The 111,825-nt window shown below is 73.4% G+C and carries 102 protein-coding genes, 7 tRNA genes and 2 pseudogenes (1 of these 111 only partly in view); 29 read left to right on the top strand and 82 right to left on the bottom strand.

Annotated features, from left to right (window positions below):
* From carB to pyrR, 6 genes are all read right to left on the bottom strand, one after another.
* Window positions 1-1,246: the start of a carbamoyl-phosphate synthase large subunit gene (gene carB / locus ABZ261_RS10495; protein ID WP_356857430.1), read on the bottom strand. It extends 2,063 nt beyond the left edge of the window; 1,246 of the gene's 3,309 nt are visible here — the first part of the coding sequence; it begins with the start codon at window positions 1,244-1,246; its stop codon lies beyond the left edge, outside the window.
* On the bottom strand, window positions 1,239-2,420 hold the full coding sequence (carA, locus tag ABZ261_RS10490) for a glutamine-hydrolyzing carbamoyl-phosphate synthase small subunit (RefSeq protein ID WP_356857428.1): 1,182 nt from the start codon (window positions 2,418-2,420) through the stop codon (window positions 1,239-1,241). Before carA ends, carB begins: the two co-directional genes overlap by 8 nt.
* The gene (locus ABZ261_RS10485; RefSeq protein WP_356857426.1) at window positions 2,417-2,977 is read right to left on the bottom strand and encodes a hypothetical protein; all 561 of its coding nucleotides are present in this window, start codon (window positions 2,975-2,977) and stop codon (window positions 2,417-2,419) included. Before ABZ261_RS10485 ends, carA begins: the two co-directional genes overlap by 4 nt.
* Complete coding sequence (locus ABZ261_RS10480; RefSeq protein WP_356857424.1) at window positions 2,974-4,260, bottom strand: dihydroorotase; 1,287 nt, start codon at window positions 4,258-4,260, stop codon at window positions 2,974-2,976. Before ABZ261_RS10480 ends, ABZ261_RS10485 begins: the two co-directional genes overlap by 4 nt.
* 5 nt (window positions 4,261-4,265) lie before the next feature.
* Window positions 4,266-5,264, bottom strand: coding sequence for an aspartate carbamoyltransferase catalytic subunit (locus ABZ261_RS10475; RefSeq protein WP_356857422.1), 999 nt, complete (start codon window positions 5,262-5,264; stop codon window positions 4,266-4,268).
* A 90-nt stretch (window positions 5,265-5,354) separates the two neighbouring features.
* Window positions 5,355-5,924: a bifunctional pyr operon transcriptional regulator/uracil phosphoribosyltransferase PyrR gene (gene pyrR / locus ABZ261_RS10470; protein WP_356857420.1), complete on the bottom strand. Its 570-nt coding sequence runs from the start codon at window positions 5,922-5,924 to the stop codon at window positions 5,355-5,357.
* A 251-nt stretch (window positions 5,925-6,175) separates the two neighbouring features.
* On the opposite strand from pyrR, the gene bldD reads away from it, so the two are divergent.
* Complete coding sequence (gene bldD / locus ABZ261_RS10465; protein WP_020938842.1) at window positions 6,176-6,679, top strand: transcriptional regulator BldD; 504 nt, start codon at window positions 6,176-6,178, stop codon at window positions 6,677-6,679.
* Between the two features lie 279 nt (window positions 6,680-6,958).
* On the opposite strand, the gene nusB is transcribed toward bldD, so the two are convergent.
* The 13 genes from nusB to ABZ261_RS10400 all read right to left on the bottom strand — a co-directional run bounded on the left by nusB (window position 6,959) and on the right by ABZ261_RS10400 (window position 19,868).
* The gene (nusB, locus tag ABZ261_RS10460) at window positions 6,959-7,387 is read right to left on the bottom strand and encodes a transcription antitermination factor NusB (RefSeq protein WP_356857418.1); all 429 of its coding nucleotides are present in this window, start codon (window positions 7,385-7,387) and stop codon (window positions 6,959-6,961) included.
* A 2-nt stretch (window positions 7,388-7,389) separates the two neighbouring features.
* Window positions 7,390-7,956, bottom strand: coding sequence for an elongation factor P (gene efp, locus ABZ261_RS10455; RefSeq protein WP_356857416.1), 567 nt, complete (start codon window positions 7,954-7,956; stop codon window positions 7,390-7,392).
* 44 nt (window positions 7,957-8,000) lie between these two features.
* Window positions 8,001-9,107: an aminopeptidase P family protein gene (locus tag ABZ261_RS10450; protein ID WP_356857414.1), complete on the bottom strand. Its 1,107-nt coding sequence runs from the start codon at window positions 9,105-9,107 to the stop codon at window positions 8,001-8,003.
* 70 nt (window positions 9,108-9,177) lie between these two features.
* Window positions 9,178-10,116 (bottom strand): Pro-rich N-terminal domain-containing protein, encoded by a 939-nt coding sequence (locus ABZ261_RS10445; RefSeq protein ID WP_356857412.1) that lies wholly within the window; start codon window positions 10,114-10,116, stop codon window positions 9,178-9,180.
* A gap of 164 nt (window positions 10,117-10,280) precedes the next feature.
* Window positions 10,281-11,372, bottom strand: a complete 1,092-nt coding sequence (gene aroB / locus ABZ261_RS10440) for a 3-dehydroquinate synthase (RefSeq protein WP_356857410.1) — start codon at window positions 11,370-11,372, stop codon at window positions 10,281-10,283.
* Window positions 11,369-11,884 carry a shikimate kinase gene (locus ABZ261_RS10435; protein ID WP_356857408.1) on the bottom strand — a complete coding sequence of 172 codons (516 nt, stop codon included), beginning with the start codon at window positions 11,882-11,884 and terminating at the stop codon, window positions 11,369-11,371. The genes aroB and ABZ261_RS10435 overlap by 4 nt, the downstream gene beginning before the upstream one ends.
* Window positions 11,881-13,065, bottom strand: a complete 1,185-nt coding sequence (gene aroC, locus ABZ261_RS10430) for a chorismate synthase (RefSeq protein ID WP_356857406.1) — start codon at window positions 13,063-13,065, stop codon at window positions 11,881-11,883. The genes ABZ261_RS10435 and aroC overlap by 4 nt, the downstream gene beginning before the upstream one ends.
* A gap of 162 nt (window positions 13,066-13,227) precedes the next feature.
* On the bottom strand, window positions 13,228-14,067 hold the full coding sequence (locus tag ABZ261_RS10425) for a shikimate dehydrogenase (RefSeq protein WP_356857404.1): 840 nt from the start codon (window positions 14,065-14,067) through the stop codon (window positions 13,228-13,230).
* A 77-nt stretch (window positions 14,068-14,144) separates the two neighbouring features.
* The gene (gene mltG / locus ABZ261_RS10420; protein ID WP_356857402.1) at window positions 14,145-15,800 is read right to left on the bottom strand and encodes an endolytic transglycosylase MltG; all 1,656 of its coding nucleotides are present in this window, start codon (window positions 15,798-15,800) and stop codon (window positions 14,145-14,147) included.
* A 123-nt stretch (window positions 15,801-15,923) separates the two neighbouring features.
* Complete coding sequence (gene ruvX, locus ABZ261_RS10415) at window positions 15,924-16,388, bottom strand: Holliday junction resolvase RuvX (protein ID WP_356857400.1); 465 nt, start codon at window positions 16,386-16,388, stop codon at window positions 15,924-15,926.
* A 15-nt stretch (window positions 16,389-16,403) separates the two neighbouring features.
* Window positions 16,404-19,076: an alanine--tRNA ligase gene (gene alaS / locus ABZ261_RS10410; protein WP_356857398.1), complete on the bottom strand. Its 2,673-nt coding sequence runs from the start codon at window positions 19,074-19,076 to the stop codon at window positions 16,404-16,406.
* Window positions 19,076-19,426 carry a hypothetical protein gene (locus ABZ261_RS10405; RefSeq protein WP_356857396.1) on the bottom strand — a complete coding sequence of 117 codons (351 nt, stop codon included), beginning with the start codon at window positions 19,424-19,426 and terminating at the stop codon, window positions 19,076-19,078. The genes alaS and ABZ261_RS10405 overlap by 1 nt, the downstream gene beginning before the upstream one ends.
* A gap of 16 nt (window positions 19,427-19,442) precedes the next feature.
* Entirely contained in the window at window positions 19,443-19,868 is a 426-nt protein-coding gene (locus ABZ261_RS10400; RefSeq protein WP_356857569.1) for a DUF948 domain-containing protein, read from the bottom strand.
* Between the two features lie 168 nt (window positions 19,869-20,036).
* On the opposite strand from ABZ261_RS10400, the gene ABZ261_RS10395 reads away from it, so the two are divergent.
* Complete coding sequence (locus ABZ261_RS10395; RefSeq protein WP_356857394.1) at window positions 20,037-22,322, top strand: AAA family ATPase; 2,286 nt, start codon at window positions 20,037-20,039, stop codon at window positions 22,320-22,322.
* A gap of 20 nt (window positions 22,323-22,342) precedes the next feature.
* Here ABZ261_RS10395 and rpsD read toward each other — a convergent pair whose 3' ends face one another.
* From rpsD to ABZ261_RS10370, 5 genes are all read right to left on the bottom strand, one after another.
* Complete coding sequence (rpsD, locus tag ABZ261_RS10390) at window positions 22,343-22,957, bottom strand: 30S ribosomal protein S4 (protein ID WP_028423045.1); 615 nt, start codon at window positions 22,955-22,957, stop codon at window positions 22,343-22,345.
* Window positions 22,958-23,259: 302 nt separating this feature from the next.
* Window positions 23,260-24,615 (bottom strand): replication-associated recombination protein A, encoded by a 1,356-nt coding sequence (locus ABZ261_RS10385; protein ID WP_356857392.1) that lies wholly within the window; start codon window positions 24,613-24,615, stop codon window positions 23,260-23,262.
* Window positions 24,616-24,658: 43 nt separating this feature from the next.
* Window positions 24,659-25,315 (bottom strand): vitamin K epoxide reductase family protein, encoded by a 657-nt coding sequence (locus tag ABZ261_RS10380; RefSeq protein ID WP_356857390.1) that lies wholly within the window; start codon window positions 25,313-25,315, stop codon window positions 24,659-24,661.
* Window positions 25,316-25,735: 420 nt separating this feature from the next.
* Complete coding sequence (gene hisS / locus ABZ261_RS10375) at window positions 25,736-26,998, bottom strand: histidine--tRNA ligase (RefSeq protein ID WP_356857388.1); 1,263 nt, start codon at window positions 26,996-26,998, stop codon at window positions 25,736-25,738.
* 13 nt (window positions 26,999-27,011) lie between these two features.
* Window positions 27,012-27,719: an MBL fold metallo-hydrolase gene (locus ABZ261_RS10370; RefSeq protein ID WP_356857386.1), complete on the bottom strand. Its 708-nt coding sequence runs from the start codon at window positions 27,717-27,719 to the stop codon at window positions 27,012-27,014.
* A 168-nt stretch (window positions 27,720-27,887) separates the two neighbouring features.
* Here ABZ261_RS10370 and ABZ261_RS10365 point away from each other — a divergent pair, with 168 nt between their 5' ends.
* Entirely contained in the window at window positions 27,888-28,721 is an 834-nt protein-coding gene (locus tag ABZ261_RS10365) for a peptidylprolyl isomerase (protein ID WP_356857384.1), read from the top strand.
* Between the two features lie 144 nt (window positions 28,722-28,865).
* Window positions 28,866-30,095: a DUF349 domain-containing protein gene (locus ABZ261_RS10360; protein ID WP_356857382.1), complete on the top strand. Its 1,230-nt coding sequence runs from the start codon at window positions 28,866-28,868 to the stop codon at window positions 30,093-30,095.
* 87 nt (window positions 30,096-30,182) lie between these two features.
* On the opposite strand, the gene ABZ261_RS10355 is transcribed toward ABZ261_RS10360, so the two are convergent.
* The 15 genes and pseudogenes from ABZ261_RS10355 to pgsA form a co-directional block, all read right to left on the bottom strand.
* Window positions 30,183-32,756 carry a RelA/SpoT family protein gene (locus ABZ261_RS10355; RefSeq protein WP_356857380.1) on the bottom strand — a complete coding sequence of 858 codons (2,574 nt, stop codon included), beginning with the start codon at window positions 32,754-32,756 and terminating at the stop codon, window positions 30,183-30,185.
* A gap of 243 nt (window positions 32,757-32,999) precedes the next feature.
* Entirely contained in the window at window positions 33,000-33,539 is a 540-nt protein-coding gene (locus ABZ261_RS10350; protein ID WP_356857378.1) for an adenine phosphoribosyltransferase, read from the bottom strand.
* Window positions 33,536-34,645 (bottom strand): protein translocase subunit SecF, encoded by a 1,110-nt coding sequence (secF, locus tag ABZ261_RS10345; RefSeq protein ID WP_356857376.1) that lies wholly within the window; start codon window positions 34,643-34,645, stop codon window positions 33,536-33,538. The genes ABZ261_RS10350 and secF overlap by 4 nt, the downstream gene beginning before the upstream one ends.
* 3 nt (window positions 34,646-34,648) lie before the next feature.
* A complete protein-coding gene (gene secD, locus ABZ261_RS10340; protein ID WP_356857374.1) occupies window positions 34,649-36,439 on the bottom strand; it encodes a protein translocase subunit SecD in 1,791 nt (596 codons plus the stop codon).
* 143 nt (window positions 36,440-36,582) lie between these two features.
* Window positions 36,583-37,125: a preprotein translocase subunit YajC gene (yajC, locus tag ABZ261_RS10335; protein WP_356857372.1), complete on the bottom strand. Its 543-nt coding sequence runs from the start codon at window positions 37,123-37,125 to the stop codon at window positions 36,583-36,585.
* Between the two features lie 180 nt (window positions 37,126-37,305).
* On the bottom strand, window positions 37,306-38,409 hold the full coding sequence (ruvB, locus tag ABZ261_RS10330; RefSeq protein WP_356857370.1) for a Holliday junction branch migration DNA helicase RuvB: 1,104 nt from the start codon (window positions 38,407-38,409) through the stop codon (window positions 37,306-37,308).
* Between the two features lie 25 nt (window positions 38,410-38,434).
* On the bottom strand, window positions 38,435-39,040 hold the full coding sequence (gene ruvA / locus ABZ261_RS10325; RefSeq protein WP_356857368.1) for a Holliday junction branch migration protein RuvA: 606 nt from the start codon (window positions 39,038-39,040) through the stop codon (window positions 38,435-38,437).
* A complete protein-coding gene (ruvC, locus tag ABZ261_RS10320) occupies window positions 39,037-39,576 on the bottom strand; it encodes a crossover junction endodeoxyribonuclease RuvC (RefSeq protein WP_356857366.1) in 540 nt (179 codons plus the stop codon). The genes ruvA and ruvC overlap by 4 nt, the downstream gene beginning before the upstream one ends.
* A 131-nt stretch (window positions 39,577-39,707) precedes the next feature.
* Window positions 39,708-40,460: a YebC/PmpR family DNA-binding transcriptional regulator gene (locus tag ABZ261_RS10315; RefSeq protein ID WP_356857364.1), complete on the bottom strand. Its 753-nt coding sequence runs from the start codon at window positions 40,458-40,460 to the stop codon at window positions 39,708-39,710.
* A gap of 65 nt (window positions 40,461-40,525) precedes the next feature.
* A complete protein-coding gene (gene pdxT / locus ABZ261_RS10310; protein WP_356857363.1) occupies window positions 40,526-41,131 on the bottom strand; it encodes a pyridoxal 5'-phosphate synthase glutaminase subunit PdxT in 606 nt (201 codons plus the stop codon).
* Window positions 41,132-41,138: 7 nt separating this feature from the next.
* Entirely contained in the window at window positions 41,139-42,044 is a 906-nt protein-coding gene (gene pdxS, locus ABZ261_RS10305; RefSeq protein ID WP_356857361.1) for a pyridoxal 5'-phosphate synthase lyase subunit PdxS, read from the bottom strand.
* Between the two features lie 125 nt (window positions 42,045-42,169).
* The gene (locus ABZ261_RS10300) at window positions 42,170-42,712 is read right to left on the bottom strand and encodes a hypothetical protein (protein ID WP_356857359.1); all 543 of its coding nucleotides are present in this window, start codon (window positions 42,710-42,712) and stop codon (window positions 42,170-42,172) included.
* A 415-nt stretch (window positions 42,713-43,127) separates the two neighbouring features.
* The gene (locus ABZ261_RS10295; protein ID WP_356857357.1) at window positions 43,128-44,291 is read right to left on the bottom strand and encodes a glycosyltransferase family 4 protein; all 1,164 of its coding nucleotides are present in this window, start codon (window positions 44,289-44,291) and stop codon (window positions 43,128-43,130) included.
* On the bottom strand, window positions 44,288-45,196 hold the full coding sequence (locus ABZ261_RS10290) for a phosphatidylinositol mannoside acyltransferase (protein ID WP_356857355.1): 909 nt from the start codon (window positions 45,194-45,196) through the stop codon (window positions 44,288-44,290). The genes ABZ261_RS10295 and ABZ261_RS10290 overlap by 4 nt, the downstream gene beginning before the upstream one ends.
* A pseudogene (pgsA, locus tag ABZ261_RS10285) lies at window positions 45,193-45,925 on the bottom strand (phosphatidylinositol phosphate synthase). The gene ABZ261_RS10290 and the pseudogene pgsA overlap by 4 nt, the downstream one beginning before the upstream one ends.
* A 267-nt stretch (window positions 45,926-46,192) precedes the next feature.
* On the opposite strand from pgsA, the gene ABZ261_RS10280 reads away from it, so the two are divergent.
* Together ABZ261_RS10280 and ABZ261_RS10275 are read left to right on the top strand one after the other, a co-directional pair.
* Complete coding sequence (locus ABZ261_RS10280) at window positions 46,193-48,394, top strand: elongation factor G-like protein EF-G2 (RefSeq protein WP_356857353.1); 2,202 nt, start codon at window positions 46,193-46,195, stop codon at window positions 48,392-48,394.
* A 212-nt stretch (window positions 48,395-48,606) separates the two neighbouring features.
* On the top strand, window positions 48,607-50,253 hold the full coding sequence (locus ABZ261_RS10275) for a hypothetical protein (RefSeq protein ID WP_356857351.1): 1,647 nt from the start codon (window positions 48,607-48,609) through the stop codon (window positions 50,251-50,253).
* 30 nt (window positions 50,254-50,283) lie between these two features.
* Here ABZ261_RS10275 and ABZ261_RS10270 read toward each other — a convergent pair whose 3' ends face one another.
* Window positions 50,284-50,841, bottom strand: a complete 558-nt coding sequence (locus tag ABZ261_RS10270; RefSeq protein WP_356857349.1) for an HIT domain-containing protein — start codon at window positions 50,839-50,841, stop codon at window positions 50,284-50,286.
* Between the two features lie 67 nt (window positions 50,842-50,908).
* On the opposite strand from ABZ261_RS10270, the gene ABZ261_RS10265 reads away from it, so the two are divergent.
* Complete coding sequence (locus ABZ261_RS10265; RefSeq protein WP_356857347.1) at window positions 50,909-51,571, top strand: ion channel; 663 nt, start codon at window positions 50,909-50,911, stop codon at window positions 51,569-51,571.
* 32 nt (window positions 51,572-51,603) lie between these two features.
* Here the strand turns inward: ABZ261_RS10265 and thrS are convergent, their stop codons facing one another.
* Window positions 51,604-53,580, bottom strand: coding sequence for a threonine--tRNA ligase (gene thrS / locus ABZ261_RS10260; protein ID WP_356857345.1), 1,977 nt, complete (start codon window positions 53,578-53,580; stop codon window positions 51,604-51,606).
* 185 nt (window positions 53,581-53,765) lie between these two features.
* Window positions 53,766-54,300 (bottom strand): annotated as a pseudogene (locus ABZ261_RS10255) (hypothetical protein); the annotation flags it as partial.
* Window positions 54,301-54,652: 352 nt separating this feature from the next.
* On the opposite strand from ABZ261_RS10255, the gene ABZ261_RS10250 reads away from it, so the two are divergent.
* Window positions 54,653-55,375: a 3'-5' exonuclease gene (locus tag ABZ261_RS10250; RefSeq protein ID WP_356857344.1), complete on the top strand. Its 723-nt coding sequence runs from the start codon at window positions 54,653-54,655 to the stop codon at window positions 55,373-55,375.
* Between the two features lie 54 nt (window positions 55,376-55,429).
* Here the strand turns inward: ABZ261_RS10250 and ABZ261_RS10245 are convergent.
* From ABZ261_RS10245 to ABZ261_RS10230, 4 genes are all read right to left on the bottom strand, one after another.
* A tRNA-Val gene (locus tag ABZ261_RS10245) sits at window positions 55,430-55,501 on the bottom strand.
* 39 nt (window positions 55,502-55,540) lie between these two features.
* On the bottom strand, window positions 55,541-55,987 hold the full coding sequence (locus ABZ261_RS10240; RefSeq protein ID WP_356857343.1) for an SRPBCC family protein: 447 nt from the start codon (window positions 55,985-55,987) through the stop codon (window positions 55,541-55,543).
* Between the two features lie 518 nt (window positions 55,988-56,505).
* Window positions 56,506-56,577 (bottom strand) — tRNA-Val (locus ABZ261_RS10235).
* Between the two features lie 82 nt (window positions 56,578-56,659).
* The gene (locus ABZ261_RS10230; protein ID WP_356857342.1) at window positions 56,660-57,124 is read right to left on the bottom strand and encodes a TIGR02611 family protein; all 465 of its coding nucleotides are present in this window, start codon (window positions 57,122-57,124) and stop codon (window positions 56,660-56,662) included.
* 191 nt (window positions 57,125-57,315) lie between these two features.
* On the opposite strand from ABZ261_RS10230, the gene ABZ261_RS10225 reads away from it, so the two are divergent.
* Together ABZ261_RS10225 and ABZ261_RS10220 are read left to right on the top strand one after the other, a co-directional pair.
* A complete protein-coding gene (locus ABZ261_RS10225) occupies window positions 57,316-57,729 on the top strand; it encodes an SsgA family sporulation/cell division regulator (protein WP_004002642.1) in 414 nt (137 codons plus the stop codon).
* Window positions 57,730-58,028: 299 nt separating this feature from the next.
* A complete protein-coding gene (locus ABZ261_RS10220; protein WP_356857340.1) occupies window positions 58,029-58,589 on the top strand; it encodes a CGNR zinc finger domain-containing protein in 561 nt (186 codons plus the stop codon).
* 81 nt (window positions 58,590-58,670) lie between these two features.
* Here the strand turns inward: ABZ261_RS10220 and ABZ261_RS10215 are convergent, their stop codons facing one another.
* Window positions 58,671-58,823 (bottom strand): hypothetical protein, encoded by a 153-nt coding sequence (locus tag ABZ261_RS10215; protein WP_356857338.1) that lies wholly within the window; start codon window positions 58,821-58,823, stop codon window positions 58,671-58,673.
* A gap of 154 nt (window positions 58,824-58,977) precedes the next feature.
* Window positions 58,978-59,406 carry a hypothetical protein gene (locus ABZ261_RS10210; RefSeq protein ID WP_356857336.1) on the bottom strand — a complete coding sequence of 143 codons (429 nt, stop codon included), beginning with the start codon at window positions 59,404-59,406 and terminating at the stop codon, window positions 58,978-58,980.
* A gap of 184 nt (window positions 59,407-59,590) precedes the next feature.
* On the opposite strand from ABZ261_RS10210, the gene ABZ261_RS10205 reads away from it, so the two are divergent.
* Window positions 59,591-60,115, top strand: coding sequence for a DsbA family protein (locus ABZ261_RS10205; RefSeq protein WP_356857334.1), 525 nt, complete (start codon window positions 59,591-59,593; stop codon window positions 60,113-60,115).
* 77 nt (window positions 60,116-60,192) lie between these two features.
* Here the strand turns inward: ABZ261_RS10205 and ABZ261_RS10200 are convergent, their stop codons facing one another.
* Genes ABZ261_RS10200 through ABZ261_RS10190 form a run of 3 tightly spaced genes read right to left on the bottom strand, consistent with a single transcriptional unit; the run spans window position 60,193 to window position 62,929 of the window.
* Window positions 60,193-61,017 carry a GNAT family N-acetyltransferase gene (locus ABZ261_RS10200; protein WP_356857332.1) on the bottom strand — a complete coding sequence of 275 codons (825 nt, stop codon included), beginning with the start codon at window positions 61,015-61,017 and terminating at the stop codon, window positions 60,193-60,195.
* Window positions 61,018-61,067: 50 nt separating this feature from the next.
* Window positions 61,068-61,889 (bottom strand): aminodeoxychorismate lyase, encoded by an 822-nt coding sequence (locus ABZ261_RS10195; RefSeq protein ID WP_356857330.1) that lies wholly within the window; start codon window positions 61,887-61,889, stop codon window positions 61,068-61,070.
* A complete protein-coding gene (locus ABZ261_RS10190) occupies window positions 61,886-62,929 on the bottom strand; it encodes a chorismate-binding protein (RefSeq protein ID WP_356857328.1) in 1,044 nt (347 codons plus the stop codon). The genes ABZ261_RS10195 and ABZ261_RS10190 overlap by 4 nt, the downstream gene beginning before the upstream one ends.
* Before the next feature lie 178 nt (window positions 62,930-63,107).
* On the opposite strand from ABZ261_RS10190, the gene ABZ261_RS10185 reads away from it, so the two are divergent.
* The 5 genes from ABZ261_RS10185 (at window position 63,108) to ABZ261_RS10165 (ending at window position 63,568) form a co-directional block, all read left to right on the top strand.
* A tRNA-Gly gene (locus ABZ261_RS10185) sits at window positions 63,108-63,180 on the top strand.
* 41 nt (window positions 63,181-63,221) lie between these two features.
* A tRNA-Cys gene (locus ABZ261_RS10180) sits at window positions 63,222-63,295 on the top strand.
* A gap of 1 nt (window position 63,296) precedes the next feature.
* Window positions 63,297-63,368 (top strand) — tRNA-Val (locus ABZ261_RS10175).
* Between the two features lie 27 nt (window positions 63,369-63,395).
* Window positions 63,396-63,467, top strand: a tRNA-Val gene (locus ABZ261_RS10170).
* A 29-nt stretch (window positions 63,468-63,496) separates the two neighbouring features.
* A tRNA-Val gene (locus ABZ261_RS10165) sits at window positions 63,497-63,568 on the top strand.
* Window positions 63,569-63,629: 61 nt separating this feature from the next.
* Here ABZ261_RS10165 and ABZ261_RS10160 read toward each other — a convergent pair.
* From ABZ261_RS10160 to ABZ261_RS10150, 3 genes are all read right to left on the bottom strand, one after another.
* Window positions 63,630-63,911, bottom strand: a complete 282-nt coding sequence (locus ABZ261_RS10160) for a zf-TFIIB domain-containing protein (protein ID WP_356857326.1) — start codon at window positions 63,909-63,911, stop codon at window positions 63,630-63,632.
* Between the two features lie 79 nt (window positions 63,912-63,990).
* Complete coding sequence (locus ABZ261_RS10155) at window positions 63,991-64,947, bottom strand: aminoglycoside phosphotransferase family protein (RefSeq protein ID WP_356857324.1); 957 nt, start codon at window positions 64,945-64,947, stop codon at window positions 63,991-63,993.
* A gap of 787 nt (window positions 64,948-65,734) precedes the next feature.
* Window positions 65,735-65,911, bottom strand: coding sequence for a hypothetical protein (locus ABZ261_RS10150; protein WP_356857322.1), 177 nt, complete (start codon window positions 65,909-65,911; stop codon window positions 65,735-65,737).
* A gap of 591 nt (window positions 65,912-66,502) precedes the next feature.
* Here ABZ261_RS10150 and ABZ261_RS10145 point away from each other — a divergent pair.
* Complete coding sequence (locus ABZ261_RS10145) at window positions 66,503-67,909, top strand: protein kinase (RefSeq protein ID WP_356857320.1); 1,407 nt, start codon at window positions 66,503-66,505, stop codon at window positions 67,907-67,909.
* 15 nt (window positions 67,910-67,924) lie between these two features.
* Here ABZ261_RS10145 and ABZ261_RS10140 read toward each other — a convergent pair whose 3' ends face one another.
* The 8 genes from ABZ261_RS10140 to ABZ261_RS10105 form a co-directional block, all read right to left on the bottom strand.
* A complete protein-coding gene (locus ABZ261_RS10140) occupies window positions 67,925-68,743 on the bottom strand; it encodes an RNA methyltransferase (RefSeq protein WP_356857318.1) in 819 nt (272 codons plus the stop codon).
* 92 nt (window positions 68,744-68,835) lie between these two features.
* The gene (cobA, locus tag ABZ261_RS10135; protein WP_356857316.1) at window positions 68,836-70,068 is read right to left on the bottom strand and encodes a uroporphyrinogen-III C-methyltransferase; all 1,233 of its coding nucleotides are present in this window, start codon (window positions 70,066-70,068) and stop codon (window positions 68,836-68,838) included.
* A 157-nt stretch (window positions 70,069-70,225) separates the two neighbouring features.
* Window positions 70,226-74,446: a nicotinate-nucleotide--dimethylbenzimidazole phosphoribosyltransferase gene (gene cobT / locus ABZ261_RS10130; RefSeq protein ID WP_356857314.1), complete on the bottom strand. Its 4,221-nt coding sequence runs from the start codon at window positions 74,444-74,446 to the stop codon at window positions 70,226-70,228.
* Between the two features lie 390 nt (window positions 74,447-74,836).
* Entirely contained in the window at window positions 74,837-76,066 is a 1,230-nt protein-coding gene (cbiE, locus tag ABZ261_RS10125) for a precorrin-6y C5,15-methyltransferase (decarboxylating) subunit CbiE (protein ID WP_356857312.1), read from the bottom strand.
* 102 nt (window positions 76,067-76,168) lie between these two features.
* Window positions 76,169-76,807 carry a GNAT family N-acetyltransferase gene (locus ABZ261_RS10120; RefSeq protein WP_356857310.1) on the bottom strand — a complete coding sequence of 213 codons (639 nt, stop codon included), beginning with the start codon at window positions 76,805-76,807 and terminating at the stop codon, window positions 76,169-76,171.
* Between the two features lie 309 nt (window positions 76,808-77,116).
* Complete coding sequence (locus ABZ261_RS10115; protein WP_356857308.1) at window positions 77,117-77,947, bottom strand: MetQ/NlpA family ABC transporter substrate-binding protein; 831 nt, start codon at window positions 77,945-77,947, stop codon at window positions 77,117-77,119.
* A 66-nt stretch (window positions 77,948-78,013) separates the two neighbouring features.
* Window positions 78,014-78,694, bottom strand: a complete 681-nt coding sequence (locus ABZ261_RS10110; protein WP_356857567.1) for a methionine ABC transporter permease — start codon at window positions 78,692-78,694, stop codon at window positions 78,014-78,016.
* A 53-nt stretch (window positions 78,695-78,747) separates the two neighbouring features.
* Window positions 78,748-79,782, bottom strand: coding sequence for an ATP-binding cassette domain-containing protein (locus ABZ261_RS10105; protein ID WP_356857306.1), 1,035 nt, complete (start codon window positions 79,780-79,782; stop codon window positions 78,748-78,750).
* A 666-nt stretch (window positions 79,783-80,448) separates the two neighbouring features.
* On the opposite strand from ABZ261_RS10105, the gene ABZ261_RS10100 reads away from it, so the two are divergent.
* Window positions 80,449-80,808 carry a hypothetical protein gene (locus ABZ261_RS10100; RefSeq protein WP_356857304.1) on the top strand — a complete coding sequence of 120 codons (360 nt, stop codon included), beginning with the start codon at window positions 80,449-80,451 and terminating at the stop codon, window positions 80,806-80,808.
* 1 nt (window position 80,809) lies between these two features.
* The gene (locus ABZ261_RS10095; protein ID WP_356857302.1) at window positions 80,810-81,229 is read left to right on the top strand and encodes a hypothetical protein; all 420 of its coding nucleotides are present in this window, start codon (window positions 80,810-80,812) and stop codon (window positions 81,227-81,229) included.
* Window positions 81,230-81,253: 24 nt separating this feature from the next.
* Here ABZ261_RS10095 and ABZ261_RS10090 read toward each other — a convergent pair whose 3' ends face one another.
* The 3 genes from ABZ261_RS10090 to ABZ261_RS10080 form a co-directional block, all read right to left on the bottom strand.
* Window positions 81,254-81,751, bottom strand: coding sequence for a GNAT family N-acetyltransferase (locus ABZ261_RS10090; RefSeq protein ID WP_356857300.1), 498 nt, complete (start codon window positions 81,749-81,751; stop codon window positions 81,254-81,256).
* 44 nt (window positions 81,752-81,795) lie between these two features.
* A complete protein-coding gene (locus ABZ261_RS10085; protein ID WP_356857298.1) occupies window positions 81,796-82,302 on the bottom strand; it encodes a sigma-70 family RNA polymerase sigma factor in 507 nt (168 codons plus the stop codon).
* Window positions 82,303-82,394: 92 nt separating this feature from the next.
* Entirely contained in the window at window positions 82,395-83,570 is a 1,176-nt protein-coding gene (locus tag ABZ261_RS10080) for a glycerophosphodiester phosphodiesterase (RefSeq protein WP_356857296.1), read from the bottom strand.
* A 386-nt stretch (window positions 83,571-83,956) separates the two neighbouring features.
* On the opposite strand from ABZ261_RS10080, the gene ABZ261_RS10075 reads away from it, so the two are divergent.
* Together ABZ261_RS10075 and ABZ261_RS10070 are read left to right on the top strand one after the other, a co-directional pair.
* Entirely contained in the window at window positions 83,957-84,628 is a 672-nt protein-coding gene (locus tag ABZ261_RS10075) for a lysophospholipid acyltransferase family protein (protein WP_356857294.1), read from the top strand.
* Between the two features lie 128 nt (window positions 84,629-84,756).
* Complete coding sequence (locus ABZ261_RS10070; protein ID WP_356857292.1) at window positions 84,757-86,382, top strand: multicopper oxidase family protein; 1,626 nt, start codon at window positions 84,757-84,759, stop codon at window positions 86,380-86,382.
* Window positions 86,383-86,440: 58 nt separating this feature from the next.
* Here the strand turns inward: ABZ261_RS10070 and ABZ261_RS10065 are convergent, their stop codons facing one another.
* The 5 genes from ABZ261_RS10065 to ABZ261_RS10045 form a co-directional block, all read right to left on the bottom strand.
* A complete protein-coding gene (locus ABZ261_RS10065; RefSeq protein WP_356857290.1) occupies window positions 86,441-87,964 on the bottom strand; it encodes an MFS transporter in 1,524 nt (507 codons plus the stop codon).
* Window positions 87,961-88,512: a helix-turn-helix domain-containing protein gene (locus ABZ261_RS10060; protein WP_356857288.1), complete on the bottom strand. Its 552-nt coding sequence runs from the start codon at window positions 88,510-88,512 to the stop codon at window positions 87,961-87,963. Before ABZ261_RS10060 ends, ABZ261_RS10065 begins: the two co-directional genes overlap by 4 nt.
* 106 nt (window positions 88,513-88,618) lie before the next feature.
* Window positions 88,619-89,590 carry an aldo/keto reductase gene (locus ABZ261_RS10055; protein ID WP_356857286.1) on the bottom strand — a complete coding sequence of 324 codons (972 nt, stop codon included), beginning with the start codon at window positions 89,588-89,590 and terminating at the stop codon, window positions 88,619-88,621.
* Between the two features lie 110 nt (window positions 89,591-89,700).
* Complete coding sequence (argH, locus tag ABZ261_RS10050) at window positions 89,701-91,134, bottom strand: argininosuccinate lyase (protein WP_356857284.1); 1,434 nt, start codon at window positions 91,132-91,134, stop codon at window positions 89,701-89,703.
* A 117-nt stretch (window positions 91,135-91,251) separates the two neighbouring features.
* Window positions 91,252-92,445 carry an argininosuccinate synthase gene (locus tag ABZ261_RS10045; protein WP_356857282.1) on the bottom strand — a complete coding sequence of 398 codons (1,194 nt, stop codon included), beginning with the start codon at window positions 92,443-92,445 and terminating at the stop codon, window positions 91,252-91,254.
* Between the two features lie 404 nt (window positions 92,446-92,849).
* Between ABZ261_RS10045 and ABZ261_RS10040 the strand changes: the two genes are divergently transcribed.
* Genes ABZ261_RS10040 through ABZ261_RS10030 form a run of 3 tightly spaced genes read left to right on the top strand, consistent with a single transcriptional unit; the run spans window position 92,850 to window position 95,800 of the window.
* Window positions 92,850-94,232, top strand: coding sequence for a ferredoxin reductase family protein (locus tag ABZ261_RS10040; protein WP_356857280.1), 1,383 nt, complete (start codon window positions 92,850-92,852; stop codon window positions 94,230-94,232).
* Window positions 94,233-94,248: 16 nt separating this feature from the next.
* Window positions 94,249-95,004 carry an FMN-binding protein gene (locus ABZ261_RS10035; RefSeq protein WP_356857278.1) on the top strand — a complete coding sequence of 252 codons (756 nt, stop codon included), beginning with the start codon at window positions 94,249-94,251 and terminating at the stop codon, window positions 95,002-95,004.
* A gap of 55 nt (window positions 95,005-95,059) precedes the next feature.
* Window positions 95,060-95,800: an FAD:protein FMN transferase gene (locus ABZ261_RS10030; RefSeq protein WP_356857276.1), complete on the top strand. Its 741-nt coding sequence runs from the start codon at window positions 95,060-95,062 to the stop codon at window positions 95,798-95,800.
* 464 nt (window positions 95,801-96,264) lie between these two features.
* Here ABZ261_RS10030 and ABZ261_RS10025 read toward each other — a convergent pair whose 3' ends face one another.
* From ABZ261_RS10025 to argC, 5 genes are read right to left on the bottom strand one after another with little or no spacing between them, the layout of a single operon-like run.
* On the bottom strand, window positions 96,265-96,810 hold the full coding sequence (locus ABZ261_RS10025; RefSeq protein WP_208031275.1) for an arginine repressor: 546 nt from the start codon (window positions 96,808-96,810) through the stop codon (window positions 96,265-96,267).
* 7 nt (window positions 96,811-96,817) lie between these two features.
* Window positions 96,818-98,023 (bottom strand): acetylornithine transaminase, encoded by a 1,206-nt coding sequence (locus ABZ261_RS10020; protein WP_356857274.1) that lies wholly within the window; start codon window positions 98,021-98,023, stop codon window positions 96,818-96,820.
* The gene (gene argB / locus ABZ261_RS10015) at window positions 98,020-98,937 is read right to left on the bottom strand and encodes an acetylglutamate kinase (RefSeq protein ID WP_356857272.1); all 918 of its coding nucleotides are present in this window, start codon (window positions 98,935-98,937) and stop codon (window positions 98,020-98,022) included. The genes ABZ261_RS10020 and argB overlap by 4 nt, the downstream gene beginning before the upstream one ends.
* Complete coding sequence (gene argJ / locus ABZ261_RS10010) at window positions 98,934-100,085, bottom strand: bifunctional glutamate N-acetyltransferase/amino-acid acetyltransferase ArgJ (RefSeq protein ID WP_356857270.1); 1,152 nt, start codon at window positions 100,083-100,085, stop codon at window positions 98,934-98,936. The genes argB and argJ overlap by 4 nt, the downstream gene beginning before the upstream one ends.
* Entirely contained in the window at window positions 100,082-101,110 is a 1,029-nt protein-coding gene (argC, locus tag ABZ261_RS10005) for an N-acetyl-gamma-glutamyl-phosphate reductase (RefSeq protein ID WP_356857268.1), read from the bottom strand. The genes argJ and argC overlap by 4 nt, the downstream gene beginning before the upstream one ends.
* Before the next feature lie 205 nt (window positions 101,111-101,315).
* Here argC and ABZ261_RS10000 point away from each other — a divergent pair, with 205 nt between their 5' ends.
* Complete coding sequence (locus ABZ261_RS10000) at window positions 101,316-101,840, top strand: DUF6314 family protein (protein ID WP_356857266.1); 525 nt, start codon at window positions 101,316-101,318, stop codon at window positions 101,838-101,840.
* On the opposite strand, the gene ABZ261_RS09995 is transcribed toward ABZ261_RS10000, so the two are convergent.
* The 3 genes from ABZ261_RS09995 to ABZ261_RS09985 are packed head-to-tail and all read right to left on the bottom strand — an operon-like array spanning window position 101,822 to window position 104,437.
* Entirely contained in the window at window positions 101,822-102,415 is a 594-nt protein-coding gene (locus ABZ261_RS09995; protein ID WP_356857264.1) for a histidine phosphatase family protein, read from the bottom strand. The genes ABZ261_RS10000 and ABZ261_RS09995 overlap by 19 nt on opposite strands.
* Before the next feature lie 53 nt (window positions 102,416-102,468).
* Window positions 102,469-102,927 carry a GNAT family N-acetyltransferase gene (locus tag ABZ261_RS09990; protein ID WP_356857262.1) on the bottom strand — a complete coding sequence of 153 codons (459 nt, stop codon included), beginning with the start codon at window positions 102,925-102,927 and terminating at the stop codon, window positions 102,469-102,471.
* Window positions 102,928-102,937: 10 nt separating this feature from the next.
* Window positions 102,938-104,437, bottom strand: coding sequence for a PLP-dependent aminotransferase family protein (locus ABZ261_RS09985; RefSeq protein WP_356857260.1), 1,500 nt, complete (start codon window positions 104,435-104,437; stop codon window positions 102,938-102,940).
* On the opposite strand from ABZ261_RS09985, the gene ABZ261_RS09980 reads away from it, so the two are divergent.
* On the top strand, window positions 104,436-105,347 hold the full coding sequence (locus ABZ261_RS09980; RefSeq protein ID WP_356857258.1) for a DMT family transporter: 912 nt from the start codon (window positions 104,436-104,438) through the stop codon (window positions 105,345-105,347). The genes ABZ261_RS09985 and ABZ261_RS09980 overlap by 2 nt on opposite strands.
* Window positions 105,348-105,367: 20 nt before the next feature.
* Window positions 105,368-105,568 (top strand): DUF1918 domain-containing protein, encoded by a 201-nt coding sequence (locus tag ABZ261_RS09975; protein ID WP_356857256.1) that lies wholly within the window; start codon window positions 105,368-105,370, stop codon window positions 105,566-105,568.
* A gap of 1 nt (window position 105,569) precedes the next feature.
* Here ABZ261_RS09975 and ABZ261_RS09970 read toward each other — a convergent pair whose 3' ends face one another.
* On the bottom strand, window positions 105,570-106,841 hold the full coding sequence (locus ABZ261_RS09970; protein ID WP_356857254.1) for a family 10 glycosylhydrolase: 1,272 nt from the start codon (window positions 106,839-106,841) through the stop codon (window positions 105,570-105,572).
* Window positions 106,842-107,010: 169 nt separating this feature from the next.
* Between ABZ261_RS09970 and ABZ261_RS09965 the strand changes: the two genes are divergently transcribed.
* Window positions 107,011-107,871 carry a 3-hydroxybutyryl-CoA dehydrogenase gene (locus tag ABZ261_RS09965; protein WP_356857252.1) on the top strand — a complete coding sequence of 287 codons (861 nt, stop codon included), beginning with the start codon at window positions 107,011-107,013 and terminating at the stop codon, window positions 107,869-107,871.
* Between the two features lie 193 nt (window positions 107,872-108,064).
* Window positions 108,065-108,325, top strand: a complete 261-nt coding sequence (locus ABZ261_RS09960; RefSeq protein WP_356857250.1) for a hypothetical protein — start codon at window positions 108,065-108,067, stop codon at window positions 108,323-108,325.
* Here the strand turns inward: ABZ261_RS09960 and ABZ261_RS09955 are convergent.
* From ABZ261_RS09955 to ABZ261_RS09945, 3 genes are all read right to left on the bottom strand, one after another.
* Window positions 108,322-108,858: an NUDIX hydrolase gene (locus ABZ261_RS09955; RefSeq protein ID WP_356857248.1), complete on the bottom strand. Its 537-nt coding sequence runs from the start codon at window positions 108,856-108,858 to the stop codon at window positions 108,322-108,324. The two genes, ABZ261_RS09960 and ABZ261_RS09955, sit on opposite strands and share 4 nt — an antisense overlap.
* A gap of 66 nt (window positions 108,859-108,924) precedes the next feature.
* Window positions 108,925-110,265: a transcriptional regulator gene (locus tag ABZ261_RS09950; protein ID WP_356857246.1), complete on the bottom strand. Its 1,341-nt coding sequence runs from the start codon at window positions 110,263-110,265 to the stop codon at window positions 108,925-108,927.
* A 203-nt stretch (window positions 110,266-110,468) separates the two neighbouring features.
* Window positions 110,469-111,530, bottom strand: a complete 1,062-nt coding sequence (locus tag ABZ261_RS09945; protein WP_356857244.1) for a PP2C family protein-serine/threonine phosphatase — start codon at window positions 111,528-111,530, stop codon at window positions 110,469-110,471.
* Window positions 111,531-111,825 lie beyond the last annotated feature (295 nt).

Raw genomic sequence — 111,825 nt, 5'->3', positions numbered from 1 at the left:
AGGTGAACTGGCTGCCCTTCTTCTCCAGGGAGCGCAGCGCCTTCTGGAAGGCCTCGGGGAAGTTGCGGCCGATGGCCATGGCCTCGCCGACCGACTTCATGGTGGTGGTCAGCGTGGAGTCGGCCTGCGGGAACTTCTCGAAGGCGAACCGCGGCGCCTTGACGACCACGTAGTCGAGGGTGGGCTCGAAGGAGGCCGGGGTCTCCTGCGTGATGTCGTTCGGGATCTCGTCCAGCGTGTAGCCGACCGCCAGCTTGGCGGCGATCTTGGCGATCGGGAAGCCGGTCGCCTTGGAGGCGAGGGCCGAGGACCGCGACACGCGCGGGTTCATCTCGATGACGATGACGCGGCCGTCGGCCGGGTTCACCGCGAACTGGATGTTGCAGCCGCCGGTGTCGACGCCGACCTCGCGGATGATGGCGATGCCCACGTCGCGCAGGATCTGGTACTCGCGGTCGGTGAGCGTCATCGCGGGCGCCACGGTGATCGAGTCGCCGGTGTGCACGCCCATCGGGTCGAAGTTCTCGATGGAGCAGACGACCACGACGTTGTCGTTCTTGTCGCGCATCAGCTCCAGCTCGTACTCCTTCCAGCCGAGGATGGACTCCTCCAGGAGCACCTCGGTGGTCGGCGACAGGGTGAGGCCCTGGCCGGCGATGCGGCGCAGCTCCTCCTCGTCGTGCGCGAAGCCGGAGCCGGCGCCGCCCATCGTGAAGGACGGGCGGACGACGACCGGGTAGCCGCCGAGCTGCTCGACGCCCTTGAGGACGTCGTCCATGGAGTGGCAGATGACCGAGCGGGCGGACTCGCCGTGGCCGATCTTGCGGCGGACCTCCTCGACGACCTCCTTGAACCGGTCGCGGTCCTCGCCCTTGTGGATCGCCTCCGGCTTGGCGCCGATCAGCTCGACGCCGTACTTCTCCAGGACGCCGTTCTCGTGCAGGGAGATGGCGGTGTTCAGGGCCGTCTGGCCGCCCAGGGTGGGCAGCAGGGCGTCGGGGCGCTCCTTGGCGATGATCTTCTCGACGAACTCGGGGGTGATCGGCTCGACGTAGGTGGCGTCGGCGATCTCCGGGTCGGTCATGATCGTCGCCGGGTTGGAGTTGACGAGGACGACGCGCAGGCCTTCGGCCTTGAGCACGCGGCACGCCTGGGTGCCGGAGTAGTCGAACTCGGCGGCCTGGCCGATGACGATCGGGCCGGAGCCGATGACCAGGACGGACTGGATATCGGTGCGCTTAGGCACGCTGGCCCTCCATCAGGGAGACGAAGCGGTCGAACAGGTAGGCGGCGTCGTGCGGGCCGGCAGCCGCTTCGGGGTGGTACTGGACGGAGAAGGCCGGCTGGTCGAGCAGCCGCAGCCCCTCCACGACGTTGTCGTTGAGGCAGACGTGCGAGACCTCGGCGCGGCCGAACTTCGTCTCGCTGACCTTGTCGAGCGGCGCGTCCACGGCGAAGCCGTGGTTGTGCGCGGTGACCTCGACCTTGCCGGTCGTCCGGTCCTGGACCGGCTGGTTGATGCCCCGGTGGCCGTACTTCAGCTTGTAGGTGCCGAAGCCGAGGGCGCGGCCGAGGATCTGGTTGCCGAAGCAGATGCCGAACAGCGGGGTCCTGCGCTCCAGGACGGCGGTCATCAGCGCGACCGGGCCGTCGGCGGTGGCCGGGTCGCCGGGGCCGTTGGAGAAGAACACGCCGTCCGGGTTCACGGCGTAGACGTCGTCGGCCGTGGCGGTGGCGGGCAGGACGTGCACCTCTATGCCGCGCTCGGCCATCCGCTGCGGGGTCATGCCCTTGATGCCGAGGTCGATGGCGGCGACGGTGAACCGCTTCCCGCCGATCGCCGGGACGACATACGCCTCCTTGGTCGCGACCTCCTCGTAGAGGCTCGCGCCCTTCATCCGGGGCTGCGCCAGCACGCGCTCCACCAGTTCGGCGCCGGGTGCGGTGCCCGCGCCGGAGGCGCTGTCGAGCGCCGTGCCGGAGAAGATGCCGGCGCGCATGGAGCCGCGCTCGCGCAGGTGGCGGGTGAGGGCCCGGGTGTCGACGCCGCTGATGCCGACCACGCCCTGCCGCCGCAGCTCGTCGTCCAGGGAGCGCTTGGCCCGCCAGTTGGACGGCACGCGGGCGGGGTCGCGCACGACGTAGCCGGAGACCCAGATGCGGCCCGACTCGTCGTCCTCGTCGTTCCAGCCGGTGTTGCCGATCTGCGGGGCGGTCGCGACGACGATCTGGCGGTCGTACGACGGGTCGGTGAGGGTTTCCTGGTAGCCGGTCATGCCGGTGGAGAACACCGCCTCGCCGAAGGTCTCCCCCACGGCCCCGTAGGCGCGGCCGCGGAAGGTGCGGCCGTCCTCCAGGACGAGTACGGCGGGAAGCGCCTTGTTCCTCTGGGAGGAGCTTCCCCTGGTGGAGGTCGTCATCGTGCGCCTTCCGTGTCGTTGGTCATCTGGTTCAGGGTGTCGACCCACTCGGTGTGCTCGGCCGCGCGGTCGGAGCGGAAACCGGAGTCGATCAGCTTGCCGCCGTGCGCCCAGGTCACGACCAGCAGTCCGCCCTCGGTGAGGACCTTGCCGGCGATGCCCTTGTCGAGCCGGGCGCCGCGCAGCGCGGCGGCGGGGACGAAGAAGCCGGCCGCTCCGGGACGCTCGACGTCCAGGCCCGCGTCGGTCAGGGTGAGCTCGGCCCGGCTGCGGGTGCCCAGGCCGTGGGCCACGATGCGGTCCAGCCACTGCCCGGCGGTGGTGGAGCCGTGGTAGCGGCCGCTCATGGTCAGTCTGACCTCGCCGGGCTCGTCGGGCGCGGTGGGCAGCTCCGGGAGGTCGCTCTGGAGGGTGGCGCGCCACTTCCAGCCCTCGCGCATCAGCCAGTAGACCAGCGCGACGAAGAGGGCGAGTCCGACGAGCCAGCCGATGCGGGCCGGCCAGTCGGTGACGTCGGCCGACCTCTTGGCCTCGGCCAGCAGGATCACAGGTGTCACGTCAGCTTCCCGTCGACGAGCGTGGCCTTGCCCCGCAGCCACGTGTGCGTCACACGGCCCGGCAGCTCGCGCCCCGCGTAGGGGGTGTTGCGGCTGCGCGAGGCGAAGCCCGCGGGGTCCACGGGGCCACGGTATGCCGTGTCGACGAGGGTGAGGTTGGCGGGCTCACCGGCCGAGACGGGACGGCCGTGCCCGGTGGCCCGGCCGATCCGCGCGGGCGTGAAGGACATGCGGTCGGCGACGCCGGCCCAGTCCAGCAGGCCCGTCTCCACCATGGTCTCCTGCACCACCGACAGCGCGGTCTCCAGGCCGACCATGCCCATGGCGGCGGCGGCCCACTCGCAGTCCTTGTCCTCGTGCGGGTGCGGGGCGTGGTCGGTGGCGACGATGTCGATCGTGCCGTCGGCGAGGGCCTCGCGCAGGGCCATGACGTCGCGCTCGGTGCGCAGCGGCGGGTTGACCTTGTAGACGGGGTCGTAGGTGCGCACCAGTTCGTCGGTGAGGAGCAGGTGGTGCGGGGTGACCTCGGCGGTGACCTGGATGCCGCGGGACTTGGCCCAGCGGACGATCTCGACGCTGCCGGCGGTGGACAGGTGGCAGATGTGCACGCGGGAGCCGACGTGCTCGGCGAGCAGCACGTCCCGCGCGATGATCGACTCCTCGGCCACGGCGGGCCAGCCGCCCAGGCCCAGTTCGGCGGAGACGACGCCCTCGTTCATCTGGGCGCCCTCGGTCAGCCGCGGCTCCTGGGCGTGCTGGGCGACGACCCCGTCGAAGGCCTTCACGTACTCCAGCGCGCGGCGCATGATCACGGCGTCGTCCACGCACTTGCCGTCGTCGGAGAAGACGGTGACGCCCGCGGCGGAGTCGTGCATGGCGCCCAGTTCGGCGAGCTTCCTGCCCTCCAGGCCGACGGTGACGGCGCCGACGGGCCGGACGTCGCAGTAGCCGTGCTCCTTGCCGAGCCTCCAGACCTGCTCCACCACGCCGGCGGTGTCGGCGACCGGGAAGGTGTTGGCCATGGCGAACACGGCCGTGTAGCCGCCGCTCGCGGCCGCGCGGGTGCCGGTCAGGACGGTCTCGGAGTCCTCGCGGCCCGGCTCGCGCAGATGGGTGTGCAGGTCGACCAGGCCGGGGAGCAGCACCTTGCCGTCGGCGTCGACCACTTCGGCGCCGTCGGCGGACAGCCCGGAGCCGACCTCGGCGATCGTCCCGCCGTCGATCAGGACGTCCTGCGGCGCGCCGCCGAGCACCTTCGCACCGCGGATCAGGGTCTTGCTCATGGATGTCACTTCTCCTCGGTGGTACGGGCGTGGGTGACGGCGGGCACGTTCTTCGAGTCGACCACCGCGCCGCCGAGCAGCAGGTACAGGACGGCCATCCGGATGGAGACGCCGTTGGCGACCTGCTCGACGGCGGTGCAGCGGTCGGAGTCGGCGACCTCGGCGGTGATCTCCATACCGCGGACCATCGGGCCGGGGTGCATCACGATGGCGTGTTCGGGGAGCCGGGCCATGCGGTCGGCGTCGAGGCCGTAGCGCCGCGAGTACTCGCGCTCGGTCGGGAAGAACGCCGCGTTCATGCGCTCGCGCTGGACGCGGAGCATCATCACGGCGTCGCACTTGGGCAGCGTGCTGTCGAGGTCGTACGACACCGCGCAGGGCCAGGAGTCCACGCCGACGGGCAGCAGGGTGGGCGGGGCGACGAGCGTGACCTCGGCGCCGAGGGTGTGCAGCAGGTCGACGTTGGAGCGGGCGACCCGGCTGTGCAGGACGTCGCCGACGAGGGTGACGCGCTTGCCGGCGAGGTCCTCGCCGAGGCCGGCGTCGCGGCCGACGAGCCGGCGGCGCATGGTGAACGCGTCCAGCAGGGCCTGGGTGGGGTGCTGGTGGGTGCCGTCGCCGGCGTTGACGACCGCGGCGTCGATCCAGCCGGAGTTGGCGAGGCGGTAGGGGGCCCCGGAGGCGCCGTGCCGTATGACGACGGCGTCGACGCCCATGGCCTCCAGGGTCTGCGCGGTGTCCTTCAGGGACTCGCCCTTGGACACGCTCGACCCCTTGGCGGAGAAGTTGATGACGTCCGCGGACAGCCTCTTCTCGGCGGCCTCGAAGGAGATGCGGGTGCGGGTGGAGTCCTCGAAGAAGAGGTTGACGATCGTGCGGCCGCGCAGGGTCGGCAGCTTTTTGATCGGCCGGTCGGCGACCCGGGCCATCTCCTCGGCGGTGTCGAGGATCAGGACGGCGTCGTCGCGGGTGAGGTCGGCGGCCGAGATGAGATGACGCTGCATCTGTCAGGCTCCGTAAGGCAGTTCAAACGGGAGGATTCGGGCAGGCCGGAGCGTGTGCGGGCACGCCGGAGCGGCCCGGGGTCCGGCGTGCTACCGGCCGGCCCGCACACCGAGCAGCACGGTGTCGCGACCGTCCTCCTCGGCGAGCTGGACCTTGACCGTCTCCCGCAGCGACGTGGGGAGGTTCTTGCCGACGTAGTCGGCGCGGATGGGGAGTTCGCGGTGGCCGCGGTCGACCAGGACCGCGAGCTGGACCGCACGCGGACGCCCGATGTCGTTCAGGGCGTCGAGGGCGGCGCGGATGGTGCGGCCGGAGAAGAGCACGTCGTCGACCAGGACGACCAGCTTGCCGTCGATGCCGTCACCGGGGATGTCGGTGCGGGCCAGCGCACGCGGCGGATGCATGCGCAGGTCGTCGCGGTACATGGTGATGTCGAGCGAGCCGACCGGGACCTTGCGGTCGGTGATCTGCTCCAGCTTGGCCGCGAGCCGCTGGGCGAGGAAGACGCCTCGGGTCGGGATGCCGAGGAGCACCACGTCGTCGGCGCCCTTGGCGCGTTCGACGATCTCGTGGGCGATGCGGGTCAGCACGCGCGCGATGTCGGGGCCCTCGAGAACGGGCCGCGCATCGGACGCGTACGGATGGGCGTGCGAGTCCATACGAAACGGACCTCCTTCTCCGCCTCACGGGACGGACCTTAAAGGACGTCGTAATTGCGCCATCCACCGTAGCAGGTCGCCGGAGGGGCTCCGTTCACCCTCTTGGCGTAATCGGCGGCCACCAGCGCGGAAGCCTCGGTGTGGACCGTTCGGCTTGACGCACGAGAGTCACGCTGCGTAACCTCACAGTGAGTTACCAGCCGCGCGGCGGGCAGACAGCCGGTCGCGTCGACACAGCGCCGGGGAGCCATATGTCCAGCGAATACGCCAAACAGCTCGGGGCCAAGCTCCGGGCCATCCGCACCCAGCAGGGCCTTTCCCTCCACGGTGTCGAGGAGAAGTCCCAGGGTCGCTGGAAGGCCGTGGTGGTCGGTTCGTACGAGCGCGGCGACCGCGCCGTGACCGTGCAGCGCCTCGCCGAGCTGGCCGATTTCTATGGCGTCCCCGTGCAGGAGCTCCTGCCGGGCACCACGCCGGGCGGCGCCGCCGAGCCGCCGCCGAAGCTGGTCCTGGACCTGGAGCGGCTGGCCACCGTGCCGGCCGAGAAGGCGGGCCCCCTGCAGCGCTACGCGGCGACGATCCAGTCCCAGCGCGGCGACTACAACGGCAAGGTGCTCTCCATCCGCCAGGACGACCTGCGCACACTCGCCGTCATCTACGACCAGTCCCCCTCGGTCCTCACCGAGCAGCTGATCAGCTGGGGCGTCCTGGACGCGGACGCGCGCCGCGCGGTGGCCACGCACGAGGACGCGTAACCGCGCACGGACTCAGCAGAAACGTGCCGCCGGGGTGGCCGGAACTTGACGGTTCCGGCCACCTCGGCGGTTTTCACGTCCGGTCGTCCGGCGGTGCGCACGCGGGCGGCGCCGGCGGCCCCGCGGGGCCGTTCCGGCGCCTTGCGGGCCCGGGCGGCGGGTGGGGCGTGTGTCATGCGTGCCGAAGGGGGCGGGGAGCCGCGGGCGACCGCACGGCCCGTGGCCGCCGTCCCCGCGCGGCTCCGCCGCGCCCCTCGCCGCGCCCCTCGCCGCGGCCGGCTAGGCGCGGCGGAGCGTCGGCTTGAGCTCCTTCAGCCGGCCCAGCAGGCCGTTCACGAACGAGGGCGACTCGTCCGTCGAGAACTCCTTCGCCAGCTGCACCATCTCGTCCAGGACGACGGCGTCCGGGGTCTCGTCGACCCAGATCAGCTCGTACGCGCCCAGCCGCAGCAGGTTGCGGTCGACGACCGGCATCCGGTCGAGCGTCCAGCCCACGGCGTACTGGGCGATCAGCTCGTCGATGCGCCGCGCGTGCTCCGCGTAGCCCTCGACCAGCTGCATGGTGTACTCGCTCACCGGCGGCTGCCGCGTGTCGGACCGGGAGAGCCGGATCCAGTCCGCGAGGACGGTCAGGACGTCGGCGTCGCGCTGGTCGCCCTCGAAGAGGATCTGGAAGGCGCGCTTGCGGGCCGTGTTGCGGGCAGCCACGGTTAGCTGTTCACCCGGCCGAGGTAGTCGCTGGTGCGGGTGTCGACCTTGATCTTCTCGCCGGTGGTGATGAAGAGCGGCACCTGGATCTGGTGGCCGGTCTCCAGGGTGGCGGGCTTGGTGCCGCCGGTGGAGCGGTCGCCCTGGACGCCCGGCTCGGTCTCGGCGACGGTCAGCTCGACGGCGGCCGGCAGCTCGACGAAGAGCACCTCGCCCTCGTGCTGGGCGACGGTGGCGGTGAAGCCCTCGATGAGGAAGTTGGCGGCGTCGCCGACGACCTTGCGGTCGACCATGAGCTGGTCGTAGGTCTCCATGTCCATGAAGACGAAGTAGTCGCCGTCCATGTACGAGAACTGCATGTCGCGCTTGTCGACAGTGGCCGTCTCGACCTTGACACCGGCGTTGAACGTCTTGTCGACGACCTTGCCGGAAAGCACGTTCTTGAGCTTGGTGCGCACGAAGGCCGGGCCCTTGCCGGGCTTGACGTGCTGGAACTCGACGACGGACCAGAGCTGGCCGCCTTCGAGCTTGAGCACCATGCCGTTCTTGAGGTCGTTCGTGGAAGCCACGGTTGCGGAATCTCCTGGACTGACGTACGACCCCGGGTCACGCGCTACAGCGCGAGCAGCTCCTTGGTCGTGATGGTGAGTAGCTCGGGTCCGCCGTCCGCCTCGGGGCGTACGACGAGCGTGTCATCGATCCGGACACCGCCCCGGCCCGGGAGGTGGACCCCCGGTTCGACGGTGACCGGCACGCAAGCGTCCAGTTTACCCATGGCCGCGGGGGCCAACTGCGGGTCCTCGTCGATTTCGAGTCCGACACCGTGTCCGGTCAGCGGCGGCAGAGCCCCCGCGTAGCCGGCCGAGTCCAGCACCTGGCGTGCCGCGCGGTCCACGTCCCGGTACGCGGCGCCGGGGGCCAGGGACTCGCGTCCGGCGCGCTGGGCGGCGAAGACGAGGTCGTACAGCTCGATCTGCCAGTCGGCGGGAGAGGTGCCGATGACGAAGGTGCGGCCGATCTCGCAGCGGTAACCGCGGTAGGTGGCGCCGAGGCACACGGACAGGAAGTCGCCCTCCTCCACCCGCCGGTCGGTGGGACGGTGGCCGCGGCGGCCGGCGTGCGGCCCGGTGGCCACGGAGGTGGGGAAGGCCGGGCCGTCGGCCCCGTGGTCGACCAGGCGGCGCTCCAGCTCCAGCGCGAGGTGCCGTTCCGTGCGGCCGACCAGGATGGACTCCAGCAGCTCGCCGAGGGCCTGGTCGGCGATCTCGGCGCCGATGCGGAGGCAGGAGATCTCCTCCTCGTCCTTGACCACCCGGAGCTGCTCCACGGCGCAGCCGAGGTCGGCGAGGCGGACCGCGGGGGCGACGGAGGCGACGGCCCGGTGCCGGGCGACGGTGAGGTGGTGTTCCTCGACGGCGAGCGCGTCGGCGTCCTGCGCCGCGGCGAGGCCGGACGCGGCGACCACCGGGTCCCCTCCCGGGGACGGCAGGACGTGCAGCCGCAGGTTCTCGTCCGGCCGGCCGTCGGCGGGCCGGTCGTCGGGAGGACCCGCGCACACCAGGAGGTCTTCGCGCGCGCCGAGCAGGAGGACCGCGCCCCGGGGGGCGGCGCCCGCCAGATAGCGCACGTTGGCGGGGCGGCTGACCAGGGCGGCGGGGGCGCCGGCCGCGTTGCAGCGGTCCCTCAGCCGGGATCGGCGGTTCGCGTACACCTCTGACATGAGATGAGCGTAGGAGCTTTGTCCGGAATGTGTCGATCGAGGGGGGCCGAGTGGACCAGTGGCCCCCGGTTCACCAGCTCGGCGGGCTCGCCATCGCGCGTGCCAGGACCTCGTCCAGGACCCGCGCCGTGCCGGGGACGTCCAGCTGGGAGTTGTCGATGATCGACAGGCCCGAGCCGTACCAGCCGGCCATGCGGCCGTGGATGCGGGCCACCTCCTCGTCGCTGAGACGGCGGTTGCCGGTGCGTTCGGCGTTGCGCTCCAGCACGACGTCCAGGCCCGGCAGGAGGACGACCGGGAGCAGCCCCGGGCCGACGTGCCGCTTCCAGCCGCCCAGGCCCACCACCGGGCGGTCCGGGAAGACGGCGTCGTCCAGGATGCAGGAGATGCCGTTGGCCAGGAAGTTGCGGGCGGCGAAGCCGCAGGTGCGGCGGGCCAGCCGGTACTGCGCCTCGGAGTTGTCGTTCCAGCCCGACTGGGGGTCGGCGAAGCCCGAGCGGACCCATTCGCGGACGTCGTCCAGGCTGATGTGGGCCGTGGGGACGCGGCGGTGGTCCGCCCAGTACCTGGCGACGCTGGTCTTGCCGGCGCCCGCCGGGCCGATGAGCAGGACGGCGAGGGTGGTGGTCGCCGCGTCCGGGACCGCCGCCGCGGCGGGCGGTGCGGCGGGCGCGCCGGCCGGGCCGCCGGGCGGCAGCGGGACGTGCCCGGTGCCGTCGGGGGCCGGCGGAACGTGCCCGGTGCCGCCGGGGGCCGGCGGGCCGGGCGTGTGCTGCGGGGGCGCCTGCGGCACCGGCGCGGACGGCGCCGGCGGCGCTTGCGGGGCGGGCGGCGCCGGAACGGGCGGGACCGGGTAGCCCGGCGCCACCGGCGGCGGGGCACCGGGGGCGGGCCCCTGGGGGGCGCCCGGGGGCGGACCCGGGTGGTGTGCGGCCGGCGCCCAGCCGGCGTGCGGTCCCTGCCCCGGCTGGTGGGGCGGCGGCAGCGGCGACCCCACTGCGTGCTGCATCCGTTGCCACTCCGTCTCGTCCACGCGTCCGGCGCTGCGGGCGGGTGCGGACCCGCTCCGCACCGAACGGTACCGTCCCCGGCCGTCGTTCGGTGAAACGGCCCGGGGCGTTCCGAAGTGCCCGGCCAGCCGGAGCGGCGCGGACACCCGGAGCGGTCCGGTGCCTACTGGCCGACCTCGCCGTAGGCGGCGAGCAGCACGGCCGGGTCCGGGCCCTCCAGCACGGTGGGCTTGGCGAGGCCGTCCAGGACGATGAAGCGCAGCAGGTCGCCGCGGGACTTCTTGTCCACCTTCATCGTCTCCACCAGCTTGGGCCACTGGTCGTAGCGGTAGTGCAGCGGCAGGCCCACGGATTCGAGGATCGTGCGGTGGCGGTCGGCGGTGGCGTCGTCCAACCGCCCGGCCAGGCGGCCCAGTTCGGCGGCGAAGTGCATGCCGACCGAAACGGCCGCGCCGTGGCGCCACTTGTACCGCTCGTTCTTCTCGATGGCGTGGCCGAGCGTGTGGCCGTAGTTGAGGATCTCCCGCAGACCGGACTCCCTCAGGTCGGCGGAGACCACATCGGCCTTGACCCGGATCGAGCGCTCGATGAGCTCGGCGGTGTGCGGACCGGCCGGGCTGCGCGCCGCCTGCGGGTCCTCCTCGATGAGGTCGAGGATCACCGGGTCGGCGATGAAACCGGCCTTGATGACCTCCGCGAGCCCGGAGACGTAGTCGTTGACCGGGAGGGAGTCGAGCGCGGCCAGGTCGCACAGCACCCCGGCGGGCGGATGGAAGGCTCCGACCAGGTTCTTGCCCTCGGCGGTGTTGATGCCGGTCTTGCCGCCCACCGCCGCGTCCACCATCGCCAGGACGGTCGTCGGGATCGCGATCCAGCGCACCCCGCGCAGCCAGGTCGCCGCCACGAAACCGGCCAGGTCGGTGGTCGCGCCGCCGCCGACGCCGACGATGACGTCGGTACGGGTGAATCCGGACTGGCCGAGCGCCTTCCAGCAGTAGGCGGCGACCTCGGCGGTCTTGGCCTCCTCGGCGTTGGGCACCTGCACGGCGATCGCCTCGTAGCCCTGCCCGGCGAGGTCGGCGCGCAGCGCGTCGCCGGTCTCGGCCAGCGCCTCGGGGTGGACGACCGCCACCCGCTTGGCCTTCGTGCCGATCAGCCCGGCGAGTTCACCGAGGAGCTGACGGCCGACCAGGACCTCGTACGGCTCGGTGCCCGCGGTGCCGGCGACCTGGATGCGGGTGACTGCCTCGCTCATGCTTCCTTCAACTCCAGTGCGTCCAGGGCGGCCCGGGTGACCTCGTCGGGGGTGCGCCCGTCGGTGGGTACGACGGCCGTGGCGACCTCCTCGTACAGGTGCCGGCGGGCCTCCATCAGCTCGCGCCACTGCTTGCGCGGGTTGACCGCCAGCAGCGGGCGGGCCACGTTGAGCCCCGTGCGCCTGACGGCCTCCTCGACGTCCATCGACAGGTACACCACGCGCTGCCCGGCGAGCAGGGCCCGGGTGTCCGCGTCCAGGATCGCGCCGCCGCCCAGGGCCAGCACGCCGTCGTGCTCGGCGAGCGCCCGCCGTACCGCCTCCTTCTCCAGGGCGCGGAAGGCGGGCTCGCCCTCCTCCACGAAGATGTCGGCGATGCTGCGACCCCGCTCGGCCACGATGTCGTCGTCGGTGTCCCGGTAGCCCACCCCGAGCCGCTCGGCCAGCAGGCGCCCGACGGTGGACTTGCCGACCCCCATCGGGCCGACCAGGACGATCAGCGGTGCGCTCATCGGACGGCCAGGTTGTCGAGGTAGCTGCGCACGTTGCGGCGGGTCTCGGTCACGCTGTCGCCGCCGAACTTCTCCGCCACCGCGTCCGCGAGGACCAGCGCCACCATCGCCTCGGCGACGATGCCCGCGGCCGGCACCGCGCACACGTCGGAACGCTGGTGGTGGGCCTGCGCGGGCTCGCCGGTGGTGACGTCCACCGTCCGCAGCGCCCGCGGCACCGTCGCGATCGGCTTCATCGCCGCCCGCACCCGCAGCAGCTCACCGGTGGACAGACCGCCCTCGGTGCCGCCGGACCGCCCCGTGGCCCGCCGCACACCGTCGGGCGTGGCGACGATCTCGTCGTGCGCCTCGCTGCCGGGCACCCGCGCCAGCTCGAACCCGTCGCCGACCTCCACGCCCTTGATCGCCTGGATGCCCATCAGCGCCGCCGCCAGGCGCGCGTCCAGCCGCCGGTCCCAGTGCACGTGCGAGCCCAGCCCCACCGGCACGCCGTACGCCAGCACCTCCACCACACCGCCGAGGGTGTCGCCGTCCCGGTGGGCCCGGTCGATCTCCGCGACCATCGCCTTCGACGCGTCCGCGTCCAGGCAGCGCACCGGGTCCGCGTCCAGCCTCTCCACGTCCGCCGGCGCCGGGTACACCCCGTACGGCGCCTTCGCCCCCGCCAGCTCGACGACGTGGGAGACGATCTCGATGCCGGCGGTCTCCTTCAGGTACGACCGGGCCACCGCACCGAGGGCGACGCGGGCGGCGGTCTCCCGGGCCGAGGCCCGCTCCAGCACCGGCCGGGCCTCGTCGAAGCCGTACTTCTGCATGCCCGCCAGGTCCGCGTGGCCGGGGCGCGGCCGGGTCAGCGGCGCGTTGCGGGCCAGCCCCGCCAGCACCTCCGGGTCCACCGGATCGGCCGCCATCACCTGCTCCCACTTCGGCCACTCGGTGTTGCCCACCATCACCGCCACCGGCGAGCCCAGGGTCAGCCCGTGCCGCACCCCGCCCAGGAAGGTGACCTCGTCCCGCTCGAACTTCATCCGCGCACCACGGCCGTACCCGAGCCGCCGCCGTGCCAGGTGGTCCGCCACCATGTCCGTGGTGACCGGCACGCCGGCGGGAAGACCCTCCAGCGTCGCGACCAGTGCCGGACCGTGGGACTCCCCCGCGGTCAGCCAACGCAGCCTGCTCAACGGTGCTCCTCAGTGTTCGCGCCCGGTACTGCCCTGTGTACGCACGTGCGCGCGTACGGCGACGGCGCCACCGGGTGCGCGACCCCGGTACGCCACCCCCGATCCTCCCACGTCCGGGGGGCGTGGCGGCTGCCGGTCCCAGGAAGCGGACGCGGGCGGGTGTCAGCGGGCCGCCAGCGCCTGTTCGCCGGCCCGGCGCATGGCCTCCAGCGGGGCCGGGGCGCGCCCGGTCATCCGCTCGACCTGGAGGACGGCCTGGTGCACCAGCAGGTCGAGGCCGCCGACGACGGCGCCGCCGGACATGGACCAGCGGGCCGCCAGCTCGGTGGGCCAGGGCTCGTACAGCACGTCGAAGAGGGTGGCGGGGCGTTCCGGGACGGCGGCGGCGAGGGCGTCGGTCGTCCCGGCCGGCGTGGTGGCGATCACCAGCGGGGCGTGCAGCGCCCGGGCTGCGTCCGCCCAGTCCGCGGTGCGGACCTCCACGTCGAGCCGCTCGCCCCACTGCCGCATCTCGGCGGCGCGGGCCTCGCTGCGGACGTAGGCGACGACCTCCCCGGTGCAGATCCGCGCCAGTGCGGCGAGCGCCGAGGAGGCGGTCGCGCCGGCGCCGAGGATCGCGGCGGAGTCGACCTGTTCGATGCCGTGCTCGCGCAGCGCGGCCACCATTCCCGGGATGTCGGTGTTGTCGCCGAGCCGGCGGCCGTCCTCGGTGAGGACCAGCGTGTTGACCGCGTCCACCGAGGCGGCGGTGTCGCTGATCTCGTCCAGCAAGGGGATCACCGCCCGCTTCAGCGGCATGGTCAGCGACAGCCCCGCCCACTCGGGCCCGAGCGCCTCCAGGAAGCCGGGCAGCGCGCCCTCGTCGACCTCGAAGCTGTCGTACGACCAGCCGGTGAGCCCCAGTTCCGTGTACGCGGCCCGGTGCAGCACCGGCGAGAGCGAGTGGGCGATGGGTTTGCCGAGCACGGCGGCCCGGCGGGCGCCGGCGGCCTCGGATTCCATGTGAACCGGTCCTTGTGCCTGCGCGGGCCCGCGCCCCCGCGCGTTCGTCCCCTGCCCGCCGCCCGGGACTGCCGCGGTCAGTTCTTCCCCCTCGACGCGTTCCATTCGTTGACGAGCTTCTCGTGCTCGTCGAGGGTCCGGGTGAACTTGCTGGTCTTGCCGTCCATCGAGATGAAGTAGTACCAGCCGTCGTCCGTCGGGTCGAGCGCGCCCCGCAGCGCCTCCTCGCCGGGGTTGTCGATGGGGCCCGGCGGCAGGCCCTTGGAGAAGTACGTGTTGTAGGGGTTGGCGTACTTCCGCAGCTCGGCGATGCTCAGATCGATCTTGCTCTGGTTCTTGATGTAGTTGTACGTGGAGTCGAACTCCAGCCGCCCGTAGGTCTGCGGGTTGTCCGGCTCCAGACGGTTGTAGACGACCTCGGCCATCTTGCGGAAGTCGTCGTGGCTCGTGCCCTCGGCCTGCACCAGGCTCGCCACGGTGAGCACCTGCCAGGGGCCGTCGAGGCCCAGGGCCCTGGCCTTTTTCTCCAGGCCCAGCTCCCGGTACTTGGCGGTGGCCTGGGAGACCATGTTCTTCAGCACGGCCTCGGGTTTCTGGCCCTTGGTGACGCCGTAGCTGGAGGGGTACAGGAAACCTTCCAGCGGGTCCTTGAGGCCGGAACGGTTCAGCGCCCAGGCGGGCAGGCCCAGGTGCTTGTATTCCTTCTTCGCGACGCGCGCGGTGGTGCCCGGCGCCACGCCGAGACGCTTGTCGATCAGCGCGTAGACCGCGGTGTTGCGCAGCCCCTCGGCGATGATGAGGTTGCTGCGGCTCTTCGGGCTGAGCATCAGCTCCACGGCGCTCGCGGCGGACATCTCCTTCTGCAGGGTGTAGACACCGTCCTGGAGCGACTTGCCCCGGGGGTTCGCCTGCAGGGCGGAGACGAACGCGGCCGCGCTCTCGACGACGCCCGCCTCCTTCAGCTTCTGGCCGATCGCCCAGCCTCCGGCGCCCTTGGGAATGGTGACGGTGACCTCCTGGCCGTTCCCGTCACCCGCGTAGTCCGGAGCCGCGCCGAAACGATTTTGGTAGAACTTGTACCCGAAATATCCGACACCGCCGAGGCCCCCGCCGAACACCAGCACGACCACCATGCAGGCGCAGCCGGTGCGGCCCTTCTTGCTCTTGACGGGCTTCCTGCCGCGCCGTTCGCGCCGGCTCTGGAGCTCGTGCTCCTCGTCGTCCTCGCCGTCGCCTCCCGGAAGGACGGTGTGCCCCGCCTCGGCGGGCGTCCGCGCCTCCGGCTCCGCCTCGGGCTCGGCGTGCCTGCGGCCGGGCGGCACCGGCGGCGGGTAGGCGTCCTCCGTGCCGTAGAAGTCGGGCTGCTCCCCGCCGTACGCCGCGGGCTGCCCGCCGTACGGACCGACGGGACCGGCGTCGTAGGGCACCTGGCCGTGGGCGCCGGCCGCGTCCCAGCCGCCCTGCTGGAACTGCTGACGGGGCCGGCCGGCGAACCGCCCGTCGTCCCCGGGGTGGTCCTGTCCCTCGTAGTACTGGTGCTGCTGCTCGCCGTACCCGGACTGCTGCTCCTGGCTCCAGTCGCCGTACTGCGGCGCCTGCGGATGCTGCTGCGGCTGGCCGCCGTAGGGGGACTGACCCGCCTGGGTCTGCTGTCCTCCCCATCCGCCGTCCCCGTACAACGGGTCCTCCGGATGCCACGGTTCGGAGCCTGGGCCCCGGCCATACTCAGTCATCGATCCCCTAGAGCCGCGAGGCCGACGGTCACGCGGCCGATGGGCCGTCTTCCGCTCCGCCTCTTTGCTGTGCGCCGGCTGTTCGAACACCGGCGCATCGCGCGGAACGTTACCGTATCGCGATCAGATGACCACTTCGACGCCTTCGCCGGGTGGCTCACCTGACACCCGTTCGGATTCCAGGGCCTGCTGCAAAATGATGACCGCGGCGGCCTGGTCGATGACCGCACGGCCCTTCTTCGACTTCACACCCGACGCGCGCAGTCCCTGACTGGCCGTCACGGTCGTCATCCGCTCGTCCACCAGGCGCACCGGCACCGGCCGGACGCCCCTGGCCAGCTCCTGCGCGAAGGCGCGCACCTTGGCGGCGGCCGGGCCCTCGCCCCCCTTCAGGGAGCGGGGCAGGCCGACGACGAGCTCGATCGGTTCGTACTCCTCCACCAGTTGCCGCAGCCGGCGGTGTGCGGCGGGGAGGTCCCGGCCGGGGACGGTCTCCACCGGGGTGGCGAGGATCCCGTCGGGGTCGCACGAGGCGACCCCGATGCGGGCGTCCCCGACGTCGATCGCGAGCCGACGTCCTCTGCGCATCGTCCTGACCGTCTCTTACTTGGCGGTCTCGGCGACCAGGCGTTCGACCGCCTCGACGGCCTCGCCGACGGCCGCCGGGTTCTGACCGCCGCCCTGGGCCACGTCCGGCTTGCCGCCACCGCCGCCGCCGAGGGTCTTGGCGGCCGTGCGCACCAGGTCACCGGCCTTGAGGCCGCGGTCGCGGGCGGCGTCGTTGGTGGCGATCACCGTGAGCGGCTTGCCGTTGTTGACGGTGAACAGGGCTACGACGGCGGCCCGGCCGCCCTGGATGCGGCCGCGCACGTCGAGGACCAGCCTGCGCAGGTCGTCCGGCGTGGTGCCGTCCGGGACCCGGCCGGTGACCAGGGCCACGCCCCGCACGTCCTTGGCGGACTCGGCGAGGCCGGCGGCGGCCTGGAGGACCTTCTCGGCGCGGAACCTCTCGATCTCCTTCTCGGCGTCCTTCAGCTTGCCGAGCATGGCGGAGACCTTCTCCGGCAGCTCCTCGGGGCGGCCCTTGAGCAGCTCGGTGAGCTGGTTGACGACCGTGTGCTCGCGGGCGAGGAAGTGGTAGGCGTCGACGCCGACCAGGGCCTCGATACGGCGGACACCGGAGCCGATGGAGGACTCGCCGAGCAGCTTCACCAGGCCCAGCTGGGCGGTGTTGTGCACGTGGGTGCCGCCGCACAGCTCCTTGGAGAAGTCGCCGATGGTCACGACGCGGACGCGCTCGCCGTACTTCTCGCCGAACTCGGCGATGGCGCCCTGCTTCTTGGCCTCGTCGATGCCCATGACCTCGGCGTGCACGTCGAGGTCCCGGGCGAGCACCTCGTTGATCTTCTGCTCGACGTCGGTCATCACCGCCTGCGGGACGGCGGACGGGGAGCCGAAGTCGAAGCGGAAGCGGCCGGGCTGGTTCTCGGAGCCGGCCTGGGCGGCCGTCGGGCCGAGGGCGTCGCGCAGGGCCTGGTGGGTGAGGTGGGTGGCCGAGTGGGCGCGGGCGATGGCCTGCCGGCGGCGGGCGTCGATGGCGGCGTGGGCCTTGGCGCCGACGGTCACCTCGCCGACCTGGACGACGCCCTTGTGGACGTAGACGCCCGGGACCGGCTTCTGGCAGTCGCGGACCTCGATGACCGCGCCGGAGTCGACCCTGATGCGGCCGGTGTCGCCGATCTGGCCGCCGCCCTCGGCGTAGAACGGGGTGCGGTCCAGGACGACCTCGACCTCGTCGCCCTCGGTGGCGGCCGGGGAGGAGACGCCGTCGACCAGGATGCCGACGATCGTGGACTCGCCCTCGGTGTCGGTGTAGCCGATGAAGTCCGTCTCGCCGGCGGCGTCGGCGATCTCGCGGTAGGCGCCGAGGTCGGCGTGGCCGGTCTTCTTGGCCTGGGCGTCGGCCTTGGCGCGCTCCCGCTGCTCCTTCATCAGCCGGCGGAAGCCCTCCTCGTCCACGGACAGGCCCTGCTCGGCGGCCATCTCCAGGGTGAGGTCGATCGGGAAGCCCCAGGTGTCGTGGAGCAGGAACGCCTTCTCGCCGGGCAGCACCGTGGAGCCGGCGGCCTTGGTCTCGGAGACGGCGGTGTCGAGGATGTTGGTGCCGGCCTTCAGCGTCTTGAGGAAGGCGTTCTCCTCGGCGAGGGCGACCTTCTCGATGCGCTCGCGGTCGGTGATCAGCTCCGGGTACTGCTGGCCCATCGTACCGATCACGGTGTCGATCAGGTCCTTGACGACCGGGCCGGTGGCGCCGAGCAGGCGCATGTTGCGGATGGCGCGGCGCATGATGCGGCGCAGCACGTAGCCGCGGCCCTCGTTGCCCGGGGTGACGCCGTCGCCGATCAGCATGGTGGCGGTGCGCATGTGGTCGGTGACCACGCGCAGGGACACGTCCGAGGCATGGGCCTCGCCGTAGCGGACGCCGGTCAGCTCGGTGGCCTTGTCGATGACGGCCATGGAGGTGTCGATCTCGTACATGTTCTGCACGCCCTGCAGAATCATGGCGAGGCGCTCCAGGCCGAGGCCGGTGTCGATGTTCTTGCTCGGCAGGTCCCCGAGGATCTCGAAGTTGTCCTTGCCGATGCCCTCGCCCCGCTCGTACTGCATGAAGACGAGGTTCCAGATCTCCACGTACCGCTCGTCGTTGACGGCGGGGCCGCCCTCGGGGCCGAACTCGGGCCCGCGGTCGTAGTTGATCTCGGAGCAGGGGCCGCACGGGCCGGGGACGCCCATGGACCAGAAGTTGTCCTTCATGCCCAGGCGCTGGATGCGCTCCCGGGGCACGCCGACGACCTCGTGCCAGATCTGCTCGGCCTCGTCGTCGTCCTGGTAGACGGTGATCCACAGCCGCTCGGGGTCCAGGCCGTAACCGCCCTTGTCCTGGGGCGTGGTGAGCAGCTCCCAGGCGAGCTTGATGGCGCCTTCCTTGAAGTAGTCGCCGAAGGAGAAGTTGCCGCACATCTGGAAGAACGTGCCGTGCCGCGTGGTCTTGCCGACCTCTTCGATGTCGGGCGTGCGCACGCACTTCTGCACGCTGGTGGCGCGCGGGTACGGCGGCTTGACCTCACCCAGGAAGTAGGGCTTGAAGGGCACCATGCCGGCGGGGACGAGGAGCAGAGTCGGGTCGTCCGCGATGAGCGACGCCGAAGGGACGACGGTGTGCCCGCGCTCCTCGAAGAAGCTCAGCCAGCGGCGGCGAATCTCTGCCGACTCCATCAGTGGTCCTCATTCCGGTTGTACGAGTACGTCGTCGGGTCGTCGGCGTACTGCGGTCTGCTGCGGTTGTTCTCGATGGCGGGGTACCGCCGGGGCGCGGCCAGTGCGGGGTTCTCGTGGATGCCGAGTGCCTCTTCCAGCTCGGCTTCCCGCTGGGCCATGTTGTCGCGGACGTCCAGCGCGAAGCCCACCGCGCGGTCCTTCAGGCGCTGACCGGTCTCCAGGGCCTTGTTCGCCGCGGTGGCGGCGAGGCTCTCCGGGGTCAGCTGCTTCAGCTTGCGGTTGACCTTGGTGGTGGCCCACACACCGGCGGCGACACCGGTGGTGAACCAGAACGTACGACGGAACATCGCTCGGTCTCAGTCCTTACTTCCGCTTGCGTCGTGCGGCAGGGACCGTGCGGCCCACGATCACGCTACGCCGGGCCGGCCCGCCGGGCACGTCCTTGCCGCGGCCGCCCAGCGCCCGGCGCACGCCGTAGCCGAAGGCGGCGACCTTGACCAGCGGCCCGCCGAAGGTGGAGGCGACGGTGGCCGACAGCGCGGAGGCGTTCGAGGTGACCTCCTGGACGTCGGAGGCGATCGCGTCGACCCGGTCGATCTGGGTCTGCGCGCTGCGCACGGCCCGGGAGGCGTCGGCGAGCAGCGGCACCGCCTGCTCGGTCACGTCCGCCACGAGCTGGGTGGCCGCCTTGAGCGTCTGGGCCAGCCTCGCCAGTGCGACGGCGAGGAAGGAGACCAGGATCGCCCAGAAGACGGCCACCAGGATCCCGGCCACCTCTCCACCGGACACTGTGCGCACCCGCTCCCTGAAACGTGCTGTGAACTTCGGAACCCTCGAAAGGCAGTGCCCCGAGCCTATCGCGCCGCGGCGGAGGCTCCGTACCGGATTACCCGGCGGCAGGCGAGCCGCGGACCGCGATTGTACGGACCGCGCACGGTTCAGTACGCTGCGTGTCCCATGCGAGGTCCTCAGCCCCCGGGTCCCTGGACGGACGGCGATCCGCCCGCCGAACTCTCCGCGTTCGTCGGCCGCTCGGCCGAACTCGCCGCGCTGGATGCGGCGCTCGGCCGGGCCCGGCTGGTGACGGTCACGGGCATGGGCGGGGTCGGCAAGTCCCGGCTGGCGGTGCGGGCGGCGGCCCGCTGGGCGTCCGGCGGCGCGGCGGACGCTGCCGTCCGGGGGCGGGTGGAGCTGGCGGCCGTACGGGATGCGCAGTTCGTGGAGTACGCGGTCGTGGAGGCGCTGGGGCTGACCGATCACACCACCCGCACGCCCCGGCAGGTGCTGCTGGAGCACCTGGCCGGCCGGCCGGTGCTCCTGGTGCTGGACGGGTTCGAGCACCTGGTGGCGGCGTGCGCCGAACTGACGGCGGAGCTGCTGCGCAAGCTGCCTCAGCTGCGGGTGCTCGCCGTGGGCCGGCGTCCGCTGGGCCTGACGGGCGAGCATCTGTTCCCGCTGGCGCCGCTCGGCGAGGAGGAGGCGGTGCTGCTGTTCACGAGCCGGGCCCGGGAGCAGGGGCTCGCGGTGGCCGACGGCGCCGGGGTGCGGGAGCTGTGCCGCCGGCTGGAGGGCATCCCGCTGGCGCTGGAACTGGCGGCGGGACGGCTGCGGACGCTGTCCCCGGAGCAGTTGCTGCAGCGGCTCGACGACCGGTTCCGGCTGCTGACCGGCGGCGGCCGGGACGCCCTGCCCCGGCACCGGACGCTGCGCACGGCGATCGGCTGGAGCCACGAACTGTGCACGCCCGCCGAGCGGTTGCTGTGGGCGCGGCTGTCGGTGTTCGCGCAGACCTTCGACCTGGAGGCGGCCGAGTACGTGTGCAGCGGGGACGGGCTGCCCGCCGAGGACGTCCTGGACGTGCTGTCGGAGCTGCTCTCCCAGTCGGTCGTCACCCGCGAGGAGACCCCGGCCGGCCCTCGCTACCGGATGCTGGACACCGTCCGGGCCTACGGCGCCGCCTGGCTGGAGGCGGCCGGGGACGCCGAGCGGCTGCGCCGCCGGCACCGCGACTGGTATCTGGGGCTCGCCACCCTGTGCGAGCTGGACTGGTTCTCCCCCCGGCAGCGGGAGGTGGCCGCCCGTGTCGAGGCCGAGCTGCCCAATCTGCGGGTCGCGCTGGACTTCTCGGTGACCGAGCCGGAGGAGGCGCATCTCGGGCAGTACCTCGCGGGGTCGCTGTGGTTCTGCTGGGTGGGCTGCGGCCGGCTCGCTGAGGGCCGGCGGTGGCTGGAGCGCAGCGTGGAGCTCCGGTCGCCGTACGCGCAGGCCCGGCTGAAGGCGCTGTGGGTGCTCGGCTACGTGGCGATCCTCCAGGGCGACACGGTGCGGGCGCTGCAGGCGCTGCGGGCCTGCCGGGAGGAGGCGGAGCGGGAGGCCGACGCGACGGCGCTGGCGTACGCGGAGCACCGGACCGGCTGTCTGGCCCTGGTCAGGGACGACATGGCCGGTGCGGAGACGCTGCTGCGGTCGGCGCTGGCCCGCTACCGGGAGATCGGCGAGCTGAACAGCAATGTGCTGATGGGCGAGGTCGAGCTGGCCATGACCCGGGCCTTCCAGGGGGACCTGCCGGGTGCGGTGCGGCTGTGCGAGGACGTGCGCCGGGTGTGCGAGGAGCACGGGGAGCGGTGGGCCCGGTCGTACGCGCTGTACGTGCTGGCGTACGCGGCCTGGCTGGGCGGGGACCCGGCCGGTGCGCGGGAGCTGCTGGCGGACTGCCTGGCGGACGCGCACGCCTTCCGCGACCTTTTGGCCTCGGTGCTGGTGATGGAGCTGCTGGCGCTGGTCACGGTCACCGAGGGCGACGCCGCCGAGGCGGCCGTGCTGCAGGGCGCGGCGAGCCGGCTGTGGCCGTCGGTGGGGCTGCCGCTGTTCGGCTCCGCCCACTACAGCGCCCCGCACGAGCAGTGCGAGGCGGCCGCGCGGAAGGCGCTCGGGGACGCGCGGTACGAGGAGTGCGTGCGGGAGGGGGCCGGGCTGGGCCGGGAGGCGGCGGTGGCCCGGGCCCTGCGCCGCGACCGCGCACGGCCGCCGGGCGCTCCCCCGGTCTGCGCGAGCACGGGCGTCCCGCGGGCGGCGCCGCGCGCACCGGCGCGCCGGGAGGCGGGGGCGCGCTGGGGCGACGGCGAGGCCGGCCGGGACGGCGGCGGGGCGGGGCCGGACGGGGAGGCCGGCTCGCGCGAGGGCGCCGGGAAACGCGAACCCGCCGCCTCGCCCGCCCGGAAGGGCGGGGAGACGGCGGGCTGAGACCTGCGCCGCGGCTGGGGTCAGCGGGCGTAGTACTCGACGACGAGCTGCTCGTCGCAGATCACCGGGATCTCCTTGCGGTTCGGCTCGCGGTCCAGGCGGAACGCCAGGGCCTTGAGGTTCACCTGCAGGTAGCGCGGGGTCTCGCCCTCGGGGGCGAAGCCGCCCTCACGGGCGATCTGGAAGAGCGTCTTGTCCTTGGAGCGGTCGCGGACCTGGACGACGTCGTCCGGGCGGACGCGGAAGGACGGCTTGTCGACCTTCTGGCCGTTGACCTGGATGTGGCCGTGGACGACCATCTGGCGGGCCTGGTAGATCGTGCGGGCGATGCCCGAACGCAGGACCAGCGCGTCGAGGCGGCGCTCCAGCTCGACGATCAGGGCCTCACCGGTCTTGCCCTGGACCTTGGACGCACGCTCGTAGGCGCGCACCAGCTGGCGCTCGGAGATGTCGTACTGAGCGCGCAGGCGCTGCTTCTCCAGCAGACGGACCTTGTAGTCCGAGTTCTGCTTGCGGCCGCGGCCGTGCTCACCCGGCGGGTAGGGGCGGGCCTCGAAGTACTTGACGGCCTTCGGGGTCAGCGCGATGCCGAGGGCACGCGACTTCTTGACCTTGGGGCGGGACTGGTTCGCCACTGTCTCTGTCTCATTTCGTAGTGTCGGCTCGTCAGGATTAGGGAGGTCGCATCCGCAGCCGGGAGAACCCGCCGGGTCCCTGGGGACCTGCCGGGCAGCCGTTTCCCTGGTCTGGGCACATACGTGCAGCACGCGAGTGGCCCACCGACCGTTTCCGGAACTCCGGGTGGTGGTGGGCTGCCCGCGACACCGTTCGACGGTGCGCGACGCTCCTGGAGCCGGTCCGCGCGGGACCGGACTCCGGCTGACGCTCCCGCTCTGACAGCACGGGACTCAGCACTCCGGGCGATTCTACAGGGTGCTCAGGACCGCTTTCGACCGAGGTGTTCGCGGGTCCACTCGACGGCGTCCGCGTAGCGGGCCTCGGCGCCGTGCCGGCTCGGCGTGTAGTACTCGCGGTCCTTCAGCGCGTCCGGGGCGTACTGCTGCCGGGCGATGCCCTCGGGCAGGTCGTGCGGGTACACGTAGCCCTGGGCGTGGCCGAGCGCGGCGGCGCCCTTGTAGTGGCCGTCGCGCAGGTGGGGCGGCACCGGGCCGGCCAGGCCCTTGCGCACGTCCTCCAGGGCGGCGCCGATCGCGGTGGTCGCGGAGTTGGACTTGGGGGCGAGGGCGAGGGCGATGGTGGCGTGGCTGAGGGTGAGCGCGGCCTCCGGGAAGCCGATCATGGCGACGGCCTGGGCGGCGGCCACCGCGATGGGCAGCGCGTGCGGGTCCGCCAGGCCGATGTCCTCGCTCGCGGAGATCATCAGACGGCGGGCGATGAACCGGGGGTCCTCGCCGGCCTCGATCATGCGGGCCAGGTAGTGCAGGGCCGCGTCGACGTCGGAGCCGCGGATGGACTTGATCAGAGCGCTGGCGACGTCGTAGTGCTGGTCGCCGTCGCGGTCGTACTTCACGGCGGCGCGGTCGACGGTCTGCTCCAGCGTCCGCAGGCTGATCTCGCTCTCGCCCTGGTCGAGGGCCGACCCGGCGGCGGCCTCCAGGGCGGTCAGGGCGCGGCGGGCGTCGCCGCCGGCGATCCGCAGCAGGTGCTCCTCGGTGTCCTCGGGGAGGCCGACGGCGCCCTTCAGGCCGCGCTCGTCGGCGAGCGCCCGCCGGAGCAGGCCGCGGATGTCGTCGTCGGTGAGCGGTTCCAGGGTCAGCAGGAGGGAGCGGGACAGCAGCGGGGAGATCACCGAGAAGTACGGGTTCTCCGTGGTGGCCGCGATCAGGGTGACCCAGCGGTTCTCCACGGCCGGCAGCAGGGAGTCCTGCTGGGCCTTGCTGAAGCGGTGGATCTCGTCCAGGAAGAGGACGGTCTCCTTGCCGAAGCCGCCGGTGGCGCGGCGGGCGCCGTCGATGACCGCGCGGACCTCCTTGACGCCCGCGGTGATCGCGGACAGTTCCACGAACCGCTTGTCGGTCGCCTTCGACACCACGTACGCCAGGGTCGTCTTGCCGGTGCCGGGCGGGCCCCACAGGATCACCGAGGACGGTCCGGCCGGTCCGCCGGAGCCCTCGCCGACCAGCCGGCGCAGGGGCGATCCGGGCTTCAGCAGATGCCGCTGGCCGACGACCTCGTCGAGAGTGCGCGGGCGCATGCGCACGGCCAGGGGGCTGCCCGCCGGGTCCTTCTCCTGGCGTTCTTCTGCTGCGGCGGTGAAGAGGTCGGGTTCCACGCTGAAACCCTAGAACACGGCACCGACAGTCCGGCCGGGACCGTCAGCCGGTCCAGAAGTCCCACCAGCGGGTGAGGACCAGCATGCCGATGACGCCGGTGTGCAGGACCGGCAGCACCCAGGTGAACTCCGCGAAGAAGGACTTCAGCGCGCGCGGGGCCGGAAGGAAGCCGTTGCGGACGTTGAACGAGGTCACGTACCAGAACATGGTGAGGGTGGCAACCCAGGCCAGCGAGCACCACAGGCACAGCGCGTTGATCCGGTACAGGGACTGGAACTGCAGCCAGGTGCAGAAGCCGACGCCGAACAGCGTGCCGGAGTTGAAGGTCAGCCAGTACCAGCGCGGGAAGCGGGCGCGGGCCAGCAGGCTCATGCCGACGCAGACGACGATGCCGTAGCAGACGAGGCCCAGCATCGGGTTGGGGAAGCCGAAGGCGGCGGCCTGCTTGCTCTCCATGACGCTGCCGCAGGAGACGACCGGGTTGAGGCTGCAGCCGGGGGTGAAGGACTTCCCGGCGACCTTGGCCTCGAGGATCTTGAACTTGTCGATCGTGATGACCCAGGCGGCCAGCAGTCCGGCCGCGCCGGTGATCACCAGCAGCAGGGCGAGGGCGCGGCTGCCGCCCGCGGCGCGCGGGGCGTCGGCGGCGCGCTCGGGACCGGGGTCCGTGGAGACGTCGTTGACTGTCGTCTTGCTCATCACGCCGATTCCGTCGCTTGAGGGGTGGACCTTCTTCGGGCACGGGTCATTCTGCCGCACGGCCGGGTACGCGTACCGTCCGCTGCGCACAAGGAGATACGCACCGGCGCCGCCGACCGTTCGGATCCGGCCGGTCCCGGGGGGCGGCCCGGCGCACGCGCGCGAACGCGCGGCAGCGCGGGGCCGCCGGGACCGCGCCGCGCTCGCTCGTCTCGCCGCGGACGCGGCCGCGGGCACGTGCGCGGGGAGTGCCTGCGGGGATGGCGTGAAGACGCCGCCCGGCGGGATGAACCGGCGCCCGCGAGGTTGACGGCCGCCCGCGGCACGGCACTTCGGGGCGCGGATGTGCCGCGGGTGCGCGCGCCGGAGCGGCACGGAGGGCGCCGGTGTCCCGCCGGCGCCCTCCGCGTGCCCCGTGCGTCAGCCGAGCCGCGACTCGAGCTCCGCCACGATCTCGTTCACGCCGATCGCCGTCTGCTCGCCGGTCTGCATGTCCTTGAGCTGGACGACGCCCTCGGCGAGGTCGCGCTCGCCGGCGACGATCGCGTACCGGGCGCCCGAGCGGTTGGCGTTCTTCATGGCGCCCTTCAGCCCCTTGCCGCCGTAGGAGAAGTCCGCCGCGATGCCGACCTTGCGCAGTTCGGTGACCTTGGCGAACAGCAGGCGGCGGGCCTCCTCGCCGAGCGGCACCGCGAAGACGCTGGTGGAGGTGGGCAGGTCCAGCCGCACTCCCTCGGCCTGCAGGGCGAGGACCGTGCGGTCGACGCCCAGGGCCCAGCCGACGGACGGCAGCGCGGGGCCGCCGATCATCTCGGACAGGCCGTCGTAGCGCCCGCCGCCGCCCACCGCGGACTGGGAGCCCAGTCCGTCGTGCACGAACTCGAAGGTGGTGCGCGTGTAGTAGTCCAGGCCGCGCACCAGCTTCGGGTCGTCCTCGAAGGCCACGCCCGCCGCCGTGATCAGCTCGCGGACCTCCTCGTGGTACGTCTTGCAGGCGTCGCAGAGGTAGTCGCGGAGCAGCGGGGCGCCGGCGAGCTGCTTCTGGACCGACTCGCGCTTGTCGTCGAGGACGCGCAGCGGGTTGATCTCCGCGCGGCGCAGCGTGTCCTCGTCCAGGTCCAGGCCGCGCAGGAAGTCCTGGAGGGCGGTCCGGTAGACCGGGCGGCACTCCTTGTCGCCCAGCGAGTTCAGCAGGATGCGGAAGTCGCGCAGGCCCAGCGAGCGGTACGCCTGGTCGGCCAGGATGATCAGCTCGGCGTCGAGCGCCGGGTCCTCCGCGCCGATCGCCTCGGCGCCGACCTGGGAGAAGTGCCGGTAGCGGCCCTTCTGGGGGCGCTCGTAGCGGTAGTACGAGCCGGAGTACCAGAGCTTGACCGGGAGGTTGCCCGCCTTGTGCAGGTTGGCCTCCAGGGCCGCGCGGAGCACGGACGCGGTGCCCTCGGGGCGCAGGGCCAGCCTGTCGCCGCCCTTGGTCTCGAAGGCGTACATCTCCTTGGTCACGATGTCGGTGGACTCGCCGACGCCGCGGGCGAACAGTTCGACGTTCTCGAAGCCGGGGGTCTCGATGTAGCCGTAGCCCGAGGTGCGCAGCGGGGCGGCGATCGCCTCCCGGACCGCCAGGTACGTGGCCGAGTCCGGCGGGATCAGGTCGTAGGTTCCCTTGGGGGCCTTGAAGGTGCTCACGGAAGGTCTCTCGTCACATTCCTCGTCGGGGAGCCTCGAAGGCTTCCTGGCCGGCGGCCACCTGCCGCAGGTAGGGGTTGGCGGCGCGTTCCCGGCCGATGGTCGTCTGGGGGCCGTGGCCGGACAGCACCACGGTGGAGTCGTCGAGCGGCAGGCACACGCGGGCCAGCGACTCGAGCATGTCCTCCATGGATCCGCCCGGCAGGTCGGTGCGTCCGATGGAGCCGGCGAACAGCAGATCCCCGGAGAAGAACACCGGCGGGACGTCGGCGGTCCCGGGCATCCGGAAGGTCACCGACCCCTTGGTATGGCCCGGCGCGTGCGCGACGGAGAACTCCAGCCCGGCCAGCTCCAGCGCCGTGCCGTCGGCCAGCTCCCGGACGTCGTCCGGCTCGCCGACGGTCAGCTCGCCCATCAGCGGCATGCCGATGGACCGGCCCAGCGCCTTCTCGGGGTCGCTCATCATGTACCGGTCCTCGGGGTGGATCCAGGCCGGCACGTCGTGCGCCCCGCAGACGGGGACGACCGAGGCCACGTGGTCGATGTGGCCGTGGGTGAGGACGACGGCGACGGGCTTGAGCCGATGCTTCCTCAGTGCCTCCTCGACGCCGTCGGCGGCCTGGTGGCCGGGGTCGATGATCACGCACTCCTCACCGGCGGCGGGGGCGACGAGATAGCAGTTCGTCCCCCAGGCCCCGGCGGGGAACCCGGCAATGAGCACGATCGTCCTTCGTTGTGTCGGTTGCGGGCGGCTTCAGCTGCAGTCAGAGCCTACCGGCGCTGCCGTTTCCTCAGCGAACCCATATACGGTACGGGGCTACACGCAGCGGTCGGCTCACGAGGACGCACACGTACCGCCGACACACGACACGCATGAGGAGAGAACCCGGTGGTCAGCCAGGAGCAGCGGCGGCGTCAGCTCGCCCGGGAGAAGTTCTTGCGGCAGCAGCAGCGGCGCACCGAGGCGCGGCGCAAGGCCCGCCTGCGCAACTCCGTGATCGCGTCGGTACTGGGCGTGGTCGTGATCGGCAGTGTCGCGCTGTACACGACCGGGGCGCTGAAGGACGACGACGACAGGAAGACGAACGCGGGCGCCGAGGTGACGCCGAGCGCCACGCCGACCAGCAAGGCCCCGGACCCGTGCCGGAAGCCGGCACCCGGCTCGGTGAAGAAGCTGAGCTGGAAGAAGGAGCCGGCGATGACGATCGACACGTCGGCGCGGTACACGATGAAGCTCGCGACGACGTGCGGCGACATCGACATCGATCTGAAGGCGTCGGCGGCGCCGCACACGGTGAACTCGTTCGACTTCCTGGCCGGCAAGGGCTACTTCGACCACACGAAGTGCCACCGGCTCACCCCCGAGGGGATCTTCGTGCTGCAGTGCGGCGACCCCAAGGGCACCGGCACGGGCGGGCCGGGCTACACCATCCCGGACGAGAACCTGAAGGACAAGAGCCTCAAGGGCAACACGTACCCGGCGGGCACGGTGGCGATGGCCAACACCGGGCAGAAGCACACCGGCGGCAGCCAGTTCTTCCTCGTCTACAAGGACAGCCCCCTGCCGCCCAGCTACACCCCGTTCGGCACGGTGTCCGAGACGGGCATGAAGGTGCTGAAGAAGATCGCGGCGGCCGGCGCCCAGGCGGCCGACCCGAGCACCGGGAACACCGCTCCGAACGCCACCGTGGTGATCGACAGGGCGACCGTGACGAAGTCCTGACGGAGATGACGGTCGACTGCCCAATTTCGGTCGCGCTGGATGCGGACAGGCCACCTGCCGGTCGCCTATGTTGGCCGTGACGAAACTGTGGACGATGCCCGGGGGCGCTGAGGCCCCCCGCAGGCATCATGTGGAGGAGGCGCTGTGAGCAGCGACCCGTGGGGCCGCGTCGACGAGACGGGGACCGTGTACGTGCGTACGGCCGACGGCGAGAAGGTCGTCGGCTCCTGGGCGGCTGGCTCCCCCGAGGAGGCGCTTGCCTACTTCGAGCGCAAGTACGAGGGCCTGGTTGTCGAGATCGGCCTCCTCGAGAAGCGAGTGCAGACCACCGACCTGTCGGCGAAGGACGCCCACACCGCCATCGGCCACCTGCGCGAGCAGGTGGACGCGCACCACGCGGTCGGTGACCTGGACGCCCTGCGCAAGCGGCTCGACAAGCTGGCGGAGACCGTCGAGGCGCGCCGTGAGGAGCGCAAGGCGCAGCGGGCCAGGCAGTCCGACGAGGCCCGCAAGGCCAAGGAGGCGCTGGTCGCGGAGGCGGAGGAGCTGGCGCAGTCCGACCAGTGGCGGGTGGCCGGTGAGCGGCTGCGGGCGCTGGTGGACACCTGGAAGGGCCTGCCGCGGCTGGACCGCAAGTCCGACGACGAGCTGTGGCACCGCTTCTCGCACGCCCGGTCGGCGTTCTCCAAGCGCCGCAAGGCGCACTTCGCGCAGCTGGACGCGCAGCGCGAGGAGGCCCGCCGGACCAAGGAGCGGCTGGTCGCCGAGGCGGAGGCGCTGTCGGGCTCGACGGACTGGGGTCCGACGGCGGCCCGCTACCGCGAGCTGATGGCGGAGTGGAAGGCCGCGGGCCGCGCCCAGCGCGAGCACGAGGACGACCTGTGGAACCGCTTCCGCGGCGCCCAGGACGTGTTCTTCGCGGCCCGCAGCTCGGTGTTCGCCGAGCGGGACGCGGAGCAGGCGGAGAACCTGAAGCTGAAGGAGGAGCTGGCCGAGGAGGCCGAGAAGCTCCTGCCGATCCAGGACCTGAAGGCCGCCCGGGCCGCCTTCCGCTCGATCAACGAGCGCTGGGAGTCCGTCGGTCACGTCCCGCGGGACGCGCGGCCGAAGGTCGAGGGCCGGATGCACGCCGTCGAGCGGGCGCTCCAGGAGGCCGAGGAGGCCGAGTGGCGCCGCACCAACCCGGAGGCACGCGCGCGTGCCGAGGGTCTGACCGGCCAGCTGCAGGCCGCCGTGGACAAGCTGACGGCGCAGATCGAGCAGGCGCGCGCCCAGGGCAACAACGCGCGGGCCGAGAAGCTGGAGCGTGAGCTGGAGGGCCGCCAGGCGCTCCTGGACCAGGCCCTGAAGGGTCTGCAGGAGTTCGGCGGATGATCCCGCGCTGCTGACGCGGAAGGGCCCTGTACGCGCGTACAGGGCCCTTTCCCGTCGGCCGGCCGGCGTTTCGTGGCCGGCCGGGCGTCATGACCTGCTGCGTCCCGACGTCACGCGGTACACGTCGTACACGCCCTCCACGCCCCGTACGGCCTTCAGGACGTGGCCGAGGTGCTTGGGATCGCCCATCTCGAAGGTGAACCGGGAGGTCGCCACCCGGTCGCGGGAGGTCTGCACGGCCGCGGACAGGATGTTGACGTGCTGGTCGGACAGGACGCGGGTGACGTCCGACAGCAGCCGGGAGCGGTCCAGCGCCTCGACCTGGATGGCGACGAGGAACACCGAGGACTGGGTGGGGGCCCACTCGACGTCGAGGATGCGCTCCGGCTCGCGGGACAGCGAGTCGACGTTGACGCAGTCGCTGCGGTGAACCGATACGCCACTGCCGCGCGTGACGAATCCGATGATCGGGTCGCCGGGCACCGGGGTGCAGCAGCGGGCCAGCTTGACCCACACGTCCTCGACGCCCTTGACGACGACGCCGGGGTCGGCGCTGGTGCGGCGCTTGCGGCCGCGTCCGCGGGTCGGCGGGACCGTCTCGTCGATCTCCTCGGTGGCGGCCTCCTCCCCGCCGAGCGCCTGGACGAGCTTCTGGACGATGTTCTGCGCGGAGACGTGGCCCTCGCCGATCGCCGCGTAGAGCGCGGAGATGTCCGAGTAGCGCATCTCGTGCGCGAGCGTGACGAGGGAGTCGCCGGTCAGGATGCGCTGGATCGGCAGGTTCTGCTTGCGCATCGCCCGCACGATGGCGTCCTTGCCCTGCTCGATCGCCTCGTCGCGGCGCTCCTTGGAGAACCAGGCCCGGATCTTGTTGCGGGCCCGGGGCGACTTGACGAAGCCGAGCCAGTCGCGGGACGGGCCGGCGCCGGGCGCCTTGGAGGTGAAGACCTCCACCAGGTCGCCGTTGTCCAGGGTGGACTCGAGCGGTACGAGGCGGCCGTTGACCCGCGCTCCTATGGTGCGGTGGCCGACCTCGGTGTGGACGGCGTACGCGAAGTCCACCGGGGTCGCGCCGGCCGGGAGCGCGATGACGTCGCCCTTGGGCGTGAAGACGAAGACCTCGTTGCGGGACAGGTCGAAGCGCAGGGACTCGAGGAACTCGCTGGGGTCCTCGGTCTCCTTCTGCCAGTCCAGCAGTTGCCTGAGCCACGCCATGTCGTTGATGGCGTCCTTGTCCTTGCCGGACGCCTTCGGCACGTCGGTGCGGACCTTGGAGGCGCCGGCGACGGCCTCCTGCTTGTACTTCCAGTGCGCGGCGATGCCGTACTCGGCGCGGCGGTGCATGTCGAACGTGCGGATCTGGAGTTCGACCGGCTTGCCGTTGGGCCCGATGACCGTCGTGTGCAGCGACTGGTACATGTTGAACTTGGGCATCGCGATGTAGTCCTTGAACCGGCCGGGGACCGGGTTCCACCGCGCGTGCACGGTGCCGAGGGCGGCGTAGCAGTCGCGCACGGTGTCGACGAGGACGCGGATGCCCACCAGGTCGTAGATCTCCGCGAAGTCACGGCCGCGGACGATCATCTTCTGGTAGACGCTGTAGTAGTGCTTCGGACGGCCGGTGACGGTCGCCTTGATGCGGGCGGCGCGCAGGTCGGCCTGGACCTCGTCGGTCACTATGGCCAGGTACTCGTCCCGTTTCGGCGCCCGCTCGGCCACCAGCCGGACGATCTCGTCGTACATCTTGGGGTAGAGGATCGCGAACGCGAGGTCCTCCAGCTCCCACTTGATGGTGTTCATGCCGAGCCGGTGGGCGAGCGGCGCGTAGATCTCCAGCGTCTCGCGCGCCTTCTTCTCCTGCTTCTCGCGCTTGAGGTAGCGCATGGTGCGCATGTTGTGCAGCCGGTCGGCGAGCTTGATGACCAGGACGCGCGGGTCCTTGGCCATGGCGACGACCATCTTGCGCACGGTCTCGGCCTGCGCGGCCTCGCCGAACTTGACCTTGTCCAGCTTGGTGACGCCGTCGACGAGCAGGGCGACGGTGTCGCCGAAGTCGCGGCGCAGCTGGTCGAGGCCGTACTCGGTGTCCTCGACGGTATCGTGCAGCAGGCCGGCCATCAGCGTGGCCGGATCCATGCCCAGCTCGGCCAGGATGGTGGTGACGGCGAGCGGGTGCGTGATGTACGGGTCGCCGCTCTTGCGCTTCTGGCCGCGGTGCCAGCGCTCGGCGACCTGGTAGGCGCGCTCGATCTGGCGGAGCGTGGAGTTCTCGATCTTGGGGTCGTTGCTGCGCACTATCCGCAGCAGCGGCTCCAGGACCGGGTTGTACGGGTTGGCGCGCTGGACGCCGAGCCGGGCGAGACGGGCGCGGACGCGGTTGGACGAGCCGGTGCGGGCCGGGGGCGCCGCGGGCTGGCGCACGACGGGCGGCTGCGCCGGTCGCTCGGGCGACGGGGACGCCCCCGTCCGGGCGGAGCCGGCGGCGGGGGACGGCTTGGGACGGGAGGCCTCGGCGCTCTTCTCGACGGGCGCGGACTGGGCGTGCTCGCCCGCCCCGCGGGTGTCGTTCTTCACCTGGGCGGTGTGCGGCGCGGGTTTCGCCGCGGACCCCGAGGCGGACTCGGGCTTGGCGGCGGTCAGTGGCTGGGCCTCGTCTGGCAAGAGGACTCCTCGTGCGCGATCCGGGTCCCCCGGTCAGGCTCCGGAAACCCCATGGTAGCCATCCTGCGCCCGGTCATCGCCCCCAGGCGGCTGTGAGGACCGTCCACCCGCGCCACGCACCGGACTCCCGCGGGATTCCGGCCGGCGTCCGCGACGCGTTGCGCGGACGCCGGTGGCCGCCCGCACACCGCGACGGCCGCCGCGGGGCGGGTGCCCCGGGGCGGCCGTCGGCGTGCGGGCCGGTCAGACGCTGAGCAGCGCCTCCACCGGCGCCCCGCGCAGGGCGGGCTCCAGGCGGGCGCGGCCGCCGAGGAAGCCCAGCTCCATCAGCACGGCGATCCCGGAGACCTCGGCGCCGGCGCGGTGGATGAGCTGGACGGCGGCCTCGGCGGTGCCGCCGGTGGCCAGGACGTCGTCCACGATGAGCACGCGGTCGCCGGCGGCCAGGTCCTCGGCGTGCACCTCGATCTCCGCCGAGCCGTACTCCAGGTCGTAGGCCTGGCGCAGGGTGGCTCCCGGCAGCTTGCCCGCCTTGCGGACGGGGATGAAGCCGAGGCCGGCGCGGACGGCGACGGGGGCGGCGAGGATGAAGCCCCGCGCCTCCAGGCCGACGACCTTGGTGGCGCCGGTGCCGGCGGCGATCTCGGCGAGGGCGTCGGTGAGCGCCGTGAAGGCCGCCGGGTCGGCCAGGAGCGGGGTGATGTCCTTGAACATCACCCCGGGCTCCGGGTAGTCGGCGACGTCACGGATGCGGCTGAGCAGCAGCTCCTGGATCCCGGTCATCGGCGCTTCCCCGAGGTCCGGCCGCGGCCCCGGCCGCGGGTCGCGGCCTGGCCCCGCGGTCCCACCACCGCGGGCGCGGCGTCGTCGGCGTCGTGCCCGGCGACGGGACGGGACTCCACCGGGTCCTCGTCGGCGGCGGCCTGGGCGCGCTTGGCCAGCACCCGCTTGGTGAGGGCCTTCATCGCCGGCTCGCGCTCCTTGAGGTCGGCGACGAGCGGCGTGGCGATGAAGATCGAGGAGTAGGCGCCGGCCGCGAGGCCGACGAACAGCGACAGCGAGATGTCGTTGAGGGTGCCCGCGCCGAGGAAGCCGCCGCCGATGAACAGCAGACCGGCGACCGGCAGCAGGGCGACGACGGTGGTGTTGATCGAGCGGACCAGGGTGCCGTTGATGGACCGGTTGGCGATCTCGCTGTAGGTCCAGCGGGTCTGCCGGGTGATGTCCTTCGTCTGCTCCTTGAGGCTGTCGAAGACGACGACCGTGTCGTAGAGCGAGTAACCGAGGATGGTCAGCAGACCGATGACGGTGCCGGGCGTGACCTCGAAGCCGACCAGGGCGTAGATGCCGGTCGTGATGGTGATGTCGTGGATCAGCGCGACGAGCGCCGCGAGGGCCATGCGCCACTCGAAGGCGATCGCCAGGTAGATCACGACGAGCACCATGAAGATCGCCAGGCCCTCCCAGGCCTTGTTGGCGATCTGCTCGCCCCAGCTCGGGCCGACCAGGTCGGCGGCGAGCCGCTCGGGGTCGAGGTCCAGATCCTTGGCCAGCTCCTGCTTGATCCGGTCGGACTGGTCGGTGTCGATGCCGGCGATCTGGATGCGCAGGCTGCCGTTGCCGAGCTTCTGCACGATCGCCTCGTGGCCGGAGGACCGCTGGGCGTACTCCTCCGCCTGGGCCACCGACGTGCTCATCTTCGTCGGCGTGGTGAAGACGGCGCCGCCCTGGAACTCGATGCCCATGTTCAGGCCGCGCACCGCCAGGCCGACGATGGCCGTGATGGTGATCAGGATGGAGACGCCGTACCAGATCTTGCGCTTGCCGACGAAGTCGTAGGAGATCTCGCCGCGGTGCAGTCGAGCGCCGAGGTTGCCGAGTTTCGACATCGCTCACGCCTCCTTCGGGTCGGCAGGGCCGGCGAGGGGACCGGCGGGACGGCGGGTGCGGCGCAGCGGCGGCTTGGCACCCAGGCTCTTCGGGTCGAGTCCGGACCACTTGTGGCCGTCGGCGAAGAACGCGCGGCGGGCCAGGAGCGTCATCAGCGGCTTGGTGAACAGGAAGACGACGACCACGTCGAGCAGGGTGGTCAGGCCGAGCGTGAAGGCGAAGCCCTGCACCTTGCCGACGGTGACGATGAACAGCACGGCGGCGGCGAGGAACGACACGAAGTCCGAGACCAGGATGGTGCGCCGGGCGCGGGGCCAGGCCCGCTCGACGGCGGGGCGCAGGGTGCGGCCCTCGCGGATCTCGTCGCGGATGCGTTCGAAGTACACGATGAAGGAGTCCGCGGTGATGCCGATGGCCACGATGGCACCGCAGACGGCCGGGAGGTTCAGCGCGAAGCCGATGGCCGGGCCGAGCAGCGACATGATGACGTAGGTGAGGACCGCGGAGACCACCAGGGACGCCATGGCCACCAGCGACAGGCCGCGGTAGTAGATCACCAGGTACAGCACCACGAGGGCGAGACCGATGGCGCCGGCCAGCAGACCGGCGTGCAGCTGCTCACCGCCGAGCGCGGCGGTGACGGTGGTGACGGACTCCTCCCGGAAGGAGAGCGGCAGGGCGCCGTACGACAGCATGTTGGCCAGGCTCTGCGCCTCGTCCTGCTTGAAGCTGCCGGAGATCTCCGCCTGGCCGCCGGTGATGGCGGTCTGCACGTACGGGCTGGAGACGACCTCGCCGTCCAGGACGATGCCGAACTCGTTCTGCGGGGGCTGGTTCTTGGCCAGCGTGCCGGTGATGTCCGCGAACTTCTTGGCGCCCTTGCCGGTGAAGGTCATCTGGACCTGCCAGCCGGAGGCGCCCTGGGTGTCGAAGACGGCCTGGGCCTTCTTCACCTCGGTGCCGTCCACGGCGGCCGGGCCGAGCAGGTACTTGTACCAGGCCCCGTCGATCTCGCCGCAGGCCACGGTGGTCTCGCCGGGCTTGGCGTTCTTGCCGGCCTCGGCGCGGTCGGTCGGCTTGGTGCAGTCCAGGGCGGCGTATCGGGCCTGGAGCTTGGCGTCGGCGCCGGACCCGCTGCCGGCGGAGGCGGAGGGGGTGGCCGACGGCTTGCCGCTGCCGGAGGCGGAGCCGCTCGGCGAGGGGGTGGCGTCGGCCTTCAGCCCGTCGGTGACGGCGCGGCCCTGGGAGGTGGCCGTGGCCGTGGGCGACCCGGAGCCGGACGAGGACGCCTTCTGCTTCGACGAGGCGCTCGCGGAGGGGCTCGCGCCCGGCTTCGGCGAGGAGCTGCCGCCGGTGGACGCGCTCGGCGACGGGCTCTTCGCGGCGGCGCCGCTCGGCTCGCTGGCGAGGACCGGGCGGAAGTACAGCTTGGCGGTGGTGCCGACCTGCTCCTGGGCCTCCTTGGAGTTGGTGCCCTTGGGGATGTTGACGATGATGTTGTCGGTCCCCTGGGTCTGCACCTCCGCCTCGGAGACGCCCAGGCCGTTGACACGGCGGTTCATGATGTCGACCGCGGTGTCCATGTTGGCCTTGTTGATCGCGGACCCCTGGTCGGCCTTCGCCTTGAGCGTGATGCTCGTACCGCCGGCGAGGTCGATGCCGAGACGCGGAGTGGTGTGCCCTGAGGCGAACATCCCTCCGGTCAGCGCCACGATGGCGATCAGGATGAGGGCCAGCGAGCGCCCCGGCTTGCTCGGGGCGCTCGCGCTTCGGCCCCTCTTAGGTGCTGCCACCTTCTCGTACTCCCTCTCGGGCCGCCCCGCGCCCGGTCGGCGCGGTCGGCCATGACATGGTGTCGGGATCCCGTGCGAAACGGACGCGCCCGGGGTGCGCGGGGCGGTCCTGGTGGCGCCGCCGCGCGCGTCCCGGGGCGTGACTACTTCGCGTCGGAGTCGCCGTCGGTCTTCTTCGGCTCGTCGTCCGCCCTGGCCTCGGCCGCGTCGGCCCGGTCCTCGGCGGCCCGGATCGCGTCCGCGCCGCGCTCGGCCGCGTCCTTCTTACCGAGGTCGATCCTGTCGTCGATCTTGTCGTCGGAGGCGGCGGCAGCGGCGGGGGTCCCGTCGGTCTCGGTCTCGGTCTCGGTGAGGGAGGACGCGTCGTCCGGGACGACGTCGGCGTCGGACTTCAGGTCGTGCTCGATGCCGTGGACGATGCGGTTGTACTCGTCGTCGGTGAGGACGGCGCCGATGGCGTTCTTCGCGAAGAGGAGCTCCACGCCCGGTCCGGCGTCGAGGAGGACCGTGTCCTCGTTGACCTCCTTGACCGTCGCGTACATGCCCCCGATCGTGCGGACGCCGGAGCCGGGCTGCATCTGGTTCCGCATCTCGGCGGCCTGCTGCTGCTTCTTCTTGGCCGAGCGCGTCATCAGGAACATGGCCGCGATGAGCACGATGAAGGGGAGGAGGGTATAGGCATTCACGGGACGGGGTTTCCTTCGCGCGACCGCGACGGAGAGCGGCCTTGTGTAATGGGGGTGTTGGTCGGCGCCGCCCGCGAAGGCGGCATCGGCGGAGTCTAAGCGAGTCCGCGCGCATGGAACAACGCTCAGCATGGCACCTGGGTTCCTGCTCCGGCCAATGCCCTGGCCGTCGCGCCGCCATCACGCCCCGAACAGGTCCTGTTGTCCGGTTCCCGCGGCGCCTCCGGGAACCGAAGGGGGCGGGGTGAGACCGAGGTGCGCCCAGGCGGCGGGGGTGGCGACCCGGCCGCGCGGAGTGCGGGCGAGCAGGCCCTCCCGGACCAGGAAGGGCTCCGCGACCTCCTCCACGGTCTCCCGCTCCTCCCCCACCGCGACGGCGAGGGTGGACAGACCGACCGGGCCGCCGCCGAACAGCTTGAGCAGGGCCTGGAGCACGGCGCGGTCGAGCCGGTCGAGGCCGCGGGCGTCGACCTCGTACACGGCGAGGGCGGCCGCGGCGATCTCGCGGGTGATCACGCCGTCGGCCTTGACCTGCGCGTAGTCGCGGACGCGGCGCAGCAGGCGGTTGGCGATGCGGGGCGTGCCGCGGGAGCGGCCCGCGATCTCGGCGGCGCCGTCCGGCTCGATCTCGACGTCCAGCAGGTGCGCCGAGCGGTGCACCACGCGCTGCAGTTCGTGCGGCCCGTAGAACTCCATGTGCGCGGTGAAGCCGAAGCGGTCGCGCAGCGGGGGCGGCAGCAGGCCCGCGCGGGTGGTGGCGCCGACCAGGGTGAAGGGGGGCAGCTCCAGGGGGATCGCGGTGGCGCCGGGGCCCTTGCCGACGATGACGTCGACGCGGAAGTCCTCCATCGCCATGTACAGCATCTCCTCGGCGGGCCGGGACATGCGGTGGATCTCGTCCAGGAAGAGGACCTCGCCCTCCTGGAGGGAGGAGAGGATCGCGGCGAGGTCGCCGGCGTGCTGGATGGCGGGGCCGGAGGTGATGCGGATGGGCGCGCCCATCTCGGCTGCGATGATCATGGACAGGGTCGTCTTGCCGAGGCCGGGCGCCCCGGACAGCAGCACGTGGTCGGCGGTGGCGCCGCGCGCGCGGGCGGCGCGGAGCACCAGGTCGAGCTGTTCGCGGACCTTCTCCTGCCCGATGAACTCACCGAGGTCCTTGGGGCGCAGGGCGGCCTCGACGGCCTGGTCCTCGCGGTCGGCGACGGAGTCCACCAGCCGTTCCGCGGCGGGCCCGCCCAGCCGGTCGGAGGCGGGGGTGCCGGTCGTGTCGTCCCAGTTCATGTGTCTGCCTTACGACTGTCCCGCCTCAGCGGGCTCGGTTCAGGGTCTGCAGGGCGGCTTTCAGCAGCGAGCCGATCTGCGGGGCGCCGCCGGCCGCCTCGGCCTGCGGCGCCACGGCGGCGACCGCCTCGTCGGCCTCGCGGGCGGCGTAGCCGAGACCGATCAGGGCCGCGTGCAGCTGGTCGCGCCAGCCCTGGGCGGCCGGGGCGCCGGCCGCGGGAGCGCCGGCGGGCTCGCCGAGCCGGTCCTTCAGTTCCAGCAGCAGTTTCTGGGCGCCCTTCCTGCCGATGCCGGGGACGGCCGTGAGGGCCTTCTCGTCACCGGTGGCGACCGCGCGGCGCAGCGCGTCGGGGGTGTGCACGGCGAGCATGGCCTGCGCGAGCCGCGGGCCGACGCCGCTGGCGGTCTGCAGCAGCTGGAAGACCTGGCGCTCGTCGTCGTCGGCGAAGCCGTACAGGGTCAGGGAGTCCTCACGGACGACGAGGGAGGTGTGCAGCGTGGCCGGGCGGCCGACGCGCAGTGTCGACAGCGTGTTCGGCGTGCACTGGACGGCCATGCCGACGCCGCCGACCTCGACGACCGCGGCGTCCGGGGCGAGAGCGGCGACCGTGCCGCTGACGAAGGCGATCATGCCCTACGGCCTTTCGTTGCGTGTGCGGTGTGCAGGGCGACGGCCTGCTGGAGCCGGTTCTGGGCGGGGGCGCGCCAGATGTGGCAGATGGCGAGCGCGAGGGCGTCGGCCGCGTCGGCGGGGCGGGGCGGCGCCGACAGCCGGAGCAGCCGGGTGACCATCGCGCCGACCTGCGCCTTGTCCGCGCGGCCGCTGCCGGTGACGGCGGCCTTGACCTCGCTGGGGGTGTGCAGGGCGACGGGAATGCCGCGGCGGGCGGCGCACAGCATCGCGACGGCGCTGGCCTGGGCGGTGCCCATCACGGTGCGGACGTTGTGCTGGCTGAAGACGCGCTCGACGGCGACGAACTCGGGCCGGTGCTCGTCCAGCCACTGCTCGATGCCCTGCTCGACGCCGAGCAGGCGGTGGCCGAGTTCGGCGTCCGCGGGCGTCCGCACGACCCCGACGCCGAGCATGGTGAGCGGGCGCCCCGCGACCCCCTCGACGACGCCGACACCGCACCGGGTCAGCCCGGGGTCCACCCCCAGTACGCGCACGCGTGCCCTCCCCTTCCGACGGACTGTTCGTGCAGGCTATCGGGTGCCACCGACAACGCCTCGCACCGTCGCCCGGCACAGCGACGGGCCGGCGGGTCGTCCCGCCGGCCCGTGGGGGCACGCCGCGTGTGCTACGCGTCCACCTTCGCCATGACCTCGTCGCTCACGTCGAAGTTCGCGAAGACGTTCTGCACGTCGTCGCTGTCCTCGAGCGCGTCGATGAGCTTGAAGATCTTCTTCGCGCCCTCTTCGTCCAGCTCGACCTGCATGGTCGGGACGAAGTTGGCCTCGGCGGACTCGTAGTCGATGCCGGCTTCCTGCAGGGCGGTGCGCACCGCGACCAGGTCGCCCGGCTCGCTGATCACCTCGTAGTTCTCGCCGAGGTCGTTGACCTCCTCCGCGCCCGCGTCCAGGACGGCGCCGAGCACGTCGTCCTCGGTGAGCTCGCCCTTGGGGACGATGACGACGCCCTTGCGGTTGAACAGGTACGACACGGAGCCGGGGTCGGCCATGGACCCGCCGTTGCGGGTCATGGCGACGCGGACCTCGGACGCGGCGCGGTTGCGGTTGTCGGTGAGGCACTCGATGAGCACGGCGACGCCGTTCGGTCCGTAGCCCTCGTACATGATCGTCTCGTAGTCGGCGCCGCCGGCCTCCAGGCCCGCGCCGCGCTTGACCGCGGAGTCGATGTTCTTGTTCGGGACCGAGCTCTTCTTCGCCTTCTGGATGGCGTCGTACAGCGTCGGGTTGCCGTCGGGGTCGGCGCCGCCCATGCGGGCCGCGACCTCGATGTTCTTGATCAGCTTCGCGAAGAGCTTGCCGCGCTTGGCGTCGATGACGGCCTTCTTGTGCTTCGTCGTGGCCCATTTAGAGTGGCCGGACATCTGCCTGTCTCCTTCGCGTAACCCATCCCTGTACGAACGCCGAGAATCCTACAAGGACTCCCCTGTCACTCAGGTGACCGGTGCGCGCGCACCATGTCCACGAACAGGGAGTGCACACGGTGGTCGCCGGTCAGCTCCGGGTGGAACGACGTGGCGAGCGCGTTGCCCTGGCGGACGGCGACGATGTGTCCGTCGTGCCGGGCGAGCACCTCGGCCGCGGCGCCCACGGACTCCACCCAGGGGGCGCGGATGAAGACGCCCTCCACCGGATCGCCCGCGATGCCCGCGACGTCGACCGCGGCCTCGAACGACTCGTTCTGCCGGCCGAAGGCGTTGCGGCGCACGATCATGTCGATGCCGCCGACGGTCTCCTGGCCCGAGCGCGGGTCGAGGATCTTCTCGGCGAGCATGATCATGCCGGCGCAGGTGCCGTAGACCGGCATGCCGTCGCGCACGCGTGCGCGCAGGGGTTCCATCACTCCGAAGAGGAGGGCCAGTTTGGAGATGGTGGTGGACTCGCCGCCGGGGAGGACCAGGCCGTCGACCTCGGCGAGCTCCTCGGGGCGCCGCACCGGCCTGGCCACGGCGTCGGCCGCGGCCAGGGCGATGAGGTGCTCCCGCACGTCGCCCTGGAGCGCCAGGACGCCGATGACAGGGGCTTCGCTGCTCATGCGGTGATCACCAGCCGCGGTTGGCGTAGCGCTCGGACTCGGGGAGGATGTCGCAGTTGATGCCGACCATGGCCTCGCCGAGGTTGCGGGACGCGTCCGCGATGATCTTCGGGTCGTCGTAGAACGTGGTGGCCTTCACGATGGCCGCGGCCCGCTTGGCCGGGTCGCCGGACTTGAAGATGCCGGAGCCGACGAACACGCCCTCGGCGCCGAGCTGGCGCATCAGGGCCGCGTCGGCCGGGGTGGCGACGCCGCCGGCGGAGAAGAGGACCACCGGGAGCTTGCCCAGCTCGGCGACCTCCTTGACCAGCTCGTACGGGGCGCGCAGCTCCTTGGCGGCGGCGTACAGCTCGTGGTTGTCCAGGCCGCGCAGGCGGGCGATGTCGTTCTTGATCTGGCGCAGGTGGCGGACCGCCTCGACGACGTTGCCGGTGCCGGCCTCGCCCTTGGAGCGGATCATCGCGGCGCCCTCGGCGATGCGGCGCAGGGCCTCGCCCAGGTTGGTGGCGCCGCACACGAACGGGGTGGTGAAGGCCCACTTGTCGGAGTGGTTCACCTCGTCGGCCGGGGTGAGGACCTCGGACTCGTCGATGTAGTCGACGCCGAGCGACTGCAGGACCTGGGCCTCGACGAAGTGGCCGATGCGGGACTTGGCCATGACCGGGATGGAGACCGCGTCGATGATGCCCTCGATCATGTCCGGGTCGGACATACGGGCCACGCCGCCGTCCTTGCGGATGTCGGCCGGGACCCGCTCGAGGGCCATGACGGCGACGGCGCCCGCGTCCTCGGCGATCTTCGCCTGCTCCGGCGTGACGACGTCCATGATCACGCCGCCCTTGAGCTGCTCGGCCATACCGCGCTTCACGCGGGCGGTGCCGGTCTCGGGAGCCTGGTTCTCGATGGTGGACACGGGTGACCTCACTGAAGGGAAAGAGGGGTTGTGCACCGACGAGGAAACGCGAACGGACCAGGCCACAGCAAGGGCCAATGGCAAGCCGGTGGATCCTTTTCCGGCCGCGGAAGGGCCCGGGGGGGTCAGGAGACCCGTTCCACCAGGGCCGCGGGCGGCTCGTCGTCCATCTCGAAGGCCAGCGGGAACGGCGCGTGCCCGGCCAGCCGGAACCAGCGGACCTTGCGGTGCTCGCGCAGCCGGCGCGCGGCCCCCACGGTGTCGTTGTGGAAGCGGCGGGCCATCGGCACCCGGCGCACGGCCTCGGCCAGCTCACGGGCCGCTTCCTCGCCGCCCGGCGCCTCCCGCACAGCCTCCACCTGGGCCGGCTCCCCGAAGACCGCCCGCAGTGCCTGGCTCAGCTCGCTCTCGGCGACCTCCCGGTGGTCCTCCTCGGCCTGCCGGGCGGCGTGCGCGGCCTCGTACAGCACGATCGAGGCGGCCGGGTCCAGCACGCCCGAGGTCGCCAGTTCCTGGGCCACGGAGGCCCGCCGCAGCAGCTGGGCGTCGAGCGCGGCGCGGGCGGCGTCCATCCGCACGTGCAGCCGGTCCAGCCGCCCGGCCGTCCAGCTCAGGTACACGCCGGTCGCGACGAGTGCGACGAGGATCCAGATGAGGGTTGCGGTCACGCCGGAAGGCTATCGGTGCCGCCACGGACCCTCCGCGGCAGTCCCGCCCCGGCCCGGCGCTCCGGCCTCCGGTCCCGGCCCCCCGGCCGCCCGGACCCGCGGGGGCCGGTCCGGGGTCTCGTGCCGGGCCCTGACCCACCGGACCACCCCTGGAAGGCCCAGGAGCGCCCCTTGGGCCCCGGACCCGCGGGAGGGCCCCCGGACCGGCCCCCGGCAGGCTGAACCAGAGAGGCCACGGACCGGCCACCGGCAGGCCCGGACCAGAGAGGCCACAGACCCGCCCCCGGCAGGCCCGGACCAGAGAGGCCCGGACCAGGGAGGCCACAGACCGGCCCGGGGAGGCCCGGACCACCCGCGGCGGCCCCCGGCCCCGCCGCCCCGCGGGGCCGGCCGCCGCCGCGTCCGCGGCCCCGCGTCAGTCGCGGGCCAGGCCGAAGCGGGCCCGCAGGCCCGTGGCCCTCTCGTCCGCGCCGACCGCAGCCGCGCCCGCCGTCACCGTCTCGTAGACGGACAGGATGTCCGCGCCGACCGTGGACCAGTCGAACCGCCGCACATGGGCGCTGCCGCGGGCGCGCAGCTCGGCCCGGCGCGCCGGGTCCTCCAGCAGGCGCACGGCCGCCTCGGCCAGCGCGTCCGCGTCCTCGTTGGCGAAGACCTCGCCGGCGGCCCCCTTGTCGAGGACCTGCACGAAGGCGTCCAGGTCGGAGGCGAGGACGGGGGCGCCCGCGGACATCGCCTCGACGAGGATGATGCCGAAGCTCTCCCCGCCGGTGTTGGGCGCGACGTACAGGTCGACGCTGCGCAGCAGGCGGGCCTTGTCCTCGTCGCTGATCATGCCGAGGAACTCCACGCGGGGGCGCAGCTCCCTCGGCAGCTCCTCCACCGCGGCCTTCTCGTCGCCTCGGCCCGCGACCAGCAACCGCGTCGCCGGCCGGGCCGCCAGTATCTTCGGCAGGGCCCTGATCAGCACGGGCAGGCCCTTGCGGGGCTCGTCGATCCGGCCGATGAAGCCGATGGTGTCGCCCTGCCACTCCGGTCTCGGCTCGGCCTTCGCGAAGAAGTCCACGTCGACGCCGTTGGGGATGACGACCGCGTCCCCGCCCAGGTGCTCGACCAGCGTCCGGCGGGCGTACTCGCTCACGGCGATCCGCGCGCTGATCTTCTCCAGGGCTGCCTGCAGGATCGCGTACGCGGCGATCATCGCGCGCGAGCGCGGGTTGGAGGTGTGGAAGGTGGCCACGATCGGGCCGGACGCCGCCCAGCAGGTCAGCAGGCCCAGCGAGGGCGAGGCCGGCTCGTGGATGTGGACGACGTCGAAGGCGCCCTCGTGCAGCCAGCGCCGCACCCGCGCGGCCGACAGGAACCCGAAGTTCAGCCGGGCCACGGAGCCGTTGTACGGCACCGGCACCGCGCGGCCGGCCGGGACGACGTACGGCGGCAGCGGGGTGTCGTCGTCGGCCGGGGCGAGGACGGACACCTCGTGGCCGAGCCGGATGAAGTACTCGGCGAGGTCGCGGATGTGGAACTGGACGCCACCCGGCACGTCCCAGGAGTAGGGGCAGACGATGCCGATTCTCACGCGGGTCCCTTCGCGGGGTCGAGGTCGGCGAGCCACAGGCGCTGCAGCATGTGCCAGTCCTGCGGGTGCTCGGCGATTCCGCCGGCGAAGGCATCGGCCAGCGCCTGGGTCATGACGGACGTCTTCTCGGCGCGCGTGCCCGACGCCGGTACCTCGACCGGGGGATGCACGCGGCCCCGCATGACGGGCGAGTCGTCGTACCAGAGGGTGACGGGCAGCAGCAGCGCGCCCGTGTGCTGGGCGAGCAGCGCCGGTCCCGCGGGCATGCGGGCCGCCTCGCCGAAGAACTGGACCTCGACGCCGGAGGCGGACAGGTCGCGGTCGGCGACCAGGCAGACCAGGCCGCCGTCGCGCAGCCTGCGGGCCAGGGTGCCGAAGGCGGAGCCGCCGCTGTGCGGCAGGACCTCCATGCCGAGTCCCTCGCGGTAGGCGACGAACCGGTCGTAGAGCGTCTCGGGCTTCAGCCGCTCGGCGACCGTCGTGAACGGCGTCTTCAGCGCGGTGGTGACCCAGGCGCCCGCCAGGTCCCAGTTGGCCAGGTGGGGCAGGGCGAGGACCACGCCCCGGCCCGCGGCCAGGCCGTCGGTCAGGTGGTGTATGTCCTGGGGCTCGAAGCCCGACCGCACGCGTTCGGCGCTCCAGGCCGGCAGCCGGAAGGACTCCATCCAGTAGCGCAGGTAGGAGCGCATGCCCGCGCGGGAGAGTTCGGCGAGCCGCTCGGGGCCGGCGCCGGGCACCACGCGCGCGTAGTTGGCCTCCAGGCGCCGCACGCCCTTGCCGCGCTGTTTCCAGGCGAGGTCGGCGATGGTGCGGCCGAGGCGCGCGGCGGCGGGTTCGGGGAGTTTCCTGACGGTGCTCCAGCCGAGGCCGTACAGGGCGTCGGTGAGCCGGTCGGCGGTGCTCACTTCGCCGCCTCGCTCCCCCGGGCCGTGTTCTCCCGGTCCGCGGCCGCCTCGGCCTCGGCGGACTCGCGGCGGACGGTGACGACCCGCTGGATCAGCGTGACGAGACTGCCGACGGCCACGATCCACAGGGCGGCCGGCAGGAGCCACTGGATGCCCGGCACACCGAACGTGTGCAGGCCCGCGAGTCCGGCCGCGACCAGCGAGACCACCAGCCGCTCGGCGCGCTCGACGAGCCCGTTGACGGCCACCGGCAGGCCGATCGACTCGCCGCGCGCCTTGGTGTACGACACCACCTGGCCGCTGGCCAGGCAGAAGATCGACACCGCGCACAGCACGTCGTCGTTCCCGTGGCCCGCGTACCAGAGCGCGAAGCCGCCGAAGATCGCGCCGTCGGCGACCCGGTCCAGCGTGGAGTCCAGGAAGGCGCCCCAGCGGCTGGAGCGGCCGAGCTGCCGGGCCATGTTGCCGTCGACCAGGTCGGAGAAGACGAACAGGGTGATCACGACCGTGCCCCAGAAGAACGCGCCCCGGGGGTAGAAGACCAGCGCACCCGCGACCACACCGGCGGTGCCCAGGAGCGTGACCGTGTCGGGGCTCACGCCCCGGCGGATGAGAAACGCGGCGAACGGCGTGAGGACACGCGTGAAGAATGCACGCGCGTACTTGTTCAGCATGGCCTTCCCGACGGTCGGTGTCGCCGCGGCCCCTGGTGGCCGTCGGCTGGCCCATCGTAGCCACGCGCGCAGGTGCGTGACCGGCGGGCACCCGCAGCCGCGCCGGGAAGCGGCGCACGCCGCCGCGCGCGGGGCGCGTGTGACGCGATCGGTGTCCCGTACGCACCCTTCGTGGCCGTTCGTATGGACGCGGCGTGACGGGAGTGGAAAGCTCGAAGGACCGCGGGCGTCGCCGGAGCCGCCAAGCCGGGGGTCCCCCTGCGCGGCAGGGTCCCGCGTGTCCGCGCCCACAGTGACCTCACCGTGCACGGGAGGCAGGACCATGGGCGACAAGGCACAGGCACACCACCCCGGGGCCGCCGGCAGGGCTCTGGCGGCCGACCGGCCCGCGTCCGTACGGAACGTGGTGCTGGTCGGCCACTCCGGTTCGGGGAAGACGACCCTGGTGGAGGCCCTCGCGCTGACCGCGGGGGCGGTGAACCGGGCGGGCCGCGTGGAGGACGGCGGCACCGTCTCCGACTACGACGACATCGAGCACCGCCAGCAGCGCTCGGTCCAGCTCTCCCTGGTGCCGGTGGAGTGGAACGGCATCAAGGTCAACCTCCTGGACACCCCCGGATACGCCGACTTCGTCGGTGAGCTGAGGGCCGGTCTGCGAGCCGCGGACGCGGCCCTCTTCGTCGTCTCGGCGGCGGACGGGGTCGACGGCTCGACGCGCATGGTCTGGGAGGAGTGCGCGGCCGTCGGCATGCCCCGCGCGATCGTGGTCACGCACCTGGAGTCCGCGCGCGGCAACTTCGAGGAGACCACCCGGACCTGCGCGGAGGCCTTCGGCGGCGACGACCCCGACGCCGTGCTGCCGCTGTACCTGCCGCTGCACGGCCCCGAGGGCCCCGACGGGCACGCGCCGGTGACCGGGCTGGTCGGGCTGCTGTCGCAGAAGCTGTTCGACTACTCGACCGGGGAGCGCAAGGAGTCCGAGCCGGACCGGGAGCAGCTGCCCGGCATCGAGGAGGCCCGCAACCGGCTCATCGAGGGGATCATCTCGGAGAGCGAGGACGAGACCCTCATGGACCGCTATCTGGGCGGCGAGCAGGTGGACGTCAAGACCCTGATCGAGGACCTGGAACGGGCGGTCGCCCGCGGCAGCTTCTTCCCGGTCCTGGCCGCCGCCCCCGCCGCCGAGGGCGCCCGGCAGGGCCTCGGCACGGTGGAACTGCTGGAGCTGGTCACCGGCGGCTTCCCGACCCCGTTCGAGCACCCCCTGCCCGGGGTCACCGGCATCGACGGCACACCGCGGGAGCTGAAGCCGTGCGACACGGACGGCCCGCTGGTCGCCGAGGTCGTCAAGACCTCCTCCGACCCCTATGTCGGCCGGATCTCGCTGGTGCGGGTCTTCTCCGGCACCCTGCGCCCCGACCAGACCGTGCACGTCTCCGGGCACGGCCTCGCCGACCGCGGCCACGAGGACCACGACGTGGACGAGAAGATCGGCGCCCTGTCGATGCCCTTCGGCCGGCAGCAGCGGCCGGTGACGCACGCCGTCGCCGGCGACCTGGTGTGCGTGGCCAAGCTGAGCCGCGCCGAGACCGGCGACACGCTCTCCGCCAAGGACGACCCGCTGCTGATGGAGCCCTGGCAGATGCCGGACCCGCTGCTGCCGGTCGCCATCCGGGCGCACAGCAAGGCCGACGAGGACAAGCTCTCCCAGGGCCTCGCCCGGCTGGTCGCCGAGGACCCGACCATGCGCCTGGAGCAGAACCAGGACACCCATCAGGTCGTCCTGTGGTGCCTGGGCGAGGCGCACGCCGACGTCGCCCTGGAACGGCTGCGCAGCCGCTACGGCGTCCAGGTCGACGTCGTGGCGCACCGGGTCTCCCTGCGGGAGACGTTCGCGACGAAGGCCGCCGGACGCGGCCGGCACGTCAAGCAGTCCGGCGGGCACGGCCAGTACGCGATCTGCGAGATCGAGGTGGAGCCCCTGCCGGGCGGCTCGGGCATCGAGTTCGTGGACCGGGTCGTGGGCGGCGCGGTGCCCCGCCAGTTCATCCCGTCCGTCGAGAAGGGCGTGCGGGCCCAGGCCGCGAAGGGGGTCGCGGCCGGTTACCCGCTCGTCGACGTGCGGGTCACGCTGGTGGACGGCAAGGCCCACTCGGTGGACTCCTCCGACGCCGCCTTCCAGACGGCGGGCGCGCTCGCGCTGCGGGAGGCCGCCGCGGACGCGAAGATCCACCTGCTGGAGCCGGTCGCCGAGGTCACCGTCCTGGTCGGCGACGACTACGTGGGCGCCGTGATGAGCGACCTCTCCGGCCGGCGCGGCCGGCTCCTCGGCACCGAACAGGTCGGCTCCGGGCGGACGTTGATCCGCGCCGAGGTCCCCGAGTTCGAGATCGGCCGGTACGCCGTCGATCTGCGCTCGCTGTCGCACGGCACCGCGCGCTTCGACCGGAGGTACGTCCGGCACGAGCCGATGCCGCCGCAGATCGCCGAACGCATCCGCGAGCAGTCGGGGGACGACGGGTAGCGCGCCGGGGCGCAAACCGGCGTGCGGGCGGGCGGCTTCGGCCGTCCGCCCCCGTGCCGCCGGTGCCGGCGGATACGCTGACGTCCTGATCACATCGTGCCGCAACCGGCCGGGAGTCGCCGGGAATCGGCACAGTGAGCGGTCCAAGAGGTGTGCGGGGCAGGGAAGTCGGGAAGGCCGCAGGAGCGACACCGGCGGCGATGGGGGCGGGAATGTCGTTTGGAACGGAGTGGGACGGGCCCCAGGTACCCGTCTCGGGCGACGAGGGGCAGGCGGCGACCTCCGCGCTGGCGTCCGCGGCGTACCGGGACAGCCCGGTCGAGGAGATCAAGAAGGCCGACAACGAGTGGCACCAGTCGACCGTCAAACCGGGCAGGATGAAGATGTTCCGGCCCAATCTCGGCGAGGCGTTCTCCCGGGCCCTGGTGGACCGGATGCTCGCCCCCGGCCGCAAGCCGCTCATCCAGTCCTTCGGCGCCGAACCCCGGTTCGTCGTGGAACACGCCCTGGCCGCCAACAACATCCGGCGGGAGCGCGACAACAGGCTGACCGCCATCACCGTCGTGTGCGGCCTGCTCTTCCTGCCCGGCATGCTCGGCTGGCTGCTCGTCTTCCAGCTGCGCTCCCTCGTCGTCCGGCGCGACGACAAGCGGGCCGGATCGCTGGCCACCGCGCTCCTGCTGGGCGTCGGCATCCTCGCCGCGCTGTTCCTGCTGAAGATGCCGTTCGGCGGGTTCTGGGCGTGGTATGCCCGCGCGGCCGTCGTCGTCCCCGTGCTCGGCTGGCTGTGGGCCAAGCGGATCTGCGAGCGCACCGCCCAGGACCTGCGGGCCCGGTGGGACGGCCTGCTCTCGGGCAGCAGCGTCGGCGCGAAGGTCCCCGAGGCCGTGCCCCGCGGTCCCGGCCAGACCGCCGCCGAGGAGCTGCGCCAGGCCCTGGCCCGGCTCAGCGCCGAGCAGCAGTCCAACTCCGTGTTCTACGCCGGCCCCAAGGGCATACTCGGCATGGGCACCCGCTGGGGCGCCTGGCAGCTCGCCGAGGAGCTGGTGCCCGCCGATCCGACCCGGGAGATCCACCCCTTCCGCAGCTGGGACGTCATCCGCGCGATCCACGACCAGCTGTCCCTGCTGCAGCGCGGCCCCCTCAACACCGGCGGCTTCCCCAAGCCGTCGATACGGCACTGGATCGTCACCCCCGTCGGCGAGAACGCCGGGGCCGTGTCCCGCCCCGAAGGCACCGACGTCGAGGCCTTCCAGGTCAAGCCGCACGCCATACAGGAGATCTGCAACAAGCAGCAGTTCGGCAGCGGCGACCGGCACTATCTCGGCGTGCAGTGGACGCTGTGGGACGGGCAGCTGGTGATCACGATGCTGATCACCGTCACCGTGCTGCACCAGACCCTGCGGATCGAGGTCACCGGGCATGCGCTGGGGCCGGTGAACGGGCTGTTCACCACCAAGCCGGAGGCGCCGGCCAAGGAGGTCGCCAAGTCTCTCAAGCCGTGGGAGACCCGCACGGTCAAGCTGCCGCTGGTCCCCACCGACGAGGTCGTGCGCCTGGCCGTGCGCGCCCCGCTGACCTGGTACCCGCCGCTGCTGAACTGGCTCGGCGGCTCACTCGGCCTGCCCGAGCCGTTCGGTCTGCGGCACGCGTGGGCCGACCAGCCCTGGCGGCACCGCTTCATGGCCGACGACGCCCTGCGCGCGGCCACCCCGGTGCTGCGCGTGGTGCACTCGGCCGCGATCAAGGTGCTGGAGGAGAACGGCGTGGACACGGAGAAGTTCGGCGCCCGCTCGGCGTTCCTCAGCGGCAACGTCCAGGACCCGATGCCGCGGAAGGCCGATCTGTACGACGCGTGAGCGCCGCCCTTCGCCGAGGGCGCCGGCGGGCTACGCCGGCCACGCCTCGGCGAGCATCTTGCGGGTGTCGGCCAGCAGCTGCGGCAGCACCCGGGTGTGGCCCACCACCGGCATGAAGTTGGTGTCGCCGCCCCAGCGCGGGACGATGTGCTGGTGCAGGTGGGCGGCGATGCCGGCGCCCGCCACCGCGCCCTGGTTCATGCCGATGTTGAACCCGTGGGCGCCCGAGGCCGCGCGCAGCGCCGTCATCGCCTGCTTGGTCAGCTCCGCCAGTTCGGTGGTCTCCGCCGCGCTCAGCTCGGTGTAGTCGGCCACGTGGCGGTAGGGCACGGTCATCAGGTGGCCGCCGGTGTACGGGTACAGGTTGAGGACCGCGTAGACGTGCTCGCCGCGCCGGACGATCAGCCCGTCCTCGTCGGAGTTGGCCGGGATGGAGCAGAAGGGGCAGCCGTCGTCGGCCCCCGGACCGGTCGGCTTGTTCTCGCCCTGGATGTAGGCCATCCGGTGGGGCGTCCACAGGCGCTGGAACGCGTCCTGCGTCCCCACTCCGATCTGCTGCTCCGGCTCACTCGTCATGCTAGGCAGCATATGGCTTCGGCCGATCCCGGCGTGTCGCCGGGGCCGGAGGACGGCGGGCTCCGGCCAAGCTTGGCCGGTGGACGACGACAGCCGGACGCAACGCTGGGAGCGCTGGGCGGCCCTTCCGCTCGCCGGCGCCTCCCTCCTCTACCTCGCCTGCTACGCGGTGCACGTCCTCGCGCCCGCTCTGCCGCGGCCGGTGCACCTCGCGCTGCGCTCGCTGCAGCTCGCGACCTGGGCGCTGTTCGTGGCCGACTACGGGGTCCGCTGGCGGCTCAGCGGCACGGGGTGGCGGTTCGTGCCGCGGCACTGGCTGGACACGGTCGTCGTGCTGCTGCCCCTGATGCGGCCGGTGCGGCTGGTGCGGACCTACGAGGCGGTCGAGCGGCGTCGCGGCCGCCCCCGGCTGCCGTTGCAGGCGCGCGTGATCGTGTACGCCGGTCTCTCGGCGGTCCTGCTGGGCTTCGCGGGGGCGCTGGCGGTGTACCAGCAGGAGCGCACGGCCCCGCACGCCACGATCCGGACGTTCGGCGACTCGGTGTGGTGGACCTGCGCGACCCTGGCGACGGTCGGCTACGGCGACGTGGCCCCGGTGACGCCGTGGGGCCGGACCGTGGCCGTCGGTCTGATGGCCTGCGGTCTCGCCCTGCTCGGCGCGGTCACCGGGTCGTTCTCGTCCCTGCTGCTGCAGCGGTTCGCGCGGGAAGGGGACCGGGACGCGGCAGGGCCCCCGGGATGAGTGGTCCCGGGGGCCCTGGACGCTCGGGCGGATCAGACCTGCGTCCGCTCCTCCACGACCTTCGCGATCTTGGCGATGGCCTCGTCGAACGGGATGCCGTTCTCCTGCGAGCCGTCGCGGTAGCGGAAGGACACCGAGCCGTGGGACATGTCCTCGTCGCCGGCGATGACCATGAACGGCACCTTCTGCTTCTGCGCGTTCCTGATCTTCTTCTGCATGCGGTCCGAGGAGGAGTCCACCTCGACGCGCAGCCCCTTCTTCCGGGCCGCCGCCGCGAACTTCTCCAGGTACTCCACGTGCGCGTCGCCGATCGGGATGCCGACCGCCTGGACCGGGGCCAGCCACGCCGGGAAGGCGCCCGCGTAGTGCTCGAGGAGCACCGCGAAGAAGCGCTCGATGGAGCCGAACAGCGCACGGTGGATCATGACCGGACGCTGCTTGGAGCCGTCGGGGCCGGTGTACTCCAGGTTGAACCGCTCGGGCAGGTTGAAGTCGAGCTGGATGGTCGACATCTGCCAGGTCCGGCCGATGGCGTCCTTCGCCTGGACGGAGATCTTCGGACCGTAGAACGCGGCGCCGCCCGGGTCCGGGACGAGGGGCAGACCCTGCTTCTCGGCGACCTGGCGCAGCGTCTCGGTCGCCTCCTCCCAGACCTCGTCGGAGCCGACGAACTTCTCCGGGTCCTTGGTGGACAGCTCCAGGTAGAAGTCGGTCAGGCCGTAGTCCCGCAGCAGGCCGAGGACGAAGGTGAGCGTCCTGTCCAGCTCCTCGGACATCTGCTCGCGGGTGCAGTAGATGTGCGCGTCGTCCTGGGTGAAGCCGCGGGCCCGGGTCAGGCCGTGCACGACACCCGACTTCTCGTACCGGTACACGGTCCCGAACTCGAAGAGGCGCAGCGGCAGTTCACGGTACGACCGGCCGCGCGCGTCGAAGATCAGGTTGTGCATCGGGCAGTTCATGGGCTTGAGGTAGTAGTCCACGCCCTCGTCGAGCTGCATGGGCGGGTACATGCCGTCGGCGTACCAGTCCAGGTGGCCCGAGGTCTCGAAGAGCTTCCCCTTGGTCGCGTGCGGGGTGTAGACGAACTCGTAGCCCTCCTCCTCGTGGCGGCGCCGCGAGTAGTCCTCCATGACCCGGCGGACGATGCCGCCCTTGGGGTGGAAGACGGCGAGGCCGGAGCCGATCTGCTCGGGGATGGAGAAGAGGTCCAGCTCGGTGCCGAGCTTGCGGTGGTCGCGCTTCTCGGCCTCGGCGAGGAAGTCCAGGTACGCCTTCAGTTCGTCCTTGGACGGCCAGGCGGTGCCGTAGATGCGCTGGAGCATCGGGTTCTTCTCGCTGCCGCGCCAGTAGGCGGCGGCGTTGCGCATCAGCTTGAACGCCGGGATGAGCCGGGTCGAGGGCAGGTGCGGACCGCGGCACAGGTCCTTCCAGCACAGCTCGCCGGTCCTGGCGTCCAGGTTGTCGTAGATCGTCAGCTCGCCGGCGCCGACCTCGACGTCCGCGCCGTCGTCGCTGGAGGCCGAGCCCTTGAGGCCGATCAGCTCCAGCTTGTACGGCTCGCCAGCCAGCTCCTCGCGGGCGGCCTCGTCGGTGACGACGCGGCGGGCGAACTTCTGCCCCCGCTTCTGGATCTCCTGCATCTTCTTCTCGATGGCCTTGAGATCCTCGGGGGTGAACGGCTTCTCGACGTCGAAGTCGTAGTAGAAGCCGTCCTTGACGGGCGGGCCGATGCCCAGCTTGGCCTCGGGGAAGAGCTCCTGCACGGCCTGCGCCATGACGTGCGCGGTGGAGTGGCGCAGGATGTTCAGGCCGTCCTCGGAGGAGATCTCGACGCCCTCGACCTCGTCACCGTCGGACAGTTCGTGGCTGAGGTCCTTCAGCTCGCCGCCCACGCGCGCGGCGATGATCGTGCGCTCGCCCGCGAAGAGGTCGGCGGCCGTAGTGCCCGTCGTCACCACGCGTTCTTCCCGCTCGGAATCGCGTTGGATGATCACACGGACGTCTGACACCGGTCTCTCCTGACTGAAGGTGGGGTGCGGCGCCATACCAGGAGCGCGCGCACTGGCGATCGTACCGACCTGACGGCGCCGACCGCGAAACGATTACCGACCGTCCCCGTCCCGGTACTCCGCCGGCCCCCGCCCCCGCCCTGCACGCCCCCGCAGGCGCCGGCGAGGACGCGCAGCCGCACGGTGCCCTCGGCGCCCTGCACCAGCGCGGTGAGCGCCTCGGTCGGTTCACGGCCGACGCCGGCCCCGACGGCCCGCCGAAGGCGTCCATGCCACCGGTGGCCCGCCGGAAGCCGATGGCCTCGCGGGCGGCGCGCAGGGGCTGGTGGAGGCGGACGGCGAGCGGGCGGACCGTCGCCGCGGGCACGAAGGCGGTGAGCGAGCGGCCTTCGGCGGCGGCGCCGACGAGGATCTTCTGCAGGAGGGCGGCGGCCGGGCGGCGCCGCGCAGATGCCGGCCGGCCGTGCAGGCGGCGGCCCCGGCGGGCCCGTCCGGGGCGTCGCGCCACCAGCGGATCTCGTCGCTGGCCGCGGTGAGGGAGATCAGCACCTCGCGCGCGGCGGGGGTGCTGCTGCGGGCGGGGGCGTCGAGGGCCTCGCCGAGCAGGTCCTCGCCGTCGGGGGAGGCTCGGCTGCCGGGGACGAGCAGGCTGGTACCGCCGCCCGCCCGGTCCCGGCGGCCGTACCACCCGGCCGCTCCCCCGCGCCGCTGCCAGCCGTGCCACGCGGGGGCCGGGTCCACGGCACGTCACCGCCGGTCGATGCCGTTGTCGGCGAGGGGCGGGGACGGCGAGCAGATGGCCGACCCGCAGTGTCTCCATGCGGGCGGTGGTGGCGAGCCTGCCGCGGTGGGCGCCCGGACGGCCGGGCGGCAGCCTGCCCCGCCCGGCCTGTGCGAGGGACACGGCCAACAGCCCTCCGGGCCGGGGGTTTTCCGCTGTGAGCCGGTGAACTGCGAGGACCCGTAGTCCCTTTGTCTTCTCCCGGCGTACGGCACAAACGGCCCGGGTATCACCGAACAGGCAGAAGACGGAACGTCACCTGCCGTCGGCGAGTGAGGAGTTGTGGTTGGGATGACCTGGTACGAGGGGCCACTGGCCGCCTTCGACACGGAGACGACGGGCGTGGACGTCGAGACCGACCGGATCGTGTCGGCCGCCGTCGTCGTCCAGGACGCGCCGGGGGTCCGGCCGCGGGTCAGCCGCTGGCTGGTGAACCCCGGGGTGCCGGTGCCGGAGGCGGCGACTGCGGTGCACGGGCTGTCGGAGGAGCACCTGCAGCACAACGGGCGCTGGCCGGCGCCGGTGATGTACGAGATAGCCGAGCAGCTGGCCGAGCACGCGGCGCTGGGCCGGCCGCTGGTGGTGATGAACGCGCCGTTCGATCTGACGCTGCTGGACCGGGAGTTGCGCCGGCACCGGGCGTCCCCGCTGGACCGCTGGTTCCGGTCGGCGCCGCTGCGGGTGCTGGACCCGCGGGTTCTGGACAAGCACCTGGACCGGTACCGCAAGGGCCGCCGCACCCTGGCCGACCTGTGCGCGCACTACGGAGTGACGCTGCAGGGCGCGCACGACGCGGCGGCGGACGCGCAGGCGGCGCTGGAGGTCGTCCGGGCGGTGGGCCGCCGGTTCGCGACCCGGCTGGAGCGGCTGTCCCCCGCCGAGCTGCACGCGCTCCAGGCGAACTGGCACGCGGCGCAGGCGCGGGGGCTGCAGGCGTGGTTCGCGCGCAACGGCGCGGAGGAGACGGTGTGCACCCAGTGGCCGCTGCGGCCGGAGCTGCCGGCGGCGGCGTAGCGGGGCCGGAACAGCACGAGAGCCGGCCCGCTGACGCGGACCGGCTCCTCCCGGTGGGCGATACTGGGTTCGAACCAGTGACCTCTTCGGTGTGAACGAAGCGCTCTCCCACTGAGCTAATCGCCCGGGAACGCACTGAACAATACAGGCCCGGGCGCCGTTCCTTCAAACCGCTGCCAGCCGGCGCAGCAGTCCGCGCCGTCCGCCCCGCATCATCAGCCGGTGGTTGGCGCGCAGGACCGGGCGGCCGGGCACGGCCAGCCGCCGGAGGAGGGGCTTGGCGACCTCGACGTCCTGGTCGTACCGGGCCAGCGTCCCGGGCCCTCCCGGCGTGACCGTCCACCGCGCCCAGCCTTCGAGGTCGCCGGACAGGGTGACCTGGAGGACGCCGGCGGCCGGGTCCCGGCGGGCCTCGCGCGCCGTGAGGGTGAGGCCGTACGGCAGCCAGGAGCGGACGACGATCACGCCGGTGGTGTCGTCCAGCCGGGTCACCGCCCGCACCTGCGGCCACCAGCGGGGGTAGTCCTCGATCCGCTCCAGCTCCGCGTACACGGCGGACGGCGGGGCGGGCAGGGGCCACAGGCTGCGGAAGCGGTGGTGGTTCCAGTCCATGGGGGGAGTCTGCCCGTGAGGCGCCCCGTCCGAGTAGGCGCACGCAGGCGCCGGGCCGTGGTCCGGCTCACAGCCGGGAGGCGGCGAGGCCGCCGGGGCCGGGCGAAATTCCGGACCGCCCGCAACTCAAGGGCGCGCGATATTCCCGCTTGTCGTACTTCCGGGAGAATGTGACGGCGTTTTGGAAAAGCCCGGTGGATTTCCGTCGCGGCCCGAGCGAGTAACGGATCGTCACGGGCTGGCGTTCGGAACCGCTTTCTCCGCCACAGCCGGTGATCGCGGCCGGCCAGCGGTCACGGCCGCCGAGACCACGGCCACGCGGAGACTCCTGCGCCTTTCCGGATCGCTGCCGGCTCTTGCGGGGTGGCGCGACCTGAGACATCACACCGCGTAAGCGCTTTCTGACGCACGGTGCGGAGGGGTCCGGGGCGCGCCCGCCGGGTGCCGGGGCGCCGGACACCACCCGCCGGGAACGCCGACGGCCCACCTGCTTGTCGCAGGTGGGCCGTCGGTCCGGGTGGGCGATACTGGGTTCGAACCAGTGACCTCTTCGGTGTGAACGAAGCGCTCTCCCACTGAGCTAATCGCCCGGGCGCAGGAAGAACATTACCCCATGTCAGGGGGTGCTTCCGAACGGGGCCGGACGGCGGGCGGCGCCGGCCCCGAGGCCGCTCACTGGGCCTTGATCCGCCACGGCACGACGAACCCGAACTTCCACAGGTAGATCCCGGCGAGCACGCCGATGATCACCAGGCCGGTCACGGTGAGGACGATGTTGCGGCGCCGCACCTTGGGGTCGAGGGCCCGCTGGGCCGCCTCGGTGACCTTGCGCTTGGTCCAGCGGAGCACCAGCTGGGCCCAGACGAACTCGGTCGCCCAGATCGCCATGCCGCCGAATATCACCACCCAGCCGGGCCCGGGCAGCGGCAGCATGACGATGCCCGCGCCGACGACCGCGAGGCCGACCACGAAGACGCCGACCTGCCAGCTCAGATGCAGTGCCCGGCGCGCCTTGATGAATTCCGGCGCGCGGGAGCCGAGTCCCTGCCCGGCGTCGTCGTCGCCCACTCGCCCGTCCGCCTTCGTCTCGTCCACCGCCACGGCGGCCTCACCCGCCTCGTCACTCCCCGTATTCACGCAGACAAACCCTACCGGAGCGAAACCAGTCACCGAAATGGTCGTAGATCCGGTACGAGTTCTCGGCCGGAAGAGTTACGTAAAGGCACGCAAAACCCTCAGAGGGGTTTACAACGGCACCGTAGGTGGCATGTCGATTTCGCCGACGTGCGAATCCCCGAGCGCACACTGAGCGAAAGGCCCTGGCGCTTATGAACACCACGGTCAGCTGCGAGCTGCACCTGCGCCTCGTTGTGTCGAGCGAGTCCTCCCTGCCTGTCCCCGCAGGCCTGCGGTACGACACGGCCGACCCCTACGCCGTGCACGCCACCTTCCACACCGGAGCCGAGGAGACCGTCGAGTGGGTGTTCGCCCGCGACCTCCTCGCCGAGGGCCTCCACCGGCCCACCGGCACCGGCGACGTCCGCGTCTGGCCATCCCGCAGTCATGGTCAGGGCGTCGTGTGCATCGCCCTCAGCTCCCCGGAGGGGGAGGCGCTGCTCGAGGCCCCGGCGCGGGCCCTGGAGTCCTTCCTGAAGCGAACCGACGCCGCCGTGCCGCCCGGCACGGAGCACCGGCACTTCGACCTCGACCAGGAGCTCTCGCACATCCTGGCGGAGAGCTAGGCCGCAGCCCATCGAGCAGCCCGGTGCCGTCCACTCGGGGAGACGGCTCGGGCCAAGACAGCCGCATACGGCACAGTCCGGCGTCGTCACCGTGCGTGGTCACGGGGCGGCGCCCGGCTGTTTCGGGCCGACGTGGAGCGCCGTGCGGCCGCAGGAGCGGAGTCAGGAACTCCGTGGGCCGCGGGGGCGTTCTCCCGGCAATCGGGGCGGGACGGGACCGGTGCGACGGGCGCGGTTGTCGCTACCATCGGCCAGCATCGGCGGGCGCCCGCCCGACCCCCCAGGCCAGGGAGCGAAACGTGCTGATCACCCACGACACCCGGTGCGCCCTCGACACCGTGGTGGATCTGGTGAACACCGCGCCGGAGGACGACGCGGCGGCGGACGGACTGCCCGACGTGCAGGCTCTCGCGGAATTCGTACGAAGCCACGACATCAGCGATGTCGGGGTGCTGTCGGAGTTCGACCTCTCGGCGGTGCGCAGGGTCCGGGGCCGGTTCGCGGCGATCTTCGCCGCCCCGGACGCCCGGTCGGCGGCCGGAATGATCAACGAGCTGATCGCCGCGGCGGGCACCACCCCCCGCCTGACGGACCACGACGGCTACGACTGGCATGTGCACTACTTCGCCCCCGGCGCCTCGGTGGCCGACCATCTCGCCGCCGACTGCGGGATGGCGCTCGCCTTCTTCGTGGTGGCCGGCGAGCAGGAGCGGCTGCGCCGCTGCGAGGCGCCGGACTGCAGGCGCGCCTTCGTCGACCTCTCCCGCAACCGCTCGCGCCGCTACTGCGACAGCCGCACCTGCGGGAACCGGTTGCACGTCGCGGCCTACCGGGCCCGGCGCAAGGAGGCGGCGGGCTGAGACAAGGGGCGGGAACACGCCGCCCGGGCGTCCGGTGCGACGTCGGTCCCGGCGGGTGGCGCCGGGACGGACGTGTACGGCTCACAGCAACAGCAGGTCGTGCAGCGCAGCCATGAGGATCAGACACCCGATCACCGCAAGGAAGATCATCAGCGGTGGCTGGGAAAGGGCGAAGAGGCATCCGCGCGGCTCGTCCTTCGGCGGCGCGGCCTCGCTCTGTTTCGTGTCCAGCATCTCGCGGCAGATCATGGCTCACCCGGCAGCTCACAGGCGATCACCAGCCACGATCTTGCGAGAGTTCACCGAATGCCGTGAGGACTCTTTCGGCTGGTGAACGATTGCGTACGTCCCCGGACGCACTGTGTCGTTTCCCCCCTGCGGGGGCCGGTCATATGCCGTGCTTCTTGAGGATGGCCTCGATGTCGCTGAAGTCGTCGCCCGGCTCCGGCCGGGGTGCGGCGGCGGGGCGAGCCGGCCGGCCCAGGGACGGCGCCGAGGCCGCCGGGGCCACCGCCTCCCGCCCGGACCGCCGGGCCGCTCCGCCGCCGGAACCGGGGCCGCCGCGCCTGCGCTCCACGATGCGCGTGCCGGCGAACAGGAGCCAGGCCGCGCCCAGCACCCCGAAGCCCGCCCAGGCGGTGGGACTCAGGGCGGTGTCGGCCAGCCAGCCGACGACCCCGGTCATCACCAGGCCCACCGGCACGAGCGCGTAGGCCGCGATGCGGGCCGCGGCCAGGAACCGCTTGCGGTAGGCCGTGACCACCGCGATGCCCAGTCCCGCCGCGGACACGGCGGAGCACACTGTCTCGGCGATCATCCGGTCCTCCCTGGCAGGGCTCGTCCGTCCCCTCCATCGTGCCTCCCCGGGCCACCGCGACGCCATGCTCCGCCCGGACATCAGGGACATCTCCGGGTCCTCCCCTCCTTCCGCGCAGGGTCCCGGCCCCTGGCGCGGCCTCCCGATTGGGTCGCGCGTGCCCCGCCCTGGAAGACTGGAGCGCATGAGCGACACCTCCCCCGCACGCCCCGACGCCCCGGTCCTCGACATCTGGTGCGAACTGCAGTGCCCCGACTGCCGCAGCGCCCTCGACGACGTCCGCGCCCTGCGCGCCCGCTACGGCGACCGGCTGGAACTGCGTCTGCGGCACTTCCCGCTGGAGAAGCACCAGCACTCCTTCGCGGCCGCCCAGGCCGCCGAGGAGGCGCTGGAGCAGGGCAAGGGCTGGCCGTACGTGGAGGCCGTGCTGGAGCGGGTGGAGGAGCTGGACCGCCGGGGGGAGCCCTTCCTCGTCGAGACGGCCCGGGAACTGGGCCTGGACGCCGAGGAGTTCGACACCGCCCTGATCGACGGCCGGCACATCCTGGCCGTCGACGCCGACCAGGCCGAGGGCAAGGCGATCGGCGTGACCGGCACCCCGACGTACGTCATCGGCGGCGAACGCCTGGACGGCGGCAAGAGCCAGGAGGGGCTGCGCGCCCGCATCGAGGAGATCGCGGACCGGCTGCTGGCCGCCGGGGAGGCCTGAGCGCCGGGGCCCGCCCCGGTCCCGGCCCGCCCCGGCCCCGCTCCCGGCAGGTCCCCACCCCGGTCCCGGGACCTGCCCTACACCAGGGTCTTCCACAGGAAGCGGGTGACCGTCTCGTAGCCGAGCGACGCGTACAGCCGCTCGGCCGGGGTGTTGCCGGCGAACACGTTGAGGCCGAGGACCGGCCGGCCGGCCCCGATCGCCTGGCGCTCCGCCAGCAGCATCAGGGCACGGCCGTGCCCCCGGCCCCGGTGGGCCGCGTCGGTCTCGACGTCGTACACGTACGCCCTGGTCTCCTCCAGGGCCAGCCAGAGAGTGCCGACCCGGCTGCCGTCATGCTCCAGCACGCTGAAGACCATGCCCTCGGTCGCGCACCCGTGCGGCAGCAGTCGCGCGTGGTCGTTGCGGGACTTGGCGCGGGCCGCGGCCTCGGAGAGCCCCCGCCGCTTCCATGTGTGCGCGTACCGCTCGCCCTCCTGCTCCCTCCAGGCGTCGAACTCGGCCCCGGTCATGGGCCGCGCACGGCTCCCCGGCGGCAGCTCGGGAGAGACGGCGCCGAGGCGTTTCTCCAGGCCGCGGTTGCGCAGGGTGTAGCCGAGGGCGCCGAGCAGGCCCAGCACGTCATCGGCGGCGGCGGGCACCACGGCCTCGATCCGGGTGCAGCCCCAGTCGCGCGCCACCTCCTCCGCCGCGAGCGCGGCCACGGTGCCCCGGCCGCGCCGCCGGTCCGGCTCGGCGATCCGGAGCCCGATGACGCGGGCCACCGAGTCCCCGAGGGACGGCGAGGTGCCGAGGTGGATCTCGCCGACGGGACGGCTGTTGACGCACACCTGGAAGCGGCGTGAACGGGTTCCGTCGGGGTGCTGCTGAAGCGGCTCGGCCGGCCGCAGGGTCGTCGTCATCACAGGTGTTCTACCCGCGGCGGGCCCTCACGTCAGCCCGGTCACCGGACTCACGGGTCCAGGTCCTGCCCCGCCCGCTCCTCGAAGATCCGCATGGCCTTGGCGGTCACCGGGCCCGGCGCGCCCGGCAGTTCCCGGTCGTCGACCCGGTGCACGGCCTGCACGTCCCGCAGGGTGGAGGTCAGGAAGATCTCGTCGGCGTGACGCAGGACGTCCAGCGGCAGGTCGGTCTCCTGGGCGCCGGTCCACTCGACCGTCAGGGCGCGGGTGATGCCGGGCAGGCAGCCCGAGGCGACGGGCGGGGTGTGGATCTCGCCGTCCAGGACGACGAAGACGTTCGACCCGGTGCCCTCGCAGAGCCGACCGGCCGTGTTGCCGAACAGCGCCTCGGACGCGCCGTGTTCGTGGGCGCGGGCCAGGGCGACGACGTTCTCGGCGTAGGAGGTGGTCTTCAGGCCGGTGAGGGCGCCGCGCTCGTTGCGGGTCCACGGGACGGTGATCACCGCGGTGGAGTCCGGGCGGCGGGTGGTCTCGCCGAGCGCGACGACGAGGGTCGGGCCGTGGCCGCCGCGGTCGGAGCCGAGCGGGCCGTGGCCGCCGGTGTAGGTGATCCGCAGCCGGCCGAGCGGCATCGGGTTGGCCGCGAGGACGGCCGCGCAGGCCTCGCGGACCTCGTCGTGGTCGGGGTCGGGCAGGCCGAGGCCGCGGGCCGAGCGGCTCAGCCGCTCGAGATGCCGGGTCAGCGCGAACGGCTCGCCGTCGACCGCCTTCACCGTCTCGAAGACGCCGTCGCCGACGGTCAGCCCGTGGTCGAAGACGGAGACCCGCGCGGCGTCCAGGTCCCGCAGCCCGCCGTCCAGCCAGATCCTCATGTGAGCGCCCCTTCGGTGTACTCGTACGCCCCCGACGCTACCGCGAGCAGCCGGGACGCCTTCAGCTCGGTCTCCCGCCACTCCCCCTCGGGGTCGGACCCCCAGGTGATGCCGGCGCCGGTGCCGAAGCGCAGGGCGCCGGCGGCGCGGTCGATCCAGAAGGTGCGGATGCCCACGGCGAGCTCGCCGGTGCCCCGGTCGGCGTCCACCCAGCCGATGCCGCCGCAGTACGGGCCGCGCGGCGCCGTCTCCAGGGCGTCGATGATCCGCAGGGCGCTGGACTTGGGCGCGCCGGTGACCGAGCCCGGCGGGAAGGCTGCGGCCAGCAGCTCCGGCCAGCCCGCGCCGGGGCGCAGCTCGCCGCGGACGGTGGAGACGAGGTGGACGAGCCCCGGGTGCTTCTCCACGGCGCACAGGTCGGGGACCGTCACGCTGCCGGTGGCGCAGACGCGCCCGATGTCGTTGCGGACCAGGTCCACGATCATCACGTTCTCGGCGTAGTCCTTCTCCAGGAGGTCCGCCTCGGTGCGCCCGGTGCCCTTGATCGGTCCCGACTCCACGGTGCGACCGTCCCGGCGCAGGAACAGCTCGGGCGAGGCGGTGGCGATCTCCACGCCGTGCTCCGGCAGGCGGACGGTGCCCGCGTACGGCGCCGGGTTGCCGCGGGCCAGCAGGGCGGTCAGGGCGTCCACGTCGGCGCCGGGGGCGACGGGCGCGCTGAGCACCCGGCACAGGTTGGCCTGGTAGACCTCGCCGGCCGCGATGTGCTCGCGGATCCGCCGGACGGCCGCCGTGTACGCGGCGCGGTCCAGGGAGGAGGTCCAGTCCCCGACCGCGGGGCCCTGCCAGCGCCCCGGAGCCGGGGCGGGCACCGGCTCCCTCCGCACCTGCGCGAAGCGGGCGCAGGTCAGCCCTCCCTCGAAGTCCGCGCAGACCGCCCAGAAGCCGGTGGAGTCCAGGGCGGCCGGATCGCTGGTGACGTCGAGGAGGCCGGTGGCGACACGGTCGCCGAAGCGGGCGAGAGGTGGGTGGTGGAGCACGTGGTCGAGTCTAGGACGGGCGTTTGAAAGGCCGTGCCGGGACGGCCCGGCGGGGACCCGGACCACCGCCTCCGCCGGGCGCACCGCAGCACGCTGCGCAAACGCGTTTTTGTACTGGCCCGGGAATCCGCTAGAGTTCAACACGTCGCCGGGACGCGGAAGCGGTCCGAAACGACAGGCGGACGTAGCTCAGTTGGTAGAGCGCAACCTTGCCAAGGTTGAGGTCGCGAGTTCGAGCCTCGTCGTCCGCTCGAAGGAAGTAGTAGGGGCCCTCCCGGTCCCCTACACTCCTGGTGGAGTGGCCGAGAGGCGAGGCAACGGCCTGCAAAGCCGTCTACACGGGTTCAAATCCCGTCTCCACCTCCAAGGACGATTAGCTCAGCGGGAGAGCGCTTCCCTGACACGGAAGAGGTCACTGGTTCAATCCCAGTATCGTCCACTGGATCTTCTCGGGAGATCCCTGCCCGCGCGATTAGCTCAGCGGGAGAGCGCTTCCCTGACACGGAAGAGGTCACTGGTTCAATCCCAGTATCGCGCACTGCCTGTGACTCACGGGTCACGGCCTGCGGACGATTAGCTCAGCGGGAGAGCGCTTCCCTGACACGGAAGAGGTCACTGGTTCAATCCCAGTATCGTCCACACAGCGGGAAGCCCCCGGCCGTCTCGGCCGGGGGCTTCTTCGTGCTCGGCCCCGGTGGGCTCAGCTGGAGAACAGCATGTGGCCGAAGCTCTTGTGGCGGTGGTGCCCGTAGTGGCCGTGTCCGCCCTGCGGGGCGCCCCAGGCGGGCGCGGGCGGGGCAGCCGGGTAGGCCTGCGGGCCGGGCGGGGGCGGGGCCGGCTGGGACCACTGGGCCTCCAGGCGGGTCAGCGCCTCCAGCTCGCCGTAGTCGAGGAAGATGCCGCGGCAGCCGCTGCACTGCTCGATCTGGACGCCGTTGCGGTTGTAGGTGTGCATCGGCGCATGGCACTTCGGACACTGCATGGTCGGCTCAACTCCTCGCCGTCGGTCCTGCTTCGTGTTTCCCCAGGACAGACTCCGTCCGGCCCCGGGCGGTTGCAGCCTAGTCCGGCGACCCGGGCGCCGGTGGAGGGGGGACGGCGGCCATGCGCGCGCACGCGTCGATCAGGGCCTGCTCCACCTCGTCCAGGGGGCGGTCCGCGGTGAGCGCCTTGGTCAGCGCCAGGGCGGCGGTCTGCACGGTGAGGGCGCGGGCCGCGACGTCCAGGGCGGGCCAGGGGTCGCCGTGCGGGGGGACGGCCGGGCCGGCGGCCTGCCGGTAGGCGGTCAGGAAGCGGGTCCACTCCTCGGGCGGGAGGAGTCCGCAGGCGTACCAGGCCGCCGGGCGGGCGAGGTCCCAGGCCGGGGCGCCGGCCCCCAGGTCGTCGACGTCGATCAGCTTCCAGGGGCCGTCCGGGGCCGGGTGCCGGACCAGCTGGCCGAGGTGCAGATCGCCGTGGCACAGGGCCGCGGGGCCGGGCATGGGGGCCTCGGCCCGGGCCCAGGCGGGCAGGGCGGCCCAGGCGTCGAGGACCGGGCCGGCGGCGGGGTGGGTCGTGCCGTCCAGGGCCGTGCGCAGCCGGGCGAGGGCGCGGGCGGCCTTGGCGGGGCCGCGCATCGGGGGCAGGCCGGTGGGGACGGGGATGCGGTGGAGGCGGGCGAGGAGGGTGGCGGCTTCCTCCCAGGGGGCCGCCTCCGGGGTGTCCGGGTCCACGGGGGCGCCGTACGGCCAGAAGGTCACCGGGCGGTCGTGCAAGCGGGCCGGGGCGGGCAGCAGCGGCGGGAGGAGGACGTGCGGGTGGCGGGCGGCCGTGGTGAGGCGGAGGGCGAGGGCGGCGCGGTCGGTGCCGGGGGCGTGGGCCTTGGCGACGGTGCCCGCGTGCCGGACGACGGTGGCGTCCCGGCGGTCGGCGAGGGGGGTGCTGACGCAGACGCAGGGTGCGGTGGGGGTGCGGGGGTGGGCTGCGGCCCTGGCTCGCGCGGTCAGCGCGGTGAGGAGGGCGGGGGTGTCTGCGGTCACGGCTGCCTCGGGCGGGGTGGGGTGTCCGGGTGACGGTACCGGGGGCGGGGTGCGGTGGGCGGTACGGGGGTGCTCGTGGCCGGCGGCACGGGGGCTCGGCCGGAGCCGGCGGGACGGGAGGCTCGGCTGCGGCCGGCTCGCACGAGGCCGGGCGCCGTCGGCGGCAGGGCGCCGGGCGCCGGTGCCGGGCGGGAGCGGGGACGCTCACCCCCGCTCACGGGGCGCCGCCCGCGCCCACCCGTGCCGCCCGCGCCGCCCCCGGCGGCGCGACCGCCCGCGGCGAGGAGGGCCAGGTGCGGTTCGCGGGATCCGGGGGGAGGAGCGTCGGGGCGGGGGGTGCCGGGGGGCGCTTGCCGGGGGGCGCAGGGGCCGCCCCCGCGGTGCGGGCGCTTGCCGACCGGAGGGGCAGGCGCGGGCCACGGGACGGGCGCTTGCCCGGGCTCACGGGGCGCCGCCCCCGCCCGCCCGCGGCGAGGAGGGCCAGGAGCGGTTCGCGGGATCCGGAGGGAGGAGCGTCGGGGCGGGGGGTGCCGGGGGGCGCTTGCCGGGGGGCGCGGGGGCCGCCCCCGCGGTGCGGGCGCTTGCCGGGCGCTTGCCCGGGCTCACGGGGCGCCGCTGCGGGCGGCGGGGTGCTCGTGGCCAGGGGCACGGGGCGGTGGGACGGCTAATGCCGGCGCAGCTCCCCAGCTGCGCCGGCATCTGTGCCGTCCGCCGTACCCCCGTCCCCACGGGGTTTCATGGATCGATGTCCCCGCCCGGACCGCTCTTCCGGGCCTGGGGTCGCCGCTCAGCGCCCCAGCATCGCACCCACGGACGACGCCTGTGTGGCCACCGTCTCCCAGCCGTCGAAGACGAGCAGGAGCAGGGCCGCCAGGGGAAGGGCCATGAGCGTCGCCACCAGCGGGTGGCGGCGGCCCGCGCGGCGGGGGGCGAGCGCGGTGCGTCGCGGTGCCGTGTGGGCCATGGTCCCTCTCCTGACCGTTCCGGTTGTCTGTGCGGCGGCGGGTGCGACCTCGGGGGACGAGTGCTGCACCCGCCGCTCGACCTCAAATCTAGGCGCGGGGCCGACGGCGGGCGTCATGCCTTCGTACCGATTGCCGGGCCTCCCGGAGGATGAGCCACGACCTGCGGAGTACTCCCCTGGGTGGAGGCGCGGGCCCGGGTCTCGGGGTCATCCCCGAGGGGGGCGTCCGCTGTGTCCGGGCATGTCCGACGCGTCCGGCACACCGGGCGGAGTGACTTCGGTCACCCGGGCCGGGGGGCCGGGCGGAGACGGTGGTCCGGTGGGCCGTGCGGGCCGCGGGCCTGCGGGGGGCGTGCGCCTCGGGGCGCGCCGACCGGGGCCCGGTGTGCACGGGCGCGCCCAATCCCCCTGCTGCTCCGCCGGGTTGGTGGCACGCCGGGTCCCGATCCGGCTGTCTGCGGGGCTCCCTGACCGGGTCTCACCTCCCCCGGACGGCCGACACAATCCGCCCGGCCGAGAGGGCGCGGCCTCTGCGCGCAGGCGGCCGTGGAAACGTAAGCTGTGCCACGTCACAGGGACCGGGCAGCGGGGATGAACATGGCGATGATGCGCCTGAGGCGCGAGGACCCGCGCGTCGTCGGCTCGTTCAGGCTTCACCGACGGCTCGGCGCGGGTGGGATGGGCGTGGTCTATCTCGGCTCCGACAAGAAGGGGCAGCGGGTCGCGCTGAAGGTGATCCGGCCGGACCTCGCGGAGGACCAGGAGTTCCGGTCGCGGTTCGCGCGCGAGGTGTCCGCGGCCCGGCGCATCCGCGGCGGGTGCACCGCCCGGCTGGTCGCGGCCGATCTGGAGGCCGAGCGGCCCTGGTTCGCCACCCAGTACGTGCCCGGGCCGTCCCTGCACGACAAGGTCGCCGACGAGGGACCGCTCGGCGCGGCGGACACGGCGGCGATCGGCGCGGCCCTCTCCGAGGGGCTGGTCGCCGTGCACGAGGCCGGCGTCGTCCACCGGGACCTGAAGCCTTCGAACATCCTGCTGTCCCCCAAGGGGCCGCGGATCATCGACTTCGGCATCGCCTGGGCCACCGGCGCCTCCACCCTCACCCACGTGGGCACCGCGGTCGGCTCGCCCGGCTTCCTCGCACCCGAGCAGGTGCGCGGCGCGGCCGTCACCCCGGCCACCGACGTCTTCTCGCTGGGCGCCACCCTGGCGTACGCCTCGACCGGTGACTCGCCCTTCGGGCACGGCAGTTCCGAAGTGATGCTGTACCGGGTGGTGCACGAGGAGCCCCAGCTGCACGGCGTGCCGGACGCGCTGGCCCCGCTGATCCGGGCCTGCCTGGCGAAGGATCCCGAGGACCGGCCGAGCACCCTGCAGCTGTCGTTGCGGCTCAAGGAGATCGCCGCGCGGGAGGCCCAGGGCCTGGACGGCGTACGGCCGCCCGCGCCGCGCTCGGCGGAGGCGGACCGGCCCACCGGACGGCTCGTCGACACCTACCCCGAGCAGCAGCGGGCCCGGCGCGGCTCGCCCCGCACGCCGTTGCCGCGCGGCGGCGCCCCGTCCAGGGGCGGGGCGCCGGCACGCGGCGGGACGTCCGCGCGCGGCGGCGGTGCGCGCGGCGGGGGCGGCGCCTCCCGGCCCGGTTCGGCGCGCCCCACCCCGGCGCCGCGCGTCGGCGCGCCGCGCTCGGGCAGCGGCGGCCGGCCCGCTCCGCGCAGCGGCGCCGGGCGGCCGGGGCAGCGCACGACGGGCACCGGCCGGCGGCCGGCCGATCCGCGGCTGCTGCGGCAGCGGCTGTTCGTGTTCGTGGTGGTGACGCTGCTGGTGGCGCTCGGCATCGCGGTGGCCCAGGGCTGTCAGGGTCCGGCGCGCGGGATGGGCGGCGACGGCGGCGCGCAGCGGCCGCGGCACGCGCAGCCGACGTACTCCGCGTGGGACGACGGCGGCCTCATGTCCGACCGGTACCGTTCGACGCTGAGCCACGACGCCGGGAGGTGAGCGCGGGCGCCGGGGTCAGGACTCCGGCCGGCCCGTCGTCGCCGCGTAGAAGGCCACCGCGGCCGCCGCGCCCACGTTGAGGGAGTCGACTCCGTGGGACATCGGGATGCGGACCCGTTCGTCGGCGGCGGCCAGCGCCCGCGCGGACAGCCCGCTGCCTTCGGCGCCGAGCATGAGCGCCACCCGGTCCATCCGGTGCGGGGCGGTCTCGTCGAGGGTGCGGGCCGCGGGGTCCGGGGTGAGGGCGAGCAGGGTGAAGCCGGCCTCCCGGACCGTCTCCAGCCCCTCCGGCCAGGTCTCCAGCCGGGCGTACGGCACGGAGAACACCGCGCCCATGGAGACCTTGACGCTCCGGCGGTACAGCGGGTCGGCGCAGTCGGGCGACAGCAGGACCGCGTCCATGCCGAGCGCCGCCGCCGAGCGGAAGACGGCCCCGATGTTGGTGTGGTCGTTGACCGACTCCATGACGACGACCCGGCGGGCCGAGCGGAGCAGTCCGGCGGCCGTCGGCAGCGGCTTGCGGCGCATGGAGGCGAGGGCGCCGCGGTGCACGTGGTAGCCGGTGACCCGCTCGGCGAGTTCCGGGCCGACGGCGTACACCGGGGCCGGGACCTCGTCGATGACGTCGCGCAGGGCGTCGATCCACTTGGCCGTCAGCAGCATGGAGCGCATCTCGTAGCCCGCTTCCCTGGCCCTGCGGATGACCTTCTCGCCCTCGGCGATGAACAGGCCCTCGGCGGGCTCGCGCCTGCGGCGCAGCTCGACGTCGGTCAGGCCGGTGTAGTCGGTCAGGCGCGGGTCGTCGGGGTCGTCGACGGTGATGGGATCGGCCACGGGGTGATACTGCCTCGTCCTGTTCGGGGGGTGGTGCGGGTCCGGCGGCGGGAAACGGGCGGACCGCCGGGGTCACGCCCGCTCGTGCGTCGTCAGGCGGTGGTTGCGGCGCCGACGCGCACGACCTCGCCGACGACGATCACCGCCGGGGGCTTCACGTCCTCGGCCTTCACCGTCTCCGCGACCGTGGCCAGGGTGGCGTCCACACGCCGCTGGGCGGCCGTCGTGCCCTCCTGCACCAGGGCGACCGGCGTCCCGGGCGACCTGCCGTGCGCGACGAGCGTCTCGGCTATCTTCCCGATCTTGTCGACGCCCATGAGGATCACCAGGGTGCCGGTGAGCCTGGCGAGCGCGGGCCAGTCGACCAGCGAGCGCGGGTCGTCCGGGGCGACATGCCCGCTGACCACGGTGAACTCGTGGGCGACGCCCCGGTGGGTGACCGGGATGCCGGCCGCGCCGGGCACCGAGATCGAGCTGGAGATGCCGGGGACCACCGTGCACGGGATGCCGGCCTCGGCGAGCGCGTGGACCTCCTCCATGCCCCGGCCGAAGACGTACGGGTCGCCGCCCTTGAGCCGGACGACCGCCTTGCCCTGCTTGGCGTGCTCGATGAGCGCGTCGTTGATGGCCTCCTGGGCCATGGAGCGGCCGTACGGGATCTTCGCCGCGTCGATCACCTCGACGTGCGGCGGGAGTTCGGCGAGCAGGTCGCGGGGGCCGAGCCGGTCGGCTATGACGACGTCGGCCTCGGCGAGGAGGCGGCGGCCGCGGACGGTGATGAGGTCCGGGTCGCCGGGGCCGCCGCCGACCAGGGCCACGCCGGGGGTGCGGGTGCGGTGGTGCGGGGCGACGAGCGTGCCGTCGCGCAGGCCCTCGACGACCGCGTCCCGGATGGCCGCGGTGTGGCGCGGGTCCCGTCCCCGCGCATGGGTGGTGAGCACGGCGACGGTGACGCCCTCGCTGTGGCCGGTCGCCGGGGTCCAGGCCGTCGCCATGTCGGCGTCGTCGGAGCGGACGCACCAGACGCGGTGCCGCTCGGCCTCGGCGGAGGCCCGCGCGTTCGCCCGGGGGTCGCTGGTGGCGATGAGGGCGTACCAGGCCTCGGCGAGGTCGCCCTCGGCGTACGGCCGCCTCTCCCAGGTGATCTCGCCCGCGTCCGCCATGGCCTCGACCGAGGCGGTCGCCTCCGGGGAGACGAGGACGACGTCCGCGCCGGCCGCGATGAGCGCCGGGAGGCGCCGCTGGGCGACCTGGCCGCCGCCGAGGACGACCACGCGGCGGCCGGAGAGGCGGAGGCCTACGGGGTAGGCGGGGTGTTCGGCCATGAGGGACGGCTCCTTAGGGCTTGGCGATGGCCCTGACGTGCGGATCTTACGGTGCGGGGGGCCGCGGCGGGACAGGTGTCCGATGGGTGGGCGCCCTCGGCGCCGGGCGCACGGCGCCGTCGGCGCCCAACGCCCGGGACCGCCGTCCCGCCGCGGCCTACTTCTCGGTGACGCCCGCCGAGTCGAACGTGGCCACCTCGTGCATCGCCCGCGCCGCGCTCTGCACCAGCGGCAGGGCGAGCAGCGCGCCCGTGCCCTCGCCGAGGCGCAGGTCGAGGTCGACGAGCGGGCGCAGGCCCAGCTTGTTGAGGGCGGCGACATGGCCGGGCTCGGCGCTGCGGTGGCCCGCGATGCAGGCCGCGAGGACCTCGGGGGCGATCGCGCGGGCCACGAGGGCGGCGGCGCCGGCGCTGACGCCGTCCAGGATCACCGGCGTCCGCAGCGAGGCGCCGCCGAGCAGCAGGCCCACCATGGCCGCGTGCTCGAAGCCGCCGATGGCCGCGAGGACGCCGATCGGGTCGGCCGGGTCCGGCTGGTGGAGTTCCAGGGCGCGCCGGACCACCTCGGTCTTGCGGGCCAGCGTCTCGTCGTTGATGCCTGTGCCGCGGCCGGTGACCTCCGCCGGGTCGGCGCCGGTGAACACGGAGATCAGTGCGGCGGACGCGGTGGTGTTGGCGATGCCCATCTCGCCGGTGAGCAGCGCCTTGTTGCCGGCCGCCACCAGGTCGCGGGCGGTCTCGATGCCGACCTCGACGGCCTGCTTGGCCTCCTCGCGGGTCATCGCGGGTCCGGCGGTCATGTCGGAGGTGCCGCCGCGGATCTTGCGGGGCAGCAGGCCCGGCGTGGCCGGCAGGTCGGCGGCGACGCCGACGTCCACGACGCAGACCTCGGCGCCGACCTGGGTGGCGAAGGCGTTGCAGACCGCTCCCCCGCCGAGGAAGTTCGCCACCATCTGGGCGGTGACCTCCTGCGGCCAGGGGGTGACGCCCTGGGCGTGCACGCCGTGGTCGCCGGCGAAGATCGCGACGGCGGCGGGCTCCGGGATGGGCGGCGGGCACTGGCGGGACAGTCCGGACAGCTGGGCGGAGATGATCTCCAGCATGCCCAGCGCGCCGGCCGGCTTGGTCATGCGCTTCTGGCGCTCCCATGCCGCGCCGAGCGCCTTGGCGTCGAGCGGGCGGATCTGTGCGACGGTCTCGGCGAGCAGGTCGTGGGGTTCCTCTCCGGGCAGGGCGCGGCGGCCGTACGTCTCCTCGTGCACCACCCAGGACAGGGGGCGCCTCTTGGACCAGCCGGCCTGCATCAGCTCCGGCTCGTCCGGGAACTCGTCGACGTACCCGACGCACAGGTAGGCGACGACCTCCAGGTGCTCGGGCAGGCCGAGCGCGCGGACCATCTCCCGCTCGTCGAAGAAGCTGACCCAGCCGACGCCGAGGCCTTCGGCACGGGCGGCGAGCCAGAGGTTCTCCACCGCGAGCGCCGAGGAGTAGGGCGCCATCTGCGGCTGGGTGTGGCGGCCGAGGGTGTGCCGGCCGCCGCGGGTGGGGTCGGCGGTGACGACGATGTTGACCGGGGTGTCGAGGATGGCCTCGATCTTCAGTTCCTTGAACTGCTTCGCCCGGCCCTTCGGCAGCGACTTGGCGTACGCCTCGCGCTGACGCATCGCCAGCTCGTGCATCGTCCGGCGGGTCTCCTCGGACCGGATGACGACGAAGTCCCAGGGCTGCGAGTGGCCCACGGAGGGGGCGGTGTGCGCGGCCTCCAGGACCCGCAGCAGCACCTCGTGCGGGATGGGGTCGCTGCGGAAGCCGTTGCGGATGTCGCGGCGCTCGCGCATGACCTTCAGGACGGCCTCGCGCTCGGCGTCGGCGTAGCCGGGCGCGGCCGGGCCGGTGGACCGCGGTGCTTCGGCCGCTGCGGCCGGGCTCTCCTCATGGCCGGCGGCCCCGGCCGGCTGCTCCGCGTGCGGTACGGCGCCGGCGGCCTCGGGCTCCCCCTCCGGCGCGGCCGGCACCGCGGCCGGCTCCCCGTCGCGGGGCGCGGGCACCGTGGCGACCGTCTCCGGCTGCGCCTGCGGACCCTGCGGGTTCTGAAGGCCCTGGGGGTTCTGCGGCTCGTGCGGGTGCTGCGGCTCGTGCGGGTGCTGCGGCTGGGGCTCCTGCGCGGGCAGGACGAGGGGGTGCGGCGGGGTGGGCGCCAGGTGCGGGGTGGTGGGCACCTGCCCCTGGACCGGCACGAACTGCCCCAGCGGCTGCTCCGGGTCCGGCTCCGCCGGAAGACCGGCGGGCAGCGCCTGCTCGGGAGCCTGCACCTGCGCGGGCTCGGCGGCGACCGGGTCGGCGACGGGCGCGGCGGCCGGGTCCACGGCAGGCGCGGCCGTCGGGTCCACGGCAGGCGCGGCCGTCGGGTCCACGGCAGGCGCGGCGGCGGCCGGGGCTGCGGCGGGCTCTGCGGCGACCGGATCGGCGGCGGGCGCGGCGGCGGCCGGGTCCACGGCAGGCGCGGCGGCGACCGGATCGGCGGCGGCGGGCGCGGCGGCCGGGTCGGCGACGGGCGCGGCGGCGGCCGGGGCTGCGGTGTCCGCTGCCTGCGGGTGGTTCTGCGGTACGGCGGACCCGGTCGGGGTCCCGGCTTCGTGCGGGACGTCGCCGGCGGGCTGCTGAAGGTCCTGGGCGTGCAGCACGGCCGGCCGGATCGCCTCCTCGGTCTCCGGCGCGCCCTCGGCGGGGGCCGGGACGGCGCCGGGTGCGTCCGGGGCGCCGGGGAGGTCCGCGCCCGGCCGAGCGGGAGCGGCGGCCGCGGGCTCGGTCTGCTGGGGCGCGGTCTGCGGGGTCGTGTCCTCGACGGCGGCCCCGTCGGCGGACTCGTCCGCGCCCGGTGCGGCCGTCGCCTGGGCGGCGGTGACCGGCTGGGCCTGCGCGCCGTCCACGGCGGCGGCTGCACCGGCGGACGGAGCCGCGTCGGCGGTCTGCGGGGCCTCGGCCGACTCGGCGGCAACGGGCGCCTGCACGGGCTCGGCCGGCTCGGTGGCAACGGGCGCCTGCACCGGCTCGGTGGGCTGTCCGGCCTCGGTGGGCGGCACGGCTGCGCCCGGCTGCGCGTCCTCCGCGGCCTGTGCGACCTCGGCGGCCTGCACGTCCCCGGCGGACTCGGCGGGTGCGGCCGGCGGGGCCGCCTCGGCCTCCGGTGCGGTCACGGCGCCGGCGGTCTCCGCGGGCTGCGCGCCGTCCGCGGCCGGGGCCGAAACGGTCTGCCCTGCCGGGTCCGCGAGGGGTGCCTCGGCAGCCGGGGCCAGCGGGCCCGACCCGTCCTGCGCCGGCTCCGGCGCGGGGGCACCGCCCTCGGGCACGGCGACGCCGTCCGCCGGAGCAGCCGGGTCCGCGGCCACCGGGGCACCGGCGGCGTCGGCCCCGCCGTCACCGGCAGCCGCGTCGGCCGCGGCGGCGACCGGAGCCTGCGCGCCCTCGGCGCCCCCGGCGTCCTGCGCCACCGTCGTCCCGGCGTCCTGCGCAACGTCCTGCTCCGCGGCCGCCGGGGCGTGCTCGGGGCCCTGGGCCGCAGGTGACTGGGCGTCCTCGGGCCGGCCGGCGGGCGGGGTGTCCGCCCCGTCGTGGTTGTGCGCCGGCTGCACGCCGTCGTGTCCGTGGACGCCGTGCGGCCGGGCGGGGGCGGGGTCGCCGCCGGGGTGCGCCGGAGCCGCCGTCTGGTGCGCGAGGCGGGCCATCGGGGCCGGGGCCGCGTCGGCCGGTTCGGCGGGTGCCGCCGTCCCGGCGGCCGGCGCCTGCGGGCCGGGCTGGGCCGGGGCGGCCGGGGCGGCGCCCCAGGGGGCCGCGCTCTGCGGGGCCGTGTCGCTCAGCGGCTGCGGCTGGGGCTGCGGCTGGGGCTGCGCGTCGAGGTGCTCGGGGCCGGTGGCCGGCGGGCCGGGCTGCCGTACCGGTGCTCCGGCGGGTCCGCGGTCGGCGAGGGAGCGGACCGGGCTCGCGGAGGTGTCGGGGATGGGCGGGCCGAGGTGCAGGGGGCGGCGCGGCGGCTGCGGCGCGGCCGCCGGATCGTGCGGCGCCGAGAGGATGGGCGACGGCGGCACCGACGACGGGCCCGGGTCGGGAAGGCGGACGCCGCCGAGGTCGACGGAGCCGGTGTCGCGGCCGGACGTCTCGTGCGGGCCCGGCTCGTGGACGGCCTCCACCACCGGTTCGGGGGCGGGGGGCGGCACCTCGTTGCCCCACGCGCCCGCAGCACCCGGCAGCAGCAGGTCCTCGTCCTCGGCGTGCGCCTCGGAGAGGTAGGTGTACACGCCGTGCGCGGGGGCGCCCGGCTGCTCCACCATCCCTGCGCTCTCCGGCTGCCCCTCGCCCGGGACCTGGCCGGTGTCCGTCATGCGTACCCCTCGCCCATCGGTTAGTGCTTCTACGACCAGCTCACCCGGAACGGCGCACCGACCGCCCCGCAGTGAAGAACGAGCGTCCGTGCCCGGCGGCACGAACGACCCGCCGGAAAAGGCGACAAAGCCATTCAGTGGCATTGTCCCGGCCGTTCCCCCGTCGCGTCAGCATGATCCGCGACAGCCGGCTGTGGACTGCGCCACGTCGTGCGTCCTCCGGTTCGCCGTACCGCACCCACCGCGAAACGGGCGGGCGTTCCGGACATTGGCGAACGAAGTTCGGGCCACCGGTGCGGTACAACGATCGGCCAGCCTACCTCGCGCAGTACGACAACAGGATCACGGGGCGCGATCCGGCGGGCCCTCCCGCCGCCCGGCCGCCGTCCCTCAGCGCGGCGTCTCGCGCAGCGGCAACTCGCCCGTGAGCAGGAACGCGACGCTCCGCTCGGTCTCCGTCCAGGCCCTGGTGTCGAGTCCGACGGACTGCAGCAGGGCGCACTCGACCCGGTATCCGTGCTCGGTCAGGTCGCGGCCGACGACCTCGGCCGCGTCGCGGGTCGCGGCGTGCGTGACGATGCGCTGCGGGCGCCGGTCGGCGACCGCGGAGACGACGGCCGGTCCCCCGCCGCCGACCCGTACGACGTCCGGTTCGGGAAGGCTCTCCAGGACGTGGGGGGCGCTGCCGTGCACGATCTGCAGCTGGACGCCGAAGCGCCGTGCGACGCCCTCGGTGCGGGCGCAGGCCGCCGGGTCGCGGTCGACGGCGATGACGGCCGCCCCGGCGCGCGCGGCCTCGGTGGCGAACGCTCCGCTGCCGCAGCCGATGTCCCAGACGAGGTCGCCCACCCGGGGTCCCAGCCGGGCGAGTTGGGCGGCGCGGAGCAGCTCCGTCTCGCCCTCGCCGAGGCCGCCGCCCGGTACGGCGCCGTAGGTCTCGTCGGGCTGCACCCAGCCGCGCGGGCCGGCGCCCGGATCGCGTCCGGCGATCCAGCCGCCGCCCTCCGCCGCGCCGGCCGGGCCGCCGATGACGATGACGACGTTGGGGTCGCGCCAGGTGTGGTCGGCCGCCTTGTCGGAGGTCACGACGGTGACCTGCTCGCGTGCGGTGCCCAGTTCCTCGCAGATGACGAAGGTGCGGTGCACGCCCTCCAGCAGCAGCCCGAGTTCGGCGGGGCCGGCGCCCGGTGCGGTGAGGACGGCGACCTTGGTGTGGGCGCGGCAGACGTTCACGGCCCTGCGCAGGGTGCGCGGGTGGGCGACGACCACCTGGGCGTCGTCCCAGGGCATGCCGGCGCGGGCGAAGGCGGCGGCGACGGAGGAGACGGCGGGGACGACCTCGACCTCCAGGCCGAACTCCGGCGCGCGCAGGGTGCGGACGACGCCGAAGAAACCGGGGTCGCCGTCGGCGAGCACGACCGCGGTGCCGCGGTGGGCGGCGATGCGGCGGGCGGCCAGGGGGAGGCTGCCCAGGCGGATGCGTTCGGCGGTGGGGGGCACCTCGGGGAGCGCCAGGTGGTGGGCGGCGCCGGCCACCAGTGTGGCGGCGCCGAGGGCGGCCCGCGCCGTGTCGGTCAGCGGCGAGCCGTCCCAGCCGATCACCGTGACCCGGTCGGCCATCGTCGTCAGTCTCCCGTGGGTTATGCGCGCGTCTTCGTGAAATGCCCGGTGCGGGCTCCGTGAGGGTACCCGGTGCGGTGGTCCGGCCCGGTGCCCGCGGACTCAGTTCCAGTCCGGGTACGAGGTGAAACCGCCCCTGTCGGCCAGTTGCTCGCTGACCCCGGTGAGGTCCTCCGGCAGCAGGCTCCAGACGATGACGTCGGTGCGCACCTCGCTCCAGACGCCGTCCGCGGTCCTGGTGCGCGCCGTCCAGGCGTTGCGGAGCACGCCCTCGCTGATGCAGCCGATCTTCTGGGCCACCTGCTGGGAGGCGGTGTTGCCGGCGGCGGTGCGCAGTTCCAGCCGTTCGAACTTGCGGTCGTGGAAGAACCACTGGGCGATGGCCAGGGCGGCTTCGCAGGCGTAGCCCTCGCCGCGGGCCCAGGGGGCGATGACGTAGGCGAGTTCGCTGGAGCGGACGCGCCAGTCCGTGTTCTTCAGGCGGACGGTGCCGACGAGCCGCTGGGTGAGGAACTCGGTGACGGCGAGGACGATGCCGCGCCCCCCGGTGCGTATCTGCGGGGCGCGCCGGGTGATCCACCGGTGGGCGTCGGCCTCGGTGTACGGGTGGGGCACCGTGGTCCACGCGACGACCTGCTCGTCGTTCATCATCTCGACCAGGGCGGGCGCGTCGTCCTCGTCGAGGGGACGCAGCACCAACCGCTCCGTGCTGATGGAGATGTTGGGGAAGGTGCTCGTCATGCGCCGCTCCGTAACCTTCGGATGATGACCTCGAAGAAACCGTCAGGACCGCCAGGCCTGCTGAACTGCCCAGCATGCAGCATGAAACCACTGGAACGCACGACGGGGTCCGCCCCCCACTGCCGCGAGGGCGTGGGGGGCGGACCCACCGGGTGAGGGAGCGGACCCCGTGCGCCGGAGGACGCCGGGCCGGCGCCGCCGGCCGCCGGCCGGGCGGGCCCTGTTCGGGGGGCGGCCCGGCGGCGCGCGGCGGCTCGCAGAGGCTGTGACGGCTCGGAGCGCCGCGAGGGCTCGGAGCGTCGCGAGGGCTCAGAAGGACGGGATGACCGAGCCCTGGTACTTGTCCTCGATGAACTTCTTCACCTCGGGCGAGGTGAGGAGGCGCGCCAGCTTCTTGACCCGCGGGTCCTTCTCCTCGCCCTTCTTCACGGCGAGGAAGTTGCCGTACGGGTTGTTCTTCGCGGACTCCAGGACGAGGGCGTCCGCGGCGGGCTTCAGGCCCGCGGAGATGGCGTAGTTGCCGTTGACGACGGCCGCGTCCACGTCGTCCAGGGACCGCGGGGTCTGCGCGGCCTCGACCTCCTTGAACTTGAGGTTCTTGGGGTTCTTGGCGATGTCCTGCGGGGTGGCCTCGGTGCCGACGCCGCCCTTGAGGGTGATGAGCCCGTTGGCGGCGAGCAGCTTCAGGGCGCGGGCCTCGTTGACGGAGTCGTTCGGGACGGCGATGGTCGCACCGCTCTTGAGGGCGTCGGCCTTCTTCACCTTGTGGGAGTAGAGGCCGAGCGGCTCCAGGTGCACCGTGACGACGGGCACGATGTGCGTGCCGCGCTTCTTGTTGAAGTCGTCGAGGTACGGCTGGTTCTGGAAGTAGTTGGCGTCCACGTCGCCGTCCTCGGTCGCCGTGTTCGGCGTGATGTAGTCGGTGAACTCGCGGACCTGCAGGTCGAGGCCCGCCTTCTTCGCCAGGTTCTTCTTGACGAAGTCGAGGATCTCGGCGTGCGGGGTCGGGCTCGCGGCGACGACCAGCGGGCCGGTGTGGCCGGAGGAGCCGGAGTCCTTGTCGGCGCCGCAGGCGGTCAGCCCGAGGGTGAGGGCTCCGGCGGCGAGGACGGCGGTGGTGAGCTTGGCGGTGTTACGCACGAAAAGTGCCTTTCCTTCTGGGTGGTGCGACCCCGTCGCGGGTGAACGGGGAGTCCGGGGTGCGGGTCAGGCGACCTTGCTGATGTCGGCCGCCGCGGGCTCCTTGGCCTTGAGCAGCCGGAGCCTGGGGGCGGGGCCGGAGCGGGCGCCGCGGCTGTGCAGGGAGCGGGCCGCGAGGTCGCCGGCGAACTGGATGACGGTGATGACGACGGCGAGGATTGCGACGATCACCCACATCAGTCCGGTCTCGAAGCGCTGGTAGCCGTAGCGGACGGCGAGGTCGCCGAGGCCGCCGGCGCCGACGGTGCCGGCCATCGCGGAGTAGCCGATGAGGGCGACGACGGTGGTGGTCGCGGAGGCGATCAGCGAGGGGAGGGCCTCCGGCACCAGGACCTTGCGGACGATGGTGAAGGTGCTGCCGCCCATCGACTGGACGGCCTCGACCAGCCCGCCGTCCACTTCGCGGACGGCCGTCTCGACGAGCCGGGCGAAGAAGGGGATGGCGCCGATGGCGAGGGGCACGATGGCGGCGTCCCGGCCGATGCTGGTGCCGGTCACGAACCGGGTGAAGTCGGTCAGCGCGACCATCAGGATGATGAACGGCATCGAGCGGGTGATGTTCACGACCTGCCCGAGCACCTTGTTGACGACGACGTTCTGCAGCAGGCCGCCGCGTTCGGTGAGGACGAGCAGGATGCCGAGCGGCAGCCCGCCGACGACCGCGATGACCGTGGACCACCACACCATGTAGAGGGTGTTCCAGCACTCCGGCCGGAGCAGCTCCCACTTCTCGGACCAGGTCACTTCGCACCCTCCTCGACCAGCGCGGGCTCCCCGCCCACCACGTCGATCTGCAGGCCCTGCTCGCGCAGGAAGCCGATCGGCACCACGTTGTCCTCGTACCGGCCGGGCAGCTCGATGCGCATGCGGCCGATCTGCAGCCCGCCGACGGTGTCGATGGCGGCGCCGAGGATCGAGATGTCGATGTTGTAGGTGCGCGAGAGCTGGGAGATGACCGGCTGGGTGGCGGCCTCGCCCTGGAAGGTGACGTCGAGGACGGTCCGGTCGGCGCCGGAGGCCTCGCCGGCGACCGGGAAGAGCGCGGCGGCGAGCGCGGAGCCCGGGGTGGCGAGCAGCTCGCCGACCGTGCCGGACTCCACGATCCGGCCCCTCTCCATCAGGGCGGCGGAGTCGCAGACCGACTTCACGACGTCCATCTCGTGGGTGATGAGCAGGACGGTGAGGCCCAGTTGCCGGTTCAGGTCGCGCAGCAGCTGGAGGATGGAGCGGGTGGTCTCGGGGTCGAGGGCGCTGGTGGCCTCGTCGGAGAGCAGCACCTTCGGGTCGCCGGCGAGGGCGCGGGCGATGCCGACACGCTGCTTCTGGCCGCCGGAGAGCTGGGCGGGGTAGGCCTTGGCCTTGTCGGCGAGCCCGACCAGGTCCAGCAGTTCGAGCGCCTTGCGGGAACGTTCCCGGCCGGACGTGCCGAGGATCTCCAGCGGCAGCTCGACGTTGTCCTGCACGGTCCGCGAGGACAGCAGGTTGAAGTGCTGGAAGACCATGCCGATGCGGCTGCGGGCGCGGCGCAGTTCCTTGCCGGCGCGCGGTCCGCGTCCGGCCAGGGCGGTGAGGTCCTGCCCGGCGACGGTCACGGTGCCGGACGTGGGGCGCTCCAGCAGGTTGACGCAGCGGATGAGGGAGGACTTGCCGGCGCCGGACTGGCCGATGACGCCGTAGACCTCGCCTTCGCGGACGTGCAGGTCGACGCCGTCGAGGGCGGTGACCTCACGGCCGCGGGAGCGGTAGACCTTGGTCAGGCCCGAGGTGGTGATCACGTGGGTTTCCGTCACTGGGTCGGGTTCGCGGGCGTGGGTGTGCCCGAGGGCGGTTCCCCCCGCTCCAGGCGGCCGGAACGTGGGGAGGAGGGTTCGTGCGTTCCTTCTGGGACGCGGCACGGTTCTCGGGTGGCGGTGGGACCGGGGAGAACGTCGTGTGCGCGGGGCGGCCTCGGACGCCGTACGACCGGTGACGGGCGTCGAAGTGGCCACGGCTCTCGCTTCGGGGCGCGAGGCTCAGGTGGTGCGGGGGCCCTCTAGAAGGCGCACATTCGACAGGGACACATACAACGAGCACCGGGCGTCGTGGTCGCCTCGGTCGCCGGGGTGCGGTCGCTCGTCGTGGTCATGCGGTCAGTAAACCAGACGGACGCTCCCGGCCGGGCGCGGGTGTCCGCATGGTGGACAGCGGCGGACGGGTGCGGCCCACGTGCCGGGATCTTCCGTCGCGCGCCCCTGACCAGGCCCGACAGGGGCCGCGACGCCGCCCCGCCGGGCGGGCGCCCGGCTTCCGCCGCGGGCGGCTGTGGCCAACACCACGGCGTCCGGGCGGGAGCGCGCCGCCCGCCGGGGGCCGTCGCGGGGGCGTCACCGTCGCGGTCCGGCCCCGCGGCGTACGGCGGGGTCGGCCGCGGTGGGCCGTTTGCGCCGTATTAAGGTCGCCGCATGCTCACTGTCCTGACGCTGGTGACCGGGGTCGCCGCGCTGCTGCTCGCCGCGTGGTGCGGCTGGGCCGCGTACCGCGACCAGCCGACCAAGGACTGGCACTTCATCGGCATGGCTGTGGTGTCGCTGCTGGCCGCGGCGCAGTTGGTGATCGGGATCGTGCAGCTGGCACGGGGCGAGAAGCCGGCGCAGGGCACGACGATCTTCGTGTCCTATCTGCTGGGCGCGTTCGCCTGCATCCCGGCGGCCGGTTTCCTGTCGCTGGCCGAGCGGACGCGCTGGGGCTCGGTGACGGCCGCGGCCGGCGGCGTGGTGCTGGCCGTGCTCGAGGTACGGCTCTACGACATCTGGGGAGGCTGAGGTGACGGCCGCGGAGGAGAAGCCGGCCCGGTTGACCAGCGGGCCGGGCCTGCTGCTCGTCTGGTTCTACGGCGTGATGGTCGTCGGGGCTCTGTCGCGTTCGGCGTACCAGATCGCCACGGAGTTCGACCGGGCGCCGCTGGCGTACACGCTGTCGGCCGTGGCCGGGGTCGTGTACGGGTTCATCACCTACACGCTGGTCCGGGGCGGGGAGACCGCCCGGCGGGCGGCCCTGGTGTGCTGCGCCGCCGAGCTGGCCGGCGTGCTGGTCGTGGGGACGTGGACGCTGGTGGAACCGTCCGCGTTCCCGGACGCGACCGTGTGGTCCGACTACGGGATGGGGTACGTCTTCATCCCCGTGCTGCTGCCCCTCACCGCGCTGTACTGGCTGCGCAGGGCGGCCGCCCGCCGGGGAGCCTGAGGGGGCGCCGGCGGGCGCGGGACCTCAGGCCGTCCGCGCGTACTCCCCCGCCGCCTTCTCCAGGACGATCATCTCCACCCCGTCGGCGCCCTTGGCCCGGCCCACCGCCTCGTAGCCGGCCCGGCGGTACAGCCGGAGGCTGCCCTCGCTGCGGTGGCCGGCGACGAGGCGGAACCGGACGGCGCCGCGCTCCTCCGCCAGCGCCGCCTCGGCCGCGCGCAGCAGACGGGCGCCGATCCCGTGGCCCTGCAGGCGCGGGTGGACGCAGAGCTTGCCGATGGCCGCGGCGCCGTCCTCGGTCACCTTGCCGCGCACCGAGCCGACGACCTCGTCGCCGAGCCGGGCGACGAAGACGCAGTCGGCGGCGACCTCCTGGCGGACGGAGTCCAGGGTCTGGACGAGCGGGTCGATGCGGTAGTTGCCGTACAGCGCCGCCTCGCTCTGGAAGCACAGGTACTGGAGCCTGAAGATCTGCTCCGCGTCCTGCTCGGTCGCCACCGAGATGGTCACGCTCATGCCCATGTGCGCATGCCTCCCGCTCACCTGATCGCTGTCGTCCCCCACTCCTATCCCCGCGCCTCGCGGGAAGCAACCTCCGGTGTGAGCAAACGACGCAGACATCCCAGACATCTGGAGCGTTCCGGACCGAGACTGCCCTGTGAGATACCCAACTCCCCCGCGATCTCCCGGTATGTCAGGTCCTTCGGGGAGAGCAGGGCGTCGAGGAGACGGGGGCAGCGCCCGGGCAGCCGGCGGACCGCGTCCCGCAGGGCGCGGTACCGGGCGGCCCTGAGGACGTGCTGCTCGGGGTCGGACCGGGTGTCGTCGGCCGGCTCGGCGCCGTAGGGGCGTTCGAGCCGGGTGGTCCGGCGGCTGCGCCGGGCCTCGGCGCGGACGGCCTTGCGCAGCCAGCCCTGCGGATCCGGCGGCGGCCCGTCGGACTCCAGCCGCTCCAGGAGCCGGAGCCAGACGGCCTGCTCCAGGTCGCCCGGTTCGCCCCCGCACGCATATGCCTCGGCGGAGGCTTCCGCGGTGAGCAGCGGGTGCAGGGCGGTCACCAAGTCGTGCGTCATATGCGCTACGACGAGCCGCCCCGGCGGCGGGTTGCCGCGGCGGCCCGCCAACACTCCTAACGGGGTGCCCGCGCGTGCGGCGGTTGACGCGCTCAGCCCTTGAGGAAGTCCTCGCGGGCGAGCACGCCGGTGTCGGGGTTGTCGGTGAAGACGCCGTCGATCCCGGTGCCGAAGTACCGCCGGTAGGCGCCGAAGACGTCGCCGTAGCCGTCGGCCGCACCGCCCCGGCGGTACTCGGCCGGCAGGAAGGGGTTCTCGTTGCGCAGGGTGTACGGGTGCAGGATCAGCCCGACCCGGTGCGCGTCGGAGACCAGCGTGGTGGGCTCGGCCAGGGTGCCGTCGGCGTTCCTCGGGACGACCAGGTCCAGGGTGGGGCCGATGCCCTGCGCGTAACCGGCGATCTCCCGCAGGCCCTTGGGGGTGACGAGGTCGGCGACCGTGCGCGGGTCCCCGGCCTCGGCGAGGTCCCACGGGCGGCTGTCGGCCGAGGAGAGCAGGAGGACCAGCGGGTTGTCGACGAGCCGGTTCAGCCGCTGGATGCTCGTCGGCTCGAAGGACTGCAGGATCACCGGGGCGTTCCGGCCGTCCTTGCCGTGCCTGCGCAGCAGCTTCGCCACCCGCTCCTCCAGGCCGAGGCCCAGGTTGCGGAAGTAGGTGGGGTGCTTGATCTCGGGGTAGATCCACACCTGCCTGCCGCGCCTGCGGGTCTGCTCGTCCTGCCAGGCGAGGACCTCGGCGAAGGTGGGGATGTCCCAGCGGCCGTCGTAGAGGGTGTTGTGCGGCCGGTTGGCCGGGATGCGCTCGACGGCCCGCAGCGTCTTCAGCTCCGCCAGGGTGAAGTCCTCGGTGAACCAGCCGGTGGTGGGGACGCCGTCCACCGACTTGGTGGTCCTGCGGCCGGCGAACTCGGGGCGGGAGGCGACGTCCGTGGTGCCGCCGATCTCGGGTTCGTGCCGGCAGACCAGGTGGCCGTCCTTGGTGGACACGAGGTCACCCGCCTCGACCACGTCGGCGCCCAGGTCCAGGGCCAGCTCGTAGGAGCCGAAGGTGTGCTCGGGCCGGTAGCCGCTGGCGCCCCGGTGGCCGATGACCGTCGGCACCGGCAGGCCCTTCAGCCCGCGCCTGCCGGGCGCGGCCGTCCCCGGTCCGGCGGCGCCGGCCGCGCCGGGCAGTGAGAGGACCGCTCCGCCCGCGCCCAGCACCGCGGCGCCCAGCAGCGCCCGCCGTCCCGTGCCCCGCGTCCGCCCGTCGCCCTGGTCGCTGTCCATCTGCACTCCTCCTGCCGCCTCGGCCGTCCGTCTCCCGCCGGCGCGCCCCTGAGGGGCTCCGCGCCGTCGGTGCGGGCCGATCGTAGGCGCGGGCGGATGACGGGCGGGAGGCCCCGGCGCGAACACCCGGGTGCCGGCGGGTGGCCCGCGAGAACCGGAGGTGACGAGCCGTCGGCGCGCGGGCACCCGGGGGCGGCGCGACGTCCGTCACATCGCCGCGGGGGTGCGACACGCCGTCCCGGGTGCGCCACCGCAGGTGAACCAGCGTCAACACTTCGTAAGACCTCGGTGAACCGGGTGTTCCCGACGTGCGCGCGGGCCCGGGCCGCGAGTAATGTCCTCACCTGCACAGACTCATATCGCTTCCCTCGCCGTCGGAGGACCCGTTGTCCCGCTTCGCGCTCATCAAGGCAGTGCTCGGACCGATCATGCGCCTGATGTTCCGCCCACAGGTGGAAGGCGCGGAGCACATCCCGGGCGAGGGCCCGGTCATCCTCGCCGGCAACCACCTCACCTTCATCGACTCCATCGTGCTGCCGATCGTCACCAAGCGGCAGGTGTGCTTCATCGGCAAGGACGAGTACGTCACCGGCAAGGGCTTCAAGGGCCGGCTGATGGCGTGGTTCTTCACCGGCGTCGGCATGGTCCCGGTGGACCGGGACGGGGCGAGCGGTGGTGTGGCCGCGCTGATGACCGGCCGTCGCATCCTGGAGGAGGGCAGGGTCTTCGGCATCTACCCCGAGGGCACCCGCTCGCCCGACGGCCGGCTGTACCGGGGCCGCACCGGCATCGCGCGGCTGACGCTGATGACCGGCGCGCCGGTGGTCCCGTTCGCGGTGATCGGCACGGACAAGCTGCAGCCGGGCGGCCGGGGCATCCCGCGGCCCGGGCGGGTCACCGTCCGCTTCGGCGAGGCCATGGAGTTCTCCCGCTACGAGGGCATGGACCGGGACCGGTACGTGCTGCGGGCCGTGACCGACTCGGTGATGGCCGAGGTGATGCGGCTGTCCGGGCAGGAGTACGTGGACGTGTACGCCACCAAGGCGAAGGCCGCCTGAGCCGGCCGCAGCCGGGCGGGCGCGGTGGTCCGCGTCCGTCCGCCTGCCGGTGGAAATTGCGCCGGACCCGTCGGGCATTCGGCCGTATCCACGGAGCCGCACAACGGCATGACATGTCTTATTTAGGCATGTTCACACCTTCTCGGCGTACCCTGCTCCGTGTCCCGTTGGCCGCCGCCGGCGCGGGACTCGTAGGAGCCTGCACCAGCTCCGGCTCCGAGCCCCGCTCCGGACCCCAGCACGGGGACGGCCGGGCGGAGTTCGTCCCTCCGGGGCCCCGGGGGTACGTCAACCCCTCGGACCCCGAGGTGCTGGCCGCGGAGCGCAAGCGCGGCGCCGGCCGGGTCCGCACCCTCCGGTTCACCGCCGCCGAGAGCACGCTGGACCTCGGCGGCCCGTCGGTGCGCACCTGGGCGTACGACGAGACGCTGCCGGGACCGCTGGTCCGGGTCACCGCCGGCGACGTGCTCGACCTGACGCTCGCCAACCGGCTGCCCGAGCCGACCACGCTGCACTCCCACGGGGTGCGTCTGCGCTGCGACATGGACGGCACCCCGGACCTGACCCAGCGGGCCGTCGAGCCCGGGGCCGACTTCCGCTACCGGTTCACCGTCCGGTATCCGGGCACCTACCTGCTCCACTCCCACCAGGGGATGCAGGCCGACCGCGCGCTGTACGCGCCCCTCGTCGTCGACGACCCCAGAGAACCCCTCTCCTACGACAAGGAGTGGCTCGTCGTCCTGGACGACTGGCTCGACGGCGTGCAGGGCTCCACCCCCGAGGAGGTGCTGGGCCAGCTCAAGCCCGGCGCGGAGAATGCCATGCACGGCATGGCGATGGGATCCGGACACGGCAGCCCGTCCCCCGGCCGGACCGCCGGCGCGCACCCGTCCCCGTCCAGGAAGCCGGCCGGCCCCTCCCGGGTGCTGCACGGCTCCCACAGCCGGATGCTGCACGGGGAGGGCGGCAACGTCGCCCACCCCTACTACCTCGCGAACGGGCGCGTGGGCACGAGCCCCTCGGTGTTCCGCTGCCGTCCCGGCGACCGCGTCCGGCTGCGCATCGTCAACGCCGGTTCCGACACCGCCTTCCGGGTGGCGCTGGGCGGCCACACGATGACCGTCACGCACACGGACGGCTATCCGGTGCGGCACAAGAAGACCGACGCCCTGCTCGTCGGCATGGCCGAGCGGTACGACGTCCTGGTCACCGCCAAGGACGGCGTCTTCCCGCTCGTCGCGCTCGCCGAGGGCAAGAAGGGCAGCGCGCTGGCCGTCCTGCGCACCGGCAAGGGCAAGGAGCTGCCCGCCCCGGGCGTCCGGCCGGACGAGCTCGACGGCAAGGTCGTCCCCGCCCGGCGGCTCGTGCCGGACGAGTCCGTGGCGCTGCCCGACCGCGAGGTGGACCGCGAACTGCGCATCCGGGTCACCGGCTCGATGGAGAAGTTCGACTGGGGCTTCGACCACCGGCCGTTCGACGTGCGCCGGCGCTATCCGGTCAAGGCCGGGGAACGGGTGCGGCTCACCCTCATCAACGCCACCGACATGTGGCATCCGCTGCATCTGCACGGGCACACCTTCGCGCTGTCCGGGGTGAACGCCGTCGGCGCGCTGAAGGACACGGCGGTGGTGCTGCCGCACCGGAAGCTGGTCGTCGACTTCGACGCCGACAATCCCGGGTTGTGGATGCTGCACTGCCACAACCAGTACCACTCGGAGTCCGGGATGATGACGGTGCTCGGGTACCGGCGCTGACAGGCCTGCCGGGCGCGGCGGCCGGCCGCGCGGTCCCCCGCGCCCCGGCCGGGCCGCCTCAGCCCGCGCGGTCCGGCCGCTGCCGCCCCAGCAGGAACCAGGACGCCGCCGACGCCGCCAGCAGGACCGCCGCGCCAGCGGCCGAGGCCAGGTGCAGGCCGTGGACGAAGCTGTCGCGGGCCGCCGCCAGCAGCGCCTCCGACCGGTGCGGGGGCAGGTGGGCCGCGGCCTCCACCGCCGCGCCCAGGGACTCGTGGGCCTCGGCCGGGGTGCCGGGCGGGCCGGTGAACCCGCGGTAGACGCCGGTCACGATGGAGCCGAGCAGGGCGATCCCCAGGGCCGCGCCCAGTTCGTACGCCGTCTCGGACACCGCCGAGGCCGCGCCCGCCTGGCCGTTCGGGACGCCGGAGAGGATGACGTCGGCCGTCACCGTGAAGGAGAAGCCCGCGCCGACGCCCACGACCAGCAGGGCGGCGCCGAGCGCCGGGTAGCCGGTGGACGGGCCGAGCGTCACCAGGGCGGCCAGGGCCGCGCCGACCGCGGCCAGGCCGCCCGACACCACCGCGCGGACCGAGAAGCGCCGGGCGGCACGCCCGGCGACCAGGCCGGCCGCCACCGCCCCGGCCGCCGCGGGCAGTTCGGCCAGACCCGCCTCGAACGGGCCGCGTCCCTGCACGAGTTGCAGGTACTGGGAGAGGAAGAAGACCAGTCCGGACATGCCGAGGACGGTCAGCAGGTCGGCGAGGACCGCTCCGCTGAAGCCGCGGCGCCGGAACAGACGCATGTCCAGCAGCGGCACCGGCAGGGTGAGCTGGCGGCGGACGAAGCCGTACAGGGCCGCCGCGCCCAGCAGTCCGGCGCCGGCGGTCGTCGGGGTGAGGCCGTCGGTGGCGGCCTCCTTGACCGCGTAGACCAGGCAGATCATGCCGGCCAGCGACAGCACGACGCTGACCAGGTCCCAGGGGCCCGGGTCGGGGTTGCGGGACTCGGGCAGCGTGCGGATGCCGACCAGGACCAGGACGGCCGTCACCGGCAGGTTGATCAGGAAGACCGAGCCCCACCAGAAGTGCTCCAGCAGGAACCCGCCGGCGACGGGGCCGACGGCCGTGCCGGCGGAGGCGGCCGCGCCCCAGACGCCGACGGCGAAGCTGCGCTCCCGCGGGTCGTCGAAGAGGTTGCGGATCAGGGCCAGGGTGGCGGGCATCAGGGTGGCGCCCGCGACGCCGAGCAGCGCCCGGGCCAGGATCAGCAGCTCCGGCGTCGTCGCGTAGGCGTTGAGGACGGACAGCGCGCCGAACGCCGTGGCGCCGCCCAGCAGGATCCGCTTGCGGCCGATCCGGTCGCCGAGGCTGCCCATGGAGACCAGCAGGCCGGCGATGACGAAGGAGTAGACGTCGCCGATCCACAGCAGCTGGGTGCCGGTGGGGTCGAGGTCCTCGCTGATGTAGGGGGTCGCCAGGCCGAGGACGGTGGCGTCGACGGCCACCAGCAGCACGGCCAGGACGAGGACGCTGAGCGCGAGCCAGCGGCCCGGGCGCCGCACCGCCTCGGCCGCGCCGGCCGGCCGCAGGGTGCTGGTCATGGTTCCTCTCTCCGCAGGGCACCGCCGAGCAGCAGCTCGGCGATCATGGTCGGGAAGTCCCGCGCGGCCACCCGGCCGTCCAGGACGGCCCAGGCGCACGAGGCGATCAGCCCGTACAGCGCCTCGGTGAGCCAGGCCGGGGTGAGCTCGGCGCGGAACTCGCCGCTGCGCTGTCCGCGCTGGAACAGGGCGCCGATCCGGTTGTCCAGGCGCTGCCAGCCGTCGTTCTGCCGGTCGCTCTCCCACAGCTGGTTCTCGCCGTACAGGAACGCGAGCAGCCCGGCGGCGGGCTGGATCTCGCGCAGCAGCCGGCGGACGGCCTCGGCCGCGGGGCCCTCCTCCGGCCGTGCCCGGTCCAGCGCCGCCTCGCACTCGGCGATGCCGAGCGACTCCAGCGCCCGGACGAGCGCGTCGCGGCCGGCGAAGTGGCGGTGCAGCGTGGCCCGGCTGATGCCGGCGGCCTTGGCGACCTCGTCCATGGTCGCGGTGGACTTGCGGGTCAGCAGGGCGGCTGCGCTGCGCAGCACATGGTCGCGGTCGAAGGCCATGAGACGAGCATAGACCAAGTGAGACGCTCTTGTCTCACCGAAGGCGGACGTGTCTCACTCCGGTCGGCGGTACGGGGTGAGCGCGGGGTGAGGGCGGGGTGTGCCGTCAGTGCCAGGGCAGCCGGCCGCGCCGCTCCCAGTAGGCACGCGGGTCCTCCGCCAGCCCGGCGAGGCGGGCGAGCTGGTCCTCGTCGAGGTCGACGGCGGGAGCGTGCAGATTGGAGACCAGCTGGGCGACGGTCGCCGCGCCGGACAGGACGACTCCGGCCCACGGCTGCCGCAGGACCAGGGCGAGGGCCACCGCGTCGCAGCCGAGCCCCGTCGCGGCGGCCACCTCCTTCAGCGCGTCCGGGGCGTGCGGAGCGGCCAGCCGGCCGTTGGCCATGCCCTCCTTGACGATCACGGTGAGCCCGGCGGCGTGCGCCTCGGCGAGGGCGGGGCCGGCCGAGGTCTCCAGGGCGTTGAACGTCGACTGGACGGTACGGAACAGGGGCGCGCCGTCGACCGTCACGGCGAGCGCGGCGCGGATCGCGTCGGCCTGGGCCGGGCCGCTGGTGGAGAAGCCCACGGTGAGGCCGCCGGCCGCGGCCTCCGCGAGCCTGGCGTGCAGTTCCCGGTCGGTGAGGGCCGGGCTGTCCGGGGTCACCGAGTGGATCTGGTAGAGGTCGAGCCGGTCGCCGAGCAGGGCGTCGGTCTCGGCGCGCTGCCGTTCGTACGCGGCGAGGCTGTGGTCCTTGACCTCGTGCGTCCCGGCGTCCGCCGACCAGCCGGCGGTGTAGGTGTAGCCCCATTTGCTGCCCACCACGACGTCGCCGGCGTCGGGGCGGGCCTTCAGCCAGCCGGCCAGGAACTCCTCGGAGCGGCCGTAGGAACGGGCAGCGTCGATGTAGCGCACGCCCTGGGCATAGGCGGCGTCGAGGAGTTCGTGGGTGCGGGTGCGCAGGGTCTCCACGCTGCGGTCGGCTCCGAGGTCCCGGTCGCGGCCGAGGTTGATGTAGCCGGGGCGGCCGACGGCGGCCAGGCCCAGGCCGATGTGGCAGGTCGGGGTGGTCGCTGCGGCCAGTCGCGCGAAGGACATCGCGGGCTCCGTGTGGTCGGCTCCAGTGCGGCTCCGACCAACGTAACCCGCGACGGCCCGGCGGTCCGTCCAGGAACGCGGTGCGTCCCGCGTCCCCCAGGACTCCCGCCTCAGCTCTGCTTCTTGGCCTGCGCCCACCGGTGCTGGCCCGCCACGTCCGCCTTGAGCTCGGCCAACTGGACGGCGACCGCGCTCGGGGCCGTGCCGCCGCGGCCGCTGCGGGAGGCGAGGGCGCCGGGGACGTCGAGGACCGTGCGGACCTCGGGGGTGAGGTGGGCGGAGATCTTCGCGAACTGCTCGTCCGTGAGCTCGTCCAGTTCCTTGCCCTCGGCCTCGGCGACCTTGACGCACTCCCCGGCGACCTCGTGCGCCACGCGGAACGGCACGCCCCGCCTGACCAGCCACTCGGCGATGTCGGTGGCGAGGGAGAAACCGGCCGGGGCCAGCTCCTCCATGCGCTCGCGGTGGACGGTGAGCGTGGCGATCATGCCGGTGAACGCGGGGAGCAGCACCTCGAGCTGGTCGCAGGAGTCGAAGACGGGCTCCTTGTCCTCCTGCAGGTCGCGGTTGTAGGCGAGGGGGAGGGCCTTCAGGGTCGCCATGAGGCCGGTCAGATTGCCGATCAGGCGGCCGGACTTGCCGCGGGCCAGCTCCGCGATGTCCGGGTTCTTCTTCTGCGGCATGATCGAGGAGCCGGTGGAGAAGGCGTCGTGCAGGGTGACGAAGGAGAACTCCTTCGTGTTCCAGATGATGATCTCCTCGGCGATCCGGGAGAGGTTCACGCCGATCATCGCGGTGACGAACGCGAACTCGGCGACGAAGTCACGGGAGGCCGTGCCGTCGATGGAGTTGCCCGCGCTGCCGTGCTCGAACCCGAGGTCCCGTGCGACCGCCTCCGGGTCCAGGCCCAGGGAGGAACCCGCGAGGGCGCCGGAACCGTACGGCGACACCGCCGTCCGCTCGTCCCACTGGCGCAGCCGCTCGGCGTCCCGGGACAGGGCCTGCACATGGGCCAGGACGTGGTGGGCGAAGAGCACCGGCTGGGCGTGCTGGAGGTGGGTGCGGCCGGGCATCGCCACGTCCGGGTGGGCCTCGGCCAGGCCGATGAGCGCGTCCTGGAGGTCGGCGATCAGACCGCCGATGATCCGGGCGTGGTCCCGCAGGTACATGCGGAACAGGGTCGCCACCTGGTCGTTCCGGGACCGGCCGGCGCGGAGTTTGCCGCCGAGGTCGGGGCCGAGGCGCTCCAGCAGGCCGCGCTCCAGGGCCGTGTGGACGTCCTCGTCGGCGAGGGTGCCCGTGAAGGCGCCGGAGGCGACGTCCGCCTCCAGCCGGTCGAGCCCGGCGATCATGCGCCGCAGTTCGTCCTCGGTGAGGAGCCCTGCCCGGTGCAGCACGCGGGCGTGGGCGCGCGAACCGGCGATGTCGTAGGGCGCGAGCCGCCAGTCGAAGTGGACGGACGCGGACAGCTTCGCCAGGGCCTCGGCGGGGCCGTCGGCGAAACGGCCGCCCCAGAGCCGTACGTCACCGCTGTTGCTGCTCACTTGCGTTGCTCCTCGAAGCTCTCGATGTGCCACCGCCTCCCCGGCCCTTGCAGGCGGGGAGGCGGCTGTCAGGCGGATGCGTGTGAGGTGACCCGATGGCGGCGGGCGCCGGTGCGCCTACGCCAGGTCCCGCTTGGCGGCGATCTTCGACGACAGGCTGTAGATGTCGATGAAGCCCTTCGCCGCGGACTGGTCGAAGGTGTCGCCGGTGTCGTAGGTGGCGAGGTTGAAGTCGTACAGGGACTGCGGGGAGCGCCGGCCGGTGACGACGGCGCGGCCGCCGTGCAGGGTCATCCGGATGTCGCCGGAGACGTGCCGGCTGGCCTCGTCGATGAAGCCGTCCAGGGCGCGCTTGAGCGGGGAGAACCACTGGCCGTCGTAGACCAGTTCGCCCCAGCGCTGCTCGACCTGCCGCTTGTAGCGGGCCAGTTCGCGCTCGACGGTGACGTTCTCCAGCTCCTGGTGGGCGGTGATCAGGGCGATCGCGCCCGGGGCTTCGTACACCTCGCGGGACTTGATGCCCACGAGCCGGTCCTCGACCATGTCGATCCGGCCGATGCCCTGGGCGCCGGCGCGCTCGTTGAGCTGCTGGATGGCCTGCAGGACGGTGACGGGCCTGCCGTCGAGGGCGACCGGGACGCCCTCCTGGAAGGTGATGACCACCTCGTCGGCCTCGCGCGGCAGGGCCGGGTTGGAGGTGTACTCGTAGATGTCCTCGATCGGGGCGTTCCAGATGTCCTCGAGGAAGCCGGTCTCGACGGCGCGTCCGAAGACGTTCTGGTCGATGGAGTACGGGGACTTCTTCGTGGTGGCGATCGGGAGCTGCTTCTCCTCGCAGAAGGCGATCGCCTTGTCCCGGGTCATCGCGTAGTCGCGGACCGGGGCGATGCACTTCAGGTCGGGGGCGAGGGCGACGATGCCGGCCTCGAAGCGGACCTGGTCGTTGCCCTTGCCGGTGCAGCCGTGGGCGACCGTGGTGGCGCCGTGCTTCCTGGCGGCGGCGACCAGGTGCTTGACGATCGCCGGCCGGGACAGGGCGGAGACCAGCGGGTAGCGGTCCATGTAGAGGGCGTTGGCCTTGATCGCCGGGAGGCAGTACTCGTCGGCGAACTCGTCCTTGGCGTCCGCGACCTCGGCCTCGACGGCGCCGCACGCGAGGGCGCGCTTGCGGATCACGTCCAGGTCCTCGCCGCCCTGGCCGACGTCGACCGCAACGGCGATGACCTCGGCGCCCGTCTCCTCGGCGATCCAGCCGATGGCGACGGAGGTGTCCAGACCGCCTGAATAGGCGAGTACGACGCGCTCGGTCACGGGTTTCTCCTCACGTGCATTCGCTGACATGCATGAGTATGCAGGGTCCTGCATGATTCGTCAATCAGCCCGCGGGCGCGCCTGTCGCCACCGGCCCGGGCGGACCACCCGGCGCCGGCGACGGCGCCCGCCGGCCGGGCGGTGCGGTGCGCCCTCGGCCGGGCGGACCCCGCGCGGCACGTCGCGATCGGGACCGCGCCGGACGCGACCGGGCCCACCCGCCACCGACCGCCCCCGGCCCCCGGCCCCCTGGGCGACGCGGGGGCCGGGCGATCGGCCGGAGCCGGCCGCACGCCGGGGCGTTACCGGGGGTCACCCCAGTTCGCGGGTGTTCGGCGGGGCTCTGAACACTCCGCCGACGCGGCACGTATCTGTGGGCCAAGGGTCAAGTCCACGGAGGAACCGTGACCACCACGCTCGCAGGCGGACGTGCCGCCCGCCGACAGACGATGCGCCGCATCCGTCCGCGCCGCTCCCCGGCCGTCCCGCTGCTGATCGCCGTCTGGGCGGGTGCGGCGGCCGTGCTGTGGCTCTGGTGGCACGACACCCCGTCCATCGCCGACGACACCGGCCGCATCCTCAACGCGGGCCGCATCACCGGCCTGCTGGCCGGCTACCTCATGGCGCTCGTCGTGCTGCAGATGGCGCGGGTCCCCGCGCTGGAGCGGCGGGTCGGCTCCGACCGGGTGGCCCGCTGGCACGCGATGAGCGGCCGGTACACGCTGTGCCTGGTCCTCGCGCACGTCTTCCTCACCATGTGGGGGTACGCGCTGCAGGCGGGCAGGTCGCTCGGCGACATCGTCCGGCAGACCACCGAGTCCGTCGGCCGGCTCCCGGACATGGGCAAGGCGGCGATCGGCCTCGGCCTGTTCGTGGTGATCGGCCTCACCTCCGCCGGCGTGATCCGCCGCCGGCTGCCGTACGACGCCTGGTACCACGTGCACCTGCTGACGTACGCGGCGGTGTACCTGACGTTCTGGCACCAGATCAGCACCGGCAACGACTTCGCGGTGGAACCGGCCGCCAGGACCTTCTGGTACGGGCTGTACGGCGCGGTCACCGCACTGGTGGTCTGGTACCGCATCCTCACCCCAGTCCGCCTGAACCTCCGGCACCGCATGCGCGTGGAAGCGGTGATCGAGGAGACGCCCGGCATCGTGTCGGTGCTGATCAGCGGGCGCAAGCTGCACCGGATGGGCGCCGAGGCGGGGCAGTTCTTCCGCTGGCGGTTCCTCGCCCCCGGCATGCGCTTCAGCTCGCACCCGTACTCCCTCTCGGCCGCACCGCGCCCCGGCATGCTGCGGATCACGGTGAAGGCCATCGGCGACCACAGCTCCCGGCTGCGCGAGCTGGCGCCCGGCACCAGGGTGTGGGCGGAGGGGCCGTACGGCGCGCTGACCGCGCAGCGGCGCAGCAGGGGCAAGGTGCTGCTGGTCGCGGGCGGCGTCGGCATCACGCCGATGCGGGCGCTGTTCGAGACGCTGCCCGGCGCCGCCGGTGACATCACCCTCCTGTACCGGGCCAACACCACCCAGGACCTGGCGCTGTGGGACGAGCTGGCGGCGATCGCGAAGGAACGCGGCGCCCGGCTGATGTACGCGGTGAACAGCCCGGAGGGCGAACGGCCGGACATCTCCGCGGAGAACCTCCAGCGGAAGATCCCGGACATCGACCGGCACGACGTGTTCATGTGCGGCCCGCCCGGCTTCGCGCAGTCGGTGTACGAGGCACTGCGCGGCGCGGGGGTTCCCGCCCGCCGTATCCACCACGAGTCGTTCGAGATGTGAGCGGAGCTGCGAAGCGATGAGGAAGAGCCACCCCGTTCGGCGGGTCGTGCTGGCCACCGCCGCGACGGTGTCCGGTGTCGTGCTGCTGCTGTCGCTGAAGCCGGCGTCGGATCCGGCCGCCGCGTCGGCCGCGGGCGCGGGCGGGCAGCGGTCGGCGGCCCAGGAGGCCCCGCAGGGCGGGGCGCAGGCCCCCGCCGGCTCCGGCACGGTGACCGGTGACGCCGTCCGGACGCAGTACGGGCCGGTGCAGGTGCGGCTGACCGTCAGCGGCGGGAAGATCACCGAGGCGGAGGCGGTCCGGGCGCCCGAGGGCGGCCTCAGCGGCCAGAAGACGCAGCTCGCCGTCCCCCGGCTCAACCAGGAGGCCGTGGCGGCGCAGAGCGCGCGGATCGACGCGGTGTCCGGGGCGACGTACACCAGCGAGGGGTACAGGAAGTCGCTGCAGTCGGCACTGGACCGGATGAAGCCGGCCGCCCCGGGTGCGTCCGGTGCGGCGCCGGCGCGCACGGTCACCGGCAAGGCGGTGCGGACCCCGTACGGGCCGGTGCAGGTGCGGATCACGGTCAGCGGCGGCAAGGTCACCGCGGCGCAGGCGGTCCGGGCGCCCGAGGACGGCCTCAGCGGCCAGAAGACGCGGCTCGCCGTCCCCCGGCTCAACCAGGAGGCCGTGGCGGCGGGCAGCGCGGACATCGACGCCGTCTCCGGCGCCACCTACACCAGCACCGGTTACCGGCAGTCCCTGCAGTCGGCCCTGGACCAGGCCGGTGGCTGACCCGGCGGCCGGGCCGGCCGGGCCTCCCGCCGCGGTGCGTCACGCGGAGGAGGTCATGGGCACCGTCTTCTCGTTCGACGTGCGCGGCGGGGAACCGGCCGCGGTGCGCTCGGCGCTCGCCGCGGCCGTCGCCGGTCTGCACCGGGCGGACGCGCTCTTCAGCACCTACCGGCAGGACAGCGAGGTGTCGCGGCTGGCCCGGGGTGAGCTGAGCCCCGACCGGTGCGCTCCCGAGGTGGCCGAGGTGCTGGAGCTGGCGGCCGAGGCGGAGCGGGTGAGCGAGGGCTGGTTCAGCACCCGGTACCGGGGTGTGCCCGACCCGACCGGGATCGTCAAGGGCTGGGCCGCCGAGCGGGCGGCGCGGACCCTGGCCGCGGTGGACGGGGTGTGCGGGGTCAGCGTCAACGGGGGCGGGGACGTGCAGATGCTCGGTGCGCCGGAGCCGCAGCGGGCCTGGCGGGTCGGGGTCGCCGATCCGCTCCGTCCCGGCGGGCTGGCGGCGGTGATCTCCGCGGCGGGGGCGGAGGAGCTGTCGGTGGCGACGTCCGGGACGGCGGAGCGCGGCGCGCACATCGTGGATCCGCGGACGGGCCGGCCCGCGGTGACGGACCTCGTGGCGGTGACCGTGGTCGGCCCCCGCCTGACCTGGGTGGACTGCTGGGCCACGGCGGCGTTCGCGATGGGGTCGCGGGCGGGACTGGCCTGGCTGGAGTCCCTGCCGGACGTGGAGGCCCTCCTGATCACGGCGGGCGACGAGGTCCGCTGCACGGACGGCCTGGCCACGAGACTGGGCTGAACGGAGCCCCGCCGCTCCCGACGGAGACACGGTGGACCGGCCCCGGGCACGGCTGCGGTGAACGGCCCCGGCGAAGCGGCACGGAACCACGCGCCCAGCCGCACCGAACCCGCAGCGAGAACCCCGGCCGGCTCCCCCGCAGAGCCGGCGCACCGCCCCACCGGCCGACGACCGCCGCGGACCCACGGCAGGCCGCCGCACCCCACTCCCGCGCTGGGCTGAGAGAGACCGCGCGCCAGCGGTACGGGACCCACCGCTTCCACTGGCGGGGCGGCGCACCGCGCAACCACCGCGACCGGACCCCGCCGACCGGACCCCGCAGCCGACCCCCGCGGAAGCCGGCACTCCGCCCGCTCCCCCGCTGCGGCGGCGCACCGCGCGAGCGCCGTACGGCGGGCCGTCCGCGGCCGGTGTGTCGGCAGGGGGCCGCACGCCCGGGCGAGGGGTCGGCGCGCGCCCGTGCCTCAGTGGCCGTTCTGGGCCAGCCGGAGCAGGTGGTCGGCCAGGGCCTGGCCCCCGCTCGGGTCGCGGCTGATGAGCAGCAGCGTGTCGTCGCCGGCGATCGTGCCCAGGATGTCGTGCAGTTCGGCCTGGTCGATGGCGGAGGCCAGGAACTGCGCGGCCCCCGGCGGAGTGCGCAGGACCACGAGGTTCGCCGAGGCCTCGGCGGAGATCAGCAGCTCCTGGGACAGGCGCCGCATCCGCTCCTCCTTCGCCGACTCCCCCAGCGGAGCGCGCGGCGTGCGGAAGCCCCCCTCGCTGGGCACCGCGTAGATGAGGTCGCCGTCGGTGTTGCGGATCTTCACCGCGTTCAGCTCGTCGAGGTCCCGCGACAGCGTCGCCTGCGTGACGCTCAGCCCGTCGTCGGCGAGCAGCTTGGCCAATTGGCTCTGGGAGCGCACCGGCTGCCGGTTGAGGATGTCCACGATCCGGCGGTGCCGCGCGGTGCGGGTCTGCGGCACGGCGGGCCCTGCCCCGGCCGCCTGCTCGTGGTCCTGCGCCTGGCTCATCGTCGTCTCATTCTCCGGGTCGTCCGTCCCCGTTCGCCGGGTCCGCCTGCTCGAGGATGCCGGGCAGCGCCTGGAGCAGGGCGCCCGCCTCGTCGTCGCGGAGGTTCAGCGGCGGCATCAGCCGTACGACGTCGGGGACGGGCGCGTTCACCAGGAACCCGGCCTCCTGGGCCGCCTGCTGCACCTGCGGTGCGCACGGCCCGGTGAGCACGATACCCAGGAGCAGGCCCGCACCCCGGACATGATCGATCAGCGGGTGGTCCAGGGCCTCGATCCCCTCCCGCAGTTGCTCGCCCTGCCGTTTGACGTTCTCCAGCAGGCCCTCGCCGGCGACGGTCTCCAGCACGGCGAGTCCGGCGGCGCAGGCGACGGGGTTGCCGCCGAAGGTGGTCCCGTGGTGGCCGGGGCCGAGCAGTTCGGCGGCGCGGCCGAAGGCGACGGTGGCGCCGAGGGGGAGGCCGCCGCCGAGCTGCTTGGCGAGGGTGACGACGTCCGGCAGGACGCCCTCGTGGGCCTGGTAGGCGAACCAGGTCCCGGTGCGGCCGACACCGGTCTGGACCTCGTCCAGGACGAGCAGGGCGCCGGTGGCGGCGGTGATCGCGCGGGCGGCCTTGAGGTAGCCGGCCGGGGGGACGACCACGCCGTTCTCGCCCTGGACCGGTTCGATGATCACCAGGGCGGTGTCCTCGGTGACGGCGGCGGCCAGTGCCTGGGCGTCGCCGTAGGGGACGTGGGTGACCTCGCCGGGCAGCGGCAGGAACGGTTCCCGCTTCGCGGGCTGGCCGGTGAGCGCGAGGGCGCCCATCGTGCGGCCGTGGAAGCCGCCCGCGGTGGCGACGGCGCGGGTGCGCCCGGTGAGCCGGCCGATCTTGAAGGCGGCCTCGTTGGCCTCGGCGCCGGAGTTGCAGAAGAAGACGCGGCCGTCCCGGCCGAAGAGCTGCAGGAGCCGTTCGGCGAGGGCGACGGTGGGCTCGGCCATGAAGAAGTTGGAGATGTGGCCCAGGGAGGAGATCTGCCGGGTCACGGCCTCGACGATCGCGGGGTGGGCGTGGCCGAGGGCGTTGGTGGCGATGCCGCCGACGAAGTCGAGGTAGGCGCGGCCGTCGGCGTCCCACACCGTCAGGCCCTCGCCCCGCACGAGCGGCAGGCGCGGGGTGCCGTAGTTGTTCATGAGCGCGCCCTGCCACCGCGCGGTCAGCTCCTCGTTGCTCATGACTCCCCCTGTTCGTCCGGCTCGTCGTCGGGCACGACCATGGTGCCGATGCCCTCGTCGGTGAAGATCTCCAGCAGGATGGAGTGCTGGACCCGGCCGTCGATGATGCGCGCGGTGGTGACGCCGTTGCGGACGGCGTGCAGGCAGCCCTCCATCTTCGGCACCATGCCGGAGCTCAGCTCCGGCAGCAGTTTCTCCAGCTGGGAGGCGGTGAGGCGGCTGATCACCTCGTCGGAGTCCGGCCAGTCCTCGTAGAGGCCCTCGACGTCGGTGAGGACCATGAGGGTCTCGGCGCCCAGTGCCGCCGCGAGCGCCGCGGCCGCCGTGTCGGCGTTGACGTTGTAGACGTGCCCGTCGTCCTGGCTGCGGGCGATGGAGGAGACGACCGGGATGCGGCCGTCGGCGAGCAGGGCCTCGATCGCGCCGGTGTCGATCGCGGTGATCTCGCCGACCCGCCCGATGTCGACCGGTTCGCCGTCGATCTCGGGCCGGTGCCGGGTGGCGGTGATGGTGTGCGCGTCCTCGCCGGTCAGTCCCACGGCCAGCGGGCCGTGCCGGTTCAGCAGGCCGACCAGTTCGCGCTGCACCTGCCCCGCGAGCACCATGCGTACGACGTCCATGGCGTCCTCGGTGGTGACGCGCAGGCCCGCCTTGAACTCGCTGACGATGCCGTGCCGGTCGAGGGCGGCGCTGATCTGCGGGCCGCCGCCGTGCACCACGACGGGCTTGAGGCCGGCGTGGTGCAGGAACACGACGTCCTGGGCGAACGCGGCCTTCAGCGCGTCGTCGACCATGGCGTTGCCGCCGAACTTGATCACGACGGTCCTGCCGTTGTGCCGGACCAGCCAGGGCAGCGCCTCGATGAGGATCTGGGCCTTGGGCAGAGCGGTGTGCTTCCGGGTGACGTTGCTCATGAGGAGTACGCGCTGTTCTCGTGGACGTAGTCGGCGGTGAGGTCGTTGGTCCAGATGGTGGCGGTCTCCGAGCCGGCGGCGAGGTCGGCGACGATGTGCACCTCGCGGTAGCGCATGTCGACGAGCTCGCGGTCCTCGCCCACCGAACCGTTCTTGCACACCCAGACGCCGTTGATGGCGACGTTGAGCCGGTCGGGTTCGAAGGCGGCGGAGGTGGTGCCGATGGCGGACAGCACGCGGCCCCAGTTGGGGTCCTCGCCGTGCAGGGCGCACTTGAGGAGGGTGTTGCGGGCGATGGAGCGGCCCACCTCGACGGCGTCCTCCTCGGTCGCGGCGTTGATCACCTCCACCTTGATGTCCTTGCTGGCGCCCTCGGCGTCCCCGACGAGCTGCCGGCCCAGGTCGGCGCAGACGGCCCGGACCGCCTCGGCGAACTCCGCGGGGTCCGGGGTCACTCCGGCGGCGCCGGAGGCGAGCAGCAGCACCGTGTCGTTGGTGGACATGCAGCCGTCGGAGTCGACCCGGTCGAAGGTGACCCTGGTGGCCGCGCGGAGGGCCTCGTCCAGGGTGGCGCTGTCCACGTCGGCGTCGGTGGTCAGGACGGCCAGCATGGTGGCGAGGCCCGGGGCGAGCATGCCCGCGCCCTTGGCCATGCCGCCGACGGTCCAGCCGTTCCCGGTCACCACCGCGGTCTTGTGGACGGTGTCCGTGGTCTTGATGGCGATGGCGGCCTTCTCGCCGCCGTGCTCGGAGAGCTGGGCGGCGGCCTTCTCCACGCCCGGCAGCAGCCTGTCCATCGGGAGGTGCACGCCGATGAGGCCGGTGGAGCACACGGCGATCTCGATGGCGCCCCGGCCGAGGACCTCGGCGGCCTTCTCGGCGGTGGCGTGGGCGTCCTGGAAGCCCTTCGGGCCGGTGCAGGCGTTGGCGCCGCCGGAGTTGAGCACCACGGCGGAGACCTGTCCGGCCTTGAGCACCTGCTCCGACCACAGGACGGGGGCGGCCTTGACGCGGTTGGAGGTGAACACGCCCGCGGCGGCGCGGCGGGGCCCGTCGTTGACCACGAGGGCCAGGTCCGGGGTGCCGTTGTCCTTGATCCCGGCGGCGATGCCCGCCGCCGTGAATCCCTTGGCTGCCGTGACGCTCACGGTGCGACTCCGATCGTGGAAAGCCCCGTGGTCTCGTCGAGCCCCAGGGCGAGGTTCATGCTCTGGACGGCACCGCCCGCGGTGCCCTTGGTCAGGTTGTCGATGGCGCTGATCGCGATGACGCGGCCGGCGGCGGCGTCGTACGCGACCTGCACGTGCACGGCGTTGGAGCCGTGGACGGCGGCCGTGGAGGGCCACCGGCCCTCGGGGAGCAGGTGGACGAAGGGCTCGTCGGCGTACGCCTTCTCGTAGGCGGCGCGTACGGAGTCCGCCGTCACCCCGGCGGCCGCGGGGGCGCTGCACGTGGCGAGGATCCCCCGGGGCATCGGCGCCAGGGTCGGCGTGAAGGAGACGGAGACCCGCTCCCCCGCCACGGCGCTGAGGTTCTGGATCATCTCGGGGGTGTGCCGGTGGCCGCCGCCGACGCCGTACGGCGTCATGGAGCCCATGACCTCGCTGCCGAGCAGGTGCGGCTTGGGCGTTCTGCCCGCGCCGGAGGTGCCGGACGCGGCGACGATCACGGCCTCGGGTCCGGCGAGCCCGGCCGCGTAGGCCGGGAACAGGGCGAGGGAGACGGCGGTGGGGTAGCAGCCGGGCACCGCGATGCGCCTGGACCCCTCGAGCGCGGCGCGGGCGCCCGGCAGTTCGGGGAGGCCGTACGGCCAGGTGCCGGCGTGCGGGGAGCCGTAGAAGGCCTCCCAGTCGGCCGGGTCCTTCAGCCGGAAGTCGGCGCCCATGTCGATCACGAGGACGTCCGGCCCGAGGTGTTCGGCGACGGCGGCGGACTGCCCGTGCGGCAGCGCCAGGAAGACCACGTCGTGCCCGGCGAGGGCCTCCGGGGTGGTCTCGCCGAGCACCCGGCCGGCCAGCGGCAGCAGGTGCGGCTGGAGCGCGCCGAGCCGCTGTCCGGCGTTGGCGTTGCCGGTCAGGGCGCCGATCTCGACCTCGGGGTGTGCGAGGAGCAGCCGCAGGACTTCTCCGCCCGCGTATCCGCTCGCTCCGGCCACCGCCGCGCGTACTGCCATGTCCACCCTCCTCTGGATGGCATGACTATACGTATCGCTGCACGTTTATGCAATGGATCGGGGGGCGCCGTCCGGCGTCGGGGCCGCCGCAGGGACGCGTCAGCGGCGCTCGGAGCGCTCGCCCCGCCGGGCCGCGCCTACAGCGCGGGCCGCCGCGTCCGGGGCCGCGGCGGGCGCGAACGCCCCGGCCCGTAAGCTCGGCGTCATGGATGCGCTGGAGCCGTACGGGGAGCGGGGCCGCCCGGGAGAGGGAGCGGCGGGGCCGGACGGGCGGACCGGACGGAGTGCGGACGGGTACTGGCCGGTGGCCGACGTGCTCGCCCATCTCGCGGGGCGCTGGCGCGTCGAGCGGACCGTGCGGGACCTGGCCGGCGGCGCCGAAGGGCGCTTCACGGGGACGACCGTCTTCCGCGCGCTGCCGGACGGCGGACTGCTGCACGAGGAGTCCGGCACCTTCACCTGGCAGGGTGTGGCGCGGCCGGCCACGCGGACCCTGCGCTTCCTGCCGGGCCCCACGCCGGGGCGGGCGGACGTGCGGTTCGCGGACGGGCGGCCCTTCCACGCACTGGACCTGACCACGGGCCGGTACGTCGCCGAGCACCCCTGCGCGGCCGACCTCTACCGCGGCGAGTTCACCGTCCGGGACGCCGACCGCTGGCGCACGGTGTGGCGGGTCGGCGGACCGGCGAAGCACCTCGTGCTGGTCACCGACTACGTGCGCGAGGGCTGAGCCGGTATGCCGTCGAAGCGCAGGTTCCAGCGGCCCGCGCGGCCCGTGACCGTGGTCGTGGACAGCGGGAGGACGTCGAGGTTCCAGTAGCTGGAGGGCGGCGCGTTCAGGACGTAGAGCAGGGCGGCGCGGATCACGGACGGCTCGGCCACCGCGACGATCCGGCCGCCGTCGTCGGCCGGCCGGGTGTCCAGCCAGCCGCCCACCCGGGAGATGAACGCCAGCAGGGGCTCGCCGCCGTGCGGGCTGGACCGCGGGTCGGCCAGCCACGCGTCCACCGCCGCCGGTTCCCGGGCCATCGCCTCGCCCAGCGTCAGTCCGCGCCAGCGCCCCATGTCGCAGTCGCGGAGCGCCGGTTGCACCAGCGGGGCGTAGCCCAGGGCGGCGCCGGTCGCGCGGCTGCGCGGCGTCGGCGAGCAGTAGCGCAGCTCGGCGGCCGCCAGCGGCAGCAGGGCCCCTACGGCGCGCTCCACCTCGTCCCAGCCGGCCCGGTCCAGCGGCCGGTCGTCCTCGAACCGCTCCGGGAGCAGCGGGCTGCCGCGCGCGGCGGCGACGAACGTCACCCTCAGTGGCATGCGGTGATGGTGGGCCGCCAAGGGGTGCGGGTCAAGAGTGTGTCACCGGGCAGTCATCGGAGGTCTGCGGGCTCCGGCCGGAAAGGGTGCACCATCCACTGCTCGGGGCGGTCCAGCGGCCGGAAGCCGACCCTCTCGTAGACCGCCTGCGCGTCGTGCGTCGCCAACAGCATGCGGCGCAGCCCGAGCGGCCTCAGATGGTCGCGGATCCGGCCGACGAACGCGGTGCCGATGCCCTTGCCGCGCACCGAGCGGTCGACGTACACGTCCGCGAGCCAGGCGAACAGCGCATGGTCGGTGACCACGCGTGCGTACGCCACCTGTTCGCCCGACGTCGTGTCGTACACCCCGAAGTTGATCGAGGACGCCATGGCGCGCTCGTGCTGCGACCGTGGGCGGCCGATCGCCCAGTACGCGTCGGTGGACAGCCAGCCGTGCACGCGGTCGACGTCGACGCGGTGGGTGTCGGCGGAGAACTCGTATCCCTCGGGAAAGTCCGGTTCATCTCTCATGCGGTGATCCTCACAGGGCCCGCCGGCCCGGTGCGAGCGGATTTCCCAGCACCTCGTCGCATACCTCCCGCAGCCGCCGCACCCCCTCGGCGATCTCCCCGGTGCCGGCCACCGCGGCGAAGCTGAGGCGGACGTGGGCGGCGGGCGGCTCGGCGCTGAAGTAGGGCCGGCCGGGGGTGAGGGCGACGCCCGCGCGCAGGGCCGCCTCGGCCAGCGCCGTCTCCCGGTCGAAGACGCCGGAGGCCCGTGAGCCGCGTCGGGCGCCGTCGGGCAGGCGCAGCCACAGGTGGTAGCCGCCGGTCGGGACGTGCGGCAGGGACAGCTCGGGAAGGTGCCGGGCGAGCGCGCTCGTCATGGCCTCCCGGCGGGTCTTCAACTCGCTCGACAGGGCCCGCAGATGGCGGGGCCAGGCCGGGGAGCCGACGAGTTCCAGGGCCGCCTCCTGCAGCGGCCGGGGCACGAAGAAGCTGTCCACGACCTGGATGGCGCGCAGGCGCTCCAGCACCGGTCCGCGCGCGGCGAGGGCGCTGACCCGGAAGCTGGGCGAGGTGGCCTTGGTGAGCGAGCCGACGTGGACGACCACGCCGTCCGGGTCGTCGGCGGCCAGCGGGCGGGGCAGCGGACCGGCGTCGGCGTGCACGAGCCGGCGCACGAAGTCGTCCTCGACGACGAACGCGCCGGCCTCCCGGGCGATGCGCAGCACCTCGGTGCGCCGGTCCGGGGCCAGGACGGCGCCGGTCGGGTTCTGGAACAGCGGCTGGCAGACGAACACCCGGGCGCCGGTGGCGTGGAAGGCGTCCGCGAGCAGGTCGGGGCGGACCCCGTCGGGGTCCACGGGCACGGGGACGGGCCGCAGGCCGGCCGCACGGGCGAGGGCGAGCATGCCGGGGTAGGTGGGCGACTCCACGAGCACGGGGGCGCCGGGCGGGGCGAGCGCGCGCAGGGCGGTCGCCAGCGCGGCCTGGCCTCCCGCGGCGATCAGCACCTCGGCCGCGGTGACGGCCCCGCCGATGCCGCGCGCGAACCACTCGCGCAGTTCGGGCAGCCCCTCCAGCGGCGGTCTGCCCCAGGCGCCGGGCCGCCGTCCGGCCCGGGCGAGGGCCGCGGCCATGGCCCGCTCCGGCTGCAGGGAGGGGTGCAGGTAGCCGCCGTTGAACTCCAGCACCCCGGGTGGCGGCGCGGCCAGCGAGACGGTGACCCCGGAGGCGTCCACGGTGCGCGGGACGAGGTCGGCGGCGCCGTCGGCGCTCAGCGCGACCTCCTGCCAGGAGGTGTCCCCGGCCGTCGTCCGCGCCGGGTGCGGCCGGGCCCGGAAGGCGCCGGCGCCGGGCCGGGTGACCACGAGGCCCTCGGCGGTGAGCTGGGCGAGGGCCCGCGAGACGGTCACCGGACTCACCCGGAAGCGCTCGACCAGCGCCCTGCTCGACGGCAGCTTTCCACCTGGTGAGTAGCGGTCGAGCTCCTGACGCAACTGATCGACCAGTTCGGCCACGCTGCTACGCTGGTGCATGAGAGCACAGAGTAGCGCTACTACCGCGAGTCCGATAGCAGTCACCGCGCCCCGGCCGGGCACGGGCCCCGGCACCGTGCAGGCCGCCCTCGGCGTGACCGCCTTCTCGCTGACCTTCCCGGCCACCGCCTGGGGCCTGGAGAGCTTCGGTCCCTGGTCGCTGGTCGCGGTGCGCGCGGTCCTGGCCGCCGTCGTCGCCGGAGGCTGCCTGCTCGCGCTGCGGGTGCGGCTCCCGGCACGGCGCCATCTCGCGGGGCTGGCCGTGGTGGCCGCCGGAGTGGTGCTGGGGTTCCCGATGCTCACCACGCTCGCCCTGCAGACCTCCACCACCGCGCACGCGGCCGTCGTGGTGGGGCTGCTGCCCCTGACCACCGCCGCGTTCTCGGCCCTGCGCACCGGTGTCCGCCCCTCCCGCCGGTTCTGGCTGGCGGCGGTCACCGGCGCGGCCGCGGTGCTCGCCTTCACCCTCGGCCAGAGCGGCGGCGCGCTGACGGCCGCCGACGCCTGCCTGTTCGGGGCGCTGCTGGTGTGCGCGGCCGGGTACACCGAGGGCGGCCGGCTGGCCCGGGTGATGCCGGGCTGGCAGGTCATCGGCTGGGCGCTGGTGCTGTGCCTGCCGATCGGCGTGCCGGCCGCCGCGGTCGCGCTGGCGTACGAGCCGGTGCACCCGACCGGGCACGGCATCGCCGGTCTGCTGTGGGTGGCGGTGGGTTCGCAGTTCCTCGGCCTGGTCGTGTGGTACCGGGGCATGGCGGCCATCGGCGTCCCACGGGCCAGCCAGTTGCAGTTGGCCCAGCCGCTGCTCACACTGGTGTGGTCGGCGCTGCTGCTGGGCGAGCACTTCACGGCGGCCGCCCCGCTGACCGCCGTCGCTGTGCTCGTGTGCATCGCCGTCACGCAGCGGTCGTGATCGTGAGGAGGGCCTGTCCGATGCGCGCATCGAAGGGCGACCGGCTTGTCCAGCACGGCAGGGTGGTCGGCCAGCACGACCAGATCACCGAAGTCGTCGAAGTGCTGGGCCAGGAGGGCAACCCGCCCTACCGGGTCCGTTTCCCGGACGGACACGAGGCCGTGATGTCTCCCGGCCCCGACTGCGAGGTCCGTCACCCGGAAGACCGTAGGCAGCAGTAGATCAGTGCGGTGGCTTCGCCGGCCGCCGGTAGTGGTCGGCGACCACCCGCGCCATCGCCCCGATCGGATCGGCGGCCACGTCCCCGGCGGCGAAGAACACGTGCCCGCGCACCTGCGGGTGGCCGGCGGCGAGGGTGAGGTGGCGGGACAGTTCGACCGGGTCCTGCCAGGGCTCGGGCTGTCCGGCGGCGCCCGCCTTGTACAGGGCCTCGCCGATGTACAGGCGCGTCCCGGTGCCCTCGGCGACCTGGGCCCACCACGCCACGAGCCGCGCGTAGTCGGCGGCGGCGAAGCCGATGTGCCAGTACAGCTGCGGGACGACGTAGTCGATCCAGCCGTTGCGGACCCAGGCGCGGGTGTCCGCGTACAGGTCGTCGTACGTCTCCACGCCCGCCCGTGTGTCCGAGCCGCGCGGGTCGGTCGAGGCGTTGCGCCAGACCCCGAAGGGGCTGATCCCGAACCGGGTGCCGGGCCGGACCCGCTCGATCCCGGCCGCCGTCTCCCGCACCAGGGCGTCGATGTTGGCGCGCCGCCAGGCGGCCCGGCTCGGGAAGGCGCCGCCGTGGCGGTCGTAGGCGTCGTCGTCGTCGAAGGTCTGGCCGGCGACCGGGTAGGGGTAGAAGTAGTCGTCGAAGTGGACGGCGTCGACCGGGTACCGGGCGACGGCGTCGAGCATGGCCCGCTGCACGAAGGCGCGGACCTCGGGCAGGCCGGGGTTGTAGTAGAGCCGGCCGCCGTAGGGCACCGCCCAGTCGGGGTGCCTGCGGGCCGGGTGGGAGGCGGCGAGCCGGCCGGGGTCGGTGTGGTTCGCGATCCGGTACGGGTTGAACCAGGCGTGCAGTTCCAGGCCCCGGGCGTGCGCCTCGCGCACCGCGGTGCCGAGCGGGTCCCAGCCCGGGTCCCCGCCCTGGACGCCGGTGAGGTACTCCGACCAGGGCTCGTACGGCGACGGCCACAGGGCGTCGGCCGTGGGCCGCACCTGGAGGACGACCGTGTTGAGCCGGTGGCGCACCGCCCGGTCCAGGTGCGCGATCAGCTCCGCGCGCTGCGCGGCCGCGCCGAGGCCGGGCCGGCTGGGCCAGTCCCGGTTGGCCACGGTCGCGATCCAGACCCCGCGCATCTCCGCGCCGGCCCGCGGGACGCGGGAGGAGGCCGGCCCCGCGCTCCGGGCCGGGACCGCAGGCGCCGCAGCCGCCGCGGCCGCCGCTCCCGGCGCCGTGGCCAGCGTGGACAGCGCCGCCGCCGCGAAGGCCCGCCGTGTCATGCGCCCCATCCGCACACCCCCGTACGCTACGGATCCGCTCCGTCACGGATCGTCCCGCCGACCAGGATGCCCCCACCCGGGCGATCGATCATCGATACCTGGCGGTAACGTGCACGATCGGAGCAGGCGCCGAACCAGGAGTCCTGCCACAGCCGCCACAACCAGCGAAGGGAACGATGTGACCGACATCGAGCGCGTCGGAGTCGTGGGCTGCGGCCAGATGGGCGCGGGCATCGCCGAGGTGTGCGCCCGCGCGGGACTGGACGTCAAGGTCGCCGAGACCACCGGCGAAGCCCTGGAGATCGGCCGTACCCGGCTGTTCAACTCCCTGGCCAAGGCCGCGGACCGCGGCAAGATCACCGAGGAGGAGCGGGACGCCACGCAGGCGCGCCTGAGCTTCACCACCGACCTCGGCGAGTTCGCCGACCGGGACCTGGTCATCGAGGCCGTCGTCGAGAACGAGCAGGTGAAGACCGAGATCTTTCAGGTGCTCGACCAGGTGGTGACCCGGGCCGACGCGATCCTGGCCTCCAACACCTCCTCCATCCCGCTGGTGAAGCTGGCGGTCGCCACCTCCCGCCCGGACCACGTCGTCGGCATCCACTTCTTCAACCCGGCCCCGGTGCAGAGCCTGGTCGAGCTGATCCCGGCGCTCACCACCTCCGAGGGCACCCTCAGCCGCGCCCAGGTCTTCGCCGAGAAGGTGCTGGGCAAGCACGCCATCCGCGCCCAGGACCGCTCCGGGTTCGTGGTGAACGCGCTGCTCGTGCCCTACCTGCTGTCCGCGATCCGGATGTTCGAGTCGGGCATCGCGAGCCGCGAGGACATCGACAACGGCATGGAGATGGGCTGCGCCCACCCGATGGGCCCGCTGAAGCTGTCCGACCTGATCGGCCTGGACACCATCGTCTCCATCGCCAACTCGATGTACGCCGAGTACAAGGAGCCGCTGTACGCCGCTCCCCCGCTGCTGCAGCGCATGGTGGAGGCGGGCCGGCTGGGCCGGAAGACCGGCTCCGGCTTCTACACCTACGGCTGATTACACCGAGCGACGCCCACGGGCCCGGCACCGAGTCGAGTGCCGGGCCCGTTCGTTTCACACACCGTGTGCGCGCCGGGCCCGCATATGCCCGCCACACACGCTCCCCATGCGCCCACCAGGCGAGTTGACTCTCCATGTGCATGCAAGGGATGCGGAACCATCCACTTCGACTACAGAGAGGAGCGGACCCGTGACCGTCGATCCGGAGCATCCCGTGGTCCATGGAGAACTCGCAGAGTTACGGCGCCGCCTCGACGTGGCATATGCCCGCGTCGAGGGGGGACTGGCGCTGCTGAGTCACCGTACGGAGGAGACCGCCAAGGAACTGGACGAGCTGAACTCCCGGATGGCCTCGCTGGAACACGCCCGCTGGCCGCTGCCCTCGCTCGCCGCGCTGACCGCGCTCGGCGCGCTCGTGGTGACCGTCTGGCAGGCGCTGGCCGCCCACTAGCCTTCGGCGAGCCTGAGGTGGTGCAGCAGCAGTAACGCGGCCGCCATGTTGGCGGCCGGGACCTCCCCACGGGCGATCAGGTCGGGGACGAGTTTGAGGTGAACCCATTCCCGCCGGTCCGACTCGAAGTCGTCCACGGGGTGTCCGACGTACTCGCCCCGGTCGGACCAGTAGATGTGGTGCCGGGCGTCGGTGAGGCCGTTGGACGGCTCCACGCTCATGAGGTGGTGCAGGGGCCCCGGCCGCCAGCCGGTCTCCTCCTCGAGTTCCCTGGCCGCCGCGCCGGCGATGTCCTCGCCGTCCTCCACGACGCCCGCGGCCAGTTCCCATCCCCAGCTGTCGGTGATGAAGCGGTGCCGCCACAGCAGCAGCACCTCGTTGGCCTCGTTGACCACCGTGGCCACGGCCACGGGGCGCATCCGGATCACGAAGTGGTCGAGGTGCCGGCCGTCCGGCAACGCGACGTCTGCGAGATTGACGCTGAACCAGCGGTTTTCATACACACTTTTTTCGCTCTGTTTCGTCCACTGCACGGTTCTGCCACCTTTCGCCGAGTAAGTGGCAATATCGCAGCAGGGACAGTGCAGCCCACAGTGCGCCTACAGCGGCACGCGCAGGGCTCCGTCGATGAGTTCGGCGGCCTCGGCGGTACCGGCCGAGCCGCAGCGCACCAGGTGTTCGCGCACGGCGCGCAGTCTGTCGCGCAGCCGCTGGGACTCCATCCCGCGCGCCTGCTCGGCCATCTGCACCGCGGTGGCCACGGCCTTGTCCGCGTCGCCCTGGCGCAGTTCGACGGTGCAGAGCATGGCCAGCCGGTGCACCCGCCCCCGGTCGTGGGCGGGGGTGTCCACGGCCGCCGCCGCGTGGTCCCGCGCGGCGGCGAGCTCCCCGAGGCTCAGCAGCGCCTCGGCCACCTGCACGTTGACGAGTCCCGGCTGCACGTACCCGGTCTCGTCGGGCTCGTGCCCCCGCCGGATCCGCTCGGCCGCCGTCTCCGCGCGCCGGATGCACGCCAGCGCGCTGCCGCCGTCGCCGAGATGCGCGTACGCCTTGGCCTGCATCGCGTACAGGTCGGAGGCGAGCGCCGGCGTGAGGTGCCGGCCGGCGGCCCGCAGCGCGGCCTCGGCGAAGGCGACGGCCTGCCGGTACTCCCGCATGTACAGCGACTGGTTGACCAGCAGCACGATGACGTACGCCCCGAGCCCCCGGTCCCCGCTGGCCTTCGCCAGGCGCAGCGCCTGGTGGAAGTAGCGCTGGGCGAGCCCGTGGGCGTCGGAGTCGTACGCGCAGATGCCCGCGATCGCCACCAGGCCGCCCGTCGCCCGGTGCAGTTGGCGCCCCAGGGCGTCCGTGTAGCCGCCCCGCAGCAGCGGCGCCGCCTCCGCGTTGAGGAAGCCCACGATCCGCGCCCGGGTCGCGATGCCGCCGGCCTTGCGGTACATCTGCTCGTAATGGGCGCGGGCCGCGCGCAGCGTCTCGATGTCGGCCGCCGTGACCGGGTGCCGGCCGCCCCGCGAGACGTCGACGTCCTCCGGCGGGTTCTCCCACTCCCACACCGGCATCACGGCCGGCGTGCCGGTGACGGCCGGGGCGCCCAGCACGTGCGGGCGCTGCTGTTCGTCGGAGCGCCACAGGGCGGTGGCCCGCTCCACGAACCCGCCGAGCGACCCGGTGTGCGGGGCGCTCGGCTCGCCGGGCACGCCGAGCCCGATGTCGTCGAGCGTGACGGGCCGGTGCAGCCGCGCCGCCAGCACCTCGCAGATCAGGTCCGGCACCTGCCCCCGGGGCCGCTGGCCCTTCAGCCACCGGGCCACGGCGGTGTGTTCGTACCGCAGCGCGAGACCGCGTCTGCGTCCCGCCTGGTTGACGTGGGCGGCGAGACCGGCGTGCGAGATCCCCGCCTCGTCCAGGATGGCGTCGAGCAGAGTGTTGGGCTGCATGGAGTGCCCCCGAGTCGGCCTGGTGCGCTCAGCGTAGTGGGTCCGCGTTCACACGGGGTGTGAACGAAGTGCGCGCATCCGGAGCGTGCGCGCTCTGTCGCGCGGCGTGGCCGGCCGGTTGACTGAGGCGCCTCGCAAGAGGCCCGGCCGGGTCGCCGGCTCCCCCTCCGACAGCGGCGGCCCGGCCGGCGGCGGCCACGGCGTCAGCCGGGCCGCGCCGGCTGCGGGCGCGAGGCGGCGGGCCGCCCCGCGTCCCGCGCCGCCGGTTCGCGTCCCCGGCCGTCGCGGAGCACCAGGAGGGCGACGTCGTCGGGCGGGGTGCCGCCGGTGTGCTCGGACAGCGCGGCGAAGACCGTGCGCAGGAGCGCCTGGGGAGCGACCGGGTGGTGGCGCACGGCGTCCGCCAGGGCGTCCGGGAGCGAGAAGAACCTCCCCCGGGCGTCCCGCGCGTCCTCCGCGCCGTCCGTGAAGAGCACCAGGGACGCACCGGGCGGCAGCCGGCCGCACTCGTGGGCGGCCAGGTCCGCCGGCAGCGGGAACGGACCCAGCGGCGGCAGCGGATCGGCGCCCGTGAGCGGCTCGACGCTCGCGCCGCTGATCAGGTACGGCCACGGATGGCCGCAGTTGAGGGCGCGCAGCTCGCCGTCCCCGCCGATCTCCAGGAGCAGGACGGTGACGAACTCCTCGGCGACCGGGGCGCCGGGATCGGGGGCGCCGCTCGCGGGATGTTCGAAGCGGGCGCGTTCGCGCAGGTGGCGGGCGAGGGCGCGGTCCAGTCTGCGGAGCACACGGCCCAGGTCGGGCTCGTCGTGGGCGGCCTCGCGGAAGCTGCCGAGGAGGGCGGCGACGGTGCCGAGGGCGGCCAGGCCGTGCCCCCGTACGTCGCCCATCACCACCCGGACCCCGTGCTCGGTGGCGACGGCCTCGTACAGGTCGCCGCCGACGCGCGCACCGCGGTCGGCGGACAGCTGGGCGGCGGCTGCGTCCAGCCCGCCGAGGCGGGGCGGCAGCGGACGGAGGACGACGTTCTGCGCGGCGTCCGCCGCCCGCCGGGCGAGCCGCAGCTCCCGCTGCAGGGCCCGCCGGGCGTGGAACACCAGGCCGGTGCCCACGGCGAAGAAGACGGCGCTGGTGACGATGCGCGCCCCGAGCCCGTCCTGCTGGGCGAGCGGGCAGCCGACCTTGTAGCCGACGGCCGCGGCGCCCCAGAGCATGGGCAGGACGGCTCCCCGCGCGGTGGGCGCCCGTGCCTTGATGCGGATCATGCCTCTGGTCCCCCGTACGGGCCTGACAGAGCAGACGGACCGGCCCCGGAAGGCCGGTCCGATTCTGTCGGCGGCGACGACCCGGACGGGTCGGTTCACCCCCGGGTGCCACTCGAACGAGTGAGCATCCGTCAGCCGGAGTGCATTTATGCGGCCGGCGCGGGCGCGCCCCGCCGCGGGAGAACGGCGCGGCCGGCCGGGCGGCGCCTGCCGGCCGACCCGAAGGGAAGCGCGGTGCAGATCCGGTCCGGCGACGGCGCCGACGCGCGAAGGTGGACGGCGTCCTCCGACGGCA

The organism is Streptomyces sp. NPDC006193 (assembly GCF_040613915.1).
Taxonomy (GTDB): domain Bacteria; phylum Actinomycetota; class Actinomycetes; order Streptomycetales; family Streptomycetaceae; genus Streptomyces.
Note: the sequence above shows the minus strand (reverse complement) of the source record. Positions and strands in the feature narration are given on the sequence as shown.

What these genes read in the sequence shown, in the direction of transcription:
- carA (WP_356857428.1), bottom strand. Translation starts at nt 2,420, where the DNA reads ATGACGACCTCCACCAGGGGAAGCTCCTCCCAGAGGAACAAGGCGCTT.
- ABZ261_RS10480 (WP_356857424.1), bottom strand. Translation starts at nt 4,260, where the DNA reads ATGAGCAAGACCCTGATCCGCGGTGCGAAGGTGCTCGGCGGCGCGCCG.
- ABZ261_RS10475 (WP_356857422.1), bottom strand. Translation starts at nt 5,264, where the DNA reads ATGCAGCGTCATCTCATCTCGGCCGCCGACCTCACCCGCGACGACGCC.
- pyrR (WP_356857420.1), bottom strand. Translation starts at nt 5,924, where the DNA reads ATGGACTCGCACGCCCATCCGTACGCGTCCGATGCGCGGCCCGTTCTC.
- bldD (WP_020938842.1), top strand. Translation starts at nt 6,176, where the DNA reads ATGTCCAGCGAATACGCCAAACAGCTCGGGGCCAAGCTCCGGGCCATC.
- ABZ261_RS10450 (WP_356857414.1), bottom strand. Translation starts at nt 9,107, where the DNA reads ATGTCAGAGGTGTACGCGAACCGCCGATCCCGGCTGAGGGACCGCTGC.
- ABZ261_RS10445 (WP_356857412.1), bottom strand. Translation starts at nt 10,116, where the DNA reads ATGCAGCACGCAGTGGGGTCGCCGCTGCCGCCGCCCCACCAGCCGGGG.
- aroB (WP_356857410.1), bottom strand. Translation starts at nt 11,372, where the DNA reads ATGAGCGAGGCAGTCACCCGCATCCAGGTCGCCGGCACCGCGGGCACC.
- ABZ261_RS10435 (WP_356857408.1), bottom strand. Translation starts at nt 11,884, where the DNA reads ATGAGCGCACCGCTGATCGTCCTGGTCGGCCCGATGGGGGTCGGCAAG.
- ABZ261_RS10425 (WP_356857404.1), bottom strand. Translation starts at nt 14,067, where the DNA reads ATGGAATCCGAGGCCGCCGGCGCCCGCCGGGCCGCCGTGCTCGGCAAA.
- mltG (WP_356857402.1), bottom strand. Translation starts at nt 15,800, where the DNA reads ATGACTGAGTATGGCCGGGGCCCAGGCTCCGAACCGTGGCATCCGGAG.
- ruvX (WP_356857400.1), bottom strand. Translation starts at nt 16,388, where the DNA reads ATGCGCAGAGGACGTCGGCTCGCGATCGACGTCGGGGACGCCCGCATC.
- alaS (WP_356857398.1), bottom strand. Translation starts at nt 19,076, where the DNA reads ATGGAGTCGGCAGAGATTCGCCGCCGCTGGCTGAGCTTCTTCGAGGAG.
- ABZ261_RS10405 (WP_356857396.1), bottom strand. Translation starts at nt 19,426, where the DNA reads ATGTTCCGTCGTACGTTCTGGTTCACCACCGGTGTCGCCGCCGGTGTG.
- ABZ261_RS10395 (WP_356857394.1), top strand. Translation starts at nt 20,037, where the DNA reads ATGCGAGGTCCTCAGCCCCCGGGTCCCTGGACGGACGGCGATCCGCCC.
- ABZ261_RS10380 (WP_356857390.1), bottom strand. Translation starts at nt 25,315, where the DNA reads ATGAGCAAGACGACAGTCAACGACGTCTCCACGGACCCCGGTCCCGAG.
- ABZ261_RS10350 (WP_356857378.1), bottom strand. Translation starts at nt 33,539, where the DNA reads ATGACCGGGATCCAGGAGCTGCTGCTCAGCCGCATCCGTGACGTCGCC.
- secF (WP_356857376.1), bottom strand. Translation starts at nt 34,645, where the DNA reads ATGTCGAAACTCGGCAACCTCGGCGCTCGACTGCACCGCGGCGAGATC.
- ruvB (WP_356857370.1), bottom strand. Translation starts at nt 38,409, where the DNA reads ATGAACTGGGACGACACGACCGGCACCCCCGCCTCCGACCGGCTGGGC.
- ruvA (WP_356857368.1), bottom strand. Translation starts at nt 39,040, where the DNA reads ATGATCGCCTTCGTCAGCGGCACGGTCGCCGCTCTCGCCCCGGACGCC.
- ABZ261_RS10315 (WP_356857364.1), bottom strand. Translation starts at nt 40,460, where the DNA reads ATGTCCGGCCACTCTAAATGGGCCACGACGAAGCACAAGAAGGCCGTC.
- pdxT (WP_356857363.1), bottom strand. Translation starts at nt 41,131, where the DNA reads ATGAGCAGCGAAGCCCCTGTCATCGGCGTCCTGGCGCTCCAGGGCGAC.
- ABZ261_RS10280 (WP_356857353.1), top strand. Translation starts at nt 46,193, where the DNA reads ATGGGCGACAAGGCACAGGCACACCACCCCGGGGCCGCCGGCAGGGCT.
- ABZ261_RS10275 (WP_356857351.1), top strand. Translation starts at nt 48,607, where the DNA reads ATGTCGTTTGGAACGGAGTGGGACGGGCCCCAGGTACCCGTCTCGGGC.
- ABZ261_RS10270 (WP_356857349.1), bottom strand. Translation starts at nt 50,841, where the DNA reads ATGCTGCCTAGCATGACGAGTGAGCCGGAGCAGCAGATCGGAGTGGGG.
- ABZ261_RS10250 (WP_356857344.1), top strand. Translation starts at nt 54,653, where the DNA reads ATGACCTGGTACGAGGGGCCACTGGCCGCCTTCGACACGGAGACGACG.
- ABZ261_RS10240 (WP_356857343.1), bottom strand. Translation starts at nt 55,987, where the DNA reads ATGGACTGGAACCACCACCGCTTCCGCAGCCTGTGGCCCCTGCCCGCC.
- ABZ261_RS10225 (WP_004002642.1), top strand. Translation starts at nt 57,316, where the DNA reads ATGAACACCACGGTCAGCTGCGAGCTGCACCTGCGCCTCGTTGTGTCG.
- ABZ261_RS10215 (WP_356857338.1), bottom strand. Translation starts at nt 58,823, where the DNA reads ATGCTGGACACGAAACAGAGCGAGGCCGCGCCGCCGAAGGACGAGCCG.
- ABZ261_RS10210 (WP_356857336.1), bottom strand. Translation starts at nt 59,406, where the DNA reads ATGATCGCCGAGACAGTGTGCTCCGCCGTGTCCGCGGCGGGACTGGGC.
- ABZ261_RS10205 (WP_356857334.1), top strand. Translation starts at nt 59,591, where the DNA reads ATGAGCGACACCTCCCCCGCACGCCCCGACGCCCCGGTCCTCGACATC.
- ABZ261_RS10200 (WP_356857332.1), bottom strand. Translation starts at nt 61,017, where the DNA reads ATGACGACGACCCTGCGGCCGGCCGAGCCGCTTCAGCAGCACCCCGAC.
- ABZ261_RS10195 (WP_356857330.1), bottom strand. Translation starts at nt 61,889, where the DNA reads ATGAGGATCTGGCTGGACGGCGGGCTGCGGGACCTGGACGCCGCGCGG.
- ABZ261_RS10160 (WP_356857326.1), bottom strand. Translation starts at nt 63,911, where the DNA reads ATGCAGTGTCCGAAGTGCCATGCGCCGATGCACACCTACAACCGCAAC.
- ABZ261_RS10150 (WP_356857322.1), bottom strand. Translation starts at nt 65,911, where the DNA reads ATGGCCCACACGGCACCGCGACGCACCGCGCTCGCCCCCCGCCGCGCG.
- ABZ261_RS10145 (WP_356857320.1), top strand. Translation starts at nt 66,503, where the DNA reads ATGAACATGGCGATGATGCGCCTGAGGCGCGAGGACCCGCGCGTCGTC.
- cobA (WP_356857316.1), bottom strand. Translation starts at nt 70,068, where the DNA reads ATGGCCGAACACCCCGCCTACCCCGTAGGCCTCCGCCTCTCCGGCCGC.
- cobT (WP_356857314.1), bottom strand. Translation starts at nt 74,446, where the DNA reads ATGACGGACACCGGCCAGGTCCCGGGCGAGGGGCAGCCGGAGAGCGCA.
- cbiE (WP_356857312.1), bottom strand. Translation starts at nt 76,066, where the DNA reads ATGGCCGACCGGGTCACGGTGATCGGCTGGGACGGCTCGCCGCTGACC.
- ABZ261_RS10120 (WP_356857310.1), bottom strand. Translation starts at nt 76,807, where the DNA reads ATGACGAGCACCTTCCCCAACATCTCCATCAGCACGGAGCGGTTGGTG.
- ABZ261_RS10110 (WP_356857567.1), bottom strand. Translation starts at nt 78,694, where the DNA reads ATGGTGTGGTGGTCCACGGTCATCGCGGTCGTCGGCGGGCTGCCGCTC.
- ABZ261_RS10100 (WP_356857304.1), top strand. Translation starts at nt 80,449, where the DNA reads ATGCTCACTGTCCTGACGCTGGTGACCGGGGTCGCCGCGCTGCTGCTC.
- ABZ261_RS10090 (WP_356857300.1), bottom strand. Translation starts at nt 81,751, where the DNA reads ATGGGCATGAGCGTGACCATCTCGGTGGCGACCGAGCAGGACGCGGAG.
- ABZ261_RS10085 (WP_356857298.1), bottom strand. Translation starts at nt 82,302, where the DNA reads ATGACGCACGACTTGGTGACCGCCCTGCACCCGCTGCTCACCGCGGAA.
- ABZ261_RS10080 (WP_356857296.1), bottom strand. Translation starts at nt 83,570, where the DNA reads ATGGACAGCGACCAGGGCGACGGGCGGACGCGGGGCACGGGACGGCGG.
- ABZ261_RS10070 (WP_356857292.1), top strand. Translation starts at nt 84,757, where the DNA reads ATGTTCACACCTTCTCGGCGTACCCTGCTCCGTGTCCCGTTGGCCGCC.
- ABZ261_RS10065 (WP_356857290.1), bottom strand. Translation starts at nt 87,964, where the DNA reads ATGACCAGCACCCTGCGGCCGGCCGGCGCGGCCGAGGCGGTGCGGCGC.
- ABZ261_RS10060 (WP_356857288.1), bottom strand. Translation starts at nt 88,512, where the DNA reads ATGGCCTTCGACCGCGACCATGTGCTGCGCAGCGCAGCCGCCCTGCTG.
- ABZ261_RS10055 (WP_356857286.1), bottom strand. Translation starts at nt 89,590, where the DNA reads ATGTCCTTCGCGCGACTGGCCGCAGCGACCACCCCGACCTGCCACATC.
- ABZ261_RS10035 (WP_356857278.1), top strand. Translation starts at nt 94,249, where the DNA reads ATGAGGAAGAGCCACCCCGTTCGGCGGGTCGTGCTGGCCACCGCCGCG.
- ABZ261_RS10030 (WP_356857276.1), top strand. Translation starts at nt 95,060, where the DNA reads ATGGGCACCGTCTTCTCGTTCGACGTGCGCGGCGGGGAACCGGCCGCG.
- ABZ261_RS10025 (WP_208031275.1), bottom strand. Translation starts at nt 96,810, where the DNA reads ATGAGCCAGGCGCAGGACCACGAGCAGGCGGCCGGGGCAGGGCCCGCC.
- ABZ261_RS10020 (WP_356857274.1), bottom strand. Translation starts at nt 98,023, where the DNA reads ATGAGCAACGAGGAGCTGACCGCGCGGTGGCAGGGCGCGCTCATGAAC.
- argB (WP_356857272.1), bottom strand. Translation starts at nt 98,937, where the DNA reads ATGAGCAACGTCACCCGGAAGCACACCGCTCTGCCCAAGGCCCAGATC.
- argC (WP_356857268.1), bottom strand. Translation starts at nt 101,110, where the DNA reads ATGGCAGTACGCGCGGCGGTGGCCGGAGCGAGCGGATACGCGGGCGGA.
- ABZ261_RS10000 (WP_356857266.1), top strand. Translation starts at nt 101,316, where the DNA reads ATGGATGCGCTGGAGCCGTACGGGGAGCGGGGCCGCCCGGGAGAGGGA.
- ABZ261_RS09995 (WP_356857264.1), bottom strand. Translation starts at nt 102,415, where the DNA reads ATGCCACTGAGGGTGACGTTCGTCGCCGCCGCGCGCGGCAGCCCGCTG.
- ABZ261_RS09990 (WP_356857262.1), bottom strand. Translation starts at nt 102,927, where the DNA reads ATGAGAGATGAACCGGACTTTCCCGAGGGATACGAGTTCTCCGCCGAC.
- ABZ261_RS09980 (WP_356857258.1), top strand. Translation starts at nt 104,436, where the DNA reads ATGAGAGCACAGAGTAGCGCTACTACCGCGAGTCCGATAGCAGTCACC.
- ABZ261_RS09985 (WP_356857260.1), bottom strand. Translation starts at nt 104,437, where the DNA reads ATGCACCAGCGTAGCAGCGTGGCCGAACTGGTCGATCAGTTGCGTCAG.
- ABZ261_RS09975 (WP_356857256.1), top strand. Translation starts at nt 105,368, where the DNA reads ATGCGCGCATCGAAGGGCGACCGGCTTGTCCAGCACGGCAGGGTGGTC.
- ABZ261_RS09970 (WP_356857254.1), bottom strand. Translation starts at nt 106,841, where the DNA reads ATGGGGCGCATGACACGGCGGGCCTTCGCGGCGGCGGCGCTGTCCACG.
- ABZ261_RS09950 (WP_356857246.1), bottom strand. Translation starts at nt 110,265, where the DNA reads ATGCAGCCCAACACTCTGCTCGACGCCATCCTGGACGAGGCGGGGATC.
- ABZ261_RS09945 (WP_356857244.1), bottom strand. Translation starts at nt 111,530, where the DNA reads ATGATCCGCATCAAGGCACGGGCGCCCACCGCGCGGGGAGCCGTCCTG.